Consider the following 115,343-nt stretch of genomic DNA (forward strand, 5'->3'; position numbering starts at 1 on the left):
GAACTTAGCTTAACAAAGGCATTTATTGAGCTAAAAAGGCGGGTTAGAGAGTTATTTTTAGTATTAACCAAGATTAATAGTTTAAAAGCATTTCTTAAAAAACTCACTATAACTTGGTCGCGATTTTCATTAAAAGACAAACGTAGAAGGGCTAGAGTATCCACTTTAACCTCTCTAAATTTGCTCACAATCTCTTAACTTGACGCGTATGATCACATGCTCTATCTGCATATAGTGCTTTTATGGCATGCTGAAAATCAACTTCTTTTAGCAAATCACAAGCTCCATAGTGATCAGAGTAGACACCGTTACTGTATTTTACAGCTATGGCTTTTTTGTTGTTTATATTCAACATTACGTGCAATTTTCTCGTTTGCTCATAGCCACGATATTTTCTGTCAGTGCTATTTTCCTTGCTGTGACCAGGAGTGTTGTTGTATATACTAATTCCTGTACTGTCTATAGCAATTTCGATATCTTCCATATTAGAGGTTGTCCGGAAACTAGTAAATTCAAGCATATTCCCTCTTTAACATAACCCTACTCATAGCTAGGTATATGAAATTCTCAGTGGATGTTGTGAGTAAATCATACTCCTTCGATAGCCTTCTATTCCTATTAACCCAAGCAAAAGTCCTTTCTACAACCCATCTTCTTGGCTGTACTTTAAACCCTTGTTCTCTTGTTGGTAGTAGCTCAGGTGGCGTATCTTTGTGCACCCAAAATCTACATGGAGGCCTTGTAACAATTTCAATATCTATGTCATATTCTTCCTTTATGTGATTCTTTGAATTTCTTCCTTGGTATCCCATGTCAGCCCACATTTTTTTAACTTTAGTATATTTTGTTCTCATATTGTTTAATGCTATTTTAATACCATCTCTATCATTTTCGTTAGCAGCGCCTACGTAACAACCTAGTATAAAACCCTGAGTGTCTGTAATTATATGCCTTTTTCTACCCTTTACTTTTTTTACTTCCATCATAGCCTTTGATCCCCCCTTTTCTGTAGTCTTTACAGATTGACTATCTACTATACAGGCACTCGGCTGCTCATTCCTTCCTATTTTTCTTCTACTATATTTTGTAATTTCATAATTCATTTTCTCAAAAATTCCCTGCTTCTTCCATTGCCTGAACTGCTCATACACAGTCTTCCATAGCGGAAAATCATTTGGTAAATACCGCCATTGACACCCTGTACGCAATACATAGAAAATTGCTTCTAATATTTCTCTTTTGCTATACTTTGGCGGCCTTCCTCCTTTCTTGTATGATACTCTGAAGTGTTTTTCTATTCTTGCCCATTCCCTTTCGCTTAGATCTGTTGGATACTTTTTTCTCATCTTTACCCCGTACTAAAATTTCAGATATTATAGCCTTTTACTTGTTTCCGGACAACCTCTTAGTATCCAAACGATCTATCGAGCCCTTAAAAAAATTGGATTTACGCGCAAAAAAAGACATATGGATACAAGGAAAGAAACGAAGAAAAACGTGCTGAATTTTTGAAAATTATAGCGACAAAAGAACCTAAAAACTTAGTGTATATAGATGAGTCTGGCATTGATAACACCGAAGACTACCCCTACGGATATTGCCAGAAAGGACAGCGGTTTTATGCCTTAAAATCTGGAAAGAAAACTCAACGAATCAGTATGGTTGCAGCCTTAAGTGGAAGAAAGATAGTTGTTCCGTTAACCTTTGAAGGCCACTGTAATATGGATGTTTTTAATGGATGGTTTGAGCAATTTTTGACACCGATCTTGGAACCTGGACAGACTGTCATTCTTGACAATGCTACTTTTCATAAGTCTGATAAAGCTTGCTAAAGGGGTTGGTGCAGAAATTTTGTATCTGCCGCCTTATTCTCCAGATTTCAACAAAATTGAGCATCATTGGTTTGCTATAAAAAACAGAGCCAGGAAAAACATTCCTCTATTCGAATCCTTTCGTCGTGCTGTTGATTCTGCCTTCCTATGACCTGTTCGGACTATTATGAGAAATGCTATACTACATAAGGCCTAATTTCCGGAAGATCAACTTTTTGGTGAACATAAGGTTTTTCGCATATTACAAGCTCTCCTCCGCATTCGCAAATATTAGGCAACTCTATTTTTACTACTTTATCCGCTTCCATTGTGGCATGAAAATTTCCTTTATGCCCAACCTGATCGCCAACATTCCTTTCGCTTTTTGGCTTGTCCTTTTTTATTTTGTATAGCTCTTTTGAGCTGGGCAGGGATGAGTTTTTTGAATTTAAACCGAGCCTTTCCTTTAATTCAGCGTTCTCTATCTTTAAAGCTTTATTTTCTGCTTTTAAGTTTTCTATCTCTGCTTTCAGTTTTTCTATTTTTTGCTGTAAATTTTTGCAAAGTTCTCAAAGGTTTACCACATTACCTCACTTTTGCTCTATGATTATCTTTATTATCTTGCTTTGTCTACCTTATTCTACCACTCCGCTGAACGGATACCTTGGGTTAGCTATAGCTAACACCACAATTGTACTAACATTGTGATTTGAGAACAACCTTCACCAGAAAGGGTGTCATTCCAGTGTTAAGCACTGGAATGACGAGAGGTAACGCAAGAAGTTTACTCTTAATAAAAACCTGATGATGAATCATTATTACCAAATTTCGGCCTATTTCTATTGCTGAAACCAGAACGAGGACGAGGAGGCCTCTTATGGTGACTTCCTCCAGGTTTTCTACTAAATGAATTATTGTAATAATTATCCCTGTCATTTGGACCATCTTTCCTTTCCTCGTTGTAAAGCTCACCTTCAAAAAACTCTCCCGTCTCTTGATCAACCCGACGTCTTGACAACTTTGGACACCCACCTTTTTCGAAGTCAATTACTAGTGCTTTGAAAGTATCATCTTGTTTAAGTACGCTCTCTATAGAATCTATATGTTCATTAGCTACTTCACTTATGTGCATTTTTCCTTTTCTGCCATTAAGAAATTCAAGCTCTACAATAGACTTCTCTATTCTTACAACCTTGACATCAACTATAGAACCTTGTTCTAGTTCTGTTATTGAATCAATCATCATACTCTTTGCAATTTCAGCTTCAGTGCCACTCGTAGCAAAAACAGAAACTTTACCATCATCTCCTATTTCAATTTTTGCATTACTTCTTTCACACACACTGCGTATATTTTTCCCCTTAGAACCTATAGCAGCAGAAATTTTGTCTTTATCTATGTAAAATGATAACATCCTTGGTGCATGGTCTTTGACATCATCACTGTGTTCTGAAATCACTGCATTCATTTTTTCTAAAATATGTAATCTTCCAGCTTTTGCCTGTTCTAAAGATTTTTCAACAATTTCAAAGCTTATACCAGAAATTTTCATGTCCATTTGTAGCGCCGTAACCCCTTCACTAGTTCCTGCTACTTTAAAGTCCATATCACCAAGATAATCTTCATCACCAAGTATATCGGAAAGTATTACATACTCGTCTTTATCTTTGATGAGACCCATAGCAATTCCAGCAACAGGGGCCTTTATTGGCACACCCGTATCCATTAAAGCAAGAGAAGTCCCACAAACTGTTGCCATAGAAGAAGAACCATCAGACTCCAAAATTTCGGACACTACTCTTATTGTATAAGGAAATTCAGACTTATCGGGTAAAACAGGATGAATTGCTTTCCAAGCAAGTTTGCCATGACCGATTTCTCTTCTTCCTGGTGCACGCGCAGCAGAAGTTTCTCCAACAGCAAATGAGGGAAAGTTATAATGCAACATGAAATGCTCACGTCTATCCCCTTCAATATCATCCACAATTTGCTCATCTTGAGTGGTGCCAAGAGCAGTAACAACCAGTGCCTGAGTATTGCCTCTTGTAAATAGTGCAGAACCGTGAGTTTTGGACAGAATATCAACTTCAACTTCTATCTGACGTATCTCATCATGCTTACGACCGTCTATCCTTACACTTTTCTTCTTAATTATTTCACGTACTAAAGATCTTTCAAAGTTTTTTACTGCATACGTAATTAACTTTTCGTCTTTTCCAGTTTCTTTAAGAGTATTCAATATATTCTCTCTGATCGCTTCTAGAGCTTGAACTCGCTCTTGTTTTACTGTTTGCGAATATGCTTTTTCAAAATCTTTACCGTATTTTTCGAGCTCTTGTGTTATATCTGATGCATCAATAGGGGCAAAGCTCTCAGGTTTATTGCCAATTGTATCAGCAAACTCTTTTATGAGCTTAATGACAGGCTTAAGGTGTTCATGGCCAAATTTTATTGCATTAAAAACATTTTCTTCAGAGAGCTCTTTCACTTCTGATTCAACCATTAAAATTGAATTTTCATCACCAGACAAAAACAGATCCAAGCTGCTTGCTTTCATCTCTTGAACAGAAGGGTTGAGTATATAGTTATTATTTTCATCACAACCAACCATCACTCCAGCTATAGTAAAGTGAAAGGGAACACCAGAAATTGCAAGAGCTGCAACAGCACCAATCAATGCTGGCACTTCAGGAGGATTGACTGTATCATAAGTTAATAGATTGCACACCACACTAATTTCATCATGAAATCCTTCTGGGAATAGTGGTCTTATACTTCTATCTATTACTCTTGAGATTAAAGTTTCTCTATCAGATGGCTTGCCTTCTCTTTTAAAAAACCCGCCAGGGATCTTACCCATGGCATAGCTTTTTGCGATAAACTGCACATTTAAAGGTAGGAAATCAACGCTTTCTTCCTTCTTTTTACGTACAACAGTTACTAAAACAGAAGTATCACCGTAATTTACAACTACTGAACCATGAGCTTGGCGTGCTATTTTTCCTGTTTCTAAAGATAAGGGACGACCACCCCACTCTATAGATTTTTTTATAATTTTAAACATATTAAATTCCTCGATTATTTTCTAATGCCTAACTTCTCTATTAATTCCTGATAGGCTTCATTACCAAATTTACGCTTTATATAATTTAAGTGCTTGCGTCTTCTACCTATCAATATAAGTAAACCACGCTTAGAGTGATGGTCATGCTTGTGCACTTTAAAATGCTCAGTTAAGTTACTGATCCTCTCGGTCAAAATTGCACATTGTACAAAAGATGAGCCTGTATCATCTTCTTTAATTGCATATATATTTATCAAACTCTTTTTCTTTTCGGATGTTATCGACATCTAAACCTCATTTTAAATATTAAAAACACGAATAGGCTTCACACAACCATAAATAAAACTGCAGATTGCAATAGGTACACTACCCACCACCGTACAACAAATATCATGATTCTTTAAATTACGCAAGTTATTTAATACAACTTCCTGACCTTTTCTGATTTTTCCCGCATCTTCTAGGGAAATTTCAACTTTGAACATCGATTTTAAAGCCGATTCAATGGGGATGACGAAACTTTTTGTATTACTCCCTGTCACTCCATCATCTTCTGTCATCCCACCCCCCTCTGTCATGAAAGTAGCTGACACTGGTTTCCATCCAAGACGGTGTCATTCCTTACTATTACCCACAAATATAAATGTACTTATAAATAAAGTATTACAATATTAGAGTTTGCAAATATTGAGGGTATAAAAATGGCAAACGAGAGTAATGAATGGGCTAAAAATGAATTTGGAGATGCTGTACTTGGAGATAAAAGATTAACTGACCGATTAGTAAATATTGCTGACAGTTTGATAAGTTTACCTGAAAGCTCAATTAATGAGGCATGCGGAAGTTGGTCAGAAGCAAAAGCAGCATATCGTTTTTTTTAAAATGAGAACGTAAAAGAAGTCGATATTCTAGCTTCACACATTGATAAAACAGTTGAGAGAACAAAAGCTCACAAGAGGGTTCTTGTCATTCAAGATACCAGTTACATTGTATATAATAACCATAAAAAAACAAGCGGATTAGCAAATTTGTCCAGTTATGATACTGCAAAAGGTATTATAATGCATACAGCTCTTGCCGTTAGTATAGAAGGTTTGGTACTAGGGATACTAGATCAAAAAGTTTATTCAAGACCTGAAGAAACTGAGAACCTTAAAAAAAAGAGCGATCGCATTGAAGATAAAGAAAGCGTAAAGTGGTTGGAAACTTTAAGAAAAACAAATAATATTATTGATCCAACTCAAACTGAGACTATAACTGTATGCGATAGAGAAGCAGATATATATGACTTTTTTGAGCTTGCACATAGTCTTAATTCGGCAGTGCTAGTTAGAGCATGCAGAGATAGAGCAGTAAATAGAAAATCTCGATATCCTGAAAAAGGTGAGCAGAAGTTATGGGCATTTATTAAATCCTCTCATTGTGCAGGTACGGTAGAAGTTGAAGTTCCTGTAAAAGATAATAAGCCAAAAAGAACAGCACGTTTGGAAGTTAGATTTGGAAAGTTTATGATGAATCCATCTAAGAATAATATTAGGCATAAGACGGAAGAACTACCTAAATTACCACTTTATGCAGTTTATGTTGTTGAGAAAACTCCCCTTCCCTTAAAAAAAACCGCTAGAATGGATGCTATTAACGAATCTTTCAGTTAATACTTTCGATGAAGCTGTTGAAAAAATTAGTTGATATCAACTATGTTTTTTAAAAATTTTTTTATTTGTGTAATTTTGCAAATTATATGGGCAATAAAAACCCGTTTGTCATAGAAATAGAATTTTATATCAAACAGCTACCACAGCAATTTCTGCTTAAGCTAATGAATATGTGCTTTAAGTCTGTGTGGACGCACATATTCATTAGCCAATTTCAGTTACCGTTGTGAAGATTTTTAAGTATGCAAATTAATTGCTTCTTTAAGTCTTGTATTAGCAATTACTATAATTTTACGCATTAGGGCTGTTATAGCCACCATCTTCTTCTTACCACTTTCAACAAGCTTAGAATAAAAGGCGCCAAGTATAGATTTTGACCTTGTAGCAGCCATAGCGGCTGTAAACAGCTTTGAACGAACGTTACTTCTACCACCTGTAATCCTTCGGTAACCAACAGCTTTACCACTTTCTTTTGGATGCGGTGCAACTCCGGCAAGACTTGCTACTTCTTTTCTATTTAAGTAACCAAGCTCTGGCATTAAACACAAAAAATCTTGTGATAACTTTTTACCTATTCCAGGAACTGTTTTAAGAATTTTTTGGCGTTGTTGTAATGCGCGGCTTTCATCAATAATCTTTTGTATAGTATCATTGAGTTCGTTTATTTGACTATCGAAAAACTCAATGGTCTTTTGACAGCTTTCTTTTATATGATCATTTTCCGGTGCTTCAAGTCTGCATTTTTCTTGAGTTCTCATTTGCGTAATATCATCACGACGTTGACAAAGTGCAGCCAAAGTTGATTGTTCTGTAGAGGTAGGTACAAATAGAGAGATAGTTCTATGGCGTTCAAATCCATATTGAGCAAGAGCTCTTGCATCTGATCTATCAGACTTTGCTAAAGTTCCGTGAGATAAAATAAAGCTTTTTACTTTACGAGTATTAGCTCGATGCACGGCAATATTTTTGTCGGTAAGAAAATGTGATAAGCCAAGCTCATATTTCCCTGTATTTTCTAAAGTCACTAAAGCATTAGGTAGAATATCTGAAAACTCTTGAAATAATTGTTGCCAACCAGAAGCATTATTATCAAATTCGACAGCATTCTTCTGTTTGTGAATTGCAACGACATTTTTAAATTTTCCGATGTCAATGCCAATAAAATTTTGATAAGATGTAACCATAATAAACCTCGATAGTTTTAGTTAATTTAAGATTGTAAACGGGTGCATATATATGTCCCAAGCAACTATTCAAACGTATCGAGAGATAGGGCTAGCGTACCTTGATACCAACGGTTGTAATACCAATTTCCTTTCGGTCGCGCACGCCCGCTATTCCTAGTGAGCAGGGTTATCTTTCTCTCTTATCTCTTTTATATCACGTTTTTAACTTACAATTGCCTTAGATGGAAAATAGAGATATTACATAAAATTTTAAATCCGGTCTCAAAGTTGAGGAATGTAGACTTGGAACAGCAGAAAGATTAATGAGGTATTTAACAGTCATGAGCATTATTGCTTGGAGAATTTTCTTTATTACATCAATTGCAAGAACTAACCCAACATTACCATGTACTGCCTTATTAGCTGAGGAAGAATGGAAAGTTTTATATGTTAAAATACACAGGAAACCATGTCCAAATATAGCCCCTACTATAAAAGAAGCCGTTTCGTGAACTTGGAGGTCATTTAGCAAGAAAAAGCGACCCAAAACCAGGACCAATTACTCTTTGGAAAGGATATAAACGTCTCTTTGATTTAGCAGAAGGATGGCGACTTGCTCACGAACCTCATATTTGTTGGTAATAGTAAGATTTGAGAGGTTGTCCACAAACCAAGGAATACGTAGTATATAAAGAAAGAATATTGAGGTAAGAGATGAGGAAAAAATATCCAACAGATTTAAGTAAAAGGGAATGGGCAAGAATAGAAAAACACTTCAGAGTATCGTACAAGAAAGGAGGAAGGCCACCAAAATACAGTAAGTGTGAGATAGTAAATGCAATTCTTTATATACTGCGCACAGGATGTCAATGGCGCTATTTACCACACGATTTTCCGCCGTGGAAGGCTGTGCATGAACAGTTTAGAAGATGGAAAAAGCAGGGAATTTTTGAGAAAATGAACTATGATATCACTAAATATAGTAGGTCAAAAATGGGAAGCCGAGCGCATGCATAGTGGACAGTCAATCGGTAAAAACCACGGAAAAAGGGGGGGCAAAGGTTATGATGGTGCGAAAAAGGTAAAGGGGAGAAAAAGACATATAATCACAGATACTCAAGGATTTGTGCTTGGTTGCTATGTAGGAGCTGCAAGCGAAAATGACAGAGATGGGGTGAAGATGGCATTGGACAATATGAAGGAAAAATACAGCAATATTAAGAAAATGTGGGCTGATATGGGATACCAAGGAAAAGATTTAAAGGATTACGTAAAGAGAGAATATGGGATAGATATTGAAATTGTCAAAAGGCCTCCATGTAGGTTTTGGGTGCATAAAGATACACCACTAGAACTATTGCCACAACGGGATCCTGGATTTTCAGTACAGCCGAGAAGGTGGGTGGTAGAGAGGACTTTTGCTTGGATCAATAGAAATAGAAGGCTATCAAAGGAGTACGATTTACTTACAACATCTACTGAAAGTTTCATATATCTGGCTATGAGTAAAGTTATGTTAAGTAGGGAATATGCTTGATTTACTGGTTTGTGGACAACCTCTAAGCTATGGGAACGCTGGCGCATTAGATTTTGATTTTATATTAGAAAATGAAAAGCTAAAAAATAAAATGAAAGGACAGAAAGTAAGAGTTATAGTGCTGACATTAGCCAACTGATACCAATTCTCATTGTTGTCCAGTCAAATAGGAAACATTGCAGAGTTGTTTAATTGTGGAGCTGGCAAGAGAAGTAATAAATTTGCACAAAGCACCCTCAAGTAGAGCAATTGTATCGTATATTTTATTGCGCAAAATGTTCTGTTTTATATATAACCAAAGCCTCTCAACAGGATTTAGCTCAGGTGAGTATGGAGGTAGGTATATAATGTCGATATTTTTAGGTACCTTTAAATTTTTTGACCTATGCCAACTAGCACAGTCCATAACGAGAAAAGCCTCTCGTGTTTCTAGATATTGCGAAATTTGCTCAAGAAATATGTTCATGCAATCAGTGTTGACATTTGGTGCAAATAAGCTAGAACTCTCTCCATTTCTAGGATTAACTGCACTATAGAGATAGAAATTTTGCCTACCTAATTTTGTTTTAACCTGTGCTCTAATCCCCTTTTTAAACCACCCATGTCCAACTTTTGAATGTGTGCCAAACCGTGATTCATCAAAGAAAAATAGCTCTTTTTCTGGATACTTGCTAATAGCTCCATTGAGATTTTTTTTTGAATTCCTCTTGTTTGCTTTTATCTTGTCCATTATGAACTGGTCTTGGTGTAATATATGAGAATTTCATCTTTTGCATATGGCGGTGTACTGTAGATTTGCTGATATTTAATCCGAACTTTTCCTGGATTCTTATTCTCATTTCTTTAATGGTGATATTAGGATTTTCTTCTATCCACTCTTCAATTTGCTGTAGTTGAGCCTGATTTAATTTAGTTTTTCTACGACGTTGTGAAGGAGCAAACAGTTTTTCTTCTCTGCCAATTTTCAAGAGTTTTACCCACGAAGTTAGTGCGCTTCTTGAAATGCAATATATTTTTGCTACAGCCGTTATACTGTACTTTTTTGCTGCAATTACAGCATTTAGTTTTTTTGAAACATATGCATTATTCCTTACTTTCTTCAGCATTTCTTTTGCTGATTCTACTACTTTTTCATCCAATAATTTTGATCTTAATGCCATTTAAACCTCGCTATTTTACTTACTTCAGTATGGCTTTTCTTCCATCATTGTCCATCTGTTTGCCCTGTAATGGGAATTGGTATGAGAAACAGAGTTTTTGACCGAGACTTTGGAGCAAAGCTTATGTGTTAAGGTGGCACATAGAGGAAACGACTCAAAGTAGGAGCAGAGTTAGAGAATTTTTCTGGAGAGGCTGTATTACAAGAATTTTGGGCAAACTTGGTCATGTGCAATATATTATCGCTTCATATATGTGATGCACAAGGGCCTTGGAACCCAGATCAAATTACTGAGTATCGTTTAAATTTTTCAGTTTTATTTAGTGTAATGAGACAGAAACTCTATCAGGTACTTATTGCACCAAAAAACTTTCAAGCCCTTTTTAAGTATACGCGCTAAAGTTAAAATCCGACCGGGACAGCCGCAATAAAGTAGATAAGCCTAAACGCCATCATGTCTTTAGGAGAGTTTGCTAATGAAAGTTCTTAAGTTGACGCCATTGGCTGAACGGATACGGAATGACACCATCCTTTTTTTTGGATTCCAGACTGGAATGACACCTCTGGACACTTCCGTCGTAAAGGAACCAGTGTCAGCTACTCGGATGACACCTTTTTTCTACTTAGTTTGGGTTATGCAAGAAGTCTAATGAAGTGAAAATAAATTTATTTACCAAAATAGAGTTGCCTTGGTCTACAGATCTTAGTTTCTTTATCATTTATCATTTCATACCACTGAGTAACCCAACCAGTGGTTCTTGCAAGTGCAAAAATAGGCGTGAACATATTTGAGGGAATATCGATAGCATTCATTATTATACCTGAGTAAAAATCAACATTTGGATATAACTTACGCACAATAAAATATTCATCCTTTAAAGCTATTTCTTCAAGTTTTTTTGCAATTTTAAGCAGTTCATTATTTTGTTCTAGTTTACTTAGAACCTCATGGCAAGCGCCTTTCAATATACGCGCGCGCGGATCATAATTTTTATAAACACGATGTCCAAATCCCATCAATTTAAATGGATCTTTATCATCTTTAGCTTTTTCGATGAATTTATCTATATCTCCACTTTGCTCTATCTCTTTTAGCATATTTATAACTGCCTCATTAGCTCCACCATGTGCTGGTCCCCAAAGTGTAGCAACTCCTGCAGAGAGGCTTGCAAACAGATTAGAACCAGCCGATCCCACCAATCTGACAGCCGCCGTAGAAGCATTCTGTTCATGATCAGCATGGAGAGTAAATATTTTATCCAGAGCTTTTGCAAAAAGGGTGCTTTTATCATTATCAACAGCATCGCCAAATATCATCTTTAAGAAATTTTCACTGTAACTTAATTCATTGTTAGCATTTATGAATTCCTGATTGTTGATATGCCTATAAATCATTGCAATAATTGTGGAAACTTGCGCTATTGCAGAAATTCCAAAATCTAGATCTTCACCATTGATATTGTTGCCATGCTTTTCATGGTAAGATGCTGACAAACTTGCAAAACATGCAACTAAGATTGACATAGGGTGAGCAGTTTTTGGAAATGCTTTAATTACATTTGTAACTTGCTCTGATACTTTGGATGATTCTTGTATTTTGAGAAGAAATTTTTTGTGTTGCTCTGAACTGGGTAATTCACCATAGAGCAATAAATAAATCACAGCAGTAAAATTATTATTCTCTGCCAAATCAGCTATATTATGTCCCCTATATTTAAGAACTCCTTCATCTCCATCAATGAATGTAATTGTAGAAGAGCATGAAGCTGTAGAAACAAACCCTGGATCGTAAGTGAATAATCCTGTCATCTTATATAAATCCTTGATATTTAACACATCAGGACCTGTTGTTCCGCTTAATACAGGTAGCTCGATTTTTAATCCATTACTTAGTTCTAATAGCACTTTTTTATCCATTACTTAAGCTACTTAAATTTTATACAGAATATACAAACTGAGGAGTATATATTAATACAGTTAACTTTACATTAACCGTATTAAGCGGTCATCAATGCTTTTACTTTTGCATTTAAGCGACTTATTTTACGCGCAGCAGTATTCCCATGAATAACACCTTTATTCACACACTTGTGTAAATTAGATTCAGCATTCCGAAATGCCAGAACAACATTTTCTTTGTCGCCAGACTTGATTATATCAACCAATTTTCTAATAGCGGTGCGAGTTTTACTTTTCCGCATCTTATTTATTAAAGTGCGTTTTGCTATTACCTTTATCATTTTTTTAGCACTCTTATGATTTGCCATATATTAATACCTAAAATACTGTACTTTCCTTTTAATTATAAAGTTTTTTTGTTAATTTGCAATATCAGTTTTTTCTATGGTTAATCTACTGCTTCTCTCTTCAATAATTTTTTCTAAACTTTGCAAGAATTCATTTTTGTTTAACCCAGAATATATTGGGGGCAATATTTCTATTACTGCCTTTCCGGGATTTTTTCTCAGAGAAAGTATGCTTTTTGGCCAAAACAAACCAGTGTTTAAAGCAACCGGTAACACAGGAACAGATAATACGCTATATAAAGCAGCAATACCTGGTTGATATTTTATATTTTGGTTTATAGTTGTTCTTGTACCTTCAGGAAATATTATTATGCTTCTATTTTCTTTTATACGCATTTTTGCTAGTTTGATTATATGGCGTATAGAACTGATACCATCTGAACGGTTAATAAAAATCATTTTCAGCGCTATAAGATGCAAACCAATGAATGGAATCCATTTCAATTCACGTTTTAAAATAAAAACCGCTTTTCTAAATAGTAGTATAAAAATAAATGTTTCAAATGGAGATTGGTGTTTAGATGCAATGATAAAAGGTTGCTTAGGGATGTTTTCCATTCCCCTCACTTCATATTTAATGCCACATAATAAACGCAGCATGAATAATACAACTCTCACCGAACAGACGAGGAAAATGGTTATTACACACTCAGAAAAGAAAATTACAGGGAGAGTAATGAAAGTATAGAATACCTCCCATAATATAAGAAAGAAATTAAACAATAAACTTGAAATCACAAACTCACATAAATTTATTTAAATTTAACTTTATTACAAATTAAAAACAATAAATTTAATTATTGATCATCTGAGTAATAGGATGCGAATCAGCTAATTTGTCCTTTAACTTTTCGTTAGCAATATGAGTATATATTTGTGTTGTAGAAAGGTTAGTATGGCCAAGAACTTTCTGTATCAACACAATATTTGCTCCGCTATCCAGTAGATGGGTAGCAAAAGAATGCCTAATCACGTGTGGAGAGATCTTATTTTCATCAATATTGCATTTTCTTGCTAACTCCTTCATTAATTGACCGACCCTCTGCCTTGTAATTGGTTTATTAGGTTTATCACCTGGGAATAGCCAATCAGACTCCTTTCTGTTAGAGAGCAGATTGTCACGAACTGATAAATAATTTCTAAGGCTCTGCAATGCTTGTTCATTAAAAAGAATTTGCCTCTCTCTACCACTTTTTCCTTTTATTATTATATAGCATTCTTTGTTATTACTGTTTATTAAATGCGACACTTCACATAATTTCATACTAATTAGTTCAGAAACACGCATTCCAGAAGAGTAAAGGATATCTAAAATCGCACATAGCCTTTTACTGCTTATCTCTTTATTCGATTCGCTTGCTGATTTTCTCACTGCGTCCATTAGCAAAAATATTTCTTCGACACTTAAATACTTAGGCAAAGGACGAGAAACTTTTGGATTCTTTAATTCAGCATCATTAGCCGGCGCTGGATTAAAATCTATTATTCCGTCATTAAATAGACACTTATAGAAATTTTTCATAGCGGATATTTTTCTTGATATAGAGCTACTTTTATATTTTTTTTGTGTACATAAAGATTTCACATAATCTTTAATATTGGTTTTGTTTACACCAACCAAGGTAGTGCCGCTTTCCAATAAAAATTCTTCAAACTGGTGTAAATCCGAACGATAACTTTCCAGAGTATTTTGTGTAGCGGACCTCTCTGAAGCTAAAGCATCTATGTAATATGTTATGTAAAGATTTTCTTTTTTATTTTGCGACTGTTTATTTTTCATTATCAGCTCCTATATTTATTTCTTTGGCTATAATTTGATTAGAAGTGTTCCCTGTGTTTCTTATGAGAAAATATGAGACAAATAAAGCATTTATCAATAGAGTGAACATCACAAACTTTTGCTTTAACCTTTTTCTTAAATTTAATCTTACTCTTATCATAGTTAAATTATAACGTTAAATCTATAAAAAACACCTTATAAAGTGAGCTCTACTATAAATATAGAATACTTCTTAGCTGTATCTATCTATATTTATTATAACATAACATTGATTATAATTCTAACATGGACAGATAGAGATTTCAATTACGTTAGTGTTATGGGTGTTAATAAATTTTTAATATACACCTTTACAAAAGAAGAAATCAAATGGCATCTTTTTTTAATAAAGTGCTAATAAAAGGAACGGTCACATTCGACCCTATAGATTCATTATCTATCTTCTCTATAATTTTATCAATGCTATAGAAAGAACGTTCTATTCTTGCTAAAATATAATTAATCACTTTTAAATCAATTTTTAACTGTTTATCTGAAAATCGTTTTATTAGCATAATTCTTAATAATTCCTCGCTTGCAGGCAAAATTTTTACGCTGATAGTTGATAATATTCGAGAACTTAAATCTCTTAATTTGAAGTTAAGCTTTTTTGGTGAAATTGAAGAAGTGATTAGCAGCCTCTTGTCACTTTCTTTCATGTAATTGTAACAATGTAATAACATTGCTTCATCTTTAATGTTTTGTACGTCTTCTAAAATAAAAGCATCGCTATACCTAATCTCGCTTACGAAGTTATTCACATTGATAAAAATTGCATCGTTTATTGATTGCCAAATATGAGCAAGATGAGTTTTACCGGAGCTTTTAGGTCCAAAAAGAATCAGACATTTCCAAGATAAATCATTAACTACCGAATTATACACGTGCTTATTTTCATCTAAGACGATGTAATTCTGCCGACTATAATCAGCTTGATTGTTGTTAAATAAATTTAATTGCACGTTGAACCTCTTACGTAACCTCTTTCTGGTAGTAATTTTTGCGCAGAAATTTACTTACGCTCCTCAAATGTGTCAGGTATTCTGGGCTCATTTCTCCTCTTACCATAAATTGATTATGCAAAAGGTCTGTTAGCCGTTTTTATAAAGCTCACTTTTAAAATATTTATTGATTGCATATTCTACTGATACATTGAACATTGCTATTATTGGAATAAAAAGTAATATACCTATAAATCCAAAATATGAAGCGCATATAGTAATTCCCAGAATAATTACAGTTGGATGTATATGAACTTTTTTTCCTATTAATAAAGGAACTAATATGTTTGAATCTATTAATTGCCCAACACCAAATAATAGCAAAACAGCAGCACTTTCAAACCATCCACTAAATTGAGTGATAGCGCTCAAAAACCCAATAATGGTATATAATAATGGCCCTACGTAAGGTATGAACGTTAACATTCCTGATAAAATTCCAATAACAATAGAGTGTTTCAATCCGATTATGCTCAGGCTTACAGAGTAAAAGATCATCATGACAATACATACATTTACCTGCCCCTTTAGATAATTAGATATAATGAAATCCACTTTGAAAAAATAATCTGCAATTTTTCCCCTGTAAGGAATAGGGATTAATTTATTAGCTTTTTCTATAATTAAAGGCCAATCACGTAATATATAGAAAAACACTACAGGAGTAATCACCATTAATGATACCGTGTTAAAGCTTGAACTTAACACTTGGATTATAAAGTTACTAGCAATATCAAGAGCATTCATGAAATAAGATACATAGTTGCTGTAATTTTCTGCTAGATTTTTAGATAAGTGATCAAATAAGCTATCCTCGATTTTTATATTAAGAAATTCTAATACAGAGGGGATTACTTTAAGCTCTAATGAAGGCACTTTACTCACTAAGAAATTTAATATTGAAGTAATTTGAGCATATATAATAGGTAAAACAAATGTTATGACTAGTATAAAAGCTATTAATAAAACAAGTATTATAAAAATTACAGAACATGAACGTGGTATTCTATACTTTTCAAACTTAATTACTAGCGGATTAAACAAATATGCAATAATAATAGATATTAAACATGGAAAAATCATAGTACGCATCAGGAATAACATCCCTATTATAAAAAGCAGTATGAAACAAATAGTTATATGACGTTTTTGCATGTGTTTAGCATAGCTAATTTACTGAAAAATATGCAATTTATTTTTCCTATGTTGAAAGTATTTTACGATTTGTAATACTATCGTTTTTTACTAAAATTTAGTTGTTTAATCCGCAGGCAAAGATAGATTTTGAGCTCTCTAAATATCTCTTTTGCTATTATAATTATGCTAGTTAATAGGGGAAGTAACTTTTATATGATGTCAGAAATTTTATTTTTCGGAAAGAATCTTGGATAGAGAGGAAAGCTTCTACAAAAAGAAATATGTGCGCTAAGAAATACAAAATAGCAGCATTAATAGTTGCAGCGGGAGTAGGCAGTAGATGCAATTCTACGATTCCTAAGCAATATATAAAACTGGCAGGTAAATCTGTTTTATTTCATACAATTAAAAGATTTCTGGCTAACCAATATATAGATTACATAAGAATAGCAATTAATAGAGACCATGAAAGTTTCTATGAGAAAGCTATATCACTAATTACAGACACTAAATTACTAAGCCCTGTATACGGAGGAGAAAACAGGCAAAGTTCAGTTAAACTAGGGCTTGAAAGCTTACAAAAAGTTAACCCAGATTTTGTAGTTATACACGATGCTTGTAGGCCTTTTGTGTCAGATGTTCTGATAGATAACTTGGTTGAATCTATGATTAATGATCAATATACAGGAGTAGTTCCAGCAATAGAAGTTGAAGACACTATGTCATTGGTGAGTAATAGTTTTATTGAATCTACGATTTCAAGAGGAAAGCTCAGAGCCATACAAACCCCTCAAATTTTTAATTTCAAAGAATTATTATCATGCCATCAATCAGTCAAAGAATTTACTGACGATTCATCACTAATGGTAGAGCACAAAAAACATGTTGCGATTATTAAAGGTGAGAAAAGCAATTTTAAGTTAACCACAAAAGAGGATATCAATATGGCAAAGCTTCTTTTTGAAGAGCCAAAATTTCGTGTCGGAGCCGGTTATGATATACATAAGTTCATTAAAGTTCAAAATGGTGCTGAAAGCTTTATAAAAATTTGCGGTGTGAAAATTGAACACAACATGGCAATAGAAGCGCACTCTGATGGTGATGTTGCAATACATGCAATCGTTGATGCAATACTCGGAGCACTGGGATGTGGCGACATAGGAGAGCACTTTCCTCCTAGTTCCTCTGAATGGAAAGATTGCAATTCATCTCACTTTCTTGACTTTGCTGCTAAAAAAGCAAAAGAAAAAGGGTACAGCGTGTCTAATTTAGATATTACTATAGTTTGTGAAGAGCCTAAAATATCGCCTTACAAAGTAGAAATGAAGAAATTCATATCAAAAGCATTAGAAATTGATGATGAATTTGTAAATATCAAAGCAACCACTGCAGAGAAATTAGGTTATATTGGAAGAAATGAAGGAATAGCAGTGCATGCTTCTGTGTTATTGCATACAAACTTTTATTGGGAATAGAAACGAAAAACTTCCTTGACAAGCCTCGCCAGCTCCCTTATCATAAAACTGAAGCTATTTATTTATCTTCGCAATCTGTGCAGGTTAATGACAAAAAACTTAGGGTATTTGGCGTCTCATGTTTAATTTTTCGCACTACGTGCGTCGCATGTCTTTAAAAATTTCTGGGTTTTTACCTATATAAGCCGAAACGCGCTTACAAAGCGTTTAAGAAAGCAAAAAACGTCAAATTGACAAGGGAGAATTGGAATGCTAGCTACTACGGGGTTTCTTTGCCTTTTTTCCTGCTTAGTAAATTTCTTAAACACTTGCGGTGTAGGTTAGTTGCAAGTTAAAAGCAGCTAAATCGCTCTTAGTCAAGCGTTTTAGAATAAAAAAAACGCCGATATTTTAGTACATAGTAAATAGCCAACCACCACGGGGCTTCTTTTGCCTTTTTTTTATTTGGTAAATTTCTTAATATTTATGGCTAAACGACAATCGTCATCCCGCTACTTGTTAGCGGGATCTAGAGATACCGCGGCGGCATGACGTAGGACTGCTGTCATTCAAGTAGCTGACGCTGGAACCCAGCCTTGCTGTAATCTCATCAAGAACGTTGTGTTTTAACATAAGATCAGCCACTTTTATGCTTACCAACTTAATAAAATTCCTGGATCCAAGTAGTCAGGCTACTCGGATGACACCTTCACAAAGTGAAATGAGATCCCGCTAACAAGCAGCGGGATGACGGGAAAAGAGGTGCTAGAATGACACCGTTTACTATGTAACATCTCATCATATCACAATGTTCGTACAGTTGTGGCGGTATGACGTAGAAAAACTGTTAACTTAAATCTATATTGACATGTCCCATTTTACGCTTATCCCTAACCTCTTTTTTCCCATATATGGTTAAACTAGCTTTTTCGTTGCTCAAATACTTATGAGAATCATATATATCATTACCTATTATATTTTTCGTCATACAAGGAAAGCGTAATACTACTTCCTGCATAGGTAACCCGCATATTATCCTAACTAGCTGTTCAAATTGACTAACGTTACATGCATCCAAGCTCCAGTGGCAAGAATTGTGAGGTCTGGGAGCTAGTTCATTAACTAACAATTCGTTATCTTTAGTAACAAAAAATTCAATAGCCAGAATTCCTATTACATCAAGCGCATTTGCTATTTTCTTTGCAGCTCGTTGTACCTCTTGAGTTAATTTGCTATCTATTTTAGCTGGCACTGTTGAAGTATCAAGTATTCCATCAACGTGGTAATTTTCTGCTATAGGAAAAAAAGCTACTTTACAGTTTTTATCTCTTGCAACGACTATTGAAACCTCTTTCAGTAAATCAACACTTGCTTCAAGAATGTACTCTGTATTCCAATCAAAGGAAGCAAATTGCTTCACTTCAGAATCATTCTCAAGCACATATTGTCCTTTTCCATCGTAACCCATTTCTGTTGTTTTCAGCCTTATTGGATAGCCAAAAGCTCTACTGCTTTTCAGTAGCTCATTATAATTTTGTATACTCTTATAGTTAGCAGTTTTTATACCCAAGTTTTTAATAAAATCCTTTTCTCTCAGTCTGTTCTGCGAAATGTGTAACGCTTTTTTACCCGGATAAAAATTTACATCGATATCAATTGCACTACATGGAATATTTTCAGACTCAATAGTAACTAAATCCACACTCTGTGCAAAAGATTCAAGAGCTTTCTTATCAGAGAAATCTGCTATTGTGAAATCATCAGCAACAGAGCAAGCCGGATCGTCTTTAGCACTGGCAAAAACATGTGTTTTTTGTCCAAGTTTTGTTGCAGCGATAGCAGTCATTTTACCTAATTGTCCACCACCTATTATTCCTATTACTTTTTTGCTAAGCGCATCTGGTTCGTTCATACTATAAATTGATATTTCCTAATTAAAGTATACTTGAAAAATCTATGAAAAAAGCATATAATTAGAATATTATCTTTTTATCATGAATATTCTATAATGATTCTAGAATACACATTGACTACCAACTTTGTTGAAGTTACAGTTTTACCAATTTACATTGAAGAGCAATCCATTCCTTATGAAAATTGCTATGTATGGATGTATAACGTTAAGATAAAAAACAAAAGCCAATCAACTATTCAATTGTTAAGTCGTCATTGGCAAATAATAGATTATAAGGGCAAAGTAAATGAAATTGCCGGAGTTGGTGTTATCGGAGAACAGCCTGTGATAAAATCTGGAGAGGTATTTAAATACACAAGTGGAACATACTTAAATGTACCGTCAGGAATAATGCAGGGTAAGTATGAATTTCTGAATGAAGAAAGCATAAAAGTTTTTGAAGTTATGATACCACCCTTTTCTTTGGATAGTCCATACATCAAAACTAGACCCCATTAACTGTCAAAATAGTTTATTTGTAACCAGACTGCATTCTGTGATTTTTAGCAAAGCACGATCTTTCATTTGAGCTTTCTTCAATTTAAAATAAATACAGAAACTAGCTATCTTCAAAAATATGGTTGAATAATTGTTAATAATAGTGTATAATTATTAATATTTTCAAGCATTTTTGCCATGGCTCTTTCAAAATTTCTCGATCCTCGCAATGATTTGTGTTTCAAAAAAATCTTTGGAACGGAAAAAAATAAGAATATCCTGATCCACTTTTTGAACGATATTTTAGGGTTTACTGAGATAAATGCAATACAAGAAGTTGAGTTTCTTAGCACTATTATGGATCCCGAAGTTGCCTCTGATAAACAAAGTATTGTTGATGTTCTCTGCAAGGATTCTCACGGAAATAGATATATAGCAGAAATGCAGCTCGCTAGAGACAAGGGCTTCGAAAAACGCGCTCAATTATATGCCGCTAAAGCCTACTCAAGACAATTAGATAAATCTGGCAACTACATTGATTTAAAGAAAGTCTTCTTTATTGCTATATCAAATTGTAACTTACTTCCTGAAGAAGTTGATTATATTTCTACTCACAATATACGTGATATAAAAACTAACGGCCATTACTTAAAAGATTTTCAGTTTGTCTTTATTGAGTTGCCTAAATTCGCAAAAAATAAAGTAGAGCAGTTAGAAAGTATAGTAGAAAGGTGGTGTTTCTTTTTTAAATACGCAGAAGAAACAACAGAAGAGGACTTAAAAGAGATAGCAGAAAAAGCGCCAATAATAAAGCTAGCATATGATGAATTAGACAAGTTTCGTTGGAACGAAAAAGATTTAGTAGCCTATGAAGAAAGGATAATGGATCTACGCAAAGAAGAAGCTATTCTTGAATACAGACTTGATCTTGCTGAAGAGAAAGGTATACAAAAAGGTATAGAGAAAGGGAAAATTGAAGGGAAAATTGAAGGGAAAATTGAAGTCGCAAAAGCAATGCTGGCTAATAATGTTGATGTCAACACTATTGTTAAGTTTACTGGCCTTTCTATTAGTGAGATTGAAGAATTAAGTGGAAATCTGTGAACAGTTACGTTTATTTTTTATCCTTATCATCAAGTGTAAATAAGGTTATTGTAGAGATTAAGCCTATTATAACTATTATTAACGAAAATGGGGCAGCTTCTCTATAGCGCTCATCGCTTACAAGTTCATATATTCTAGTTGATATAGTTTCAAAATTAAATGGTCTTATAATAAGTGTTGCTGTGAGCTCTTTGATAGTATCCATAAATACGAGCAAAAATCCCGATAATATACTCTTCTTGATGAGAGGGATATGAACATTCAAACATGTGGAAATAGGTCCATGACCCATAGTATATGCAGTCCACTCAATTTCATTTGGTGTTTTTTTGAGCCCTGACTCTACCGCCTTGAAAGATATAGCAAAAAAACGGAATAAATATGAGTAAACTAATGCGCCAATAGTTCCTACTAAGCTAATTTCCACAACATATTGAGTAATGAAAGAGGATATTCTGCTTAAAAATATTATTATACTAATTGCGATAATTGCATTTGGAATTGCGTAGCCTAAAGAAATGAGACGCGCTATATTGTTGATTACCTTATTTTTACGCGCCGTATATCCAATCATTATTGCAATGCTAATTGAGATTAATGCGGTGATAAATGATAAACTAATGCTATTTGCTATTATGTTATAGAATCTTGCTTCGTATATGAAAAACCCCTTCTCTATGCTCCAATATATGAGCGGAATCATTGGCAAAATAAAACCTATTAATATCGGCAATACACACATAAGATAAGCAAAGATCAACGGTATAGCGCCACTTATACTCCGTTTGTTGTGATAATCTGAATTGGTATTGATTGAAGAGTAGGATATTCCTTTTTTTTGTAGTTTTTTTTCGATAGCTATTAGTGTTGCAACGAAAATCAACTCTGCAACTGCTAAAACAGTAGTTGAATATTTGTCATGCAGTAAAAACCAGGTGCGATATATTCCTGTCGTAAAAGTATCGATAGCAAGAAACTGTGGTGTGCCGAAATCTGTAATTACTTCCATTAGTACCAAAGACAACCCAGCTATAATTGATGGGCGTATGGAGGGTATGATGACAGAAAACAGGCTCTTCAATGAGGAGAACCCAAGTGTTGACGCAATAGTGACTGAGTTACTAACATTCTTTAGACTTGAGCGGACTAACATATAAACGTATGGATATAGGCTGAATCCCATTACTAATATTCCACCACCTAGGGATTTTATTTCAGGAAACCAATAGTCACCTTTGCTCCACTCTAAAATGTCTCTTAATGAGCTCTGCACCGGACCTGAAAACTCTAGTGTATTTACATAGACGAACGCTACTATATATCCAGGAATCGATATTGGAAAGAACAAAGCAATCTCAAAAATTTTACTTCCAGGAAATGAAAAAAATGTGGTAAGCCAAGCTGGAATTACTCCAAATATAAAGGATATTCCCCCCACTCCTATCATCAAAATTAACGTATTCAGTATATATTCAGGGAAAAGTGTGCTGATTACCCATCCAGAATTTGCTGATTCTGTAAATAGAATCGATATTAACGATAGTATAGGACAGACGAATAATATACTTACTGAAAATAAGAATATATTTTTAAATACTCTCAAAAACATTAATTTGGATCTATATTTGATATTAAAATGTTATATGTAAAAACTAAAGATATCCAGTAATTAACAGCCGTACTATTGAATATCTTTATAATTTTGTATATCATGTTTTTAGTTGATAAGTGAATAATCATGAGCTTCGTCATTGCAACTTTCTATCACTTTGTAGAACTCTCTAATTATTATGACATGAAAGACGAAATAAAAACTGCATGCGACAACATTGAATTAAAGGGTACTATACTCCTTGCAGAAGAGGGTATTAATGCAACCGTATCTGGTGAAAGAAACGCGATTGATAAAATATTCGATTTTCTACGTTCTGATTATAGGCTAAGGGACCTTACATGGAAAGAGAGTGCAGCAGAATATCAACCATTTAGCAAGATGAAGGTAAAATTAAAAAGAGAGATTGTGAATCTTGGTGTAGGCAATCTTGATATTTCCCTTAAGGGTAAATATGTTGATCCAGAGCATTGGGATGATTTTACTTCTCAACCTGACGTTTTAGTAATAGATACACGAAATGAGTATGAAGTGAAATTAGGCAAGTTTAAGAATGCAATTAATCCACACACACAATGTTTCCGTGAGTTTCCTCAGTGGACAGAGTCATTTTCTGAGAGTAAAGACCTGAAAGTGGCTATGTACTGCACTGGTGGGATTAGATGCGAAAAATCTACAGCATATATGAAAAGCCTTGGATTTAGTGATGTTTACCATCTTAAAGGCGGCATTCTTTCTTACCTTGAAAAAACTGATAATAAAAATGGTAATTGGAAAGGAGAATGTTTTGTTTTTGATGATAGAATTGCTGTTGATAACTCACTTACTCCAAGCAACACAATAAAATGCATATTCTGCTCAAATCAAGTTTCAACTGATAAACTGAAATCAGTTCCACGTGGCCAAGTGGTTTGTTTCAACTGTAAACTTTAGCATTAGAAAAAAGCTCCTGTACTAGAATTTAACACGGATCTTCAACAACTCCTTCGTGGTTGCATATTGTTTAATTCAGTGCTTTCAAGATATGTACTCACAGCATAACCCACCCCAGCTCCGAGTAACGCGCCAACCACAGCAGATGCAATAAACGCTGCAACAGAAACACCAACAGGAGTTAAAGCAGCAGCCCCTAAACAATATGCTGCAACTAGACCAATAACTAAACCAACTGTTGCTCCACAAATATAGTATTTGCTACTGCTTTTAAGTTTTTCTTGCGAGTTTGATACCTCATCCTGCAATTTTACGTTTGCACCTTTACCGCTAATCTTGTAACCAATTATATTAAGTGAAGGAAGATTTTTTTTGAGTTTATCTAATTCTTTTGCAACTTCATTGCTAATCTTGCAACCAATTAAATTGAGTAAAGTAAGATTTGTAAGTTTGGTTAATTCTTTTGCAACTTCAACACCAATATTGCACCCAGCTAAATGAAGTGAAGTAAGATTTGTAAGTTTGGTTAATTCTTTTGCAACTCCAACACTAATCTTGCACTTACCTAAATCAAGTGAAGTAAGATTTGTAAGTTTGGTTAATTCTTTTGCATCTTTAACACTAATCTTGTGCCCAGCTAAATTAAGTGAAGTAAGATTTGTGAACTTAGCTGATTCTCCTGCAGCTTCAACACTAATCTTGCACTTACCTAAATGAAGTGAAGTAAGATTTTTGAGCTCAGCTAATTCTTTTACAATTTCAACACTAATCTTGCACTCAGTTAAATCAAGTCTTGTGATATTTGGTATGCCTACTAACTTACTTACATCCGTGTAATCTAACCTACATAAAGCTGGAGTGTCGCCCTGTGTGTAAAATATCATTTATCCCACCGCATTATTAGAGTATATTTTAACTTTACCTAATATTTCAATAAAAGTCTACTTCTTACCCTTAATCAACTCTAAAGCCTTCTCCAGATCTATACTCTCAATATCTGCACTCTTGCCCAAAGCAACGTTTGTTTTACCGCATTTTATATAGAATCCGTACCTACCGTTGCAGATAAAAACTTCTTTTCCCTTTTCATTAACCCCGAGAGATTTTAACTCTTTGCGTGGACTGTTTGCAATAATTTGTACAGCTTCGCTCAATTCTGTATTCAGCACCTCTTTGGAGCTTTTCTTAAGAGAAAAGTATCTACCATCATAGAAAATATAGTACCCAAATCGCCCAAGGCCTATTTTTACTTCCTTTCCGGTTTCAGGGTGTTCTCCGATTACTTTTGGCAAGGAAAGTAACTGAGTAGCGGTGCTCAGATCAATCTCATTAACATTTATATCTTTTGGTATGGAAACCGTTTTTTTCTTTTTTAACTCGTTATTAAACTCCAGATAAAGTCCAAAAGGACCCTTTTTGATCATCACTTCTTGGTTTGTTATATCATCTATACCTAAACTTTTTGGATATTCTGAATTGTCGTTACTGCCCGTAATTTCTTTTGTATGGTTGCATTCAGGATAGTTAGAACATCCAAGGAACACCCCGGCTTTTCCAAAGTTCAATTTCAATATGCCACCTAAGCAAGCAGGACATTTCGTATTCACCTCTTTTTTTCCTTCTTCTGAACAAAACCAATCGATTACCAAATCGTGAATGCCGCTGAAAACTTCATCATGCGTCATTTGCTTAACAGAGTTTACATGACCAAAAAATGGCACCCAAAAGTGGCCTAATTCTTTTTTCCAATCTGCATGTCCATTTGAAATTAAATCAAGCTTTTCTTCCATTTGTGCTGTGAAATCATACTCTACACAACGCTGAAAAAAAGTTTCTAAAAATATAGTAACGATTTTACCACGACTGCTTGGAATAAACCTTTTGCTATCCAATGAAACGTACTCACGATCTTGTAATACCGAAATAATTGTTGCATAAGTTGATGGTCGACCTATACCGATTTCTTCCATTTTTTTTACGATACTTGCTTCACTATAACGAGGTGGCGGTTGAGTGAAATGTTGTTTTGGCTCAACTGAAATCAGCTTGCATGCTTCCCCTTCCTTCATGGCAGGTAGCAGGCCTTCATTTTCGGCTTCCATGTTATCTTGATAGACTCTATAAAAACCATCAAAGAATATACTCGACCCACTTGCTCGCAGAACTACTTTTTGATCAGTAGAACTAATTTCAACTACCACTTGATCAAGGATCGCCGACTCCATTTGACTTGCAATGGTCCTTTTCCAGATTAAATCGTACAATTTAAATTGCTCTGGCGTTAAGTAATCCTTAATACTACCCGGCGTTCTATTGATATCAGTTGGACGAATTGCTTCATGTGCTTCTTGAGCATTTTTGACCTTTTTTACATATTTACGAGGAGACTGCGGTAAATATTTATCACCATATAATGACTTAATTGACCCTCTAATTGAGTTTATAGCCTCATCTGCAATATGAAACCCATCTGTACGCATGTAAGTTATCAACCCTACAGTTTCACCACCAATATCGATACCTTCATATAAATTTTGCGCTATGCGCATAACACTTTTCACATTAAAATACAGTTTATTCACTGCATCTTGCTGAAGACTTGAAGTAATAAACGGAGGAAGTGGGTTTCTCTTAACTTGCTTGCGTTCTACTGTGCTTACAGCATATTGCCTTGACTCAATCTCCCTGACTAAGTTCTTTGCTTCTTCTTCATTCTTAATATCAAATTTTTCTAGCTTTTTATTGTCATAGTGGCTTAGCATAGCAAAAAAAGCCTCATCTTTGCTATTTTGCATTTCTGCCTTTATGCTCCAATACTCCTGTGTTATAAATTTACTAATTTCATCTTCTCGTTCGCATATAATCTTTAATGCAACAGACTGCACGCGTCCTGCAGACTTGCTCCCCGACAATTTTGTCCACAGCAGTGGTGACAAACTAAACCCAACTAGATAATCCAAAGCTCTACGTGCTTGTTGTGCACGCACTAAATCCATATTTATTTCACGTGGATTTTTTATAGCCTCTTGTACTGCTCTTTTTGTTATCTCATTAAAGACTACTCTATAAATGTTGTTTTCATTACTGATTGCTTTCTTTTCTTTTAATGTCTCTATCACATGCCAAGCCATTGCTTCCCCTTCTCTGTCTGGGTCTGTTGCAAGATATATATCTGATGTTTTGCTTGCGGCTTTTACTAGCTCTTTTATATATTTTTCTGCTTTTTCAATGGTTTCATACTTTATAGCAAAATCATTATCCGGATCGACAGAGCCGTTTTTTGCTGGAAGATCCCTCACATGTCCAAAGGATGCAGCTACTTTGAACTCTTTACTCAAATATTTACCTATTGTCTTTGCTTTCGCAGGTGATTCAACTATTAATAATGCCATATTGTTAATTATTTTAGTACTTAAAGATAATATGTTGAGAAATATACGATGAAAAGTAAAAAAATATTTTAATAGGTCTTGTGAATTTTACACAGTAGGTTGTTCATGGTTTCCAGAAAACCCTTGGACGTTGCTATTTTCAAGTGACTTTGAAGGCTGATTACAATAGTATATGATCGCAGCAGCAACCAGACAACAAGCTCCAACCACTATTCCCACCGCTAACATTTCTAAGTGAACTGCAATAGCTACTCCTAAAGCAACTCCAGCCACTGCCAGTACAGAGGCAGTTACAATAGGCAGTTTGCTCCTCTTTTCACTTCGTGAACTTGGTTGTATATTATTGTTCTGGATGTCATTTTCTTGATCTGAAACTAGTATTTTAGTACTGCCACTTTCAGAAGCTATGCTACTAGAGTTACCGTTGGTTGTTAAAAATTCTGGTTGTGTACTTTGTTGATTACCATTACTTTCGAGTTCTGAAGAAGCCTCACTATTACTTGCACCTATGTGTTTAATAATGCCAGTTATTTCACTTACAGGCTGAGGAACTTGCTCATCAACACTAGAAGAACAAGCTTGATCAATGTTTTGATCATCAGGGCTCTCGCTTGATAGGTTATTCTCTATAACCTTTGCAAACGCTCTTACTTTCAATGTAGGAGCATGCCTTTCTGCAAAATTTTCAAAATCTACGAAGTTAATTAGAGTGATTCCTCCATTTCCTAACTCTTTTCTAAAGTCATCTTTGTGAACTTTAAAAAAGTTTTCTATACCAGCAAATATCATTGCTTGAAAATCACGCCTATAATGCGTTGATAAAGCATCAATTAGCGGCTCATGATTGTGCAGAAAAATTTCTTTTTTTATTTCGTTAGCTTTATTAATTAGAGTATAAGCATATTCTGGATATTGCCTTTGTAAGCTTTTTTGGTTATCAAACTTACTGCATATATCTTCATTTTTTTCCCATATACTTACTAATGTACTAGTGTCACTTTCCTTCAAAAAGTCATGTAGTAACTTATCTTCCTCCTCAAGTTTTTCGTATTCACCTAGGCACCTATTCCAATATTCTGACATTTCCCTTGTAAAATTAGAATTATGTTGTACTAGATATTCTGGCTTTTGTGCATTGGAACCTTGTAACTTAATTTCATGTGCTATCAGAAACTCCGCTGCACTTTTGTGTTTCTTTTCAACAGCCAAATGCAAAGGAGTTTTGCCATCTGCGTTTTGTAAATTAACATCAGCCTCTGCTGCTAATAGAGCATTCACTGTATCTGTATGGCCATTCACAGTAGCCCAATGTAAAGGAGTTTTGCCACGCGCGTTTTGTAAATTAACATCAGCCTCTGCTGCTAATAGAGCATTCACTGCATCCGTATGGCCATTTTCAGCAGCCAAATGTAAAGGAGTCCATCCATTTTCACTCTTCGTATTAACACTAGCTTTACTTGCTATTAGAACTTCTACTATCTTTTTATGGTCATTTGCAATAACCCAATGTAAAAGAGCCCATCCATAATTCCATAAACCATCACTCGTATTAATATTAAATTCTTCTGCCTCCAATAGAGCATTTACTGCTTTTGTATGGCCATTTTTAATAGCCAAACGTAAAGGAGTTTCTCCATTATCATCTATTGCATCAATATCAGCCCCTTTTGCTAATAAAGCATTTATTGCACCCGTATGGCCTGTTTCAGCAGCCCTATGCAAAGAAGTTTGTTCCTTCTTACTTTTTGCATTAATATTAACCCCCGCCCCCGCTTTTATTAGAGCATTTACTACCTCCTTGTGACCAATTTTGGCAGCCCAATATAAAGGGGTCAGTCCATTCATATCTTTCGTATTAACATCAGCTCCATTTGATATCAGAGCTTCTACTACCTTTTTGCAGCCATCCCTAGTAGCCAAATATAACAATGTAAGTTTAAAAGAGGCAAGACCTGTATATAGGGTGAATTTATAATTTATGTTAAATCTATCATTTTTCCAATCCTGGAATGTACTTAAATCTATCCTCTGTAACCTCTCTTTTATCTTTTCGATTATGTTACTCTGATTTAAATCACCATCAGCATTTACTGCACTTAATATTTTTATCCACTGTTCATATTTCATAACTTTTCTCTACTAAACACTATACAAGCGTTTTATCCAGTATTTCAGCAACTGTCAATTTTGCTAACAAATCACGTAAAAATTTGTAGAAAACACTGGACTCCGTAGCATTACAAAAAATCCAATTATTTTCTTGCATTACTCTCTGTCATTCTGTTGCTCCTTTCTTGTCATCCCGCCGCGAACCGTCATACTGCCGCGGTATCTTAGCATAGATCCCGCTAACAAGCAGCGGGATGACGAGCTTATCGTCACGCCGCCACGAACCGTCATGCCGCCGCGGTATCTCTTAGAGGTTGTCCGGAAACAAGTAAATTCAAGCATATTCCCTCTTTAACATAACCCTACTCATAGCTAGGTATATGAAATTCTCAGTGGATGTTGTGAGTAAATCATACTCCTTCGATAGCCTTCTATTCCTATTAACCCAAGCAAAAGTCCTTTCTACAACCCATCTTCTTGGCTGTACTTTAAACCCTTGTTCTCTTGTTGGTAGTAGCTCAGGTGGCGTATCTTTGTGCACCCAAAATCTACATGGAGGCCTTGTAACAATTTCAATATCTATGTCATATTCTTCCTTTATGTGATTCTTTGAATTTCTTCCTTGGTATCCCATGTCAGCCCACATTTTTTTAACTTTAGTATATTTTGTTCTCATATTGTTTAATGCTATTTTAATACCATCTCTATCATTTTCGTTAGCAGCGCCTACGTAACAACCTAGTATAAAACCCTGAGTGTCTGTAATTATATGCCTTTTTCTACCCTTTACTTTTTTACTTCCATCATAGCCTTTGATCCCCCCTTTTCTGTAGTCTTTACAGATTGACTATCTACTATACAGGCACTCGGCTGCTCATTCCTTCCTATTTTTCTTCTACTATATTTTGTAATTTCATAATTCATTTTCTCAAAAATTCCCTGCTTCTTCCATTGCCTGAACTGCTCATACACAGTCTTCCATAGCGGAAAATCATTTGGTAAATACCGCCATTGACACCCTGTACGCAATACATAGAAAATTGCTTCTAATATTTCTCTTTTGCTATACTTTGGCGGCCTTCCTCCTTTCTTGTATGATACTCTGAAGTGTTTTTCTATTCTTGCCCATTCCCTTTCGCTTAGATCTGTTGGATACTTTTTTCTCATCTTTACCCCGTACTAAAATTTCAGATATTATAGCCTTTTACTTGTTTCCGGACAACCTCTGATACCAATTCTCATTGTTGTCCAGTCAAATAGGAAACATTGCAGAGTTGTTTAATTGTGGAGCTGGCAAGAGAAGTAATAAATTTGCACAAAGCACCCTCAAGTAGAGCAATTGTATCGTATATTTTATTGCGCAAAATGTTCTGTTTTATATATAACCAAAGCCTCTCAACAGGATTTAGCTCAGGTGAGTATGGAGGTAGGTATATAATGTCGATATTTTTAGGTACCTTTAAATTTTTTGACCTATGCCAACTAGCACAGTCCATAACGAGAAAAGCCTCTCGTGTTTCTAGATATTGCGAAATTTGCTCAAGAAATATGTTCATGCAATCAGTGTTGACATTTGGTGCAAATAAGCTAGAACTCTCTCCATTTCTAGGATTAACTGCACTATAGAGATAGAAATTTTGCCTACCTAATTTTGTTTTAACCTGTGTTCTAATCCCCTTTTTAAACCACCCATGTCCAACTTTTGAATGTGTGCCAAACCGTGATTCATCAAAGAAAAATAGCTCTTTTTCTGGATACTTGCTAATAGCTCCATTGAGATTTTTTTTTGAATTCCTCTTGTTTGCTTTTATCTTGTCCATTATGAACTGGTCTTGGTGTAATATATGAGAATTTCATCTTTTGCATATGGCGGTGTACTGTAGATTTGCTGATATTTAATCCGAACTTTTCCTGGATTCTTATTCTCATTTCTTTAATGGTGATATTAGGATTTTCTTCTATCCACTCTTCAATTTGCTGTAGTTGAGCCTGATTTAATTTAGTTTTTCTACGACGTTGTGAAGGAGCAAACAGTTTTTCTTCTCTGCCAATTTTCAAGAGTTTTACCCACGAAGTTAGTGCGCTTCTTGAAATGCAATATATTTTTGCTACAGCCGTTATACTGTACTTTTTTGCTGCAATTACAGCATTTAGTTTTTTTGAAACATATGCATTATTCATTACTTTCTTCAGCATTTCTTTTGCTGATTCTACTACTTTTTCATCCAATAATTTTGATCTTAATGCCATTTAAACCTCGCTATTTTACTTACTTCAGTATGGCTTTTCTTCCATCATTGTCCATCTGTTTGCCCTGTAATGGGAATTGGTATAAGTTTCCTGGATCCAAGTAGTCAAGCTACTCGGATGACACCCTTTTGGATGGAGACCAGTGTCAGCTACTTTCATGACATCATCCTTTTTTTTGGATTCCAGACTGGAATGACAGCAGTCCTACGTCATACCGCGATTCATTCGCGGTATCTCTAGATCCCGCTAACAAGCAGCGGGATGACGGTTGTCGTTTAGCTACAAATATTAAGAAATTTACCAAACGAAAAAAAAGGCAAAAGAAGCCCCGTGGTGGTTGGCTATTTACTATGTACTAAAATATCGGCGTTTTTTTTATTCTAAAACGCTTGATTAAGAGCGATTTAGCTGCTTTTAACTTGCAACTAACCTACACCGCAAGTGTTTAAGAAATTTACTAAGCAGGAAAAAAGGCAAAGAAACCCCGTAGTAGCTAGCATTCAAATTCTCCCTTGTCAATTTGACGTTTTTTGCTGTCTTAAACGCTTTGTAAGCTCGTTTCGGCTTATATAGGTAAAAACCTAAAAATTTTTAAAGACATGCGATGGACGTAGTGCGAAAAATTAAACATGAGACGCCAAATACCCTAAGTTTTTTGTCATTAACCTGCACAGATTGCGAAGATAAATAAATAGCTTCAGTTTCGTGATAAGGGGGCTGGCGGAGTTTGTCAAGTAGGTTTTTTCGTTTCTATTGTAATGACAGTTATGGCCTGTGCAAGAAATCTATTGATTTACAGCAGGTTCTTTGTTACAGTTCGTAGTTATGCAAAGAAACTTAAAGCCTCATGAGTTTATTTACAGCCAGTGATTTACATAATTTGGAGCTGTATAGCTGAGTATTGTATATGATAACATTGATAACAAACGATGATGGCTTTGGAAGTGAAGGAATAAAATTACTCAAAGAGGTTGCACGGAATTTTGCGTCAGAAATATGGATAGTGGCACCAGATACTGATAGAAGCGGAGCTGCAAGATCTCTTGATTATCCAGTGAAACAATCTATTGGAATAAAACAACATAGTGAAAGGGAATTTAGTGTGTCTGGTACTCCTGCAGACTGTGTCATTATTGCGCTAAATAAAGTTATGAATAAAAAACCAGACTTAATATTGTCCGGAGTAAATATTGGATCAAATGTCGGGGACGATATTTGTTATTCAGGAACAATTGGTGCTGTAATGGAAGGTGCTGCAAGGTCTATACCTTCTATTGCACTGAGCCAAGTTTATCATGATAAAATAGACTGGCACAATACAAAGGTTTTTGCACCAAAGGTTATTGCCAAGCTCGTTAAGGTTGGTTGGCCTAAAAACATAGTGATGAGTGTAAATTTTCCTGCTACAGAAAAAGTAAAAGGAGTAGAATTTGCTGAACAAGGTGAATATAACATTGATGGGGATTTAATTTTTACTGAAAATTCGAATGGCTCTTTTAGCTTAAATTGGTCTCGAGAGCACTCAGGCAGTGGTAGTGTAAATAAAATAAAAGAAGGATTTATTACTATCACACCAGTAAAATTAGATTTTACAGATTATGATACATTGAATGCTATGAAAAATTCTTGTGCAGACGAATTTTCTTCTATAGCTGACTGAGAAAAACATTTGCATTGCTCCTAATTAGATGTTTTCTATTGTGTTATCGCGAGCAATTATTTTTTCTTCACCTGTATCCATGTTTTTAATCTTTAAAGTTTTACTACTCAATTCTTCATCGCCAAAAATTAAAGCAACTTTAGCATTTGCTTGATTTGCTTTTTTCATTCGGGTTTTAAGCGCTCCGCTATATTCATAGATCACATACAAATCATTTCTGCGCAATTCATTTGCAAGTGTTAGGGCATATTCTTCAGCCTCTCTACCGATTGGAATTAGGTAAATAGGTCGCTCTTCTTTCGGAGAATAATTGATTAACTCCATTATGCGTTCAATACCTCCTGCAAATCCTATTGCTGAAGTGTGTTTTCCACCCACTGAAGATACTAAATTATCGTATCTTCCACCGGCAAAAACTGCCCCTTGTGCGCCTAAATCCTCTGTAACAAACTCAAACACTGTGTGGCAATAATAATCCAAACCTCGAACTAGTTTATTGTTTACGGTATAAGGTATATCAAGAATTGTTAATCCATTTAGTATTTGTTCAAAGAAATCTGAGGACCCTTTCGTATAATAATTGCTGATTTTAGGCGCATCAGAAATTATTGATTTATCTTTCTCATCCTTGGAATCCAGTATTCTGAGTGGGTTTTTGATCAACCTATTTTTGCTATCTTCTGATAGATCATTTTGATACTTTGTAAAGTATAAGATCAAAGCTTCTCTATACTTAGTTATTGTTTCACCATCACCTAAAGAGTTGATTTCCAGCTTTACATTTTTATTGATGCCAAATTCAGTTAGTAAGTGCTGAACGAGTGATATCAATTCAATATCAGCTTTTGGATCTTCTATGCCAAAAACCTCAAAATTTATCTGATGAAATTGCCTTTGTCTTCCCTTTTGCGGCCTTTCATAGCGAAATGCAGGTCCTGTTGAGAATAATTTTATCGGTGTTTGCAGTTTTTTTTCAATGAGTAGCCTAACAATCGCTGCAGTGAACTCAGGACGTAAAGTTATGCTCTTTCCCCCTTTATCATTGAAGCTATACATCTCTTTAGTGATGATATCTGAGCTATCACCTAAGGTTTTTGTAAAAACCTCCGTGTATTCAAATATTGGAGTTTGGGCGGGCAAAAAGCCGTATAGACTTGAGATTCTATTTGCTGTTTGCTGAATGTATTTAAACTTGTACCATTCATCAAACAGGAGATCTTTTGTTCCTCTAACCGTTTGATTAGTCATAGTGTGGTCTCTATACCCGCAACCTCTGGTATGTGGTAGCTCAGCATATTCTGCACTCCTTGCTTGAGGGTAATTGCAGCACTTGGGCATCCAGAGCAGGCTCCTTGCAGCTCAACATAAACTATTCCATCTTTATAGCCACGGAATTTGATATCACCACCGTCTTGAGCAACTGCAGGTTTGATATAACTTTCCATCAATTCTTTTATTCTATTTACAATTTCTATATCATTTTCATCGAAAAATTCCTCATCTGATATATTATTATCATTCACTCCTTCTTTATCTAGCGCTTTTCCACCTGAAGTAAAGTGATCCATGATTGTAGTTAAAATTTCTACTTTTAGTGTATCCGAATTAATTCCACCCAATTTTGTTACTGAAATAAAATCATGACCAAAAAACACTCTTACCACATGTTCTATTTGAAAAAGATTTGCTGCTAACTTGGAGTTTTTTATTTCATCTGCATTTGAAAAATCAGCCGTTTCTCCTTCGTTTAGAATTGCAAATCCAGGAAGGAATTTTAGCGTATTTGGGTTTGGTGTTTCTTCAATCTGGATGAACATGTTATTTACCATGACAATTATAATTGTTACTATTTAATCATAAAATGATAAAAAAATATACATGTCATTCATCTTTTTTCTTTTTTTAGTATTCATAGTAATTACATTTGTCTTGCCTAGCGTTGTTGTATTTTTTCTTTTCCTGACAAAAAAAAATAACATAAGTTTCATGATGAACTCTATATTGAGTAAGTTTTTGAACGAATTTAATAGCAGTAGAAGTTATACTGAAAATTACACTGGTGACAACATATCCAAAGATGAAGCATTAAAGATACTGGGGCTGAATCCTGAGGCAAGTCAAAATGAAATCAATAAAGCATATCAAAATTTAATGAAGTTAGTTCATCCAGATAAGGGAGGCTCGGAATATTTTGCACAAAAGTTAAACGCGGCACGTGATAGGTTGCTGAAGAGGTAATTAATATTGCTTTAAAGTTTTTATTTGTGCATAAAGGATAAGCTGCTACAATAAAACGAGTTAAAGGTAGAGAAAGCTTTAAGTTATGCAAGATGATACTAAAAAAAAAACAACGATAGAAGAAGAAAAAGGCATATTAGGGTGGATAGAATATAGACTGCCTATATTTTCTTTTCTAAAACACACCGCTTCTTATCAAGTACCAAAAAACTTAAATTATGCTTGGAACTTTGGCTCTTTGGCTGGTATAGCGCTAATTTTACAAATAATAACAGGTATATTTCTTGCTATGCACTACACTCCGCATGTTGATTATGCGTTTAATAGTGTAGAGCGCATAATGCGGGATGTGAATTACGGGTGGTTAATACGCTACACTCACGCTGTTGGAGCATCGCTCTTCTTTATGGTAGTCTATGTTCATATAATGCGTGGATTATATTACGGATCTTATAAAAGACCGAGAGAGATGGTGTGGTTTATTGGAATATTTATATTTTTTGCAATGATGGCAACTGCCTTTATGGGATATGTATTGCCTTGGGGACAAATGAGTTTCTGGGGTGCAACAGTTATAACCAACTTATTTTCTGCTATACCTTTAATTGGCAATAAAATAGTTATATGGTTATGGGGTGGTTTTTCAGTGGATAACCCAACACTTAACCGTTTTTTCGCTCTGCATTATCTTCTGCCTTTTGTTATTATTGCTTTAGCTATGCTTCATGTGATAGCTCTGCATAGGTTTGGCTCTGGTAACCCAAGTGGAGTGGAGGTAAAATCAGATAAGGATACCATCCCTCTCTATCCTTATTATATAGTCAAGGATTGCATAACTTTTGGTCTGTTTTTTGTAGTTTTGTTCGCATTTGTTTTCTATGCTCCCAATTATCTTGGGCATCCAGACAATTATATAGAAGCTGACTCTATGGTAACTCCGGTACACATAGTGCCAGAGTGGTATTTTTTACCTTTTTATGCAATGCTACGTTCAATTCCAGATAAACTTACTGGTGTGCTTACCATGTTTGCGTCTATTTTAGTGTGGTTTTTGTTACCTTGGCTTGATAAATCAAAAGTTAAAAGTGGTGCTTATCGCCCGGTGTTTAAGAAATTTTTTTGGGTTTTTGCAATAAATTTTGTACTTCTTGCCTGGCTTGGAGGACAAGAGGTAAAAGAGCCTTACATCACTATGAGTAGGCTATCTACTCTTTATTACTTTGCATACTTTGTGATAGTTTTACCACTGCTTAGTAAGTATGAAAAGCCAAAAGAACCACCAAAAACCTTAAGTGATTCTGTGCCGGAGATGAGGTGATGTCAATTCAAAGCAGATCTCTTACAAAATTCTCTGTCATCCCAGAACTCTCTTCTGTCATCCCAGAGCCCTCTTTTGTCATCCCAGTGCTTGACACTGGGATCCAGAAAAAAAATAAATGGATTCCAGCATCATGTACACAATTGTATGAACGTTGTATACAACACACAGTGTCATTCCACTATCTTCCGTTGTCATCCCAGTGCTTGACACTAGGATCCAGGTATAAAAATACTTACAAATCATGCAATGGACAACAGATTCTAGGAGTGCGCGATAACCATAATGTCAGTGATGAAATAAGCTGGATTCCAGTGTCAGCTACTTGCATGACATCAATTCGAAATTTACTAAAACAGTGGTTATGCATGGGATCTAATGTATTTGCAATCTTCTGCATGTTATTTCTATCTAGTCTTATATCTGCAGAAGAATTTAAATCATCACCAAATAAGAAAATAGACTGGAAATTTGATGGAATTGTCGGATCTTTCGATAGAGAGTCAATTCAGCGTGGCTATAAAGTGTATAAAGAAGTCTGTGCTGCTTGTCATTCAATGAATAGGGTAGCATTTCGTAATTTGCAAGATGTTGGTTTTTCTGAAGAAGATGTAAAACAGATTGCAGCTTCTTATCAAGTTAAAGATGGCCCAAATGATTTGGGTGAAATGTTCGATAGACCTGGAATACCTTCGGATTATTTTATTGCACCTTTTGATACAAAAGAAGCAGCTGCAGCAAGCAACAATGGTGCAGTCCCACCAGACTTATCATTAATTATTAAAGCAAGGCATGATGGTGCAAATTATGTCTATTCATTGTTAACAGGCTATCAAAACGGCGAACACGATGAAAATGATTTATATTTTAATTCGTATTTTCCAACAGGCAGATTAGCTATGGCGCCACCACTTTCTGAAGAAATGGTGGAATATGATGGTGCAAGGCAAGCCACAGTTGAAAATATGGCGTATGATGTGATAAATTTTTTACAATGGGCAGCAGAGCCAGAATTAGAGCGCCGGCATAAACTTGGATTAAAAGTAGTGGCGTATTTTATAATTTTAACAGTGTTTTTTGTATTAACTAACAACAAAGTTTGGAGCAAGCTCTATAAAAAGAAGTGATAGTCAATTTTGCCTCAAGCACAATGGTTGTCATCCAAGTAGCTAACACTGGTTCCTTTATGACAGTGTCATCCGAGTAGCTGACACTGGGATAGCTTTGTCGCATCGTACCTTATACGGTAATAATTTACGATAAATTCATGTAGCCATTTCGAATTTAGCCATACCAATGTCAGTAAATTTATTAAGCAAATAGCACTTAATGAGCAGTTCTTTTTCACGATTTAGAGGTTGTCCACAAACCAGTAAATCAAGCATATTCCCTACTTAACATAACTTTACTCATAGCCAGATATATGAAACTTTCAGTAGATGTTGTAAGTAAATCGTACTCCTTTGATAGCCTTCTATTTCTATTGATCCAAGCAAAAGTCCTCTCTACCACCCACCTTCTCGGCTGTACTGAAAATCCAGGATCCCGTTGTGGCAATAGTTCTAGTGGTGTATCTTTATGCACCCAAAACTTACATGGAGGCCTTTTGACAATTTCAATATCTATCCCATATTCTCTCTTTACGTAATCCTTTAAATCTTTTCCTTGGTATCCCATATCAGCCCACATTTTCTTAATATTGCTGTATTTTTCCTTCATATTGTCCAATGCCATCTTCACCCCATCTCTGTCATTTTCGCTTGCAGCTCCTACATAGCAACCAAGCACAAATCCTTGAGTATCTGTGATTATATGTCTTTTTCTCCCCTTTACCTTTTTCGCACCATCATAACCTTTGCCCCCCCTTTTTCCGTGGTTTTTACCGATTGACTGTCCACTATGCATGCGCTCGGCTTCCCATTTTTGACCTACTATATTTAGTGATATCATAGTTCATTTTCTCAAAAATTCCCTGCTTTTTCCATCTTCTAAACTGTTCATGCACAGCCTTCCACGGCGGAAAATCGTGTGGTAAATAGCGCCATTGACATCCTGTGCGCAGTATATAAAGAATTGCATTTACTATCTCACACTTACTGTATTTTGGTGGCCTTCCTCCTTTCTTGTACGATACTCTGAAGTGTTTTTCTATTCTTGCCCATTCCCTTTTACTTAAATCTGTTGGATATTTTTTCCTCATCTCTTACCTCAATATTCTTTCTTTATATACTACGTATTCCTTGGTTTGTGGACAACCTCTAGTAGCTCTTTTCATAGAAGTCCGGATGTGATAAGGATAGATAATGATAAGGAGGTTGAATGCCAGCAGCATATAGTTATGATTTAAGAAAAAAAGCAATGGAGGCGCTAGACGAAGGAGAAAGCAGAGAAGCAGTGGCAGCAAGATTTAAGATTGGACGAACTACTTTATGGGAGTGGCAGCACTGTAGGCTTGACCATAAATTATGTTAAGATAGAAAATGACTATTTTAGATAGAGCTTGATGTAATGCAGTGCGATACAAAATAACGGTAGAATATAATGGTAGTAATTTCTCTGGTTGGCAAAAACAGCAACACTCTGCTAACTCAATCCAGGAGAAGATAGAAAATGCTATATTTAATTTTAGTGGTGAGAAAGTTACTTTGTACTGTGGTGGCAGGACTGATGCAGGAGTTCATGCTTTAGGACAAGTTGCTCATTTTGATATGGAAAAGGAATTTGAGCTTTATAGAATAAGGAATGCAATAAACTATCATTTAAAATCAATTCCTATAGTCGTGCTTAATGCAGAAGTTGTAGATGATGCGTTTCACGCACGGTTTTCAGCAAAAAAAAGATATTACGAATATAGAATAGTTAATCGCTATGCTCCTGCCGCTCTGGAGACGGGTTATGTATGGCAAGTGTTTAGCCCACTTGATGTAAATATTATGCGTGAAGCTGCTAAACATCTACTTGGAAAACATGACCTTTCAAGTTTCCGTTCAAAAGATTGTCAAGCCGCAAATCCGATAAGAACAATTGATGATATCGATATAATACAAAATGGGAATCATATACACATCAAAATATCTGCTATTTCCTTTTTACATAACCAAGTGAGGATTATTGTGGGTACTTTAGTTGAATTTGGAAAAAATAGAACCAATCCGCAAGAAATGCTAAATATATTAAACCAATGCAAAAGAAGTGCCGCTGGAGTTACTGCACCACCTTTTGGCTTATATTTGGTAAAGATAGATTACTAATTTAATAAAAGCTAGTGAAATAAGTGCCATACCGCCACGGTATCTCCAGATTCCGCTAACAAGCAGCGAGATGACGAGTTTAAGTTCTCATTGGCATTACTACATATAATGCACTTGAATCGTCTTCATCAGTGATAATTGTAGCACTATTACCATCGGCTAAGCTAAACTTACATTTATTTTTTATGCAGGATAGAACATCAAGTAAATAACGCGAGTTGAACCCTATTTCTATAGGGGCTTCATTGTAGTCCACTTCTATGGATTCAGTTGCATCACTGCACTCTTGGGAGTTTGAATGCAGAGTTAGCAGCTTTTCTTGTAGTGAGAATTTAATAGATTTTACTTTATCAGATACAACAACGGAAACTCGATCTATAACGTCTGAAAGTTTTTTACTTTCAATAATCATATGCTTATCTTGAGATGCTGGAATAACTGCTTTATAATTTGGAAAAGTTCCATCTATTAATTTTGATATTAGAATATATTCACCGCATGTAAACTTGATTTTTCTGTCTGAGAGTTTTACTTTAATTTCATTACAATCGTCCAATATTTTTAACAGCTCCATAACAGTTTTACGTGGAATGATCACACCAAATTCGCCATTGATGTTCCCAGGCTTTGGCCTCTTTATACATGATAAACGATGGCCATCAGTTGCAACGCAGTACAGAAATTGCTCATCTGTATGTAGATATATTCCATTTAAATTATACCTTGTATCATCTAGTGATACAGCAAATTTTGTTTTAGTTAATAAGTCTATCAGGTCTGTATTTAGTAGAGTACAATCATGTTTATAATTGTCTTCTTCAAGAGCAGGAAAGCTGCTTGAAACTACATTCGGTAAAGAAAAGTTTGCATTTCCGCAAGACATCAATAATTTTCCTTGGTTGTTTACTTCAAAATTGACATCCAAATCAGCGGGTAACTTCTTCACTATGTCATGTAAAGTATGCGCTGAAATTTTTACTTCTCCTTCTGTTAATACGGTTGCAGCAAGTGAGGCAAACATTGAAATGTCAAGATCAGTTGCCATTAATTTTATGCTGCCGTGTTGTGCTTTGATATTTATACACGCCAAAACATCTATTGCATTACGCCTTTCAACCACTCCACTTACTCTGGATAATGTATTTAAAAGACTTGTGCGGCTCACGCTAAAACGCATCTGCTCGCACACAGAATTTTGCTTTTTGATTTCTGTATCTACACCTGCAACCTCTGACATTGCTAACTCTCAAAAATATATTTTAAATGATATCCACATCCCATATAAAGTAAAGTGCTATTTATCGAAAGGGCAGTCTGTTTTATACTACAACTGGAAAATTACCTATTCTGTTACAATAATTTACTTTGTATGGCATAAATCATGCATTTTTTGATACGCTTTTTGAAAACCAAGTAGGGAATAAGTATCATCAATGGTCACTGTTTTTGTTTTTCCATTAACTACCATTGATAATCCCTGCTTCATTTTTAGAATGAGATCTTGATCTATTTTTGTATGCTCTGCCCACGCAAAACTTCCCTGTATTATGGGCAGTGTATATTTAATTTTTTTGTCGATATTGAGAGCTACAGGCTCCTTATCATACTGAAAACCAGAGGTAACGCTTACCTCATCTGCTTTTTTATCAACATAACTAACCATTACATACGGCTTGCGATTGGTTGTATAATATTCGCTTTTTTTTTTAGGATAGGATACAATATAACATACTTTCTCTCCATCTTCCAATGCAGTATACACGAGCCAATCTTTATATTTTTCCTTCAATTGTACATCACTAACCGATGCAAAAGCGCCTATCGAAAAAAATATTAGAAATATAAAAAAACTACGCATGCAAACCAAATTTCAAACTTTCAGATTGTATATATTGTTTTACCTTAGCCATCGCCTGCTCAGCCAACTGCCTTATTCTTTCTCTTGAAACACAATATTTTTTACTAAGTTCATCCAGAGTTTGAATGTTTTCAGACAAATATCTACTGATAAAAATGTCTCTTGCCCTTTCGTTGAGGCTCGCTAGTGCATTGTTTAAAATTGTTTCTTTTAATTCTTTTTCTTCATGATTCTGATAGGTTACTTCTTGACTAACCAAGTTACATGGGATCATATCTTGTAGCTCCCTTTTAGAGTCATCACCTATTTTTATGCAATCGTTTAGCGACTGATCCTTACAAGCCATACGGTAATTCATCTGCAGAACGTCTCCTTCGGATACAGAAAGCTCATTAGATATTGCTTTTATTTCTTCATTATTTAAGGTTTCCCTGTTTGTATACTGTAAAATTCTTTTTTTTATTTTACGTAAACTAAAAAACAATCTTCTTTGTGCTTGCGTTGTGCCTATTTTCACAAACGACCAAGATTTCAATATAAAGTCTTTTATTGAAGCTTCAATCCACCACACCGCATAAGTTGAAAAACGAAACCCTAAATCAGGATTAAACTTTTTCACTGCATGCATTAAACCCATATTTCCTTCCATTACCAGGTCCATCAACAATAGTCCATAATTTTTGAATTTCATTGCAATTTTCACTACCAAATTCAAATGGCTGGTAATCAATTTATGAGCAGAAGAAACATCCTTATATTGGTTCCAATTTTTTGCTAATCGTACCTCTTCCTCTTGAGACAGCATAGGAAATTTTTGCACCCTAGCAATATATTGCATGAGATTGGTTCTGCTATCGACACATAAGTTTGCCATTGAGGTCAACATAACAACTTAAATTAAAACTTCATGCATATAATATATTGATTTTCCAGCAAAAATTCAAGCTTTGATTTGAAAAAAGTAAAAATTTTCCATCTAATTTCTTGGAGACAGTAGGCCGCAGTGTTAGCTAATTGGATAACATCATGTAACTTTAGATGATATTCTACCAGTACAATGGTAAACGTTATAGCTTAAACACATAGCAAATAGTGTTATTCCAGTGCCTTGACACTGGAATCCACATTTCTTTTTTCTAGATCCCAGTGTCATGCTACTTGGATGACAAGAAAAAACCCACTGGGATAACAAGATTGAGATAGACTAGAAATTAAACGCTACTCCAGCTTCTGCACCAACAGTGCTGTAAAGAACTTTGAGTTCCCCTTTGCCGTCTTTGTCAGTTTTATCAAAGTTAGCACCATAAGAACCGAAATAGCGAGCTCCAGCGTAAAGTTTGACTTCTGGAGTTACATCGTAACTAACACCAGCTCTTGCTTGACCAGCAAAAGCAAATTTATCATTTTGACTACTCACAGCAGTTGCCAAAGGTGTGCTAATATACGCTGCACCAACGCCAACACCAATATATGGAGTGATAGGCATATCTTCAATTGCTATATCGTAATAAACGTTAACTAGTCCTGAAATTGCTGTTAAACTGTCTGCAATAGTATCTGGCGTAAATTTTGCATCTGTAACATCATTTTTGTTTAGGTATGAATAAACTCCTTCAACATCAACCCTGATGTCGTCCATTTTGTAACCAAACGCACCACCACCAGCTATAAAAGACGCTTTTAATGGACTGTAATTACTATTGCCTTTCTTATAGGTAATACCATCAACTTTTGTGAAAAGAGGTAAAATTTCACCGTTGTATTGCAAACGAACGTAGTAGCTAGTTTCTTCATCACTTATTGGACCAACAGGATCTGAAAAAGCAGAGTTTGATAAACTTAGCAACGTTGCTAAAGCGGCTGCTGAAAAAAACTTTTTATAATGCATAATTGTCCTCGTAAAAAAAATTAAAATTCCACTTTAGCAGTCTAAGTAACAACTAAAGTTAAGTCAAGTGCTAACTTAATAACACAAAATATCCTACATTTTAACTAATTTTTAGGAGAAGACAAAGATTTTATTAATGAATAAATAGAGTTACACGACTTTTTTACTCTTGATTTTTTGGTATAGCTAACATAGGTAAGATTTACTATCGAAAGACCTCGTCATTCCGCTGCTTGTTAGCGGATGAGATACCGCGAATGAATCCATAACTACACGAACATTGCAATTTGAGTCTACCAGGAGGGCAATGCCTCTTATTCAAGTACCCTCTTCTTGTCATCCCAGTGCGTGACACTGGGATGGCTTTGTTGCATCGCTCAAGTGAAAAGAACTGGCAGTTACTGACAAAATTCATTATAAATAGCCATTTAACTGTTGAAGAAAAAATATGCCACAAAAAATGAGAGTCAGTAACTGCCATGAATATAACAAATTTCTCCAAGAAAGAGGAAGCATTTTTTGTTATATCAATGACGCCATAGAAAATTGGTACGAGAATTGTCCAAAAATGCAGGGCGGCAACTATATTTATAGTGATAAAGTTGTGATTTTGGTGCATATAATCGTCAGTTTCTTTAGAATTGGTTTAAGACAAACAGTCGGGTTTATAAAAGGGTATTTGCAACAAATAGGAAGAGATTTGGCAGTTATCAGCTATTCACAAGCATCAAGAAGGTTTAAGAAACTTAATATTAAGATAAATGATTGCAGAATTGATAAAAATATAGCTCTTTCCATAAAAGTCCGGATGTGATAGGATAAGGGTAGATGATGATAAGGAGGTTGAATGCCAGCAGCATATAGTTATGATTTAAGAAAAAAAGCAATGGAAGCTCTAGACGAAGGAGAAAGCAGAGAAACAGTGGCAGCAAGATTTAAGATTGGACGAACTACTTTATGGGAGTGGCAGCAAAGAAGAAAAGAAACAGGAGACTTTCAATCAAAAAAACTTGGAAATGGGGGTTACAATCACAAAATTACCGACTGGGGTACCTTTGCCAAATTTGCCAGAGAACACGGAGGAAAGACTCTATCGGAAATGGCTAAACTTTGGAACAACGTTAGTATCCAAACGATCTATCGAGCCCTTAAAAAAATTGGATTTACGCGCAAAAAAAGACATATGGATACAAGGAAAGAAACGAAGAAAAACGTGCTGAATTTTTGAAAATTATAGCGACAAAAGAACCTAAAAACTTAGTGTATATAGATGAGTCTGGCATTGATAACACCGAAGACTACCCCTACGGATATTGCCAGAAAGGACAGCGGTTTTATGCCTTAAAATCTGGAAAGAAAACTCAACGAATCAGTATGGTTGCAGCCTTAAGTGGAAGAAAGATAGTTGTTCCGTTAACCTTTGAAGGCCACTGTAATATGGGTGTTTTTAATGGATGGTTTGAGCAATTTTTGACACCGATCTTGGAACCTGGACAGACTGACCTTACCCAGAAAAAGTGGAGAGAAAGAAAGGAGTTTTTTCGAGTAAAATAAAATTTTGGAGGATTAGAAATGGCAAGAGAATATACGGCAGAATTCAAATTGGAAGCTGTTAAGCTGGCAAATGAACAAAGAAAGGTAGGTCAACCAGTTGCAAAAGTAGCAAGAGATCTAGGAATAAGGGATAGTGTATTAGGAAAATGGATGAAGAAATATAACGAAAAAAAGTCAGCGGCAAATGCATTTCCAGATGTAGCACCTTATGACAAAGAGAGATTTGATTTACAGAAAGAGTTAGCAAAAGTAACAAGAGAAAGAGACATTTTAAAAAAAGCCCTGGCCAGTCAAAAAGAGTAAAATATTTTTTCATAAAAGAGCATAGTAAACACTATAAAGTGCAGGAATTATGTAGGGTTTTCTGCTAGTGGCTACTATAAGTGGACTACAAGGAAAATAAGCAGTAGAGAATCAGCAAATAAAGAGTTATTAGCAGATATTCAAAAAATATATCAAGCTTCTAAATGTAGATATGGAGCTCCTAAAATTCATGCTGAATTGAAGGCTTTGGGTAAAAGTTGCAACTTAAAAACAGTGCAAAGTATTATGCAGAAAAATGGTATTCAGGCTATATTGAGAAGAAAATTTAAAATTAAGAAACAACAAACGGACAGTAGCTCCCAATATATTAGACCAAAACTTTATTGTCGATCAACCAAATAAAGTATGGGATTACTTATATAAAAACCAAAGAAGGATGGCTATATTTGGCAACAATAATCGATCTATATTCACGCATGGTAGTTAATGAGCAGTTCAATAAATAAACAATAGGTTATGGACTCTTTATTAATGGCCGTTAACAAGCGTAAACCTGCCAAAAATCTACTATTACATAGTGATCAAGGTTCACAATATACTGTGCAAGGTTATCAATATCTCTTATCCATAAAAAACATAGATGAGTCATAAAGGTTGTTGTTACGACAATTCTGTTGTGGAAAGCTTCTTCAGTTCTCTAAAAAGGGAGTTACCAATAGACACCTCTCGGCACTCTAAACAGCATATCAAAACTGCTATATTTGAATATATAGAAATTTTTTATAACAAACAACGTCACTATTAACTATTGCATTCCTGAGCATTTTGATTCATCATTCTCTTTGTGAAAAACATTCCAAACTTTCTCTCCACTTTTTCTGGGTAAGGTCAGTCAGCTACTTGGATGACAGGGGAGGGAGGTGCTACCCTGACAATCGTCATCCCGCTACGTGTTAGCGGGATCTAGAGATATCGCGAATGAATCGCGGTATGACGGTCTGCAGCGGTATGACGTAGGGCTGCACTAGCTATATCATGCATTTTATTAACCGACACTATAAACAACATCCTTACAATTATGAGATTGAACCACAACTTGCTCAAGCGTTAAGCTGCTGCGTTTAGCGTCTTTACCGTGGTTTTCCCCAAGAACATTTGTTCTTTCGTGTTTTATTTCTTCAATGAATTTCTTGTTAACGCTTTCAGGGTCAATCTTTTCCTGCGAATATATAAGATTAGTGCAATTTGTTTTTCTATAATAATGTATGCCAAAACCCACAATGAGTAATGCAAGTATACCAGAACCTATAAGTAATGATAATCCTATGTTATTAGTCAAAGGGTTTTGGTAAAATTTTTGTACACCATTAACACCATGTGTTGCAAGTAGCCCTAGAGGAAACGCTATATTTGCAGCAACTACACCAGTAAATAATGCAGTAAATATTGGTCTGTCGTTAATTACTGATTTTATTTTATTAGTTCTAGTAATTACTTTTTCGTCAATGTTAGTGAAGCCTTGTTTAGCTTCCCAAGCATTAAGTACAAAATTTGAATGAGTGCCATTGCTATATTCCAGTCTTACAGATTTTATAGCTTTATCTTTTGGCTGGTGCTCCAACACCTCAGCTAAAATTTTATCCGCATCTTTTTTTTGAATGGAATGTTCTTCAGTATCTATAAATTGCCTTGTTGCAAAAAATATTGGACCAATTGTAAGCAATGCAGCAAGTGCGATAACTGGTATAGTGATATATTTTGGGCTGTTTGTAAAAAATGCAATAAATTTTGCTTTATCTTGTAAATATAATAAAGCTGCAGATATACTGAGTATAATAGCACTTGCACCAAAAATTATAAAACCCTTCTGCTGCATGGCATACTTTGCTCTTGGCAAGAATCTGTTTGTTTTTTTATTTGTTGTGCTACCTATATCAGAATTTAGTGACAAAGACTCTTCAGAGTCATCTTTGCTTTTATACGATGGTAAAGTATTTGAAGACGCACCTAAATCATCTTTTGAGTTTTGACCACCTATTCCACTGTCTAAACTCTTTTTCGAAGATTTTGCATTTGGGTCTATAGCTGCATAAATATGTTCTTCTGATCCATTACCAGATAATCCTCCTAAACCTAAACTTGCTGTTTGTGACACCCAATCATGAGTCTCACCTTTTGTTTCTTCTAGGGAAGGAGGTAGTACTTCAGTACTAAGACCAAACAAATTTTTGTCTTCTTTGTCTTGTAAACCTGGAGCTTTTGGCAAAATCGGTGGTGCTCCATCACCATCTTTTTGTCGATTTACAGATGCATAAGTAGGATCCACTTCCTCATCATCTGATTCTTCATGTGACATTCCCTGCACACGTGGTACTACATTCAGTACACTTGAGATAGCATTTCCTGCTTCTTCAGACGATGGTGGATCTTTTAGTGTTATCTTGCTATTGTCACCTGTTTGTTCGTAAGAAGTTAATTTTACTGTTGATTTTTCGACTGACCCATGCATATTCACTCCAAAGTTAATTACTATGCTGCATTGATTACGCTATAGTTATTAAGATATAGTAAATACCAATTTACGGATAATTATTAGTATAGAAATTGTCTATCAAAGATTCTTTCATTCAGAGGGTAATCTTTGTCAAAAAGCAAAGTGATTGTGTTCTCATGGTCTTTTTGTATTTTTATCTGTGATATATCATGAAATTCTTTGTAATCTGATACTACAAGTGCTGGACGGTTTTTTGTGTCGTTAATGTCAATTTGTACGATTGTATCGTTTGATATTAACGCTCCATTCCAATGCCTTGGGTAATAGCTATTGATAGAGGTTAATGCAAGTAAATTTGAATTTAGCGGCAAGATTGGGCCACCGGCAGAGAAGTTATATGCAGTGCTACCTGTGGGAGTAGATAATATTACTCCGTCCCCTCTAAATTTTTCTACTTTTAGCTTATCATTAATAGTGATATTCATTTCTACTATTTGGTTTGCTTTTCTAAAAACATATACCTCGTTTACCGCTATGTAGTGATACCTCTTGCCACTTGTGTCTGTTGCTTCCATTTTTAGCAAAGTTAACTGAGTTGAAGTTGCATGTTCTATATGATCAATTAAATCTTCACTGCGGCTAAAGCATTTATTCATCAAAAACCCAACATTGCCGGTATTTACCCCATACACATGCATGTTTTTATTTTCTATAACGTAATTATGCAAGGTACGCAGCATAAAGCCATCACCGCCAACAACTATCAGTAGATCAATTTCGGACTTATTTTCTTCTGTTATATTGATAAAATTAAGTTTCTTTAATAGTTTAGACACTTCCTGCGATTTTGGTGATGGAGAAACAACATAGCCTATATTTTTGTATTTATGCATGCTTCAGTAAACTCTCTAAAACTTAAAGAGGAGGAAAATTAGAAAATGCTTCCATATTTATCGTTAAACTTAGCTAATTTGCTAGTTTTACTTGCTAACCCGCTTGTCAAACTTCCAGTCCATGCAGGGTGAGTAAGAGGATCTCTATCAAGTTTTACCCTATCTCCCTCCTTTCCATAAGTGGAACGAGTTTCAAACTCTTGACCGTCTGTCATAACTATAATAATTTTATGATAATTCATTGTTGTTTATAAATTTTTAGTCAGTTAATATTCTAGTGAACTTAATTCACTAAGTCAATCATTATTCTAAAATATTGACAAAAAATAAATAAAGTAGTATATCTAATAAGGAATAAATAATAACTATCATGATTTTTGCTTTCCCCGGTCAGGGCTCTCAGTTTGTAGGAATGGGAAAGAGCTTATATAGTGAGTTTTCTGTTGCAAGACAAGTATTTAATGAAGTAGATAGCATATTGGATAGAAAGCTGTCTCATTTAATCTTCAACGGTCCTATTGAAGAATTAACCATTACAGAAAACGCTCAGCCAGCTATAATGGCAGTATCAATTGCAATGCTACGTGTTATGGAGCATGTGTTTGGCAAATCTCTTTTCACTGATCACAATGTTAAATATGTTTGTGGGCATTCAGTTGGCGAATATACAGCGCTGTGTGCTGCAGGAGCGTTAACGCTTGAGTCTGCAATCAAGCTGCTGAAAGTTCGCAGCGAAGCAATGCATGAAGCTTCACTGAAATGTAAAGGCGGAATGGTTGCGTTGCTTGGAGCAGAGATAAATGAAGTGGAAGATGTATTGAAATCAGTTCAAATTGACGGAATTTGTGAAATTGCAAACGATAACGGTGGCGGACAAGTGGTTATAAGTGGCACTAGAGAAGCTCTTGAAATGTTACCCGATTTATTCAAAAACTCGAGTGTGAGGAAACTAATTAAATTACAGGTTAGTGGGCCTTTTCATTCATCTCTTATGAAACCTGCTGATGAAAAAGTTTTGGAGTTTTTGAAGGGTATTAAAATAACCCGTCCTATAGTTCCTTTGATATCAAATGTTACAGCTAAAGAGGAGAGTGATCCCAAAGTTATAAAAACTTTACTCGCCAAGCAAGTTGTAAGCAGAGTGAAATGGAGAGAAATGGTTTTGTATATGTCAAGCCGTGGCATTAACAAATTTGTTGAAATTGGCCCTAATAAAGTTTTATCTAATTTGGTCAAAAGAATTGACCAATCTATCAGTACAAAAAATATAGATAGTATTGGTGATATTGACAGCTTCTTTAATGAATCATTAGTACTAACAGCGAAAAATTTAAAAGTTGGATTAAGTTAAAACACATCTATTTGATGTCATTCCGGTGCATAACGCTGCCTAGCTGGAATGACAGAGGGTAATGCAAGAAATCAACGAACTGCCTGTCATTTCGTTTGGTTTTTTAATTCCAAGTAGCTGTAAAATAGTAGGGGCAATGTCAGATAACCTTCCGTCTCTTAGTTTTAGATTATCGCAAGACACAATAAATGGCACTTTATTTAGAGTGTGTGCTGTATGAGGTGTATTATTTTCTTCATCGAACATACATTCCACGTTACCATGGTCTGCAGTAACAATTAATGCGGTGTTGCTTGACTTTTTAACAGCATTCAGCACTTTCGCAAGACAATCATCTACAGCTAGCACAGCTTTCTCGGCTGCTTTTATATTACCTGTATGCCCTACCATATCAGGATTAGCGTAATTTACAACTATCAGTGCGAATTCTTGGGAGTGAATTTTTTCTACAAGCTTTTCTGTGAGCTCGAAGGCTGACATTTCGGGCTGCAAATCGTAAGTTTGAACTTTTGGTGAGGGAATGAGTATTCTTTCTTCACCAGAGAAAGGTTCTTCTTTTCCACAATTGAAAAAGAAAGTCACATGAGCGTATTTCTCGGTTTCGGCGATACGTAATTGTCGTAATTTATTTTCTTCTATTGTTTGTCCTAGAGTATCAGCGAAAGAAGTAGGAGGAAAAATATAAGGAATTTTGAGATCTTCTTTATACTTCATCATACTTAAAATTGAAGAGAATTTTGCTACCTTAGCGTAATCTGTTTTGCCAAGCAAAATACTTGCTAATTGTATCATTCGATCAGCACGAAAGTTAGCCAACAGCACTCCATCTTCTGGTTTTATACCTTGATAATCACCTATTACTGAGGGCCTGATAAACTCATCAGTTATGTTATTTTGATAGTTATTCTCAATCAACGATACTGCATTATCATGACAAGGTGCCTTTGCAAATGCGATAGCCTCATAAGCTTCGATTGTTCTCTTCCACCTGTTGTCACGGTCCATAGCATAGTAACGCCCAGAAACAGTAGCAATTCTTGTGTCATTTCCCTTTATACTCTTTGTAAATTCTTGAATGCATTTTTTTCCTGAATTTGGCAATGTGTCTCTGCCATCTAAAAATGCATGTATCACCACTTTTATTCCATGCTGTGATATTTTATTTGCTAAAGTTGAAATATGCTTTTGATGCGAATGAACACCGCCATCTGACACTAATCCCATTATATGGCATACTCCGTTCTTACTTTTTAGATTACTAATAAAACTTTGTAGATTTGCATTGTTTTCTATTGTTCCAATCTCTTGATTAATGCGCTGAAGGCTTTGCATTACTACTCTACCACTGCCAATATTCATATGGCCAACTTCTGAATTACCTATTTGACCACCAGGTAACCCCACATCAGCTCCACAGGCGGATAAACTGCATTTTGGATAATTAGAGCTAATATATTGCCAACAGAGTGGATTTGCGTTGCTGATAGCGTTGTATTTATTATTCTCTATTCCATTTCCCCAGCCATCTAGTATACATAAAACCACTGATTTAATGTTCATATAAAATCAACACTAGAATTTCACAGAGAAACGCTCCCCGGGCCGGATTCGAACCAGCGACCAATTGGTTAACAGCCAACTGCTCTACCACTGAGCTACCGAGGAATAAACCGTTTTTAATTTACCATGTTGAACGTTGGTTGTAAACGTTTTTTGTGTAGACTTTAAGTCCAACTGGTCACAGAAACGAAAAAACTTACTTGACAAACTCCGCCAGCCCTCTTGTCATGAAACTGAAGCTATTTATTTATCTTCGCAATCTGTGCAGGTTAATGACAAAAAACTTAGGGTATTTGGCGTCTCATGTTTAATTTTTCGCACTACGTGCACCGCATGTCTTTAAAAATTTTTAGCTTTTTACCTATATAAGCCGAAACGCGCTTACAAAGCGTTTAAGACAGCAAAAAACGTCAAATTGACAAGGGAGAATTTGAATACTAGCTATCCTAGGGTTTCTTTGCCTTTTTTCCTGCTTGGTAAATTTCTTAAACACTTGCGGTGTAGGTTAGTTGCAAGTTAAAAGCAGCTAAATCGCTCTTAATCAAGCGTTTTAGAATAAAAAAAACGCCGATATTTTAGTACATGGTAAATATCCAACCACCACGGGGCTTCTTTTGCCTTTTTTTTTATTTGGTAAATTTCTTAATGTTTATGGCTAAAGATTGCACGAATGTTGCAATTACAAAAGCGTTTCTACTAGGAGGGTGTCATCCCAGTGCGTGACACTGGGATGGCTTTGTTGCATCGCTCTTCGGATAGTAGGTAACGTACAATAAATTCATGAAGCTATCTCAAACTTAGCCATGCCTATTTCAGTAAATTTGTTAAGCAAATAACACTTGAGTAGCAGTTCCTTCTCACGATTAATTTCAGATTTGCTCCTAAAACTAAACCCAAATATTCGCTTCAACCTTGAGAAAAATCCTTCAATATACGATCTTTTTCCGTAATTTACTTCTTCTTTCCATCTTTTTATACCATTCTCACCATGTAATTTCATTAACTGAATAGCGGCATTTCTATCAAGCATATAATCCAATTTTGGATGCTCTGCTGCGTTGTTTTTCGGAGGAATTTTCGTTTTTATACCATATTGATTACACAGCTTATAGAGCTTTTCTCTGTCATATGCCCTATCTGCATATAGTACTTTTATGACATACTGAAAATCGACTTCTTTTAGCAAATCACAAGCTCCATAGTGATCAGAGTAGACACCGTTACTGTATTTTACAGCTATGGCTTTTTTGCTGTTTGTATTCAACATTACATGCAATTTTCTTGTCTGTTCATAGCTGCGATACTTTCTATCTTCGCTATTTTCTTTGCTATGACCAGGAGTGTTGTTGTATATACTAATTCCTGTACTGTCTATAGCAATTTCGATATCTTCCATATTATTTTCTGCAATCATTGATCTTAATATTGAGTTTCTTAAACCTTCTTGATGATTGTGAATAGCTGATAACTTGCAAATTTTTCCCAATTTGCTCAAGGTATCCTGCTATAAACCCAACTGTTTGCCTCAGGCCTATTCTAAATAAACAAGTTATTATGTGCACCAAAATTACAACTTTATCGCTATAAATATTGTTGCCACCTGGTATTTTTGGACCATTCTCGTACCACTTTTCTATGGCTTCGTTGATATAATGAAAAATATTTCCTCTTTTTTCTAGAAATTTGTTATATTCGCTATGGTTACTGACCCTCATTTTTTGTGGCATATTTTTTCTTTCAAGGTTAAATGGCTATTTTATAATGAATTTTGTCAGTAGCCACCAGATTTTTCAGTTGCTATGCAACAAAGCCATCCCAGTGTCACGCACTGGGATGACATCATCCTTTTTTTTGGATTCCAGCGTCACGCGCTGGAATGACACCTCTCTTGGGCTCTCTTAGCTATAAATATTAAGGAATTTACCAAACGAAAAAAAAGGCAAAAGAAGCCCCGTGGTTGGCTAATTACTTACATTATACTTTCAAGTATGGCGTTTTTTTATTCTAAACGCTTAATAACCGCGATTTAGTTGCTTTTAAGCCGCAACTAATCTAAATTATAAACATTAAGAAATTTACTAAACAGAAAAAAAGGCAAAAGAAACCCTAGGGTAGCTAGTTATTCACTATCCATTTTTTAAATCGGCGTTTTTTGATGTTTTAAATAGCGCATTTCAGCTTATATTAGGTAAAAACCTAGAAATTTTATAAAGACATAAGGTGCACATAGTGCAAAAAATTAAACATGGGACGCCAGATACGTGAGTTTTTTTGTCATTTAATCTGTACAGAGAAGATAAATAAATAGCTTCAGTTTCATGATAAGGGGGCTGGCGGAGTTTGTCAAGGGATTTTTGACGAAATGATTTTGAAAGCAAAGAGCGGGAGAAGGGGTTCGAACCCTCGACCTCAACCTTGGCAAGGTTGCGCTCTACCAACTGAGCTACTCCCGCAATTAAATTAACCTAAATTTACTTAATTATAGGCATATACAGCGATTTGTAAACCCCGTGTACACGAAAAATGTGAGAGCCCATAAATTTGCGTGGTTCCTTCTATGATCTTTTCGTATACTTAAGACTCATTTTTGATTATCATAGGTTTTCAATTGTGCCAAAAAATGTATTAATTTTATGGGAATATTTTTATATAAAGACGACTTGCCAGCTAGTTCAATACCAGATGATATAAGGTCTATAGCTGTTGATACCGAGGCAATGGGGCTACTTCATAGCAGAGATAGATTATGCCTTGTGCAGCTCTCTTTTAATGATGGCAACGCTCACTTAGTTCAACTCAAGAACGATTATACAGCGCCAAATTTGAGAAAAATATTAGAGGATAAAAATATAACTAAAATATTTCACTTCGCGCGATTTGATGTAAGCATAATACGTTATTACTTGGAAACTTGGGCACTTCCGTGCTATTGCACAAAGATAGCTTCACGTTTAGTTCGTACTTACACAGATAATCATAGCTTAAAAGAGTTGTGCTTAGAGCTGCTTGATACCAAACTAAATAAGCAGCAGCAATCTTCTGATTGGGGAAATGAAAATTTAACAGACAAACAAAAAAGTTATGCTGCATCTGATGTTTTGTATCTCCACAGGATAAAGGAAAAGCTAGACTTAATGCTGGAACGTGAAAATAGAAAAGAATTGGCCCAAAAGTGCTTTGAATTTCTTCCTACTCGTATTGAGTTAGACTTAATGGGTTGGGAAAACGTGGATATCTTTAACCACCAGATGTAATAGAAGTTTTTTGTTTGTGCAAAACACTTTAGGGCAATTTTTCAAGCTCTGCGGTAAGAATTTAGTTGATTAACTGCTAATAGATACGCTATATTTTACAAAAATTTAGGTATTTTATGAGTGATGATATTACATCGGTAAATGATCAAAATTTCAAATCTGAAGTCACTGACTATAAAGGGTTTGTTCTGATAGACTTTTGGGCAGAATGGTGTGGGCCATGTAAAAGTCTAATGCCACGTATCGAACAATTGGCTAAAGACAGAAAAGGCAAGATTAAGATCTGCAAATTCGACATAGATGAAGGGACTGAAGTGCCAAGTAAGTATGGAGTGCAATCTATACCCACTTTAATCATATTTCAAGATGGTAAGGAAATTGCACGCAAAATTGGTGCAACAAATGATTTGTCAAGTTGGGTTGATAGTGAAATAAGCTAATAGACAAATTTGCTTTTGTGTGTATTATAAATATTGATAAAAGGGATTGTAGCTCAGTCGGTTAGAGCAGTTCGCTCATAACGAATTGGCCGTAGGTTCGAGTCCTACCAATCCCACCATTGTATTGATCTTAGCATGATCGTAACAATGAGAAAACTATAGTATATGAACTATATATTAATGTAATGGGGGAAATGATGGAATTTACTAAGTCTCTAAATAACAAGTTAGATGAATTGCACTTACTAAATCATCCATTTTACCAGTCATGGAATACAGGAAGCTTAAGCTTGCAAGCTTTACAAACCTATGCTAAAGAATATTATCACCACGTTGCTGCGTTTCCTCGTTATATCAGTGGTATACATTTTTTGTGCCCAGATCTAAAAATGCGACAGGTTTTGCTTGGTAATTTGATAGAAGAAGAACAAGGTGATGAAAATCATCCAGAGTTATGGAAGCGTTTTGCTGAAGGACTTGGAGTAGCACGGTCTGATCTTCTTGAAGATGCACAAGTTAAGGAGACACAAGAATTAGTTGACGGTTACTTTGATATTGTACGATCAGATTTTGCTTCCGGTTTGGGTGCACTTTATGCTTATGAACGTCAAACTCCAGAGGTTTCTAAGTCTAAAATTGAAGGTTTAAAAAAACACTATTCAATAAGTGATGAGCGTTCTCTTCAATTTTTTACGGTCCATATGCATGCTGATGAATGGCATTCTGAGGAATGTGCAAATCTTATTGAAGATCTAGATGAAAAAGAGCAAGATAAAGTTATGCAGAGTGCTCAAAAGGGAGCAAGGCTCTTGTGGGGTTTTCTTGATGGAATGATGAATGCTAGCGTGTGTTAGTAGTTGTAAGTAGCTTAAACTCAGTGATGTTGGAATGCAATGTCTGCATGTAATCTTCTTATATCTGACTTACGGCTTTGGGTTCATTTAGGCTATAGTGCAGAAGAGAAGTATCATTCTCAATTAGTTAGTGTTAATATTGATTTTACCTTTAAATCCCCCCCTTTAGGACTTACAACTGACCGGCTTGAGGATACTATATGCTACTTGGAGGTAGTTCAGAGTATTCAATCTCTCGTTCAAAGCAAGCAATTCAACTTAATCGAGCATTTAACTCATGATATATACAGGACCATTAATAACCTTGTGATGCAAAAAAAGCTTATTATTTCTTCTATAGGCGTAACTATTCACAAAGTTGCACCACCTGTCCCCAGTGTGCATGGAGGTGTTTTCTTTACTTATCGTAATGCGTTGCAAGAATGATTTACATTTCTATTGGCTCAAATATGGGGAATCGCTTTTCCCATTTACAAAAGGCTGCTCAGTTACTGCAGGAAGGCTATTTTAAAAATTTAAAATCTTCAATTATTCTGGAAACTAAGGCTATTTTACCAAATGATGCTCCACCTGGGTGGGATAGGCCATTTCTAAATATGGTTGTGTATGGAAGTTGTTCTTCTTCTCCTGAAGAGCTGTTAAAGGGCCTTAAACAAATTGAATGTGACATTGGCCGTCTGCAGGTCTATGAAAAATGGGCACCTCGCGTTATTGATTTGGATATTTTGTTATGGGATGACCTGACACTTGATACACCCTACCTTAAGATTCCTCACCCAGAATTGATAAACAGACCATTTTTGCTTCACTTGATGGCAATGCTGAGTCCCATGGCAGTAGTTAACAAAACGTTTGGTACTGTTAACCCTAACATTAAGGATTGCTTTTTAAGGAGTTTTACGCTTTCACCAGAGCTTATAGGTATTGTCAATATTACTCCTGATTCATTTTCAGATGGTGGTCTTTATTATGATGCAGATCAAGCAACCAAGCAGGCACTGCGGCTGTTATCAGATGGTGCAAGCATAGTTGAACTTGGTGCTCAATCAACAAGACCTGGCTCCTCAATACAAACTCCAAAAGCAGAGTATGCACGCTTAAAACCAGTGCTTGATGACCTTAATCAATATATGAAAGTTGGTGACATTAAAGTCAGCATTGATAGTTTCTGGCCAGATGTTATTTTGAACGTTTTGGAGCACTACAACATTGCCTGGGTAAACGATCAGAAGGGAGATCTAGATGATAATACCTTAAAAGCGATTGCTAGCAGTGGATGTAGTATCGTTATTATGCATTCACTCTCCATACCACCACATAGTGACAACATTATCCCAAGTGACATTGATCCAATTGATACCATAAGTAATTGGGCAGAAAGGAACATTAATAGATTACTAGCTCTAGGTTTTGATCAAAGCTCGATCATTATTGATCCTGGTATTGGTTTTGGCAAATCTATGTACCAGAATATCCAGATTTTACGCAGTATAGAAACGTTACAAAATTTTGGCTGCAAAGTTCTGGTTGGTCATTCTAGAAAGTCATTTATTTCTTCTTTTTCTACAGAACCTGTCTTTAACCGAGATTTAGAAACAATTGCTTTATCATCTGCATTGCACAACAAGGTTGATTTCCTTCGAGTGCATAATGTGCGTGATCACATGCGATTCTTTGTAGCTCAAGCTGCTTTACAGGGATGCTAGTTATCGGAATTATGGCTGTTGATCCCAAGGGGGTAATTGGAATAAATAATGGATTGCCCTGGCATTATCCAAGTGAGTTAGATCATTTTCGTCAGGTGACTGACAAACAAGTTATTGTTATGGGAAGAAAAACATTTGAAACTATGCCTCAAAACATATTGAAGGATCGTATCCCTGTTGTTTTTTCTCGTAACAAATTAAATTCTTGTTTTAACAGAGGAGTAAAATGCACTATTATTTCTTCTATGCAAGAGTTTTTGTCAATCCAAAGTAGTTCTAAAGTCTTCATGATTGGTGGAGCACAAATAGCGCACCTTTTTTTGGAGTATGATCTAATTTCAGAGTTTATCATAACAGAAATTCACAGACTTTATAAAGGTGATGTATATTTCAACTTAACACTTCTTGATGGATGGTATAAAACCGCTCTTGCTCAAACAAAAGATTATACTATATGCAAGCTGACACGTTAATATGCATGTTGAAGCAATTTATACCCACCGCATTGAATGTGGAGAAGTATTAGAGCAGGTTCTTGATTGCTATGTTTCAGAGTTGCTAAGAGAGGAAGTTGTTCTTGCTATCACATCAAAAATCATTTCTATTTGTCAAAAACAAGTGGTTTGCAAAACTGCTTGTTCTAAAGAAGAGCTAATCAAAAGAGAAGCTGATGCAATTGTTGATGTAGACCATAATTCTTACGGCATCTATTTAACAATCAAAGACAATATCTTAATTCCATCTGCTGGTATTGATGAATCAAATGGTAATGAAATGTATATTTTATACCCAAAGGATGTTCAGAAAACAGCTCTATCAATATGGAACTATCTCAAGACAAAACACTGCATAAAACATCTTGGTATTTTGATTACAGATAGTAACATAACACCTATGCGCCTTGGGGTTACGGGCGTTGCTCTTGGTTGGTGTGGATTTGAACCACTTTATTCCTATATAGGCAAGCCAGATCTTTATAATCAACCACTGCAAGTAACACAAGTCAATCTTCTTGATGCACTGGCAACATCTGCTGTTTTAGTTATGGGAGAAGGGGCAGAGCAAACACCGATGGCAATAATTAGTGGTGCACCAAAGGTTCACTTTCTTACTCATCCGCCAACTACAGAAGAAGAAAAAAGTGTGAAGATATCTATGGAAGAGGACCTTTACTCTCCTCTCCTCATGCGAGCCCGCTGGTTAAAGAGTTAAAGAGGAACTTAAAAATTTGCTATTAGACTTCTTAGAGGTTGTCCACAAACCAAGGAATACGTAGTATATAAAGAAAGAATATTGAGGTAAGAGATGAGGAAAAAATATCCAACAGATTTAAGTAAAAGGGAATGGGCAAGAATAGAAAAACACTTCAGAGTATCGTACAAGAAAGGAGGAAGGCCACCAAAATACAGTAAGTGTGAGATAGTAAATGCAATTCTTTATATACTGCGCACAGGATGTCAATGGCGCTATTTACCACACGATTTTCCGCCGTGGAAGGCTGTGCATGAACAGTTTAGAAGATGGAAAAAGCAGGGAATTTTTGAGAAAATGAACTATGATATCACTAAATATAGTAGGTCAAAAATGGGAAGCCGAGCGCATGCATAGTGGACAGTCAATCGGTAAAAACCACGGAAAAAGGGGGGGCAAAGGTTATGATGGTGCGAAAAAGGTAAAGGGGAGAAAAAGACATATAATCACAGATACTCAAGGATTTGTGCTTGGTTGCTATGTAGGAGCTGCAAGCGAAAATGACAGAGATGGGGTGAAGATGGCATTGGACAATATGAAGGAAAAATACAGCAATATTAAGAAAATGTGGGCTGATATGGGATACCAAGGAAAAGATTTAAAGGATTACGTAAAGAGAGAATATGGGATAGATATTGAAATTGTCAAAAGGCCTCCATGTAAGTTTTGGGTGCATAAAGATACACCACTAGAACTATTGCCACAACGGGATCCTGGATTTTCAGTACAGCCGAGAAGGTGGGTGGTAGAGAGGACTTTTGCTTGGATCAATAGAAATAGAAGGCTATCAAAGGAGTACGATTTACTTACAACATCTACTGAAAGTTTCATATATCTGGCTATGAGTAAAGTTATGTTAAGTAGGGAATATGCTTGATTTACTGGTTTGTGGACAACCTCTTACATAACCATATAACATTGGGAATAGAAACAAAAAACTTGCTTGACACCCTTCGCCAGCACCCTTATCATAAAACTGAAGCTATTGTATTTGCTTTCGCCAATCTGCAGATTAAAAGGTAAGGATTACTTAATGTATCGGCGTCTTATGTTTAATTTTTTGCAGTACATAGATACTGTATGTCTTTACAAAACTTCATCTACATCTAGATTTTTATCTAAATAAGCTGAACGCGCTTATAAAGCGTTACAAGACATCAAAAAATGCCAATACTCGACAGAGATAGTAAAAGACTAGCTAACTCGGGGATTCTTTGTCTTTTTTTCTGCTTAGTAAACTTCTTAAACATTTGCAGCGTAAGTTAGTTGCAATTAAAAGCAGCTTAATCTTGCTTGTCAAGCGTTTAAAACATAAAAAACGCCAATATTTTAAAGCGGATAATAACCCCAGGGCTTCTTTTGCCTTTTTTTTCATTTGGTAAATTTCTTAACGTTTGTAGCTAAACGACAACCGTCATCCCGCTACGTGTTAGCGGCTAAGAGATACCGCGGCGGTATGACGGTTTGCGGCGGCATGACCTCGTCATTCCCCTACGTGTTAGCGGGATCTAGAGATACCGCGAATGAATCGCGGTATGACATAGGGAACCCTTTCTTGGGTTAGCTATAGATTTACTTCGCATATTCAGCTAATTTTTATTACAATTACAACAAAATAATTTTGGCTTTGATGAAAACTGTATATGTATGTCAATCCTGTGGTCACAGCACTGGCAGGTGGGTAGGGAAGTGTATTGCATGTGACAATTGGGATACAGTTGTTGAGGAAATAGCAGTAAAAACGGGCAAAAGAAGTATATCTGCGCCAATTTTAATAAAGACGTTATCGGGTAGCGAAATTATCACTCCAAGTCGTTTTTTAACAGGAATAGAAGAATTAGATAGAGTTTTTGGTGGAGGTATCGTTCAAGGTGCTAGCATTTTAATTGGTGGCGAACCTGGAATTGGGAAATCTACCCTTTTGCTTAGAATTGCAGCTAATGTTGTGCAACTTTCCTCTTTTGAATGTCTTTATGTATCCGGCGAGGAATCTTTAGAGCAAGTGAGCCTCAGAGCAAAGCGTCTTAAGATAAATGAACCTAAAATTAAGCTTTTGTCTACAGTGTCTTTAACTGATGTAGTAGCAACAATAAAGGAAAACAAAAGGTATCCGTTCAGCGGAGTGGCAGAATAAGGTAGACAAGGTGATCTAAAAAGATAATCATAGAGCAAAAGTGAAATAATATGGTAAACCTTTTAGAACTTTGCAAAAATTTACAGCAAAAAATAGAAAGGTTAGAAGCAAAAATAGAAAGATTGGAAAAAGAGAATGAAAGTTTAAAAGCAGAAAATAAGGCTTTAAAGATAGAAAATGCTGAGTTAAGAGAAAGACTCGGTTTAAGCTCAAAAAATTCATCAATACCAAGTTCCAAAGAGTTGTATAAAATAAAAAAGAATAAGCCGAAAAGCGAAAGGAATATTGGCGGTCAGGTTGGTCATAAAGGAAGTTTTCGCGCCAACATGGATGCAGATAAAGTAGTAAAGATAGAGTTGCCTAATACTTGCGAATGCGGAGGAGAAATTGCAATATGTGAAAAACCATATATTCATCAGAAAGTTGATCTTCCAGAAATCAAGCCTTATGTAGTGGAATATCAGTTAGAACATGGCCGTTGTCGGAGATGCGGAAAGAGAAGAAGTAGCAAGTTACCGGAAGGTGTTACGCCAGATACATTTGGTCCAAGGGTTAAGTCAATAATTGCAGCGTTCAGCGGATTCTACAAAAATTCAAAACGCGAAATAGCGAGTGTCGTAAATGATATCTTCAATTTGAACATAAGCGTCGGTAGCATATCAAATAGTGAACATAGAGTTGCTTCAAAATGCAAAAAAATGTATGAGCAGATCGAACAAGAGATAAGTAGGAGTAAAGTTCTACATATTGATGAAACGAGCCATTATAACAAAGGTAAACTCGCTTGGTGTTGGATGTTTGCAAGCAATACGGCAAGTTTTGTAAAATTTACAGAGTCAAGAGGAATGAAAGTTTTACAAAATAGTAAATTCTGCAATCGCAATAGCTTGGTAATAACTGACAGGTATGCAGCATAGAATTATTTTGCCGATAAAAACAGGCAAATCTGTTGGGCACATTTATCAAGAGATTTTGAAAGATTAGCACATAGTTGGAATATTGAAGTTAAAGTTCTGGGTTGTTACTTGAGAAACGTGGCCACTGAATTATTTGCACTAAAAAAAGCTTTACTAAAAAGTGAGATAGATGTTTTGAGGTTTGTCAGACGTGCCAGAAAATTAAGAAAACGTACAAAGTATTACTTGAAGGAGATATCTCGTTTACCTGAAGCAATTGGAGCCTCTCGAGTTGCAAAAAATGTTCTGAGATCTGAAAGAATGATGTGGAAATTTTTAGATGACCCAGAAAATATTCCGCTGACAAATAACCACGCTGAACGGCAAATTCGGCATTATGTCGTTTATCGCAAAAACTCATATTTTACACAATCAAAGCGGGGAAATACATTCCTTGAGCGGATAATTTCATTATACTTAACTTGGAAACAAAGGGGTCTCAATCCTTTCCAAAATCTCCTATCTATTGTTTCTTAGAGGTTGTCCGGAAACTAGTAAATTCAAGCATATTCCCTCTTTAACATAACCCTACTCATAGCTAGGTATATGAAATTCTCAGTGGATGTTGTGAGTAAATCATACTCCTTCGATAGCCTTCTATTCCTATTAACCCAAGCAAAAGTCCTTTCTACAACCCATCTTCTTGGCTGTACTTTAAACCCTTGTTCTCTTGTTGGTAGTAGCTCAGGTGGCGTATCTTTGTGCACCCAAAATCTACATGGAGGCCTTGTAACAATTTCAATATCTATGTCATATTCTTCCTTTATGTGATTCTTTGAATTTCTTCCTTGGTATCCCATGTCAGCCCACATTTTTTTAACTTTAGTATATTTTGTTCTCATATTGTTTAATGCTATTTTAATACCATCTCTATCATTTTCGTTAGCAGCGCCTACGTAACAACCTAGTATAAAACCCTGAGTGTCTGTAATTATATGCCTTTTTCTACCCTTTACTTTTTTACTTCCATCATAGCCTTTGATCCCCCCTTTTCTGTAGTCTTTACAGATTGACTATCTACTATACAGGCACTCGGCTGCTCATTCCTTCCTATTTTTCTTCTACTATATTTTGTAATTTCATAATTCATTTTCTCAAAAATTCCCTGCTTCTTCCATTGCCTGAACTGCTCATACACAGTCTTCCATAGCGGAAAATCATTTGGTAAATACCGCCATTGACACCCTGTACGCAATACATAGAAAATTGCTTCTAATATTTCTCTTTTGCTATACTTTGGCGGCCTTCCTCCTTTCTTGTATGATACTCTGAAGTGTTTTTCTATTCTTGCCCATTCCCTTTCGCTTAGATCTGTTGGATACTTTTTTCTCATCTTTACCCCGTACTAAAATTTCAGATATTATAGCCTTTTACTTGTTTCCGGACAACCTCTTAAACCACTCTCCTGAACGGATACATAACTTGTATCATTCCAGCAAAATGTGTCAAGTAAGTTTTTTCGTTTCTATAGCTACTTGGATGACAAAAGAAGAAATACTAGACTTTATACCTTTTGCACTCAAATTCACATAAATCATGAATTATGCACGTTTCACACGAAGGTTTCTGTGCTTTGCAAACATATCTACCATGCAAAACTAGCCAATGATGAGCATAAAGTAGGTATTTTTTGGGAACCACATTTAAAAGAGATTGCTCTGTTTTAAACACATCTTTTTCTTTCACAAGCCCAATTCTATTGCTCACTCTAAAAACGTGAGTATCAACTGCCAATGTTGGAATGCCCAGCCCCGAATTTAAGAACACATTAGCGCTCTTTCTCCCCACTCCAGGCAAAGACACCAAATCATCAAAATTAGTAGGTACTTTGCTGTTGTATCGTTCTACCAATATTTTACTAAGCCCGATTATATTTTTTGCTTTGGAATTATATAAACCAATACTGCTTATGCATTTTTTCAGCTCACTCTGCCCAAAGCTCAGCATTTTTTCTGGCGTATCAGCGATATTAAATAGTTCTCTTGTAATTTTATTAACGCTTACATCAGTTGTCCGCGCTGATAAAACTATCGCAACCAGTAACGTAAAATGATTGGTATAATTTAGCTCTATTTTTGGCGCAGGATTTGATTGTTGAAACTTTTCAAATATTAGTTCTACTTTTTTTGAGTCCATTTCATTTACCACACCTCTTTTAAATATTTAAACAAAGAACCCCTCTTTCCCATCATACAAATACAATTTGTCCATTCTCACCACGTCAAAATTGTGTTCTTCAAGTTTGATTAGCAAGTTATTCACATCACTATTTGTAATAGCTTGCTTTTCATTATTTGCGATAAACCTACAGGTTATTTGATCACTTGAAGGTTTTGAGTTTCCTGGCCAAATCGCAAGACCTTTTGAGTATATTGCTATCATTTGCAGATTACTCGATTCAAATAACCTAACTATTTGGTCAAAGTTGCTGGATTTGTCCCAAGCAAGCGCTATATCACTACCTACTAGCTTTTTGGTTTTATAGTCCTGTTCATAGCTATTTTGTATTTCACTTATTTTGCTATTTGTACTGCTACCGACTGTAAGCTCAGATAATGTTTGCGGTTTTTTTCCTAGATTATCTATAACGGCTTCTGCAAATTCTTTGGTACCAATTTTCTGTTTACTCTTTTTCTCTTTATATAAATCGGCGGTATGTATTCCATCCTCCAAAGTCTTGAGCCATGCATCGTAAATTAGTTTTGCAGTACTCACTTGACTGATGTAGACCAACATATGCACTGCAGCATTCAAAAGTCCAGAAGGATTAGCTATGTTTTTTCCTGCAATATCAGGAGCAGAACCGTGCACTGCTTCAAACATTGCATATTCATTACCTATATTGCTACTTCCAGCGAGTCCAACAGATCCAGAGGTTTGCGCCACAATGTCCGATAATATATCGCCATATAAGTTCTCGGTTACTATAACATCGAAATTCTCCGGTTCTGTGGCAACACGTGCCATCCCAATATCGACTATATAATGTTCTGCCTTTATGTCCGGGTATTCCTTTGCAATACGATCAAACGCCGCATGGAAAGTTCCGTCAGTCATTTTCATTATGTTATCTTTAGTAAGACAAGTTACCTTCTTTCTACTATGTTTTTTTGCATATTCAAAAGCGTACCTGCATATTTTTTCTGAGCCGGATCTAGTAATAATTTTAGTGCATTGGTAAGAGTCACCAGTGAGCCTGTGCTCTATTCCGGTGTAAACGTCCTCTTCATTTTCACGTATTACTACGATATCAAACTTATCGAATTTATTTTCTATAACAGGATGATATGAAATGCATGGTCTGATATTTGCATACAACCCTAGATTTTTTCTGAGTGCAACGTTTAAGCTTTTGTGGCCTTTACCTTGAGGAGTTGTTGTCGGAGATTTTAATAATATTTTTGTCCTTTCAATTGATTCCCAACCACTTGGAGAAATTCCGTGAGACCATTCTTTACTATAAACACGCTCCCCTATTTCAATAATATCTATTGAGATTTTCGCTTCTGCTTCGCGCAATATCGACAGCACCGCTTCCATGATTTCTGGTCCGATACCGTCGCCATATGCAACTGTGATTGGTGTTGACATAACTTCCCTAGTTATAAATGATTTAATATTAATTTAAATAATAGAGTGGCACAAGTAGCTAATATTACCCAAGTTAGTATATTTACGGTTATTTAATAACGTATTTTTATATTATATGATGATATTATGAAATATAGGTGGGGTTATGAATACTGAAATAAATGTTAAAGTAAATTATGTAGGATTTACAAGGCGTATTGTAGCAGAAATACTTGACCTCATCACATTTTCCCCTCATTTTATCTTCGGTTTTATCTATGGTGTATTCATCGTATCATTACAAGATCAAGATAAAGACTCTTTTCAGGAACTCGCACAACTAGCAACAGAAATACCATTTATAGTTTCTACAGTGGTCGCAACATTAGTACTAACAATATCCAAAATATTAATGGTAACAAAACTTGGTGGTACCCCAGGAAAACTATTGTGTGGTATGCATATTAAAGATGCTAATACATTTACAAATGTTACCCTTATGCAAGCAACAATAAGATGTATTTCTAAGGGAAGCATCTGGATTATTTTTCGCTTTTTGCTTCATCTGCATTATCATGGTTATACTTTTCTATATCTTTTAATTGTGCTAATTTTATTTTTGTTTGCAGTATTTGATCAACGCAAACAGACTTTTTACGATAAAATTGCAAAAACAGTAGTGATAGACTATAAATCTAGTTGATATTTTTCTTTATAGGTAGTACATGGATAAAAAAGTAAACTACTCAACGATGACAAGACGTACTCTAGCATTTATAGTTGATTGTATTTTATTTATCGCAATACCATTTGGTTTAATGGCGGTGGGTTTCTCACTTACACACGCAATAAAAGGGATCATGGGTGCAATAATTGTAATCACCACGATTGTATTTTCTTTATTTTTAATGATACCATGTATATTTCATATATTCATGCTAGTAAAATTTGGCGGCACTCCAGGACACTTGTTATTTAGCATGCGCGTAAAAGACAAAGATACATTTGAGTCAATCACTACAATGCAAGCAATGAAAAGGACTATAGCTCTTTTTATAATTTATTGCATATCACTTTGTAATCCCATTTTATTCTTAGCTATACTAATCTTAGTTTTAGTATGTGCAGTAGGTGATGAACATAAACAAGCTTTTCACGACAAAATTGCAAACACGGTAGTGATAGATTATAAACCTAGTTGATATTTTCCTTTAGCTGTCTGCCACCAAGGGTGTCATTCCAGTGTCACGCGCTAACTTAAGGTAAATTGCCAACTTAACTATAAATATATTTTGGTAAATCCAAATTATTTTAGCTATAAGAGCGTTTTACTTTTTGCTCAGCATATCCATCATAACTGGCTTACTTTTAGTGATTCATGGAGTTAAAAAAGTCAGCATTGCTCTTTGTTAAAAGTAGTTTGTCACGTAAAAATTCCATTGCTTCAACGGGTCCCATAGGATTGAGTATCCTACGCACCACCCATATTTTATTTAGTATAGCCTTATCAACTAATAGCTCTTCCTTCCTTGTTCCGGATTTTGTAATATCAATAGCTGGAAATATACGTTTATCAGAAAGTTTTCTATCAAGTATGATCTCAGCATTTCCTGTACCTTTAAACTCTTCAAAAATAACTTCATCCATTTTTGAACCAGTCTCTATAAGAGCTGTGGCGATTATAGTTAAAGAACCCCCATTCTCAATATTACGAGCTGCTCCAAAAAAGCGTTTTGGTCTCTGCAGTGCGTTTGAATCTACACCACCAGTTAGAACTTTCCCAGACGAAGGAATAACCGCATTATAAGCACGTGCAAGTCTAGTAATATTGTCAAGTAGAATTACCACATCTTTTTTATGCTCAACCATTCTTTTAGCTTTTTCTATTACTATTTCAGCAAGCTGTACGTGACGGTAAGCAGGCTCATCGAACGTAGAACTTACTACCTCACCTTTTACAGAACGTATCATATCTGTTACTTCTTCAGGTCTTTCATCTATAAGTAACACTATTAATTCTACTTCAGGGTGATTTATAGCTATAGAGTTAGCCATTTGCTGAAGCAATACAGTTTTTCCTGTGCGAGGTGGAGCAACTACTAACGCTCTTTGCCCTTTTCCAAGAGGAGCTACTATATCTATAGCACGCATGCTTAAGCCTTTTTTATCATCACCATTATTACACTCAAGTACTATGCTTTCCTCAGGATAAAGAGGAAGCAAATTATCAAAATGGACGTACTTTCTTAATTCACTTACTTCAGTAGAGTTTATACTTTGAACCTTAGTTAAAGTAAAATATCTCTCTTTATCACCAGGTGGCCTTATTTCTCCATATGCCATATCTCCTGTACGTAAATTAAACTTCTTTATTTGCCCGTTAGAAATATAAACATCATCGGTACTTGGGGCATAATTTGCACTTGCTGAACGTAAGAAACCAAAACCATCAGGCAATATTTCCACTATTCCACTCCCTGTGGTTATGCCTCCTTCTTCACTCATTTTTTTCATTAAGCTGAATATTATTTCCTGCTTTAGCATTCTACCATTGCTTTTACCGTTAGTTGAAATTTTTCTTTCTTCAGCTAACTCTAACAATTCTTCTGCTGTTTTCTCTTTTAATTCGCTCAGATCTAATGTTTTTCTGTTTTTCTCAGTACCTTCATTAACCATCTGTTTTACTGTATCGTTATTGTAAATTTGCTCACTTTTTTCAGGTTGAGCTGTAACCTTTCCTTTTGCCAAAACATCTTCATTGATTGTTGTCATAATCCTCCAAAAATTTTAATTGATGCTTACTAACCTAAAATGTGACTATAAGATAATAAATTAGGCTGAGCTAGTTTCAGTGCGTATTAAGCTTAATTATCATTAAACCCCGTACTTTACTTACATTATACTAATAAACACTAGCAAGTCAAGTTAATTTAATGTTAACAAAACACAAAAATTTGAGGATTTTCAATAGCTATTCTTTATATTTTTTTAACCTTTCTTGCTTCTCCTCTTCTACTTTTGCTTTTTCCACTTCTGCTTCTAAATTTTCTTGACTACATAAGCCGAGTAGTACAGGATCTTGGGGTTTTATATTTTGCATGTTATGATGAGATCCATCTCTTACCTGCTCAACTGTGTAATTTGTTGTACTAATTAATTTAGCTATAACGTTATCGTCCAAGATAGGAAATTTTTTTACTAAATAATAAATCGCATCAGGTTTATCTCTACGTCTTGCCGTAGAGGCAAAGCCAAGAATGCTACCAATCGCTTTACTCCTTTTTTTTATATTTTTTATAATCAAATTTGGTACACGATTTGGATTTTTTTTGCAATCATCGATTTCTTTTTCAGTAATTATTCCAGAAATAATAGGGTTATATTTTTCTACTTCTATTTCCTCATCAGCTATGTCTTGTACTTCTTCAAGGGCCAACCTGCAACATTGTGCTATTTGATTAAAAGTTAAACCAGTGTTGTCTACTAACCAAGCAGCTATTTGCACTAGAAACTGTTTATTTCTATCGTTATTGCCCTTAGAAGATTCCATTGACATCAAAAAAGCATCTCCCATTTAAAGTATCCCTTACTGTTATACAGAGCTAAAATATAAACTATTAAAACTAAAAAAGCATTAATTTTGTCATTCAATAACTTCTTGTTTGTCACTTCCCACCTCTTAAGTTAATTAAATGCGCTTACCTTTAAGCATATTTCAAACAAAATATTTCCCCTTCCTAAGGTATAGTATAACTCAGTTAAACATATGTTCCTATTTAAGATTAGAGAGTTAAATTTTAAGTTAATATATTGTAATATTATATATATTAGCTAATAAAGCAACAGGTTTACAAGCATTAAATTATCACTATTCTATAATTAATCATTAATTAACTGGGTTTAAAATGAATGTTAAAAATTTTTTCACTAAAGTAACCGTTGTCCTTTTAGCTTGCTTGTTAATCTTCATGGGAATTGGCAACCTTTTATCAGGTGATGATGAAAAAGAAGAGGTAGCTAGGGTTGGAAAAGAAGTTATAACGTCAGATGAGTATAAATCACTATATCAAAATTATGAAAAGCAAATTTCTGGATCTGATGCGAGTAGAGAACAAGTAAAAAAGCTGAAATATGATTTGCTTAACGCACTTATAGAGCAAAAACTATTGTTTAACCTAACTAGTGAGCTGGGGTTGACAGTTGGAGAAGAATCTATAAAAAACCATATTAAAAACACCAAATACTTTCAAAATGATAAAGGTGAATTTGACAAAAATAAATTCTATGAAACGCTAAATGACCTGCATATGACAGAGAAAGAGTATATAGCAAAGCTAGAGAAAGTCCTGCCTGCAATGATGTTCATGACTTCATTATTTAAAGATAATTATCCAGTAACTTTTGGCGAGAAAATTGATGAGCAGATATACAAAAGTCGCTACCAAACTAGAGTAGTTGATATTGTTAAAATAACTGAAGATGCAGTTACAAACATTCCTGAACCAGATGATCAAGCCTTACTTGATTTGTACGAAAGAAATAAATCCCATTTTTATTATCCTGAGTATCGAACTGCGCAATATATTTCCCTAGGCCAAAAGTATTTTGAAGATCAAATCAAGATCTCAGATGAAGAAGTTGATGGTATAATAGAACAACAAGAACTTAAAAATCAAAGAGATATATTCAATGCAATATTTTCTACCAAAGAAGAAGCTGAGACAGCAAGAAGAGCATTTGAGGAGGGTAAAACAAGCTTTGAACAGATAGTAGAAGAGTTTGGCAAAGCAAAACTTGAGGAAACTAGAGTAAATAATATAACTAAGGATTTTTTACCAGAAGACGTGAGAGAGAAGGTATTTGCTCTTAAAGTAGGTGAAGTAAGTGAAGTTTTAGCAAGCAGTTTTGGTTGGCACATAGTAAAAGTGGAAAGTGCGCATCAAATCTCTGATGAAGACTTAGTTGATTTAAAAAAAGACATAAAGTCAGTTCTAACTAACCAAAAGTCTTTTGAAAGAGTCAATGATTTCATAAACCAAGTGAACTATAAGATATACAATGGTTCAGAAATTGAAGAAATATTGAGTGAATATAATTTACCTATACAAACTATTGGTCCAGTAGATGCGAGTGGAAAAGATCAAAGCGGTAATAACGTAGGAGATTCTGGTGATTTGATTTCTTTCATTTTTTCGCGAGAAAAGGATCAGAAAGGTTATTTTAAGGGCGTTGGGGACGCTGTTGTTAGTGTAAAAATCGTCGATATCGTTCCACCCAAATTGCAAAGTTTTGAAGAAGGCAAGGCATTAGCGGTAGAGCTTTGGCGTAGTGAGTTTATAAAAGAAAGAATGTTTAAATTCGGGCAAGAGGTTGCAGTTCAACTAAGAGAAAAAACAGATTTGGAAGAAATTCAAGGTGTGGAATTAGTTAAAGGTCAGCAGATGCACCGCAATAAAGTGGATCAACAAAACTACCCCTTTTCTTTTGTAGAAGAGATTTTCAATATGAAAACAACTGGTTCAGTGACAGATCCTATTCAATACAATAATGAAATTATAATAGGTGTTCTAAAAGAAATGCATTCATCAAATGGCAAATTAAACATGCTTGACACCGGAAAACGTGTGATGATATCGCTAAAAGAGCAATTAATTAGCTATCTGGAATCAAAGTATAAAGTCGAAGTTAATCACGCTATACTTGATGATATATAATCAAAAATCTTATAAGTTGCTTCAAACGCATCCAGTGCCCAGACACACAACTGTACGAACATTGCGATTTGAGAGCAATCTTCACTAGAAAGGATGTCATCCCAGTGCCCAGACACTGGGATCCAGGAATTTTATTAAGTTGGTAAGCATAAAAGTAGCCGTTTTATGTTAAAATACAACGTTTTAATGATTAAAAAAAGGCTGGATTCCAGTTTCAAGCACTGGGATGACACCATTTGCTGTGCAATTTACCTTCACAAATGAATGTTCGTATAGCTGTACACCCGGCACTGCCCTACATTATTGGTAATTATATTATAAGGTGCAAAAGTTGTATAATTCATTTGACTTAAAACGGCTCATTGTATAAAATTGTGGCTAATATATGAATAAAGGTTAACATGGCAGTTAAAATAAGGTTGGCGAGGTTTGGCGCAAAGAAACGCCCTTTTTATAGGATAGTTGTAGCTGATTCACGAGCACCAAGAGATGGGCGTTTTATTGAGAAAATAGGACAATATGATCCAATGTTACCAAAAGACAATAAAAATCGTGTTGTGGTGAAAGCTGATAGATTAAAACATTGGCTAAGTGTAGGCGCGCAGGCAACTGAAAGAGTACTGTGGTTTATCAAAAAAGGCATAGTAACTTTAGAAACAGAACCAAAGAAAACAGAAAAGAAGAAAGTAGAGAACGAGAAAGCACAAGGGCAAGAGGCATAAGTCTCTTAAAATGCTAAATACTGATTTAACAAACAGCGATAAATTAGACGATATTGTATCTTCTGATTTGTCAGCTATGAATGACTTTGTCTTCAAAAATGTCAATGATGAAGATGCTAAGCTTGCTACTGATATTATATCTCATCTTGTTAGGTCAGGTGGAAAAAAAATAAGGCCTAAACTAGTTTTTATTATATGTAAAATGCTAAACTATTCTGGGGAGAATAGGATCAACGTTGCTGCATCGGTAGAGTTTATACACAATGCTACTTTACTTCATGATGATGTGCTCGATGAAAGTGAGGCACGCCATGGAGTTAAAACAGCGAATAAGATTTGGGGAAATAAATCAAGCATTTTAGTTGGTGATCTATTGTTGACTCTAGCATTTAGATGGCTTATAGAGTGTGGAAATTTAAATATTCTCTCTATTTTATCTAAAGCATCGCATTTACTTGTGAAGGGTGAAATAAAGCAGATGACAGCACGCTTTGACCCCCACACAGTCAGGGAAAATTATTTTGATATCATTGGAGAAAAGACAGCATCTTTATTTTCTGCATGCTGTGAAGCTGCATCAACAGTATCTGGTGCAACAAATGACGAAACAGAGAGGCTAAAGAATTTTGGTTTTAATTTTGGTATGGCATTTCAAATAGTTGATGATATGCTCGATTATACTGCTAATCAAGGCACTTCTGGAAAACAAGTCGGAAAAGACTTTTTCGAAGGTAAAGTCACCTTACCTGCTATTATAGCATACGAAAAGGGCAGTCCAGCAGAGCAAACATTCTGGGAAAAATGCTTTTCTTCAGCTAGACACAATTTTGACCAAGCATTACACTATATTAATCACCATAATGCCATTCAGCTTTCTATGGAAAAAGCTAGACACTACATTAATATGGCACAAAATGATATTAGTACTTTTTCTGATTCTTTTTATAAAACTACTTTAATTAACTTTTTAAATGCGAGCATAGAAAGACGAATGTAGCTGGCGCTTGATATTTTCAGATTAATTGTTATATATTTATTAGATTCTTAAGGGTAATGATATGTCAGATAGCAGTAAGGAGAAAAAGAAGAAGTTTGCTGATATGGTAAGTAGGCAGAAAGGTGACGACCAACAAAGTGATAACCATAAGCAAACTGATGATTTAAATGAAGATCTCAATACATTAAAAGAACGTGCAGTTCAGCTTGAAGATCATTTACGCCGTGCTGTTGCAGATAATGAAAACGTCAAACGTATAATGCAAAAGCAAATTAGCGATGCAAGTGACTACGCAGTCACAAAACTTGCACGTGATATGATCGACTCGTGCGACAATTTAAAAAGAGTAATGGAAATTTTGAAAGACGGTGATCCTGTTCATGAGGGGATTAAAGTAGCTTATCAAAAAATTATAAATGATCTAAAAAAACATGGAATAGAGGAAGTAGATCCACTTGGTGAGCTTTTTGATAGTAATTTACACCAAGCTGTTGTGGAAAGAGAAGACAATGAAAAAAAGCCTGGCACCATTGTAGAAGTACTACAAACTGGTTATACTATCAAAAATAGGTTGCTCCGTCCTGCAATGGTTATTCTTTCTAAGAAATCTGCTGATTGTGGAAGCGATTAGCATGAGGTAAATGTATAATGACAAGTATTGTCTTTTCCGGTATCCAGCCAAGTGGCGTACTACATTTAGGTAATTATCTTGGTGCAATCAAACAGTGGATAGACTTACAGGATAAATACAAATCTCTTTTTTGTATTGTCGACCTACACGCAATCACAGCAAATAAGCTTCCCGCAAGTGAATTAAAAAGTAATATTTTCAAAACAGCAGCAGCTTATATTGCATGCGGAATAGATCCAGAAAAGTCCATTATTTTTAGTCAGTCCACAGTTAGTGGTCATGCAGAACTGGGCTGGCTGCTTGGATGCTATACACCAATTGGTTGGCTTAATCGCATGACTCAATTTAAAGATAAAGCTGGCAGCGATAAACAAAAAGCCTCTCTTGGATTATATAGTTATCCAGTACTTATGGCTGCAGATATATTGTTGTATCAAACTAAATACGTTCCTGTTGGTGATGATCAAAAACAGCATTTGGAGCTTGCACGTGATATTGCATCAGCTTTTAACAATCATTATAAGCTGGATTATTTCATCGTACCTGAAATCTTAACTTTGGATTGCACATCAAGGATAATGAGCTTAAGGGATGGCACAAGCAAGATGAGTAAATCTGATCCTTCAGAACATTCGTGCATTAACCTTGATGATACGGATGACTTAATTGTCAAAAAAATAGAAAAAGCAAAAACAGATTCAATTCTAGGCTTTGCTACTTTAAAGTGCCGACCAGAAATAAGCAATTTGATAAACATTTATTCAGTGCTTAGTAATGTAAATGCGGAAAAAGTATGTGAAGAAGTGAACAAACATGACATGAAGCACTTCAAAAAAGAGTTAGCTGATTTAATTATCAGTGTTATATCACCCATACGTGAGAAAATGAATGATCTTTTAAAAGACCAATTCCATTTACATGAAATATTAAAAAAAGGCACAAAGAAAGCAGCAGAAATTGCAACCCATAATATAAAAGAAATCAAGGATATTATTGGATTTGCTCAATATCTGTAAGGTTCCAAAGTGTGATGGTGCGAACCGTCATACCGCCGCGGTATCTCAGCCGCTAACACGTAGCGGGATGACGGTTTTTCAAATTGTCGGTAAATCTAAGTCATACCAATTCCCATTACAGGGCAAACAGATGGACAATGATGGAAGAAAAGCCATACTGAAGTAAGTAAAATAGCGAGGTTTAAATGGCATTAAGATCAAAATTATTGGATGAAAAAGTAGTAGAATCAGCAAAAGAAATGCTGAAGAAAGTAATGAATAATGCATATGTTTCAAAAAAACTAAATGCTGTAATTGCAGCAAAAAAGTACAGTATAACGGCTGTAGCAAAAATATATTGCATTTCAAGAAGCGCACTAACTTCGTGGGTAAAACTCTTGAAAATTGGCAGAGAAGAAAAACTGTTTGCTCCTTCACAACGTCGTAGAAAAACTAAATTAAATCAGGCTCAACTACAGCAAATTGAAGAGTGGATAGAAGAAAATCCTAATATCACCATTAAAGAAATGAGAATAAGAATCCAGGAAAAGTTCGGATTAAATATCAGCAAATCTACAGTACACCGCCATATGCAAAAGATGAAATTCTCATATATTACACCAAGACCAGTTCATAATGGACAAGATAAAAGCAAACAAGAGGAATTCAAAAAAAAATCTCAATGGAGCTATTAGCAAGTATCCAGAAAAAGAGCTATTTTTCTTTGATGAATCACGGTTTGGCACACATTCAAAAGTTGGACATGGGTGGTTTAAAAAGGGGATTAGAGCACAGGTTAAAACAAAATTAGGTAGGCAAAATTTCTATCTCTATAGTGCAGTTAATCCTAGAAATGGAGAGAGTTCTAGCTTATTTGCACCAAATGTCAACACTGATTGCATGAACATATTTCTTGAGCAAATTTCGCAATATCTAGAAACACGAGAGGCTTTTCTCGTTATGGACTGTGCTAGTTGGCATAGGTCAAAAAATTTAAAGGTACCTAAAAATATCGACATTATATACCTACCTCCATACTCACCTGAGCTAAATCCTGTTGAGAGGCTTTGGTTATATATAAAACAGAACATTTTGCGCAATAAAATATACGATACAATTGCTCTACTTGAGGGTGCTTTGTGCAAATTTATTACTTCTCTTGCCAGCTCCACAATTAAACAACTCTGCAATGTTTCCTATTTGACTGGACAACAATGAGAATTGGTATCAGAGGTTGTCCGGAAACTAGTAAATTCAAGCATATTCCCTCTTTAACATAACCCTACTCATAGCTAGGTATATGAAATTCTCAGTGGATGTTGTGAGTAAATCATACTCCTTCGATAGCCTTCTATTCCTATTAACCCAAGCAAAAGTCCTTTCTACAACCCATCTTCTTGGCTGTACTTTAAACCCTTGTTCTCTTGTTGGTAGTAGCTCAGGTGGCGTATCTTTGTGCACCCAAAATCTACATGGAGGCCTTGTAACAATTTCAATATCTATGTCATATTCTTCCTTTATGTGATTCTTTGAATTTCTTCCTTGGTATCCCATGTCAGCCCACATTTTTTTAACTTTAGTATATTTTGTTCTCATATTGTTTAATGCTATTTTAATACCATCTCTATCATTTTCGTTAGCAGCGCCTACGTAACAACCTAGTATAAAACCCTGAGTGTCTGTAATTATATGCCTTTTTCTACCCTTTACTTTTTTTACTTCCATCATAGCCTTTGATCCCCCCTTTTCTGTAGTCTTTACAGATTGACTATCTACTATACAGGCACTCGGCTGCTCATTCCTTCCTATTTTTCTTCTACTATATTTTGTAATTTCATAATTCATTTTCTCAAAAATTCCCTGCTTCTTCCATTGCCTGAACTGCTCATACACAGTCTTCCATAGCGGAAAATCATTTGGTAAATACCGCCATTGACACCCTGTACGCAATACATAGAAAATTGCTTCTAATATTTCTCTTTTGCTATACTTTGGCGGCCTTCCTCCTTTCTTGTATGATACTCTGAAGTGTTTTTCTATTCTTGCCCATTCCCTTTCGCTTAGATCTGTTGGATACTTTTTTCTCATCTTTACCCCGTACTAAAATTTCAGATATTATAGCCTTTTACTTGTTTCCGGACAACCTCTTATACCAATTCCCATTACAGGGCAAACAGATGGACAATGATGGAAGAAAAGCCATACTGAAGTAAGTAAAATAGCGAGGTTTAAATGGCATTAAGATCAAAATTATTGGATGAAAAAGTAGTAGAATCAGCAAAAGAAATGCTGAAGAAAGTAAGGAATAATGCATATGTTTCAAAAAAACTAAATGCTGTAATTGCAGCAAAAAAGTACAGTATAACGGCTGTAGCAAAAATATATTGCATTTCAAGAAGCGCACTAACTTCGTGGGTAAAACTCTTGAAAATTGGCAGAGAAGAAAAACTGTTTGCTCCTTCACAACGTCGTAGAAAAACTAAATTAAATCAGGCTCAACTACAGCAAATTGAAGAGTGGATAGAAGAAAATCCTAATATCACCATTAAAGAAATGAGAATAAGAATCCAGGAAAAGTTCGGATTAAATATCAGCAAATCTACAGTACACCGCCATATGCAAAAGATGAAATTCTCATATATTACACCAAGACCAGTTCATAATGGACAAGATAAAAGCAAACAAGAGGAATTCAAAAAAAAATCTCAATGGAGCTATTAGCAAGTATCCAGAAAAAGAGCTATTTTTCTTTGATGAATCACGGTTTGGCACACATTCAAAAGTTGGACATGGGTGGTTTAAAAAGGGGATTAGAACACAGGTTAAAACAAAATTAGGTAGGCAAAATTTCTATCTCTATAGTGCAGTTAATCCTAGAAATGGAGAGAGTTCTAGCTTATTTGCACCAAATGTCAACACTGATTGCATGAACATATTTCTTGAGCAAATTTCGCAATATCTAGAAACACGAGAGGCTTTTCTCGTTATGGACTGTGCTAGTTGGCATAGGTCAAAAAATTTAAAGGTACCTAAAAATATCGACATTATATACCTACCTCCATACTCACCTGAGCTAAATCCTGTTGAGAGGCTTTGGTTATATATAAAACAGAACATTTTGCGCAATAAAATATACGATACAATTGCTCTACTTGAGGGTGCTTTGTGCAAATTTATTACTTCTCTTGCCAGCTTCACAACTAAACAACTCTGCAATGTTTCCTATTTGACTGGACAACAATGAGAATTGGTATTACTTCTTCTTTCCATCTTTTTATACCATTCTCACCATGTAATTTCATTAACTGAATAGCGGCATTTCTATCAAGCATATAATCCAATTTTGGATGCTCTGCTGCGTTGTTTTTCGGAGGAATTTTCGTTTTTATACCATATTGATTACACAGCTTATAGAGCTTTTCTCTGTCATATGCCCTATCTGCATATAGTACTTTTATGACATACTGAAAATCGACTTCTTTTAGCAAATCACAAGCTCCATAGTGATCAGAGTAGACACCGTTACTGTATTTTACAGCTATGGCTTTTTTGCTGTTTGTATTCAACATTACATGCAATTTTCTTGTCTGTTCATAGCTGCGATACTTTCTATCTTCGCTATTTTCTTTGCTATGACCAGGAGTGTTGTTGTATATACTAATTCCTGTACTGTCTATAGCAATTTCGATATCTTCCATATTATTTTCTGCAATCATTGATCTTAATATTGAGTTTCTTAAACCTTCTTGATGATTGTGAATAGCTGATAACTTGCAAATTTTTCCCAATTTGCTCAAGGTATCCTGCTATAAACCCAACTGTTTGCCTCAGGCCTATTCTAAATAAACAAGTTATTATGTGCACCAAAATTACAACTTTATCGCTATAAATATTGTTGCCACCTGGTATTTTTGGACCATTCTCGTACCACTTTTCTATGGCTTCGTTGATATAATGAAAAATATTTCCTCTTTTTTCTAGAAATTTGTTATATTCGCTATGGTTACTGACCCTCATTTTTTGTGGCATATTTTTTCTTTCAAGGTTAAATGGCTATTTTATAATGAATTTTGTCAGTAGCCACCAGATTTTTCAGTTGCTATGCAACAAAGCCATTCCAGTGTCAAGCACTGGAATGACACCATTTGCTGTGCAGTTTACCTTCAAAAATGGTATCCGTTCAGGAGAGTGGTTTAAGAAACAATAGATAGGAGATTTTGGAAAGGATTGAGACCCCTTTGTTTCCAAGTTAAGTATAATGAAATTATCCGCTCAAGGAATGTATTTCCCCGCTTTGATTGTGTAAAATATGAGTTTTTGCGATAAACGACATAATGCCGAATTTGCCGTTCAGCGTGGTTATTTGTCAGCGGAATATTTTCTGGGTCATCTAAAAATTTCCACATCATTCTTTCAGATCTCAGAACATTTTTTGCAACTCGAGAGGCTCCAATTGCTTCAGGTAAACGAGATATCTCCTTCAAGTAATACTTTGTACGTTTTCTTAATTTTCTGGCACGTCTGACAAACCTCAAAACATCTATCTCACTTTTTAGTAAAGCTTTTTTTAGTGCAAATAATTCAGTGGCCACGTTTCTCAAGTAACAACCCAGAACTTTAACTTCAATATTCCAACTATGTGCTAATCTTTCAAAATCTCTTGATAAATGTGCCCAACAGATTTGCCTGTTTTTATCGGCAAAATAATTCTATGCTGCATACCTGTCAGTTATTACCAAGCTATTGCGATTGCAGAATTTACTATTTTGTAAAACTTTCATTCCTCTTGACTCTGTAAATTTTACAAAACTTGCCGTATTGCTTGCAAACATCCAACACCAAGCGAGTTTACCTTTGTTATAATGGCTCGTTTCATCAATATGTAGAACTTTACTCCTACTTATCTCTTGTTCGATCTGCTCATACATTTTTTTGCATTTTGAAGCAACTCTATGTTCACTATTTGATATGCTACCGACGCTTATGTTCAAATTGAAGATATCATTTACGACACTCGCTATTTCGCGTTTTGAATTTTTGTAGAATCCGCTGAACGCTGCAATTATTGACTTAACCCTTGGACCAAATGTATCTGGCGTAACACCTTCCGGTAACTTGCTACTTCTTCTCTTTCCGCATCTCCGACAACGGCCATGTTCTAACTGATATTCCACTACATAAGGCTTGATTTCTGGAAGATCAACTTTCTGATGAATATATGGTTTTTCACATATTGCAATTTCTCCTCCGCATTCGCAAGTATTAGGCAACTCTATCTTTACTACTTTATCTGCATCCATGTTGGCGCGAAAACTTCCTTTATGACCAACCTGACCGCCAATATTCCTTTCGCTTTTCGGCTTATTCTTTTTTATTTTATACAACTCTTTGGAACTTGGTATTGATGAATTTTTTGAGCTTAAACCGAGTCTTTCTCTTAACTCAGCATTTTCTATCTTTAAAGCCTTATTTTCTGCTTTTAAACTTTCATTCTCTTTTTCCAATCTTTCTATTTTTGCTTCTAACCTTTCTATTTTTTGCTGTAAATTTTTGCAAAGTTCTAAAAGGTTTACCATATTATTTCACTTTTGCTCTATGATTATCTTTTTAGATCACCTTGTCTACCTTATTCTGCCACTCCGCTGAACGGATACAATTTCTTGGCTAGCAAGAAGCTGTAAATTTTTTTGCGAGACCTAAGCCGGCTTTTGATATAGCTAAAGGTAAGGTCACTTACTTTCTGCTTAGCATATCCATCAAATCAGATTCTTTGAGTTTACTATGGTCAACTTTACTGAACTTATTTACCATAGAGCTCATTTGATTATACTGCTTAATTAGAAGATTAATGTCAGTTACAGTTGTTCCGGACCCCTTAGAAATTCTAAGTCTTCTTTTGCCATTTAAAATATCTGGATTTTGCCTTTCTTTTTCAGTCATTGAGTTTATGATGGCTATATATTTTTTCACTTTATTGTCATCTGGCACACTGCTACTTAGCTTTTTTGTAAATGAACTAGGAATGAATTTCATTATGTTGCTAATGCCATCCATTTTACTCAGAGTTTTTAACATTCCCACTAGGTCGTTTAGGTCGAATTTACCTTTTTTCACTTTCTTTTGTAACTTATCAATTTCTTCCTGACCAACAATCTCAGCAGCTTTTTCAACCAATGATACAACATCCCCCATGCTAAGTATCCTTTTTGCAATTCTATCGGGATAAAAATCATCGAGGTCACTTAATTTTTCACCACAAGCAATAAATTTAATTGGACAATCGGCGATCATTTTCATAGAAAGAGCAGCACCACCACGTGCATCACCATCAACACGGGTGAGAATAATGCCGGTTACACCTATTACCTCATTGAATGATTTGGCAATGTTGACCGCATCCTGGCCTATCATTGCGTCGGCTACTAAAATAACTTCTGCAGGTGAAGCTATTTCCTTTACGGCTTTCAACTCATTCATCATATTATTGTCAATATGAAGCCTCCCTGCAGTGTCTAGTATTAATACATCATAATTATCGTTCTTTGCTATTGCTATTGCCCTTTTTGTAATTGTAATGGGCTTCTCATCTATTACTACAGGTAAAGTTTGCACATCTATTTGTTTACCTAGCACTTCAAGTTGTTTCTGGGCAGCAGGCCTATAAATGTCTAAAGAGGCAAGCATCACTTTTTTCTTTTGCTTTTTTAGTTTTAAAGCAAGCTTTCCTGAGGTAGTTGTTTTACCTGCACCTTGTAAGCCCACCATCATAATCACAGCAGGGGGTTTAACTGCTAGATTTAAGTCACTTTTCTCTGATCCGAGAACTGCAACTAAATTATCCTGTACAATTTTAATTATCATTTGTGCTGGAGAAACACTTTTTATGACTTTTTCCCCAATCACTTTATCTTTAATGTCGTTGATGAATTTTTTTGCAACTTCAAGTGAAACGTCAGCTTCAATTAAGGCTATGCGTATTTCACGCATGGCAAGATTAAAATCATCTTCAGAAATGATTGACTTTCCTCTCAGTTTACTAAATACAGAATTTAAACTTTCAGTTAACGATTTAAACATAATAGCATTAGTAGAATACTCATTAAAAAGAGAGAAGAAGCTGAAACAAAACTCACTGAGTTATAACCCAGCACTTCTTTAAGTTTAGTAATATTATTAAAGTATAAACCAGTAAGTGGATTAGTCAAGTTTTGCACTACGCTGGCAAACATTTCTCTAGTTTTAGAGACTAACTGATTGAACAGCAAGATAATATAGGGTATGAAAGCTCTAAAAATCCAATCAACATCCATTTTAAAATTTACTCTCGGGTAAAATAACTTGCGTAAAGGAATAAACAATAAAGTGGTACATAGTAATAAATTAAATTGCGACCAAATATTTTTTGTGTTGTACGCAAGATTAAAAATTGAAGGCTTATTGTAAATAGGTAAGTAAGGATTGCCAGCGATTACGCATATAAATGCTAAAATAATCATAGTCATTTTGCCTCCTCTCTCTGCTAAAGGTTTTGACTTACTTTTTGCAATAAATAAGTAATAAAGAAACTTTAGCCCCACGCTTAAATGAAGCAGCAAATTTAGAAGCTTATATAAATTTTTATACCCTTTTAAGGCAACAGTGTTCATTTCAATTTCAGCTGTGATATATGATTTACTGATAAATCCAACGGTTCCAGGAAATGCAGCCATTGTAAGTATTGCGATTATAGCACACATGCCTTCCACTGACATCAGTTTACCCACTCCATTAAAACTAATTGTTTTTGTTTGTGAAATAATCGAATTACTGACCACAAACAATAATGATTGATAAACAAGAGAGAAGATTATATGCAGTATCAAAATTGGTATTGCTTTTTCCGAAGGACTGAGCAAACTTCCTGCAATAATCAGCAAGCCCATTTGTCCTACAACGTTATAGCATAAAAATCTGCGAATATTTTGCTCAAGAGAAGCAAATATAATGCTGTAAATTGCAGTGATGGTGCCTACAAGCGCTAATATTTCAGTACAATCTTGCCATAGGTTATAAGTGTGTAAAAGCATCACTAAAAAAGAGACTTTAGTGGTAAATAAAGAGAGATATGTGGTGCCATGTAGCGATGCAGCAGGATATGCATCAACAACCCAAAACGAAAAAGGAAAACAAGCGCAGTTTATCAATAAACCCAAAATTATCAGGTTAGTGCTTTGAAGTGCCAATCCTGCTATTAATATAACTCCAACGAAAAAGTGTACACAAGCGTACCTTATTGCAGGTCCACTATCTCTACAGCTAGCTGCGATAATAAAAAATGCACTGATGGTCATTAATTCACAGAATATTATAACCAATATCATATGTTCAGATAAAACTGCATAAAGTGAACTAATAGTGTAAGCAGCAAAAGATAGCATCTCTGAAAAAGTCAAATTTTGTGCTGGTAGAACAGCTAAAAATGCAACTGATAAAAAAGATATTAGTATGGTACGAAAAGATAAATCAAAATCTAGAATTGGGAGAGACCAATTTACTGCAATGCTCAAATTTTCAGGTAATTTTAGGACTATAACTATTAATACAGTCAGTAGAAGTAACAGTGACGATTTATAAAGTTGCACAATAATTAAAACCAATATGGTTTATGCTATCTCAATATATGAATAAAATCAATTTGCATATTAACCACTAATTAAACTAATTATCATACAATTATATCAGAGTTTAGAGGGTTATAGAGAAACCGGTCAGATTAGGTTTTTAATCTAATCTGACCGATAGCTTTAATAGTGAGGTAAGCTTTAATATAGCACTCCTAATTCATAACGCTACACTCGTGCATAATTTATTTTTAATTTGTGCACGAGCGTTAGTAAATTATTTACTTTTTGAAATAAAATTTGGCATCACTTTAATATTGAGACTTAGTAAACCTCAGTAGGTCTGCCAGTTGGGCCCATAAGAATTATTTGCTCGCCTTCTCTTAAGTGTCTGCATAAATTAGTGGAGCCGCCGATTTCCAGCACAATAGTGGAAATAATTCCTTTTTTTTTGTCTACTTCAGTGCCGGTTACGGCTATACCTTCCATAGCAAGGTTTGTATTATTGGCTTTTCTGCCATTGGTTTCAAAATTTTGCAATCTAAAGAATTGCCCAGGCTTAAAATTCTTTGCCGCAAGTGGTGCTTTGATCACTATTTCCACAACTTTGTCTGTTAAATATTGAACTTTTATAACCTTTGCAGTGAATTGCTCTTTGATTCTATTAAATAATTCTTTATTAGCCAGGTCTTCAACACTTGACCACGCATTTTTTTTCTGGCCCACAACATCACACACTGGAATGACAGAAACGAAGCTATTAACTCCACTCAAAAGCTGAGAAATAATAGGGTAGCCGTTCTTAGCACTTGCCATAGCTTTCACGACGCTGCCACTATACGAAGGGTGAAGATCACCAAAAAAGCTGATTGTTTTATTGCCTTGCTTATACACTAATATTCTATCTTTATTTTGCATTTTAGGAGAAAATATTGGGTCTATTTCTTTTCCTGATGAATTCAAATGAGTAAAATACCCATTACTTAATTTAAAATGCTTTTTATCTTCTGTTGCAATAACTGTATTTGGCTCAGTACCTGCTGCTATAAAAATAGAACGTGCTTTTATACGTTTGATTTCGCCGGATTTTGTGTCTATCAGTTTTATTGATTCAGCATGGTTATATTTATCCGTCACAACTTCAACTGGCTCTAAGTTTTCAATAAAGTAAATCCCTTCTGACAGCCCATTTTGCACCTCTTCGCTATTTAATCGATAACTTGGTGAATCTTTTAGCTCTTTTCTATATATAACTTTCACTCCCCCGAGACTCTGCATCAACTCTAATATTTTTATTTCTCTATTCTCTTTTTTTGCTAACTTTTGCTTTTCTCGGATCAATTGTGCGTGTGATATAAACTCATTCGCAATTTCGCGCTCTTCTTCTGTCCAATCTTTTTCAACACAGTCCTTTCCATACTTATCAACTAATATCTCATAACGAAGAAGAAATTTTTCTACTTGAATTGGATAATACGCTAAAGCTTCAGTGGCAGTGTCAATCGCAGTAAGCCCAGCCCCTATTACAACTATCGGCATACGAACTTGCAGATTTGCTATAGAATCAAATTTAAGAGCGCCAGTCAGTTGTAACGACATAAGAAAGTCAGATGCCATACGCACTCCACGAGCTAGTATATTCTTTATTTTGATCATTCGTGGCTTGCCAGAGCCAAGTGCTAGGGCAATGTGATCAAAACCCGAGTTGAACGCGTCATCAACATTAATCGTGCCACCAAAACGAATGCCTCCATAAAGTGCGAAATGCTCACGTCTTTCCAGCAGTAATCTAATAATCTTTAAGTAATTCTTATCCCACCGAGAAGTAATACCATATTCTGCCACCCCACCAAACCCTCCTGCCGTGCGTTCACTCAATTTTTCGTGTTCAAAATCTTTAATTAGCTGGAAATTATCGATCAAAGGCTCAATTTTTAGTCCATCAATGGTGATAACGTTATGCCCATCGTTCAACAAATGATGAGCTAAATTAAAACCAGCAGGACCAAGGCCTACAATTAGAATGTTTTTTCCGGTGTTTTCTCTTGGCAATGAACGCTGAAAATTTAAAGGATTCCAACGGCTGAGCAGAGAATATATTTCAAATCCGTACGGTAAACTGAGCACATCATCCAGAATCCTTGTTTCAATTGCTGGCACATTTACGGGTTCTTGTTTTTGATATATGCACGAATTCATGCAGTCATTGCATATTCTGTGTCCAGTGGCTGCGCATAATGGGTTATCTATCATCACAATTGCAAGACTTGCTATGCTGTACCCTTCGCTTTTCACCAGATTCATTTCTGATATTTTCTGCTCTAGTGGGCAGCCGTGCAGTTCAACTTTTAGTGGAGATTGTTTAAAAGTATTGTCGTTATTAATTAGCCCCTTTGAGCAGCTGTCCTTACTTTGCTTATGACAAAATATGCAGTAGTGAGCATTATCTAGTGCTTTATTCAAACTCACCTTTTTGCTTGTTAGATCAAAACCGTATCGTCTTTTTACTTCATTTGAATACAGCACTTCAACTTTGTCCACTTCTTTTTTAGAAAATGGTATGAGGTTTTCGTGGTCGATTTTTTTATGAATACTGAATAATATACTCTGTTTATTTTTTACTCTCCACACTGCATATTGTGCTGCAAGTTCTATTTCTTCTTTGTGATTTTCTTTATCTTCAAACCAATGCATCACCTGCTCAGCAAAATTTTTTTCTGTTGTTGGCAAAGTGAGAAAATGACTTAGTTTGTTAGTAATATCTATATTCGCCACATTAGTGTATTTCTTCAATGCATAGCGTTGGACAAATAATCTTTTGCACTTATATATTACAGCAAAGTCGTTGTGCTTTTTCTTTAGCTCCTCTATTTCTTTTTCAACATTGAAAAGTTTTGCAATAAATTCATCAAGTAAATATGAGAGTTCTACTATTAACTGACTATCTGTCATCCAAGTAGCTGACCGTCCTTCTTGTTTTCTAGATCCCAGTGTCAAGCACTGGGATGACGGGGGGTGACACTGGGATGATGGGAGGTGACACTGGGATGACATCGAAGAAGAAGCTGCTTTTTCTCTTGCTTCAATTAATGAACAAAACAAGCTCTCATCACATGATTTAATATAATTCAAAAATGTCTCATCTAATTTTGTTAATCCATTGCGAGTATATAGATTCGAAAATGAGATTTTGAAATTCAGCTTCATTGCTATACTATAAAGTGTACATGCTGTTTCTTACAGATGAAGATTTTATTTATTTTGCAGTACTGCTGAGATTGTTGCTTCTGCAACTTTTTCTTCGCTAACAGATGCAATACACCTAAATTTGTGTACACCTAAACACACACTTTGAATGTTAGCTTGAAGAATCAATGTGTCCCCTGGAGTAACTGGCTTTCTGAATTTTGCATTTTCAATGGATCTCAAGTAAACAACTTTATTTTCTATTGTTTCTTTACCTAGAACACATATAGCAGATGCCTGAGCTAGAGATTCAATTATCAAGACTCCTGGCATTATTGGATGACCAGGGAAGTGGCCAATAAAAAATGGCTCATTGAAAGTCACATTTTTGATTGCTTTTATACTTTTACCAGGATCACACTCTATAACTCTATCTACTAAGAGAAACGGATAAGAATGTGGTAATATTTTTATAATATCACTGATATTAAATTGCATAAGCCTACTCAATGCCTTTCAAAGCAAATTCAGGTATTTTCTTGTTTATATTGTTTAATACCACATCTGATAAATCAACTTCATCCATGGAGTATAAAACTTGGTTCTTTTTTGAAATAAATAGTACCAAATCTATGTTGTTTTTTTCTGCCGTTTTTTTAGCGACTTCTTTTATCTTGTTAAAAACACTCTCTACTGCGTCTCTATAGCTTTCTTCTAAATGTAACATTTTTTTAGCGTAATTATCTCTAGTATTTACAGTGTGCTTATTAAACTGTTCTGTCTTTTCTTTTTTTGCTTCTTCTGACAAAAGTTCAAATTCTTCTTTTGATGGCTTAAGTTTTTCTAACTCACTTTCAAATTCTTGTTGTAATCTAGAATTCTGCTCCTTTATTTGTTGTTGTATATTTTGCAGAGCAAGAGATTCATTGATGACTTTGTCACTATCGATAATTGCAGCTTTTGTGTTCTGAGGTTGATATCCTACAAACTTATACCCCACAAATAAGGAAATAATTAAGGCAATAACTGATATAAATAACTGTATATATTTCATTCAAATCCCCGCTTCAATAGAAAATTTAACATTTGGTGATGGTATTATATCATAAGATTCCTTTACTAAAGGAAACCCGAAATCCAATCTAAGTCTACCAAAAGGAGAAAGCATTGAAAAGCCAAAACCTGGTGACACTCTCACAAGCTTGCTATCATAGTATTTCCCTTCATACTTCTTATTTTTATCATCTAAGCCAAAAAGTGTCGCATAGTCAACAAATAGTGAGCCTTTGATACCAGCATAGTCATATAGTTTTGGTAGAGGAAAATCCACTTGCTGTGTTAGATTAAAATAAGTTTTGCCTCCTAATGAGCTTTTATTTTTGTCTTCTGCTCTTGGTCCAATACCGGAAAGGTCAAACCCTCTAATCTCATTACCCCCTTTAAAAAAGTGCTGGCCAATGTTTAGATTTTCATCAGTATAAGAAAAAATATGACCTGCCGCCATCTTAAAGCGTAGCGTTATATCATCGTCAATTTTGCTTAATATAGGGTGCGTATAAAAAGATAAGAATTCAGATTTTAGGAAATTCACGTTTCCTCCCAATCCTGAAATATCCTGACTTAAGCGCAGTAAATACCCTTCTTTTGGAGCATATAGATTATCCAGTTTATTATATGCCAACGTGTATCCCACTGATGAAATCTGATGTTTACCTTTTCGGTCCAGTATTATTTCAGAGATATCGGTGTCTTGTCCACCCTTATTATCCATGTGTATATGATTATACTTATAAGAATAGCGAAGGGAATTAGTTAAGTTCTCTGTGACTTTATATGATAACTTTGTAAAAAATCCCATATCGCAACTATCAAAAGTAGTGTTTGGTTTATCTTGTTTTTCATAAAATACACCCATGCCTAGTGACGTATCAGAATCGTTAAAATTATTTTCAACAAACTCTAAATCAGTAGAAAATACGTATTGACTTTTTTCAAGAGCAAAAGAGAGCTCTTTTCCAGTACCAAATAAATTACGGTCTTTGAGGTCAATTTTAATCAATGCTCCACCAGGAAGAGACACACCGCCTCCCAAATACAACGAAGTAGTGTTTTTTTCTTTAACATTTAAGTCAAGATTTACTGTATTGTCATTAACTGCGTAACTATTTACTTTCACTGTTTCAAAAAAATCACTACTCATTAGTTTTTTACGTGACTTTTGAATCTCAGATATATTGTATGCATCACCTTCTGCTACACTTAGCTTACTTCTGATCACTTTATCTAAAGTGCGATCGTTACCATCAATTGTAATTTGATTTATATAAATCTTTTTACCCGGCAGCACTCTGTAGGTTACATCTACAACGTTGTCACGTTGTGCATACTCTGGATTAACTTTTGCAAATATGTATCCTTTTTCATTTAAATATTTGTTTATTTTTTCTACTGTATTATTAATTTTAACTCTATTAAATATCTTATCGTTTTCCTCTGTTATAAAATCCAATATTTCTTCTTTTAGGCTCAAATCCTGAATTTCAGTTTCAATATTAACCTCATTATTTCCAAACAAATACTGCTGTCCTTCGTCAATCAAAAAAGTTAACTCTGTTTGATTGTTATTATCAACCTCAACAATTGGTTGAATATTATTTTGAATATATCCCTTAGACGAATAAAAACGATCGAGCAATTCTGTGTTAATCAATAGATATTGCGGTGAATAATGATTTTCGCCTTTAAAAATGGCTCTAAATAACTTACTAAATATGTCATTACTATGTCTTTTAATAACTTGCTCTAGCTCATTTTCAGAAAAGTTTTTATTGCCTATAAATCTTATATCCTTAATTTTAGAGGTTTTGCCTTCTTTTATTTTGAAAATTAGATTGACCCTATGACTATCGAGCTTCTCCAACTCATATTCAATTTTAACGCCAACCTTACCGTTATTTCTATAAGTAGTGATTAAATTCATTAAATCGTTTTGCAATTTTGTTTCAGTGAAAATAGTTAGCGATTTTGACTGAATCACATTATTTAGTAACTCTTTGCTATTAAATAACTTATTACCCTTTAATATTATCTTGTTAATTAGTGGATTTTCTTGAATTTTTATTACTAAATTTTTTTTATCATCTATGTAAGCATTAACACTAGCAAATAACTTTGTTTTATATAGATCTTTTATAATTGAGTCTATATCATCGTCGTTTATATAATCACCAGATTTTAGTTTTATATAGAACCCTATTGTCTGGTTGCTTACCCTCTCATTACCAATACATTTGACATCTTTCGCCTGCACTTTTTCCGCAGTTCCTAAAGCAACAAGCAGGGCAGGAAAAGAAATAAAAACCACTACCAGTATATAAAATAGCTTTTTCATATTTTATTTCAAAAAAGATCCCTAATATCATTTGACATTCCAGTTGCCATAAGCAAAAACAACACTAAAGCACCAAAAATAGCTGCATATTTTTGACATTTCAAGCTTAAATCCCTACGTATAACCGCTTCTATGATATAATGAAATAAATGCCCACCATCTAGCAGTGGTATTGGCAGCAAGTTAATTGCAGCTAAATTAGCTGAAATGATTGCCATAAAATATAGAACCATAATAAATCCCTTTTTAGCTGATTGTCCTGAATATTTTGCGATTTTTATTGGTCCACCTATTTCATTGATACTCCTTTTACCAACAATAATGTGAAAGAGAGCTTTGATCGTTAAGCACATAGTGTGGTAAGTTTCACTTACTGATAAGCTCACAGCCCCAAGAAAAGACGACTGCTTTAATGTATTGACTGAAATAATCCCTATAGTTTGTCTTTCTATTGTGTTGCCAAAAACGTCTTTGTCCTTGATTATTAATGGAGTTAAACTGGTCCTGTGCTTCTCATTATTTCTGCTATACTCAATCTCCATTCTTGTTTTAGGATTCGACATTATCACACGTGAAATATCTTCAAAGTATTTTATTTTATGCTCATTGATTTGTGTAATAGTGTCACCTGGCAACAAACCAGCTTGCTTAGCTGCACTACCTTCGATTACATTTTCAATCACCGGTGGAGTGCGATAATAACCTGCTATGCTAAAAAATATTGTAAAAGCTATAACAGCAAATACCATGTTTGCAAAAGGCCCTGCAAAAACTACTGCTGCTTTTTTATGACGCGGTTTTGTATGAAATGAATACAATTTTTCTTCTTCCGTTAATTCTTGTTGATCAGCTGGGACACTCGCTGCATTAGTATCTCCTAGCATTTTAACATAACCACCCAATGGAACAGCGCTTAATTTCCATCTAGTTCCAGACTTATCGTTAAAACCAAAAATTTCAGGACCAAAACCTATGGAAAAAGATTCAACTTTAACTTTGCATGCTTTGGCAACAACATAATGCCCATATTCATGCACGAATACTATGACAGAAATTATTAAAGAAAATGATAAAAAATAATATATTCCATCGCTAAATTGATGGATAAGATTAGAAATTAATTCCACCTGTATATTTAGATCTTAACAAAATGTTAAGTATATTAAAATGCGCCTCGCTTGACAAGTATTTAGTTTAACTTTTAAATTAAAAAAAGTTTAATTGTAATGACAGATACCTCACTACTCAGAAGAAAATTAATATATAGAAGCTGGCATAGGGGTTGCAAAGAAACCGATATACTTTTAGGGCATTTCGCATTGAAATATCTTGATAAATTTTCCTTAAGCGAACTAATCGAATACGAAAAAATAGTTGATCTTGATGATTACGAATTATATTGTTACATAACTCGTAAGACAAACCTCCCTCCTGGCTTGAATAGTCAGATAGTCAATTTAATTGCTTGCTTTATTGAAGCTAATCCTTTATGCACTCAAGATTAGTGATAATCTTATTTACCTTATCTAGTACCTCAGTATATTCTATTCTTTTCTCGTTTCTATACTTTTCGCGCTCTTGATTTACTTCATCTAATCGCTTTGTTAATTCTAAAATTTTATCCTCAAGAATTAGTGCTGCAAGTAAGAAATTTAATGCATCCGAACCCTTACCTCCAGTTTTTTGAGATACAGAACTAACTAACTTGTCAAAACTATTAGCAAGGCGTAATAAATGATTCCCCTTCCCACTTTCGCAAGATATTTTATATGTGTTATTACGTATAACTATTTCTACTACTTGCATATGGTGCTAAAAATTTCTATCGTACAGTATAAACTCAAACCCCTACTTTCATCTTATTTATGGTATAAATTTTTATTCATTTATCAAATCAGATAATTTTTTACTGCTACGAAAATATGTTTTAAAGTATTGATTCTTTGTAAACTTCTGTAACATTAAATGGCTTGTTTCTTTCAAGTTATAACTTCTAACTGAAAAAGAACCAAACCCCCTAATTTCAACTCTATTATGATGTTTCAATGTGCTTGAAAGTATCCCAAAAAATCTATCAACTATAGCTGCTATAACAATCTTATCTAAAAAAGGATGTCTTTTTGCTACCCTCGCTATTATATCAGACTTTGTTGCCATTTATATGAAGCCAAAATAAGTAAACCTTATCACTTAGCAGATAATGCTATGTTATATTCTTCAACACCCAATACTTCAACTTCTATTTTTTCTGATATAGAGAATTTTTTATTCTCTGGTAAATGCTCTTGATCTATTAGAAGGGTTACATCGTTCTCAACTTCAACGACTAGTCCATTATCTTCTCTCTTACCTACAATAACCTGTATTTTATCACCTACCTTAACTTTCTTTATCAGTTCTTCAAGAGGATCATACTCTATTTGTTTTATTCCAAGATAAATTCTTGCCCGATTCACGTTAGCCCTTATTACTTTTGCTTCTATTTTATCACCTACATTATACTTCTTTATCTCATCTGAACCATTTTTAGACCAACTAAAATCTTTCACATATATTGTCCCTTCTACGTTCTCATCTATTTCAGAATCACCGAAAGCAACAGATACATATGAGCCGGTATTATTCTTCACTTCACCAGAAACAATAGAACCAGGAGGATATTTATTGATAAATACTTGCCAAGGGTTGTCTACACACCTTTTCATGCTTAAACTCATCCTACTCTTAGCAATGTCAATACTGAGAATTTTTACATATACTTCTTGTCCCCTTGTTACGAGACTACTAACTGGTAAATTACTCTTAACCCAAGTTATTTCTGACGAGTGCACTAAACCTTCAATTCCAGGTCTAAGCTCAACAAATAATCCATAATCTTCTATGCTTGTTACATAACCCTTATGCACACTATCAACTGGATATTTTGACTCTGCATCTTGCCAAGGGCTATCTTCTAGCTGCTTCACACCCAAGGAAATTTTACCATTTTCCTTGTCTATTTTTATAATTTTAACTTTTATAGTCTGACCACAAGTAAAAACTGCAGACGGATGACTTACCCTACTCCAAGAGATATCTGTAATATGTAACAATCCATCTATAACTCCCACTACATCTGATTCATGAATACCGACAAATACACCGTAATGAGTGATACTTTTTATTTTCCCTTCTATTATATCACCTTCATTTAAAGATTCTAAAAATTTAATTTTTTCACCAGCGTGCAATTTTTCTAACACCAGCTTTCTTGATACTACAATATTGCCCTGCTTCTTATCCATTTTAAGCACGATGAACTTTTGTTCAGTTTCAATAAGGTGCTTCGCATCTTTTACTTGCTTCAAATCCACATGACTCAGCGGTAAAAAAGCGCTTATTCCGTCACCAAGATCAACAATAAAGCCACATTTAATTGAGCGTTTAATAACTCCGCTTACTTCAGCCCTTGTAACTGTATCTTCTTCCAACTTATTCCATTTTTCGTCCCTAATTGCTTTTTCACGACTAAGAACAACATTACCATGATAATCTTCAATTCTTTCCACATAAACTCTGATTTTCGAGCCAATAATGACCTCATCATTACAACCGAGTTCCTTGATCAGAATTCTCCCGTCAGATTTTAAACCAATATCAACCACAACGTCGTTAGGGTTTATTCTTGTAATTACACCTTCTACCACATCTCCTTCTTTAATTTTGTTAACAAAAGAATCTTCAAACAAGGTATTATCTTGATCCTCAAATTGGCCTTGACATATCTCTTCTATAAATTTGTTTGATGATAGCTTTCTGATAGTAACCGGTAGATTTACGACTGGATTATTATTATTCATACCTTTAACTTAAACTTTATTAGAACTCATATATTATATAATATTAACAATTATTGACAAGTAATTTTTCATTAACTCATTTCGAGAATTGTTTAAGCTATATAAAATATAGTGAGAAAATTATATATGTATCAAGAATATGCTATTTAAGAATAGCAAGTGGATTAGATCGTTCTCCAGAAGGTCCAGGCTAAAACCTGATGTTGATGAAATATTGGAAAAATATTCTATTCAAAACAGCAAGGAATCTATAGAGAAAATTGTAAATTCACAAAAAAGAATATGGGTAGAAATAGGCTTTGGCAACGGTGAAAATATGCTTTACCAGGTGCTCAATGAACCTGATCTATTATTTATAGGATGTGAGCCCTACTTAAAGGGGGTTTCTCGCTTGCTGACAAACATAGAAATACAGAACATAAAAAATATTTTAATGTGGACAGAAGATGCAAGAGAATTGATTGCAAATTTTCCTGATAACAGTGTTGAAAGATTCTTTATTCTCTTTCCAGATCCATGGCCAAAAAGAAGTCACAATAAAAGACGATTAATTAATACGGAATTTTTAAATTTATTAGCAAAAAAAATACTTATAACAGGGGAAATATTCATTGCAACCGATCATCAGGACTATGCAGAGTGGATAGCATCACATATAAAGCAGTGTAACTCTTTAATCTATAGGGAAGACGATTTCACAAGTTATACTCTTACAAAATACCACAGAAGAGCGCTCAAAGATCAGCGTAAAGTGAGGTTCTTTAAAGTAAGTGTTATTAATAATTTGCAGACTATGGATCAATAGAGTTTTTGCATATCTCTTTTACGTTAACTATAGATTAAAAATAATAAAAAAAGAGGGAGAAATAGAGTAAATTCCTTTAACTACTTCTCCTTATGAAGGAATAGACTTCTTGCATAACCCAAACTAAGTAGAAAAAAGGTATCATCCAAGTAGCCCCTTTCTCGTCATGCCGCTGCGAATCGTCATACCGCCGCGGCGCTAACACGTAGCGGGATGATGAGGCTTATCGTCATGCCACCGCGAACCGTCATACCGTCACGGTATCTCTTAGCCGCTAACAAGTAGCGGGATGACGGTTGTCAGGTTAGCTGTTATCCCAGTTTTTGACACTGGGATGACAACGAAGGGCTACTTGGATGACAGGGAAGGATGCTGGAATGAAGGTTTTTCAAATTGTCGATAAACCTAAATCTATAATAACTATTTGCCTTTTTTCTAGGTTATGCAAGAAGTCTACTGAATAACAGTAAGATTTTTCAATCCTGTTCCACAGCAAATTTTAGTGCCATGTGAGTAGTTATGGTGCTGTTAACAATCAAAATAACAAAAATTAAGATGGTGATTAGTAGTGTATAAATATTCAAGGACAAATTTTCAAATTGAGTTAGCATTTTAAAATACACAAAGGTTGGCATTATCATTGGCAAAACAAGAATTTGCGATACTCCTGATGCTAAGTTGTTTCGACCAATCATCAATGCATTTCCAGTAGCTGAAATATTAATGATTATCAGCGTATTAAATAATAAAGACACTCCAACTGCTATTGAGTGTTCAATACTATTGCATAGAACTGCAAAGCTGAATATGGAAGAAATCACTGAAATTGGTAATCCAAATAATAGCCAGTGAGCGAAAATTTTATAAGCAACTATAAGCCTAGAAGAGAGTGGCTGTACAAAGATTTGCTCTAATATTCCATCATGATAATCAGATGTAAACAAATTATTTGTAGAGATCTGCAAAACAAATGTAGCACATATCCATGTTAATGTTAACATAACTTCTTGTTTATTGTTGTTTTTAAGTGTAAATGAAGATAAACTTAACATTATGATAAAAATACATACTATATAGGTAAAGTTCTTATCATCTATTACTAATTTTTTTACTGAGTCGATCATACTAGGCTTTTAAATGTTTATTATAAATTATAGTGTTTACTTTGAGGTAGTATAATTTTTTGTTCATAAATTATATAGGTTTTATTATTTTTTTGATAATGCAATTATGGAAAAGTTACCAAAAATAAAGTCACCAGAAGATTACACTCCTTCAGAAGATGAAGAATATATGAGCGTAAAACAACTGGAATACTTCAGCTTAAAGTTACAGTCAATACTCGCTGAGCTGGAGAAACAAGAACTAGAAGAGAATAGTATTGATACATACTATTCTGATGGAGATAGTGGAAACGAGGAATTAATCAAGCGTCGAAAAGATAGAAAAGAAAAAATTAAGGAGGCGTTAGAAAAAATAAAATTAGGCACTTATGGTTACTGCGATGGAACAGGAGAAGAAATAGGAGTCGAAAGACTTAAAGCTAATCCGCTTGCTATATATTGTATTGAAGAGCAAGAGAGAGTAGAAAAAGAAAAGAACGTGTACAACATTAACGATTAATTTACACATAAGTGGTGAGCCCATTGGACTTCAAGAGGAGCAAGAGGCGCTGAAGTATGTTATGCTATAAAGAAAGTGGAAAATTGGACATTCTCAACTTGACTCCTGCAGATTAAAAATTAAGTTGTATCCGTTCAGGCAATGGCGTCAACTTAAGGAAAAATGTCAGAGATTGTGTATAAAATTTCTCTCCAAATTTTTTATCATTAAATTATCCAAAGAGTGCAAGGGACAGCACTTTTGTTTCTGTTTTATTTCAACAAAGAAGTCTAAAATGTGTCCTTTTTAGGTGAAATATGCAAAAAGGAAAAAACCTTATTCTACAAATTAAAAATATAATATACTCGAAAACTTTTCAGAAAATCCATTGTGTTGAGTTTTACACGAACAAGAAAACTTCCTTTTTCGACAGTATTTTCTATGATTTTAAAGTTAGATGTATGGTCCCAGAGAGTGATGGTATACTATCATCATCATTTAAGGAGTCATTATGGGACAGATATTACATGGGTGCGCCAAAACAACACAGACGATTCGTAGAGCAATACAAAATAGAAAAGAGAGCATAGCAAAACTCTCCAAGCATTATAACCTTAATCCAAAAACTATTATTAAGTGGAGAAAACGTTCATTTACGAAAGATGCTGATATGGGTCCAAAGCATCCAAGATCAACTGTTTTAACGCTAGAAGAGGAAGCTATAATAGTTACATTTCGCAAGTATACACTACTGCCACTAGATGATTGCCTTTACGCTCTGCAGTCTACAATTCCGCATTTGACTCGCTCTAGCTTGCATCGTTGTTTACAAAGACACAACATTAGCAGATTACCAACTGTTGATGGAGAAGTTAAGTCAAAAAAGAAATTCAAACAATATCCTATCGGTTACTTTCATATTGATATTGCTGAAGTTAGAACTGAGGAGGGCAAATTACATTTGTTTGTTGCTATTGATAGGACATCCAAATTTACCTATGTTGAGTTGTGTAACAGTGCTACAAAACCCATAGCTGCTGAGTTCTTACGTAATTTGATTAGAATTTTACCGTATAAAATCCATACTATTTTGACAGATAACGGTATACAATTTACAAACCAGAAGCGTCATAAGTATGCTTTCCAACATATATTTGATAGAGTTTGCGAAGAGAATGTTATTGAACATCGTTTGACAAAAGTTAGCCATCCTTGGACGAATGGGCAAGTCGAGCGTATGAATAAAACTTTAAAGGATGCTACAGTTAAGAAGTATTACTATCAATCGCACCAGCAACTTAAAGAACACCTTTATAACTTTGTTATGGCTTATAATTATGCAAAGAGACTCAAAACTCTTAAGGGTCTTACTCCTTATGAATTTATATGTTATCAGTGGACACAGTCTCCAGAATTATTTATACTAAATCCACACCATCACACTCTGGGACCATACATGATATTCTTCCTTTATGTGATTCTTTGAATTTCTTCCTTGGTATCCCATGTCAGCCCACATTTTTTTAACTTTAGTATATTTTGTTCTCATATTGTTTAATGCTATTTTAATACCATCTCTATCATTTTCGTTAGCAGCGCCTACGTAACAACCTAGTATAAAACCCTGAGTGTCTGTAATTATATGCCTTTTTCTACCCTTTACTTTTTTACTTCCATCATAGCCTTTGATCCCCCCTTTTCTGTAGTCTTTACAGATTGACTATCTACTATACAGGCACTCGGCTGCTCATTCCTTCCTATTTTTCTTCTACTATATTTTGTAATTTCATAATTCATTTTCTCAAAAATTCCCTGCTTCTTCCATTGCCTGAACTGCTCATACACAGTCTTCCATAGCGGAAAATCATTTGGTAAATACCGCCATTGACACCCTGTACGCAATACATAGAAAATTGCTTCTAATATTTCTCTTTTGCTATACTTTGGCGGCCTTCCTCCTTTCTTGTATGATACTCTGAAGTGTTTTTCTATTCTTGCCCATTCCCTTTCGCTTAGATCTGTTGGATACTTTTTTCTCATCTTTACCCCGTACTAAAATTTCAGATATTATAGCCTTTTACTTGTTTCCGGACAACCTCTGAGCTTCCATTTGCTACTAAACCAAAGCCTCATACCAATTCTCATTGTTGTCCAGTCAAATAGGAAACATTGCAGAGTTGTTTAATTGTGGAGCTGGCAAGAGAAGTAATAAATTTGCACAAAGCACCCTCAAGTAGAGCAATTGTATCGTATATTTTATTGCGCAAAATGTTCTGTTTTATACATAACCAAAGCCTCTCAACAGGATTTAGCTCAGGTGAGTATGGAGGTAGGTATATAATGTCGATATTTTTAGGTACCTTTAAATTTTTTGACCTATGCCAACTAGCACAGTCCATAACGAGAAAAGCCTCTCGTGTTTCTAGATATTGCGAAATTTGCTCAAGAAATATGTTCATGCAATCAGTGTTGACATTTGGTGCAAATAAGCTAGAACTCTCTCCATTTCTAGGATTAACTGCACTATAGAGATAGAAATTTTGCCTACCTAATTTTGTTTTAACCTGTGTTCTAATCCCCTTTTTAAACCACCCATGTCCAACTTTTGAATGTGTGCCAAACCGTGATTCATCAAAGAAAAATAGCTCTTTTTCTGGATACTTGCTAATAGCTCCATTGAGATTTTTTTTTGAATTCCTCTTGTTTGCTTTTATCTTGTCCATTATGAACTGGTCTTGGTGTAATATATGAGAATTTCATCTTTTGCATATGGCGGTGTACTGTAGATTTGCTGATATTTAATCCGAACTTTTCCTGGATTCTTATTCTCATTTCTTTAATGGTGATATTAGGATTTTCTTCTATCCACTCTTCAATTTGCTGTAGTTGAGCCTGATTTAATTTAGTTTTTCTACGACGTTGTGAAGGAGCAAACAGTTTTTCTTCTCTGCCAATTTTCAAGAGTTTTACCCACGAAGTTAGTGCGCTTCTTGAAATGCAATATATTTTTGCTACAGCCGTTATACTGTACTTTTTTGCTGCAATTACAGCATTTAGTTTTTTTGAAACATATGCATTATTCCTTACTTTCTTCAGCATTTCTTTTGCTGATTCTACTACTTTTTCATCCAATAATTTTGATCTTAATGCCATTTAAACCTCGCTATTTTACTTACTTCAGTATGGCTTTTCTTCCATCATTGTCCATCTGTTTGCCCTGTAATGGGAATTGGTATCAGTATTTTCCTCAAAGGAATCGAATTATATCTGGTCTATCGCTGGGTGTTGCAGTGATTGAAGCATCGAAACGTTCTGGCTCTCTAATAACAGCAGATTTTGCTTTAAATCAAGGGAGAGAGGTGTTTGCAGTTTCTGGTTTCCCTTTAGATTCACGCTGTAGTGGTAGTAATTATTTAATTAAAAACGGTGCTAAGCTTATCGAATCCGCTGATGACATAATAGAGAGTATTAGGTTTAGTTTACCTCCGCAGCAAAAAAACCTATTTGATGTTGAGCACCATTTTGTTAACCAAAAACAAGAAAAATTACAACAGGCAAAATCTGTTATAGTTGATCATATTAACTCTGTACCTGTTGATATAGATGAACTTATATTAGCAAGCGGACTTTCTACCAACATAGCTCTAATGGCTCTTTTGGAACTAGAGTTGGAAAACAAAATAGAGCGTTCACCGGGGAATAAAATATCGTTAATTTTCTAGATTACTTTAGCTATACTAGATGCTCGTACAGACATATGCTTGACACTGGAATGATGCCATTTGTTATAGGATTCTTAGTTGCTGATTTTAGAATTGATAAGAGAAAACTTTTTTTCAACTTGTTGTATAATTTTATAAAAGTGATCGAAATCTAAGCTTGCACTGCCAATTAAAACTCCTGATAAATTTGAAATATTTAACAAATTTTCTATATTTTCTGAACTGACTGAACCACCATATATAATGTGTTTTTTACTAGTACACAATTTTATTACCTCTATCACCTCAGCAATTGCATCATTATTTGGCACATGACCTGTGCCTATTGCCCATATTGGCTCATATGCTACGGTATATTCACCGTGTATTGGCAAGCGGTTTTTGCATTGATATTCTATTACTTCTTTCTTATAATCTTCTGAATTTTCACCCACACAGATAATTGGGTGTAAGCCTGATTCTATTGCTATTTCCGACTTAAGTTTTATTTCACTATCTTTTTCATTAGCCCTTTCAGAATGCCCAAGTATTACGTAAGTACACCCTAGTTCTTTTAACATTTCTGCACTAATTTCACCTGTGTAAGAACCGAACTTTTTATGATGGCAATTCTGTGCTCCTATATTAATATTATTGTTCAACTCTATACTGCTTGGAAATGACGTAAAAGGAGGGCAAATCACTAGCTTAGAGGTAATTTCGTTGCTCTTGTTGTTAAGTTTGCCTATAAAGTCAACAAATGAAGAACGCATTCCATTCATTTTCCAATTTGCTACTATTAAAAAGGACATCAACTTTACTTATATGGGCGAGAGTGCCGGCTGTCGGACTTGAACTGACAACCTACTGATTACAAGTCAGTTGCTCTACCAATTGAGCTAAGCCGGCGTTAAACACATTAATAATATACAATTATCAATGAATTTTCGTCAACTAATTTTTATAAAATACTGTATAATGAAAATAATATGAGAAAATTTTTACTGAAGCCAAAAAAGAGTCTAGGACAAAATTTTATTTTATCGAGTGAGATAACAAAAAAAATAGTCGCTTTAGCTGGTAGTCTGGAAAATTTTAATGTCATTGAAATTGGTCCTGGATATGGTGCATTAACAAGAGAAATATTGGTGCATAATCCAAAGTCTCTACTTTCTATAGAAAAAGATAGAGATTTAGTAAAACACCATGATCAACTGCTAAATGAGCATCAAGGAAAGTATAAAATTATAGAAGCAGATGCACTGCACGTTATAGAAGAAGAGCTGATAGAACGTCCAGTTAAAGTTATTGCTAACTTGCCTTACAATATCTCGGTAGTGTTATTTTTAAAGTGGTTAAATAATATAAAATTTTTTACGAACTTGACATTAATGTTTCAAAAAGAGGTAGCAGATCGCATTACGGCAAGACCCAATTCTAAAGATTATGGTTCCTTATCAGTGCTAAGCCAGTTACTATGTGAGATAAAAAAGGAATTTGATATTGAACCTAAAGAGTTTTTTCCAAGACCAAAAATACATTCTTCAGTAATTACAGTAAATCCTTTGCCTATCCCAAAATTTGCAGTAAATTTGGAAACCTTAACAAGATTAACACGTGCTGTTTTTTCTCAAAGAAGAAAGATGCTGAGAAATAGCTTGCAAAATATAACGAACCACGCTGAAACTGTCCTTGAAAACGCTAAATTGAGTGGAAATGAACGTCCAGAAAACTTAACTATTGAGCAGTTCTGTTTGCTGGCAAATAATGTAGAATGCTTATTGTGCAATAAAATATATTAGCAGCTATATATTCTGGTATCTCTTCTATCCCCTAAAAACAGTGAGAGCTATACGACAGAGCCACACCGGCTTCTATAGCTCCGCTTCTGTCATCCTATGGCTTACTGTACGAACATTGCAATATGGCACATAGTAAACGATGTCATTCCAGTCTGGAATCCAGCTTTTTCATAATCATTAAAACGTTGTATTTTAACATAAAACGGCTACTTTTATACTTAATAAAATTCCTGGATCCCAGTGTCTGGGCACTGGGATGACATCATAGGGACACTGGAATGACATCATAGGAGGCTTGGATGACACCTTAACGATTTGAAGAACCGTCATCCCGCTGCTTGTTAGCGGGATCTAGAGATACCGCGAATGAATCGTGGTATGACGTAGGGAAACCTTTCTTGGGTTAGCTATAGAATGCTTATTCTGCAATAAAATGTATTAGCAACCATATAGCTTTTCTATCTCCTAAAAACAGTTAGAGCTATACAATTAAAGGCTCCTAGCTAATTTTGCCTATTGCAATTTAATTAATTGGCGTATAAGCTTTAAATAAAGCCTATGAAAAAAATGGAAGCTTGTTATTCGTTTGACGATATACTTCTTTTGCCAGCCTATTCTAATATATTGCCTTGCGATGCAGATACAAAAACTTATTTAACAAATAGTATAGAACTAAATATCCCTCTCATATCCTCTGCAATGGATACTGTTACTGAATCGGGCTTTGCAATAGCTATTGCCCAACATGGAGGGATAGGTTGCATACATAAGAATTTATCAATAGATGAACAAGTTTTAGAAGTAAGAAGGGTGAAAAAATATGAAAGTTGGATCGTGTATAACCCAATTACGATTTCACCGGATAAAACAGTTGCGGAAGCAATTTCATTAATGAGAGAGCACAATTATTCTGGCATTCCTGTAGTCGATCAACGCAAGTTAGTTGGAATTTTAACTAACCGAGATGTGAGATTTATTGAAGACCAGAACATGAATGTAAAAGTTTCCGAAGTGATGACAAAAGATAAGTTAGTGACAGTGCGGGAGCAGGGAGTGAATAGTGCCTCAGCAATGAAATTGTTGCATGAAAATAGAATAGAAAAGCTTTTGGTCGTAGATGAAAATTCTTGTTGTATAGGTTTAATTACGGTTAAAGACATTGAAAAATACAATAGATACCCAAATTCATGTAAAGACAGTAAAGGGCGTCTCAGAGTTGCCGCTGCAATTGGCACTGGTAAAAAAGATGGTATAGACAGATGTGAAGCTTTGATCGGAGAAGAAGTTGATGTAGTTGTTGTGGATACTGCTCACGGTCATTCCGAAAACGTTATCAATACCATTAGGGAAATAAAAAAGATGTATCCTAATACGCAATTAATTGGCGGAAACATTGCAACAAAGGAGGCTGCTGAAGCGTTGATTGATGCGGGTGTTGATGCAGTGAAGGTCGGAATAGGACCAGGATCAATCTGTACAACCAGAATAGTTACAGGTGTTGGTGTGCCACAATTCTCTGCAATCAAGAATGTTGCAGAGGCGTGTAGAGCAAGAAACGTCAGACTAATTGCTGATGGTGGGGTAAAATACTCAGGAGATGTTGCAAAAGCTATTGCAGCTGGTGCTGACTCTGTGATGATTGGTTCGATTTTTGCTGGCACTGACGAAAGCCCAGGTGAGATTATTATGTATAAGGGCAGAGCATATAAAGGCTATCGAGGAATGGGATCTATTAGTGCAATGAAACGAGGTTCAGCTAGCCGTTATTTTCAAGATAAAGATTCAAAACTCAAATTAGTTCCACAAGGAGTGGAAGGAAGAGTTCCATTCAAAGGTCCAGCTTCAGGAGTAATCCATCAATTGATTGGCGGATTGCAAGCTGCAATGGGGTATACTGGTAATAGGAATATAGAAGAGATGAAAAAAAATTGTAAATTTGTTACTATTACTGCATCAGGATTAAGAGAGAGTCACGCTCATGATATAGTCATTACACAAGAAGCTCCAAATTATGCTTATCAAGCGTCCAATTTGTCAACCGATTCGGAGTAGTCCAGAAAAAGTAGAGAGAAAGTTAAGACGTTTTTGGAGTAAAATAAAACGTTTTTTCAAAATATGACAAATAGAAGAGAATATACAGCAGAATTCAAATTAGAAGCTGTTAAGCTGGTTAAAGAAACAGGTCAAGCAAGTACAAAAATAGCAAAAGATCTAGGTATAGATGGCAGTATGTTAAGTAAGAAAATATGATGGAAAAATGTCTGGAGCATACGCATTTCCAGGCAAAGGCTCCTTATGACAAAGAAAGATTTGATCTAAAAAAAGAGCTAATAAGAGAAAGAGACATCTTAAAAAAAGCCCTGGGCAAAGAAAAAGAGTAAAGTATTCTTTTATATAGAAATTGCTATAAAACACAGGAACTATGTAGGGTTTTGTACTGGTGGTATGGGTTGCTAAGGAAAAAAGCAGTAAAGAATTAGCAAAAGAAGGGCTTCTAGCAGATATTCAAAAAATACATCAAGCATTCTAAATGCAGATATGGAGCCCCTAAAATTCACGCTGAATTAAAAGCTTCAGGCAAAAATTAAAACAGTACAAAGTGTTATGCAAGAAAATGGCATTAAAACCAAGCTTAGACGAAGGTTCAAAAATAAAAAACAGCAAATAAGCAACCGAGTTGTGGCTCCTAACACATTGGATCAAAATTTTACTACTGATCAGCCAAATAAAGTTTGGGATTACCTACATAAAAACTAAAGAAGGTTGTTGGCGGCAATAATTGACCTATATTCACGCATGGTGGTTAATGAGTAACATGATAATTAGTTATAGATTCTTTATTGATGGCCGTTGATAAACGCAAACCCGATAAAAATCTGCTGTTACATAGCGATCAAGGGTCACAGTATACCTCTCAAAATTACCAATTTCTATTGAATACAAAAAACATCATTTCCAGCATGAGCCATAAGGGCTGTTGTTACGATAACTCTGTTGCAGAAAAGTTCACTTAAAAGGGAGCTGCTTATTGATACTTCTCGCTCAACAAACCAGAACTGCCATATTTGAATACATAGAAATCTTTTATAACAAATAACGTAGACATTCTACTATTAACTATTGCATTCCTGCACAATTTATTCTCATGATAAAAACGTCTTAACTTTCTCTCTACTTTTTCTGGGTAAGGTCAAATAGAGAATTTTACAAAAATCTATTTTTAACTTACAATCAATTATTACAATTTTAAACCTACAACTTATGTACAACAGACTTATAGTCAAATCTTTTTCAGTATTATGCATCTGTTTATTTGCTTTATACATAACACTGCCAAATTTCTTTGATAATAAGCTTTTTATTTCGAAAAAAAGAATAAACTTAGGCCTTGACCTGAAAGGAGGGGCATCTTTGCTTTTAAACATAGACTTAGACTTCTATTTTAAGGAAAAGCTAAGCATGCTAGCTAACGAAATAAAAGAGACATTGCTAACAAAAGATATTGAATCTAACGTACAAAATAGCGTTATAACTTTAAATAATATTGATGATTATAAAAAAGCATCTGTGTTGATTAATGCGATAAATCCAAATTTAGAGCTAAATAGAAAAGATTCTTCAATTCTCATTTCGTATAAACCCCATTATAAAAATTCTTTGATCAGTGAAGTAGCTGCAGAATCAATAAACAATGTCCAGCGCCGTTTGGACAAACTTGGCACAAAGGAAGTCAGCGTTCAAAAACAAGGGCAGAATAAAATATTAGTGCAGGTGCCTGGAGTAGAAGATACCAAGCAGATAAAATCTCTGCTTGGCAAAACTGCTAAGCTAGCTTTTCATTTGGCAAACACTAACATAGCCAAGGTGCAGGATATAGACCATGAAACCACTGTCATGCTCAAGGATTCTTTAGGTAATTCTTATCCAATATTCCGCAAAACTGAAATAGGTGGTGATTCGCTGGTTAACGCATCAGTTAGATTTGGTCACTTAGGTAAACCAACAGTGCATTTTAAATTTGACAGCATAGCGAGTAAAAGATTCGCAAAAATCACTAAAGAAAATGTGGGAAAACCTTTTGCAATTGTTCTGGATAACACAGTCTTAACAGTACCTACAATACGTGAGCCAATTTTAAATGGAGAGGGAGAAATTAGCGGTAATTTCACTGAAAAACAAGCAAGCGAACTTGCAATACTTTTAAAATCTGGAGCACTGCCAGCACCACTTAAAATAATTGAAGAAAAAAACATTGGCCCAAGTCTTGGAGAAGAGTCAATAAAGGCAGGGGAAATGGCAGCAACAATCTCTATTATAGCCGTGGCTTTATTTATAATCATCACTTACGGCAAATTAGGTGTATTGGCCTCTGTTGCACTTTTTTCTAATGTAGTTCTTATATTATCAATTCTCACTCTGCTTGAAGCAACTCTAACTTTACCTGGAATTGCCGGTATTGCACTCACTGTCGGTATGGCGGTGGATGCAAATGTTTTAATATTTGAGCGAATTCGTGAGGAAATCAAATCTGGCAAGAGAGTGGAACGTGCTATTGAAGAAGGGTTTAAAAACGCTATAAAGACAATACTGGATTCAAATATCACTACATTAATTGCTGCAGGAATAATGTTCATTATTGGCAGTGGAGCAATAAGAGGCTTTTCTGTCACTCTATCAATAGGAATTTTATGTTCGATGTTTTCTGCAATCACAGTCACAAAACTCCTGATAGAGTTGTGTATGAACCCGAAGGAACTAGCGCTTTGAATTAAGGATTTAGATCTCAGTCAACCACCTTCATTCCCACAACGTTATATCCTGAATCAACGTGCAAAATTTCTCCAGTAGTGCCACTACTTAAGTCGCTTAATAAGTATAACGCTGCCTTGCCAACATCCTCTATTGTAACATTGCGTCTGAGCGGAGAGTTATTTCTATTCCATTCTGATATGGAGTGAAAATCGCTTATTCCAGAAGATGCTAAAGTTCTGATTGGACCAGCGGAAATTGCATTTACTCTGATATTTTGTGGCCCGAGATCACATGCTATATATTTTACACTTGCTTCAAGTGCCGCTTTACATAAACCCATAACGTTATAATTTGGCATAACTTTTTCAGCGCCATAATAAGATAAAGTAAGTAAACTACCACCATTTGACATCATTTTTTCAGCCCTTTGCGCTAAAGCAGTAAAAGAATAGCACGATATATGCATTGCATTGAGGAAGTTATCCAGTGAAGTATTGACATATTTACCATCTAACTCATTTTTATCGGAGAATGCTATTGCATGCACCAAAAAGTCAAGAGTACCCCATTTTTTCTCTATTATTTCGAAAGCGTTATCTATGATTTTTTCATTTGAAACGTCGCAGTGTAATATTAGCTCCACATTTAGTTCATCTGCTATTGGTGATAGTTTTTCTTTTATTATTTCATTCTGGTAGGTGATTGCAAGTTCTGCTCCGTGCTCTGAGAGAGTTTTTGCTATACCGTATGCTATTGATCTCTTATTTATTATTCCGGTTATTAATCCCTTTTTGCCTTGTAATAGACTTGTCGTCATAGAACTATCTGTTTTTTTATAATTTGGAATATTAACTAGGTAAAGTCAAGATATCACTATGTTTTAAAATATTTTTTGCAGTAACTTGAAGTCTATAAACAGTAATCTTGATTCTTCTACAACAAAGCCATCCCGTATGACATTTTGTCTATACCTAATTAAGCATATCAATAAGTAAGTAAATCTTAATATAATCTTATTATACTTATAAATACGCTGTATAGAATGAAAGTATGGATGATTTCATAACTGCAAGAAGAAAAGATGATGCTGTGGTATCTGTTTGTCAGGATAATAAGAAAAAAAACGTGTTAATTTTAGGGCTCAATCAAGTTGCAAGGGATTTGTTAAAATATGAAGAGGAGAATTTGCTTAATAAGCCATTAATTAATATCTTAAGCACAAGAGCAGCTGACAACGTGAAGAATTATTTAGAGTATACCGAAAATGGGCACGATTTACTTGATATATTACCTAAAGTGATAGATTTTTCCTTAACTGATGCTAAAGGAGAAGATATCAGGACAAAAGTAAAAGTTTTCCGCACTGCACAATTTGCCAGTAATAAAATAAATTATGAGCTGTTAATACGTGATATCAGTTTGTCCCATAAATTAGGAATCTTTAGAGATGAATATCTAATGGGTAAAAAATATAAAAACCATGACTTATTCGATATACCGGGCAATGAGTCCACTATTCTAGAGTTATACGTTATATTGAATTTCGCCTTTCAACATCAAATTAATGCAGCTATAGGAATAATTGGCTTAAATAGTAGCTGTAGCGAGACAAATGATGCACTGAAAGTTGTCATAGAACATTTTTATAAAAATTGCCGTAGTGATGATTTTCTAGGGTATATTGATGAGAATAAAGTGCTTTTTGTTTTGATTAACTGCGATGTAAAAAGTACATCTAAAATAATTAATCGTATACATTCTGCCATTAATAAGCAGTTATTAATGCAAAAATTACCAAGTGTATCAATAATTTATGGGAATATAGCTCAAAAACAGGCAGCAAAATCTACCAGCGGTGCCTTCTGAAAAGTTGTTTTTTATTTATATTGAGTTTAAACTTAAATTTTTATAAAGATTTAAGTTTATTTATGAAGTTAAAATACTACCTGGTAGCACTGCTTTCATCATTGTTTTTGCAGAATAGTGCTAGCTCTAAAACAATTTTGGATAAGGAAATATTTTATGCAGAACTAGACGGAAAAATAGATTTGAGATTCGGCTACGCCTTCAACAGAGATTCTTTCAATGCTAAGCCTAAGGATAAAACTTCAAGTTATTCATACTTGCGCTTTCTTTATTTACAGCAAGTTTATCCAAATACTCAAATGGGGGTTAATGTTAAGGCAGGGGTTTCTGGTATTGCAAACCTAAAAGCGTTAGACATAGAAAAGTTAGACATGGAGGAATGGTATTTTATCATAAAAAACCAGGAACTTGGATCAATTGAATATGGTAAAAGAAGTTTAGTTGGTCAGAGCATGTTAATTAACACTTCAAAAATTTATGCAGCTGCTGGAGGAGTAAATGGTCATTGGACAAACTATGCAAATTTGCGCGGTGATCATAAAAAAGATGGTGACCCTGGATATGATCGAGACAAGGTGTTCTGGGTCAAGCCCAATATTTATAGCGATTATAATGAACTCGAACTAGGGTTAAAACAATCATCAATTAACTACATCTCCCCTGAAATCTATAACTTTCAACTCGGATTCAGTTATGTTCCAGGAAAAAATAACTTACAGTACAGCAATTTAATTGCTGCTGGCCTTTCCTATAAAAACAGCTTGTCAGATGATATAGGTTTTACTACTGCCTTAACTGGTGAATTTGCAAGAGAAAATTTAACTGATTGCTCAGATGGGACTTCTAAAAATTATGAATGCCGCAATCAATTACTACACTGGAATTTTGGTTTGAAGCTAAAATTGTTCGATCTTGATTACATTTTTTCGTATGGTAATGGTGGTAAATCTGGTGAGAAGCGTAATCCTGAAACAAATAATACGTATTATATGAATGCAGGTATCGCTTACCGTTCTGATTCTTACAAATCGAGCTTAACATATTTTAGTAGTGGTAGGGATATTGCAGGCGAAGGTACAAACGAGTTAACATCATATGCTTTAAGTCTTGAAAATTCTCTTTTTTTAGGTACTTCATACTATTTCGATATTGTAAAGTTTAGTACAAAAGAGCCTAAAATAGAAAATAACAACTCTGGTTATGTGTTCTTGGCTGGACTGAAATTAAGTTTTTAATATTGCCTCCTTCCAACACTCTTTTCTGTCATCCAAGGTAACCGTTCACAGATTTCCACTTAATTTTTCAATCTCACTCATGGAGAGGCCAGTAAACTGACCTTACCCAGAAAAAGTGGAGAGAAAGAAAAGAGTTTTTTTGGGTAAAATAGAATTTTGGAGGATTAGAAATGGTAAGAGAATATACGGCAGAATTCAAATTGGAAGCTGTTAAGAGGTTGTCCGGAAACAAGTAAAAGGCTATAATATCTGAAATTTTAGTACGGGGTAAAGATGAGAAAAAAGTATCCAACAGATCTAAGCGAAAGGGAATGGGCAAGAATAGAAAAACACTTCAGAGTATCATACAAGAAAGGAGGAAGGCCGCCAAAGTATAGCAAAAGAGAAATATTAGAAGCAATTTTCTATGTATTGCGTACAGGGTGTCAATGGCGGTATTTACCAAATGATTTTCCGCTATGGAAGACTGTGTATGAGCAGTTCAGGCAATGGAAGAAGCAGGGAATTTTTGAGAAAATGAATTATGAAATTACAAAATATAGTAGAAGAAAAATAGGAAGGAATGAGCAGCCGAGTGCCTGTATAGTAGATAGTCAATCTGTAAAGACTACAGAAAAGGGGGGATCAAAGGCTATGATGGAAGTAAAAAAGTAAAGGGTAGAAAAAGGCATATAATTACAGACACTCAGGGTTTTATACTAGGTTGTTACGTAGGCGCTGCTAACGAAAATGATAGAGATGGTATTAAAATAGCATTAAACAATATGAGAACAAAATATACTAAAGTTAAAAAAATGTGGGCTGACATGGGATACCAAGGAAGAAATTCAAAGAATCACATAAAGGAAGAATATGACATAGATATTGAAATTGTTACAAGGCCTCCATGTAGATTTTGGGTGCACAAAGATACGCCACCTGAGCTACTACCAACAAGAGAACAAGGGTTTAAAGTACAGCCAAGAAGATGGGTTGTAGAAAGGACTTTTGCTTGGGTTAATAGGAATAGAAGGCTATCGAAGGAGTATGATTTACTCACAACATCCACTGAGAATTTCATATACCTAGCTATGAGTAGGGTTATGTTAAAGAGGGAATATGCTTGAATTTACTAGTTTCCGGACAACCTCTTACTATAATTTCTTTTTTGCAAGCGAAAAATAAAATCTACTTCCAAATCATAATGCTGCTGAATGAATTTTACTGAAGACGATCATAGATAAATAATAATTTCTCTTGATTTAATAAACGCATTTGAGTGATAACTTCGGGTAATTGCTCTGCCGCCAACGTTTGTTCACCTATATTCCAAGCTGCAAGACGAGCACTACAAATCAGCGAAGTACACAAATCAACAAACAAATTGCCAATGGTGCCTGTTGTTCCATTTGGTTCAAACTCGGATACAATTTCCCCAGAGCTGGGTAATCTCATACCAGAACCATCTGCTGCAATAAGTCTATAGCCTCTCCAACTCAGGTTCATCCTGATAGGCTGTTTGGATGCTTAAATTCTTGAAAGCCTGTATGGCAAATCTTATACCTTGCTTTAGAAAAAGCTTGCTTTGAGGGTACATGTCAATGGCTCCATAAGTTCACATTCTATTCCCAAACTTTTTTTAACTAACTTTAAAATCATAGAAAATACTGTCGAAAAAGGAAGTTTTCTTGTTCGTGTAAAACTCAACACAATGGATTTTCTGAAAAGTTTTCGAGTATATTGCATTTTTAATTTGTAAGATAAGATCTTTTCCTTTTTGCATGCCTCACCTAAAAAAGACACATTTTAAACTTTTTTGTTGCAATAAAATAGAAACAAAAGTGCTGTCCCTTGCACTCTTTGGATAATTTAATGATAAAAAATTTAGAGAGAAATTTTATACACAATCTCTGACATTTTTCCTTAAGTTGACGCCATTGTGTGAACGGTTACGGTTTCCCGTCTTCACCATGCTATATAGAAAAAAGTCTGGATTCCAATTTGCATGACAATATGGAGTATCTGCTTCTTTCATCCCAGTGGGATCTTTTATTCCATTTTATCAACAGTTTGTTTTGCAGTATCAAACAATTTTAATCCTATAATCCCGAATGTAACTAAAATAAAGCATATTACTTCGAATAAATTAACTGGTTCATCAAATAGGTAAACTCCAAGTATCGAAGCTCCTATAGCGCCCACTCCAGTCCAAATTGCATAGCATACTCCGATAGGTATAGAACGTGTAGCGAGCGAAAGTAAATATGTACTAAGAGCCATGGAGAGTATGCTAATTATTGATGGTACGAGATGAGTAAATCCATAACTATGCTTAAGTGTTATGACCCAGAACACTTCAATTAGTGACGATAAGAGTAAATATATCCAATTCATGCATAAATTTTTAGGTTTAAATAGAGAGCTTTAGCCCTATGGTTCCTATTACAATTAAAACGATACATAAAACTTGATATAAATTAATATTCTCTGTGAAAGTGGTTGCACCAATTATAGTTATTCCAATTGTGCATATTCCAGAGGAAACTGCATAGCATACTCTAATAGGTAGAAAGCATGCTGCAAGAGATAAAAAATAAATGCTAATGATCATAATTACCAATGTTGCAATCGAAGGCACAACTTTAGTAAAACTGTTACTAAACTTTAGTGTTACAGCCCACAGTATCTCTAGGATACTAGACAGCAACAAATATAACCAGCACATTTTCGTAACACTTCAATCTTGTATTGTAACAGAAATTGTTAGTTAAAACTACACTAAAGTGCAATAGATCTCTCTTTCGAAATTGCTTTAATATCAAACTTAAAACAACATCCTAAAAAACTTTTCTACGAAATTCAATTCCTGCACGTCATTTGCTGCATAAAGTGGTGTAGTTTGTTGCTCAATACCTGGTATTTCTACAAAAACTTCGCCCACTTCTTGACCTTTTTTAATGGGTGCAGGTATCATATCTTTATATTCAATACGCACCTTAATTTGGTCATGCAATTTGCGGTTGTAAGTTATGGTAACATCGTTTGCAACTGTAATAGGCACTTTTTTATCTTTTCCATAGAGAACATTTACTTCCTCAACTACGCTATCCTTAGCGAATATTTTCTTGGTGTTAAAATGATTTAAGGAGTATTGTATCAGTCTTTTTGCTTCTTCTATTCGCTCTTTCTCAGTGTTTAAGCCATTTACGACAGCAAAAATTCTCCTATCATTTCGTTTTGCAGATGCTACAATGCCGTAACCACCAGCATTTGTATAACCGGTTTTTAAACCGTCAACCCCAATGTCGTGAAAAAGTAGAAGATTTTTATTCTTTTGTACAATTTCATTATATGTCAAATATTGTTCAGAAAATAAATCATAATATTCAGGAAAATCGGTGAAAATCCTTTTTGCCAGCATTACCAAGTCTTTTGCGTTCATAAAATGATCTTCATCTGGCCACCCGCTTGAGTTGACAAAATGACTGTCATTCAGATTCAAATTTTGTGCAACTTCATTCATTTCAGCCACAAAATTCTCTTCTGATCCTGCAATGCCCTCGGCTAGTGTTATGCAGGCATCATTGCCTGAGACTATTGTAATTCCTTCAAGTAATTCCCTCACCGTAACGGATTGACCTTCTTTCAAAAACATAGAAGAGCCTCTCCTTTCCCACGCTTTTCTACTTACTCGAAATTTATCCTCCATGTGTATTATTCCAGCTTTTAGATAATCGAAGGCTATATATAAAGTCATTAGCTTGCTCATTGAAGATGGGGCCATTTTTTCATCAGAATTATGGTCAAAAATGAATGAGTCTGAAGCTAAATCTAAGACTACTGCTTGCTTTGCTTTGGTTCTAAACTGGTATGAGTATGAAGAAAAAGGAAGTATAAAAACTAATAGCAAAATTACCAATCTGCTTAACATATCTATAATTTTAAATTTACAGTGCACTAATTAATAGTATAATTTTACAGGGGCATTTCAATAGATCTCTTGCATAAAAATTCCTTGACAAACCTCGCCAGCCCCCTTATCATGAAACTGAAGCTATTTATTTATCTTCTCTGTACAGATTAAATGACAAAAAAACTCACGTGTCTGGCGTCCCATGTTTAATTTTTTGCACTATGTGCACCTTATGTCTTTATAAAACTTCTAGGTTTTTACCTAATATAAGCTAAAATGCGCTTATAAAGCATTTAAAACATAAAAAAACGCCAACTTAAAAAATGGATAGTGAATAACTAGCTACCCTAGGGTTTCTTTTGCCTTTTTTTCTGTTTAGTAAATTTCTTAAACATTTATGACTAAAGGTTAGTTGCATTAAAAAGCAGCTAAATCGCGGTTATTAAGCGTTTAGAATAAAAAAACGCCATACTTGAAAGTATAATGTAAGTAATTAGCCAACCACGGGGCTTCTTTTGCCTTTTTTTCGTTTGGTAAATTTCTTAAATATTTATAGCTAAACGACAACCGTCATCCCGCTACGTGTTAGCGGGATCTATGCCAAGAGATACCGTGAATGAATCGCGGTATGACGTAGGATTGCTGTCATTCCGCTGCTTGTTAACGGCTCAATACCGCGAATGAATCGCGGTATGACGGTTAAGTATCCCGCTGCTTGGATGACAGCAGATCACCTCTTCACAAAGATTTTATCAGTAATACGCATATCAATAATACTCCAATCGCTGAAAGTAAAATCAGTTGTATTTTGCAAGTGGTTTAAATATTCCCATGCACTATAAGGGTTATCTTCAGGCAGTTTTACTGTGGAATCGTTATCAAGTATGATATTCCATCTTCTATTCCCTATATAAGCAAAAGAAGAAATGTGGTCACTTAATTGAGTTTTACTCTCTAACACATCTCTAACAAATTCTAGGTTTGATAACGAGTTTTGTCCTGTAATTACAACAAGATCATCTACTGGATAGTTATCTACGATCACTTTGCCTTCGAAATCAATTACCGAGGTTTTGTTATTATCTTTCCAGAGAGCAAACGGTTTATGCTCATCTATATTAATGCGTAGAGTATTGGGCAAAATTCTGTGAACTCTTACGTGTTTTATCCACCTGCTTACGGATTGTATGTTACCGGCAAGTTTTGAAAGTGATATAT

The 115,343-nt window shown here is 35.0% G+C and carries 105 protein-coding genes, 4 tRNA genes and 18 pseudogenes (2 of these 127 cut by a window edge); 59 read left to right on the top strand and 68 right to left on the bottom strand.

Annotation, left to right across the window (positions count from 1 at the left end; genetic code table 11):
- Positions 1 to 198, top strand: a pseudogene (locus tag ABWU31_RS00300) (IS4 family transposase) (it extends 1,089 nt beyond the left edge of the window).
- On the opposite strand, the gene ABWU31_RS00305 reads toward ABWU31_RS00300, so the two are convergent.
- Positions 185 to 520 (bottom strand): transposase, encoded by a 336-nt coding sequence (locus tag ABWU31_RS00305; RefSeq protein WP_265029944.1) that lies wholly within the window; start codon positions 518 to 520, stop codon positions 185 to 187. The pseudogene ABWU31_RS00300 and the gene ABWU31_RS00305 overlap by 14 nt on opposite strands.
- Complete coding sequence (locus ABWU31_RS00310) at positions 513 to 1,346, bottom strand: IS5-like element ISWpi1 family transposase (protein ID WP_353271068.1); 834 nt, start codon at positions 1,344 to 1,346, stop codon at positions 513 to 515. Before ABWU31_RS00310 ends, ABWU31_RS00305 begins: the two co-directional genes overlap by 8 nt.
- A 58-nt stretch (positions 1,347 to 1,404) precedes the next feature.
- On the opposite strand from ABWU31_RS00310, the pseudogene ABWU31_RS00315 reads away from it, so the two are divergent.
- Positions 1,405 to 1,983 (top strand): annotated as a pseudogene (locus ABWU31_RS00315) (IS630 family transposase); the annotation flags it as partial.
- A 28-nt stretch (positions 1,984 to 2,011) separates the two neighbouring features.
- Here ABWU31_RS00315 and ABWU31_RS00320 read toward each other — a convergent pair.
- From ABWU31_RS00320 to ABWU31_RS00335, 4 genes and pseudogenes are all read right to left on the bottom strand, one after another.
- Positions 2,012 to 2,353 (bottom strand): annotated as a pseudogene (locus ABWU31_RS00320) (DUF6444 domain-containing protein); the annotation flags it as partial.
- Between the two features lie 248 nt (positions 2,354 to 2,601).
- Positions 2,602 to 4,875 carry a polyribonucleotide nucleotidyltransferase gene (pnp, locus tag ABWU31_RS00325; protein ID WP_353271233.1) on the bottom strand — a complete coding sequence of 758 codons (2,274 nt, stop codon included), beginning with the start codon at positions 4,873 to 4,875 and terminating at the stop codon, positions 2,602 to 2,604.
- A 14-nt stretch (positions 4,876 to 4,889) separates the two neighbouring features.
- Complete coding sequence (gene rpsO / locus ABWU31_RS00330; RefSeq protein WP_006279944.1) at positions 4,890 to 5,162, bottom strand: 30S ribosomal protein S15; 273 nt, start codon at positions 5,160 to 5,162, stop codon at positions 4,890 to 4,892.
- 12 nt (positions 5,163 to 5,174) lie between these two features.
- The gene (locus ABWU31_RS00335) at positions 5,175 to 5,435 is read right to left on the bottom strand and encodes a hypothetical protein (RefSeq protein WP_012673289.1); all 261 of its coding nucleotides are present in this window, start codon (positions 5,433 to 5,435) and stop codon (positions 5,175 to 5,177) included.
- 141 nt (positions 5,436 to 5,576) lie between these two features.
- Here ABWU31_RS00335 and ABWU31_RS00340 point away from each other — a divergent pair.
- Positions 5,577 to 6,558: pseudogene (locus tag ABWU31_RS00340) on the top strand (IS4 family transposase); the annotation flags it as partial.
- A gap of 208 nt (positions 6,559 to 6,766) precedes the next feature.
- Here ABWU31_RS00340 and ABWU31_RS00345 read toward each other — a convergent pair.
- The gene (locus ABWU31_RS00345) at positions 6,767 to 7,714 is read right to left on the bottom strand and encodes an IS110 family transposase (RefSeq protein WP_353271213.1); all 948 of its coding nucleotides are present in this window, start codon (positions 7,712 to 7,714) and stop codon (positions 6,767 to 6,769) included.
- A 216-nt stretch (positions 7,715 to 7,930) separates the two neighbouring features.
- Here ABWU31_RS00345 and ABWU31_RS00350 point away from each other — a divergent pair.
- The 3 genes and pseudogenes from ABWU31_RS00350 to ABWU31_RS00360 form a co-directional block, all read left to right on the top strand.
- Positions 7,931 to 8,338 (top strand): annotated as a pseudogene (locus ABWU31_RS00350) (IS4 family transposase); the annotation flags it as partial.
- Positions 8,339 to 8,410: 72 nt separating this feature from the next.
- Positions 8,411 to 9,233: pseudogene (locus ABWU31_RS00355) on the top strand (IS5 family transposase).
- On the top strand, positions 9,226 to 9,372 hold the full coding sequence (locus ABWU31_RS00360) for a hypothetical protein (protein WP_353271234.1): 147 nt from the start codon (positions 9,226 to 9,228) through the stop codon (positions 9,370 to 9,372). The pseudogene ABWU31_RS00355 and the gene ABWU31_RS00360 overlap by 8 nt, the downstream one beginning before the upstream one ends.
- Positions 9,373 to 9,381: 9 nt before the next feature.
- On the opposite strand, the gene ABWU31_RS00365 is transcribed toward ABWU31_RS00360, so the two are convergent.
- Positions 9,382 to 10,393 (bottom strand): IS630 family transposase gene (locus ABWU31_RS00365; RefSeq protein ID WP_353271235.1). Its coding sequence is split into 2 segments (ribosomal slippage): positions 9,382 to 9,930 and positions 9,932 to 10,393, totalling 1,011 coding nucleotides; the frame shifts between segments, so codons are not numbered across the junction.
- Positions 10,394 to 10,506: 113 nt separating this feature from the next.
- Here ABWU31_RS00365 and ABWU31_RS00370 point away from each other — a divergent pair.
- Positions 10,507 to 10,869, top strand: a pseudogene (locus tag ABWU31_RS00370) (IS4 family transposase); the annotation flags it as partial.
- Between the two features lie 189 nt (positions 10,870 to 11,058).
- Here the strand turns inward: ABWU31_RS00370 and ABWU31_RS00375 are convergent.
- The 6 genes from ABWU31_RS00375 to ABWU31_RS00400 form a co-directional block, all read right to left on the bottom strand.
- On the bottom strand, positions 11,059 to 12,309 hold the full coding sequence (locus tag ABWU31_RS00375) for a citrate synthase (protein ID WP_077188600.1): 1,251 nt from the start codon (positions 12,307 to 12,309) through the stop codon (positions 11,059 to 11,061).
- Positions 12,310 to 12,389: 80 nt separating this feature from the next.
- Complete coding sequence (rpsT, locus tag ABWU31_RS00380; protein WP_353271236.1) at positions 12,390 to 12,659, bottom strand: 30S ribosomal protein S20; 270 nt, start codon at positions 12,657 to 12,659, stop codon at positions 12,390 to 12,392.
- Between the two features lie 51 nt (positions 12,660 to 12,710).
- The gene (locus ABWU31_RS00385; protein WP_006279235.1) at positions 12,711 to 13,436 is read right to left on the bottom strand and encodes a lysophospholipid acyltransferase family protein; all 726 of its coding nucleotides are present in this window, start codon (positions 13,434 to 13,436) and stop codon (positions 12,711 to 12,713) included.
- Positions 13,437 to 13,491: 55 nt separating this feature from the next.
- A complete protein-coding gene (locus ABWU31_RS00390; protein WP_265023569.1) occupies positions 13,492 to 14,478 on the bottom strand; it encodes a tyrosine recombinase in 987 nt (328 codons plus the stop codon).
- A gap of 365 nt (positions 14,479 to 14,843) precedes the next feature.
- Entirely contained in the window at positions 14,844 to 15,479 is a 636-nt protein-coding gene (locus ABWU31_RS00395) for a DnaA ATPase domain-containing protein (RefSeq protein ID WP_077188602.1), read from the bottom strand.
- 129 nt (positions 15,480 to 15,608) lie between these two features.
- Positions 15,609 to 16,673, bottom strand: coding sequence for an AI-2E family transporter (locus tag ABWU31_RS00400; protein WP_353271237.1), 1,065 nt, complete (start codon positions 16,671 to 16,673; stop codon positions 15,609 to 15,611).
- Between the two features lie 263 nt (positions 16,674 to 16,936).
- Between ABWU31_RS00400 and ABWU31_RS00405 the strand changes: the two genes are divergently transcribed.
- Positions 16,937 to 18,130: a bifunctional 2-C-methyl-D-erythritol 4-phosphate cytidylyltransferase/2-C-methyl-D-erythritol 2,4-cyclodiphosphate synthase gene (locus tag ABWU31_RS00405; protein ID WP_077188604.1), complete on the top strand. Its 1,194-nt coding sequence runs from the start codon at positions 16,937 to 16,939 to the stop codon at positions 18,128 to 18,130.
- Positions 18,131 to 18,956: 826 nt separating this feature from the next.
- Here the strand turns inward: ABWU31_RS00405 and ABWU31_RS00410 are convergent.
- Positions 18,957 to 20,021, bottom strand: a complete 1,065-nt coding sequence (locus ABWU31_RS00410; protein WP_006279559.1) for a 5-(carboxyamino)imidazole ribonucleotide synthase — start codon at positions 20,019 to 20,021, stop codon at positions 18,957 to 18,959.
- Positions 20,022 to 20,120: 99 nt separating this feature from the next.
- Here ABWU31_RS00410 and apaG point away from each other — a divergent pair, with 99 nt between their 5' ends.
- Positions 20,121 to 20,522, top strand: a complete 402-nt coding sequence (gene apaG / locus ABWU31_RS00415; RefSeq protein WP_179951370.1) for a Co2+/Mg2+ efflux protein ApaG — start codon at positions 20,121 to 20,123, stop codon at positions 20,520 to 20,522.
- A gap of 177 nt (positions 20,523 to 20,699) precedes the next feature.
- Positions 20,700 to 21,605 (top strand): Rpn family recombination-promoting nuclease/putative transposase, encoded by a 906-nt coding sequence (locus tag ABWU31_RS00420; protein WP_077188606.1) that lies wholly within the window; start codon positions 20,700 to 20,702, stop codon positions 21,603 to 21,605.
- 10 nt (positions 21,606 to 21,615) lie between these two features.
- Here the strand turns inward: ABWU31_RS00420 and ABWU31_RS00425 are convergent, their stop codons facing one another.
- Positions 21,616 to 23,214 carry an ABC transporter permease gene (locus ABWU31_RS00425; RefSeq protein ID WP_236514351.1) on the bottom strand — a complete coding sequence of 533 codons (1,599 nt, stop codon included), beginning with the start codon at positions 23,212 to 23,214 and terminating at the stop codon, positions 21,616 to 21,618.
- 129 nt (positions 23,215 to 23,343) lie between these two features.
- Here ABWU31_RS00425 and ABWU31_RS00430 point away from each other — a divergent pair, with 129 nt between their 5' ends.
- Positions 23,344 to 24,150, top strand: coding sequence for a rhodanese-related sulfurtransferase (locus tag ABWU31_RS00430; protein WP_338976822.1), 807 nt, complete (start codon positions 23,344 to 23,346; stop codon positions 24,148 to 24,150).
- 41 nt (positions 24,151 to 24,191) lie between these two features.
- Here ABWU31_RS00430 and ABWU31_RS00435 read toward each other — a convergent pair whose 3' ends face one another.
- From ABWU31_RS00435 to ABWU31_RS00460, 6 genes are all read right to left on the bottom strand, one after another.
- Positions 24,192 to 25,034, bottom strand: a complete 843-nt coding sequence (locus ABWU31_RS00435) for a leucine-rich repeat domain-containing protein (RefSeq protein WP_353271238.1) — start codon at positions 25,032 to 25,034, stop codon at positions 24,192 to 24,194.
- A gap of 57 nt (positions 25,035 to 25,091) precedes the next feature.
- Positions 25,092 to 27,542, bottom strand: a complete 2,451-nt coding sequence (gene topA / locus ABWU31_RS00440) for a type I DNA topoisomerase (protein WP_077188609.1) — start codon at positions 27,540 to 27,542, stop codon at positions 25,092 to 25,094.
- A gap of 87 nt (positions 27,543 to 27,629) precedes the next feature.
- Positions 27,630 to 29,669, bottom strand: coding sequence for an ankyrin repeat domain-containing protein (locus tag ABWU31_RS00445; protein WP_353271239.1), 2,040 nt, complete (start codon positions 29,667 to 29,669; stop codon positions 27,630 to 27,632).
- 316 nt (positions 29,670 to 29,985) lie between these two features.
- Positions 29,986 to 30,818 (bottom strand): IS5-like element ISWpi1 family transposase gene (locus tag ABWU31_RS00450; protein ID WP_353271062.1). Its coding sequence is split into 2 segments (ribosomal slippage): positions 29,986 to 30,449 and positions 30,449 to 30,818, totalling 834 coding nucleotides; the frame shifts between segments, so codons are not numbered across the junction.
- 71 nt (positions 30,819 to 30,889) lie between these two features.
- A protein-coding gene (locus ABWU31_RS00455) for an IS630 family transposase (RefSeq protein WP_353271144.1) occupies positions 30,890 to 31,901 on the bottom strand; the annotation gives its coding sequence in 2 pieces (ribosomal slippage) (positions 30,890 to 31,438 and positions 31,440 to 31,901; 1,011 coding nt in all).
- A gap of 24 nt (positions 31,902 to 31,925) precedes the next feature.
- Positions 31,926 to 32,060: a hypothetical protein gene (locus tag ABWU31_RS00460; RefSeq protein WP_353271240.1), complete on the bottom strand. Its 135-nt coding sequence runs from the start codon at positions 32,058 to 32,060 to the stop codon at positions 31,926 to 31,928.
- A gap of 748 nt (positions 32,061 to 32,808) precedes the next feature.
- Here ABWU31_RS00460 and surE point away from each other — a divergent pair.
- On the top strand, positions 32,809 to 33,561 hold the full coding sequence (gene surE / locus ABWU31_RS00465; protein ID WP_353271241.1) for a 5'/3'-nucleotidase SurE: 753 nt from the start codon (positions 32,809 to 32,811) through the stop codon (positions 33,559 to 33,561).
- A 24-nt stretch (positions 33,562 to 33,585) separates the two neighbouring features.
- On the opposite strand, the gene hisS is transcribed toward surE, so the two are convergent.
- Positions 33,586 to 34,809, bottom strand: a complete 1,224-nt coding sequence (gene hisS, locus ABWU31_RS00470) for a histidine--tRNA ligase (protein ID WP_077188193.1) — start codon at positions 34,807 to 34,809, stop codon at positions 33,586 to 33,588.
- Positions 34,806 to 35,378 carry a NifU family protein gene (locus ABWU31_RS00475; RefSeq protein WP_338482826.1) on the bottom strand — a complete coding sequence of 191 codons (573 nt, stop codon included), beginning with the start codon at positions 35,376 to 35,378 and terminating at the stop codon, positions 34,806 to 34,808. Before ABWU31_RS00475 ends, hisS begins: the two co-directional genes overlap by 4 nt.
- Before the next feature lie 169 nt (positions 35,379 to 35,547).
- On the opposite strand from ABWU31_RS00475, the gene ABWU31_RS00480 reads away from it, so the two are divergent.
- From ABWU31_RS00480 to ABWU31_RS00490, 3 genes are all read left to right on the top strand, one after another.
- Positions 35,548 to 35,799, top strand: a complete 252-nt coding sequence (locus tag ABWU31_RS00480) for a J domain-containing protein (protein ID WP_236514981.1) — start codon at positions 35,548 to 35,550, stop codon at positions 35,797 to 35,799.
- Between the two features lie 85 nt (positions 35,800 to 35,884).
- Positions 35,885 to 37,117 carry a cytochrome b gene (locus tag ABWU31_RS00485; RefSeq protein WP_264337924.1) on the top strand — a complete coding sequence of 411 codons (1,233 nt, stop codon included), beginning with the start codon at positions 35,885 to 35,887 and terminating at the stop codon, positions 37,115 to 37,117.
- Between the two features lie 368 nt (positions 37,118 to 37,485).
- The gene (locus tag ABWU31_RS00490) at positions 37,486 to 38,244 is read left to right on the top strand and encodes a cytochrome c1 (protein WP_338482827.1); all 759 of its coding nucleotides are present in this window, start codon (positions 37,486 to 37,488) and stop codon (positions 38,242 to 38,244) included.
- Positions 38,245 to 38,494: 250 nt separating this feature from the next.
- Here the strand turns inward: ABWU31_RS00490 and ABWU31_RS00495 are convergent.
- Positions 38,495 to 39,317: pseudogene (locus ABWU31_RS00495) on the bottom strand (IS5 family transposase).
- 119 nt (positions 39,318 to 39,436) lie between these two features.
- Here ABWU31_RS00495 and ABWU31_RS00500 point away from each other — a divergent pair.
- Positions 39,437 to 39,559: pseudogene (locus ABWU31_RS00500) on the top strand (IS630 transposase-related protein); the annotation flags it as partial.
- A 71-nt stretch (positions 39,560 to 39,630) separates the two neighbouring features.
- Positions 39,631 to 40,368, top strand: coding sequence for a tRNA pseudouridine(38-40) synthase TruA (gene truA / locus ABWU31_RS00505; protein WP_010963021.1), 738 nt, complete (start codon positions 39,631 to 39,633; stop codon positions 40,366 to 40,368).
- Between the two features lie 79 nt (positions 40,369 to 40,447).
- Here the strand turns inward: truA and dnaN are convergent, their stop codons facing one another.
- The 4 genes from dnaN to ABWU31_RS00525 form a co-directional block, all read right to left on the bottom strand.
- Positions 40,448 to 41,605: a DNA polymerase III subunit beta gene (dnaN, locus tag ABWU31_RS00510; protein ID WP_236514700.1), complete on the bottom strand. Its 1,158-nt coding sequence runs from the start codon at positions 41,603 to 41,605 to the stop codon at positions 40,448 to 40,450.
- Between the two features lie 123 nt (positions 41,606 to 41,728).
- Positions 41,729 to 42,226, bottom strand: a complete 498-nt coding sequence (locus ABWU31_RS00515) for an invasion associated locus B family protein (RefSeq protein ID WP_006279310.1) — start codon at positions 42,224 to 42,226, stop codon at positions 41,729 to 41,731.
- Complete coding sequence (locus ABWU31_RS00520) at positions 42,219 to 43,112, bottom strand: RNA polymerase factor sigma-32 (RefSeq protein WP_010963019.1); 894 nt, start codon at positions 43,110 to 43,112, stop codon at positions 42,219 to 42,221. The genes ABWU31_RS00515 and ABWU31_RS00520 overlap by 8 nt, the downstream gene beginning before the upstream one ends.
- Before the next feature lie 318 nt (positions 43,113 to 43,430).
- Positions 43,431 to 44,114 (bottom strand): P44/Msp2 family outer membrane protein, encoded by a 684-nt coding sequence (locus tag ABWU31_RS00525; protein WP_353271242.1) that lies wholly within the window; start codon positions 44,112 to 44,114, stop codon positions 43,431 to 43,433.
- A 448-nt stretch (positions 44,115 to 44,562) separates the two neighbouring features.
- Here ABWU31_RS00525 and ABWU31_RS00530 point away from each other — a divergent pair, with 448 nt between their 5' ends.
- From ABWU31_RS00530 to ABWU31_RS00550, 5 genes and pseudogenes are all read left to right on the top strand, one after another.
- Positions 44,563 to 44,928, top strand: a complete 366-nt coding sequence (locus tag ABWU31_RS00530) for a transposase (protein ID WP_155969141.1) — start codon at positions 44,563 to 44,565, stop codon at positions 44,926 to 44,928.
- Between the two features lie 33 nt (positions 44,929 to 44,961).
- A pseudogene (locus tag ABWU31_RS00535) lies at positions 44,962 to 45,614 on the top strand (IS630 family transposase); the annotation flags it as partial.
- Positions 45,615 to 45,686: 72 nt separating this feature from the next.
- On the top strand, positions 45,687 to 45,971 hold the full coding sequence (locus ABWU31_RS00540) for a transposase (protein WP_038198869.1): 285 nt from the start codon (positions 45,687 to 45,689) through the stop codon (positions 45,969 to 45,971).
- 147 nt (positions 45,972 to 46,118) lie between these two features.
- A complete protein-coding gene (locus ABWU31_RS00545) occupies positions 46,119 to 46,334 on the top strand; it encodes an IS3 family transposase (RefSeq protein ID WP_245836010.1) in 216 nt (71 codons plus the stop codon).
- A 238-nt stretch (positions 46,335 to 46,572) separates the two neighbouring features.
- The gene (locus tag ABWU31_RS00550) at positions 46,573 to 46,737 is read left to right on the top strand and encodes an IS3 family transposase (RefSeq protein WP_081600772.1); all 165 of its coding nucleotides are present in this window, start codon (positions 46,573 to 46,575) and stop codon (positions 46,735 to 46,737) included.
- 240 nt (positions 46,738 to 46,977) lie between these two features.
- Here ABWU31_RS00550 and ABWU31_RS00555 read toward each other — a convergent pair whose 3' ends face one another.
- From ABWU31_RS00555 to rpmE, 3 genes are all read right to left on the bottom strand, one after another.
- Positions 46,978 to 48,441: a hypothetical protein gene (locus ABWU31_RS00555; protein ID WP_353271243.1), complete on the bottom strand. Its 1,464-nt coding sequence runs from the start codon at positions 48,439 to 48,441 to the stop codon at positions 46,978 to 46,980.
- An 83-nt stretch (positions 48,442 to 48,524) separates the two neighbouring features.
- The gene (locus ABWU31_RS00560) at positions 48,525 to 49,319 is read right to left on the bottom strand and encodes an NAD kinase (protein WP_077188301.1); all 795 of its coding nucleotides are present in this window, start codon (positions 49,317 to 49,319) and stop codon (positions 48,525 to 48,527) included.
- A 38-nt stretch (positions 49,320 to 49,357) separates the two neighbouring features.
- Positions 49,358 to 49,561, bottom strand: a complete 204-nt coding sequence (gene rpmE, locus ABWU31_RS00565) for a 50S ribosomal protein L31 (protein ID WP_007548602.1) — start codon at positions 49,559 to 49,561, stop codon at positions 49,358 to 49,360.
- A gap of 128 nt (positions 49,562 to 49,689) precedes the next feature.
- Here rpmE and fabD point away from each other — a divergent pair, with 128 nt between their 5' ends.
- Positions 49,690 to 50,670, top strand: a complete 981-nt coding sequence (fabD, locus tag ABWU31_RS00570; RefSeq protein ID WP_353271244.1) for an ACP S-malonyltransferase — start codon at positions 49,690 to 49,692, stop codon at positions 50,668 to 50,670.
- Between the two features lie 39 nt (positions 50,671 to 50,709).
- Here the strand turns inward: fabD and gpmI are convergent, their stop codons facing one another.
- The 5 genes from gpmI to ABWU31_RS00595 all read right to left on the bottom strand — a co-directional run bounded on the left by gpmI (position 50,710) and on the right by ABWU31_RS00595 (position 54,683).
- Entirely contained in the window at positions 50,710 to 52,230 is a 1,521-nt protein-coding gene (gene gpmI / locus ABWU31_RS00575; RefSeq protein ID WP_353271245.1) for a 2,3-bisphosphoglycerate-independent phosphoglycerate mutase, read from the bottom strand.
- A gap of 33 nt (positions 52,231 to 52,263) precedes the next feature.
- Positions 52,264 to 52,335, bottom strand: a tRNA-Asn gene (locus ABWU31_RS00580).
- Between the two features lie 673 nt (positions 52,336 to 53,008).
- A complete protein-coding gene (locus ABWU31_RS00585) occupies positions 53,009 to 53,644 on the bottom strand; it encodes a transposase (RefSeq protein WP_082246250.1) in 636 nt (211 codons plus the stop codon).
- Positions 53,628 to 53,957 carry a transposase gene (locus ABWU31_RS00590; protein WP_007548762.1) on the bottom strand — a complete coding sequence of 110 codons (330 nt, stop codon included), beginning with the start codon at positions 53,955 to 53,957 and terminating at the stop codon, positions 53,628 to 53,630. Before ABWU31_RS00590 ends, ABWU31_RS00585 begins: the two co-directional genes overlap by 17 nt.
- Positions 53,958 to 54,610: 653 nt before the next feature.
- Positions 54,611 to 54,683 (bottom strand) — tRNA-Gly (locus ABWU31_RS00595).
- 180 nt (positions 54,684 to 54,863) lie between these two features.
- Between ABWU31_RS00595 and ABWU31_RS00600 the strand changes: the two genes are divergently transcribed.
- From ABWU31_RS00600 to ABWU31_RS00640, 9 genes and pseudogenes are all read left to right on the top strand, one after another.
- Positions 54,864 to 55,484, top strand: a complete 621-nt coding sequence (locus ABWU31_RS00600; RefSeq protein ID WP_010962900.1) for a ribonuclease D — start codon at positions 54,864 to 54,866, stop codon at positions 55,482 to 55,484.
- A 116-nt stretch (positions 55,485 to 55,600) separates the two neighbouring features.
- Positions 55,601 to 55,924, top strand: coding sequence for a thioredoxin (trxA, locus tag ABWU31_RS00605; protein ID WP_006279168.1), 324 nt, complete (start codon positions 55,601 to 55,603; stop codon positions 55,922 to 55,924).
- Between the two features lie 42 nt (positions 55,925 to 55,966).
- Positions 55,967 to 56,043 (top strand) — tRNA-Ile (locus ABWU31_RS00610).
- 78 nt (positions 56,044 to 56,121) lie between these two features.
- Positions 56,122 to 56,778 (top strand): CADD family putative folate metabolism protein, encoded by a 657-nt coding sequence (locus ABWU31_RS00615; protein WP_353271246.1) that lies wholly within the window; start codon positions 56,122 to 56,124, stop codon positions 56,776 to 56,778.
- A 39-nt stretch (positions 56,779 to 56,817) separates the two neighbouring features.
- Positions 56,818 to 57,204, top strand: a complete 387-nt coding sequence (locus ABWU31_RS00620) for a dihydroneopterin aldolase (RefSeq protein ID WP_007548841.1) — start codon at positions 56,818 to 56,820, stop codon at positions 57,202 to 57,204.
- Complete coding sequence (gene folP, locus ABWU31_RS00625; protein ID WP_353271247.1) at positions 57,201 to 58,484, top strand: dihydropteroate synthase; 1,284 nt, start codon at positions 57,201 to 57,203, stop codon at positions 58,482 to 58,484. Before ABWU31_RS00620 ends, folP begins: the two co-directional genes overlap by 4 nt.
- Positions 58,478 to 58,957, top strand: coding sequence for a dihydrofolate reductase (locus ABWU31_RS00630; protein ID WP_006279286.1), 480 nt, complete (start codon positions 58,478 to 58,480; stop codon positions 58,955 to 58,957). Before folP ends, ABWU31_RS00630 begins: the two co-directional genes overlap by 7 nt.
- 1 nt (position 58,958) lies before the next feature.
- Positions 58,959 to 59,696 carry a putative folate metabolism gamma-glutamate ligase gene (locus ABWU31_RS00635; RefSeq protein WP_338482543.1) on the top strand — a complete coding sequence of 246 codons (738 nt, stop codon included), beginning with the start codon at positions 58,959 to 58,961 and terminating at the stop codon, positions 59,694 to 59,696.
- Positions 59,697 to 59,789: 93 nt separating this feature from the next.
- Positions 59,790 to 60,612: pseudogene (locus ABWU31_RS00640) on the top strand (IS5 family transposase).
- Between the two features lie 321 nt (positions 60,613 to 60,933).
- Here ABWU31_RS00640 and ABWU31_RS00645 read toward each other — a convergent pair.
- A complete protein-coding gene (locus ABWU31_RS00645) occupies positions 60,934 to 61,110 on the bottom strand; it encodes a hypothetical protein (protein ID WP_155968924.1) in 177 nt (58 codons plus the stop codon).
- A gap of 255 nt (positions 61,111 to 61,365) precedes the next feature.
- Between ABWU31_RS00645 and ABWU31_RS00650 the strand changes: the two are divergent.
- Positions 61,366 to 61,851, top strand: a pseudogene (locus ABWU31_RS00650) (ATPase domain-containing protein); the annotation flags it as partial.
- A 68-nt stretch (positions 61,852 to 61,919) separates the two neighbouring features.
- Positions 61,920 to 63,302, top strand: a pseudogene (locus ABWU31_RS00655) (IS66-like element ISWen3 family transposase).
- 23 nt (positions 63,303 to 63,325) lie between these two features.
- On the opposite strand, the gene ABWU31_RS00660 reads toward ABWU31_RS00655, so the two are convergent.
- The 3 genes from ABWU31_RS00660 to icd form a co-directional block, all read right to left on the bottom strand.
- A protein-coding gene (locus ABWU31_RS00660; RefSeq protein ID WP_353271062.1) for an IS5-like element ISWpi1 family transposase occupies positions 63,326 to 64,158 on the bottom strand; the annotation gives its coding sequence in 2 pieces (ribosomal slippage) (positions 63,326 to 63,789 and positions 63,789 to 64,158; 834 coding nt in all).
- Positions 64,159 to 64,322: 164 nt separating this feature from the next.
- Positions 64,323 to 64,961 (bottom strand): endonuclease III, encoded by a 639-nt coding sequence (gene nth, locus ABWU31_RS00665; RefSeq protein WP_006279797.1) that lies wholly within the window; start codon positions 64,959 to 64,961, stop codon positions 64,323 to 64,325.
- A 27-nt stretch (positions 64,962 to 64,988) separates the two neighbouring features.
- On the bottom strand, positions 64,989 to 66,416 hold the full coding sequence (icd, locus tag ABWU31_RS00670; RefSeq protein ID WP_353271248.1) for an isocitrate dehydrogenase: 1,428 nt from the start codon (positions 66,414 to 66,416) through the stop codon (positions 64,989 to 64,991).
- 145 nt (positions 66,417 to 66,561) lie between these two features.
- Between icd and ABWU31_RS00675 the strand changes: the two genes are divergently transcribed.
- Both ABWU31_RS00675 and ABWU31_RS00680 read left to right on the top strand, forming a co-directional pair.
- Positions 66,562 to 67,098, top strand: coding sequence for an RDD family protein (locus ABWU31_RS00675; RefSeq protein ID WP_353271249.1), 537 nt, complete (start codon positions 66,562 to 66,564; stop codon positions 67,096 to 67,098).
- Between the two features lie 22 nt (positions 67,099 to 67,120).
- Entirely contained in the window at positions 67,121 to 67,597 is a 477-nt protein-coding gene (locus ABWU31_RS00680; protein WP_338482511.1) for an RDD family protein, read from the top strand.
- Between the two features lie 166 nt (positions 67,598 to 67,763).
- Here ABWU31_RS00680 and rho read toward each other — a convergent pair whose 3' ends face one another.
- Positions 67,764 to 69,167, bottom strand: a complete 1,404-nt coding sequence (gene rho / locus ABWU31_RS00685; protein ID WP_007549497.1) for a transcription termination factor Rho — start codon at positions 69,165 to 69,167, stop codon at positions 67,764 to 67,766.
- 199 nt (positions 69,168 to 69,366) lie between these two features.
- Entirely contained in the window at positions 69,367 to 69,969 is a 603-nt protein-coding gene (locus ABWU31_RS00690) for a cell cycle transcriptional regulator TrcR (protein WP_006279803.1), read from the bottom strand.
- Between the two features lie 331 nt (positions 69,970 to 70,300).
- Here ABWU31_RS00690 and ABWU31_RS00695 point away from each other — a divergent pair, with 331 nt between their 5' ends.
- The 6 genes from ABWU31_RS00695 to ABWU31_RS00720 all read left to right on the top strand — a co-directional run bounded on the left by ABWU31_RS00695 (position 70,301) and on the right by ABWU31_RS00720 (position 76,672).
- On the top strand, positions 70,301 to 72,109 hold the full coding sequence (locus ABWU31_RS00695) for a peptidylprolyl isomerase (protein ID WP_236514542.1): 1,809 nt from the start codon (positions 70,301 to 70,303) through the stop codon (positions 72,107 to 72,109).
- 401 nt (positions 72,110 to 72,510) lie between these two features.
- Positions 72,511 to 72,831 carry a 30S ribosomal protein S16 gene (gene rpsP / locus ABWU31_RS00700; protein WP_006279266.1) on the top strand — a complete coding sequence of 107 codons (321 nt, stop codon included), beginning with the start codon at positions 72,511 to 72,513 and terminating at the stop codon, positions 72,829 to 72,831.
- A gap of 10 nt (positions 72,832 to 72,841) precedes the next feature.
- The gene (locus ABWU31_RS00705) at positions 72,842 to 73,828 is read left to right on the top strand and encodes a polyprenyl synthetase family protein (RefSeq protein ID WP_182320705.1); all 987 of its coding nucleotides are present in this window, start codon (positions 72,842 to 72,844) and stop codon (positions 73,826 to 73,828) included.
- A 61-nt stretch (positions 73,829 to 73,889) separates the two neighbouring features.
- Positions 73,890 to 74,459, top strand: coding sequence for a nucleotide exchange factor GrpE (locus ABWU31_RS00710; protein ID WP_012673267.1), 570 nt, complete (start codon positions 73,890 to 73,892; stop codon positions 74,457 to 74,459).
- Between the two features lie 17 nt (positions 74,460 to 74,476).
- Positions 74,477 to 75,475, top strand: coding sequence for a tryptophan--tRNA ligase (trpS, locus tag ABWU31_RS00715; RefSeq protein WP_182320709.1), 999 nt, complete (start codon positions 74,477 to 74,479; stop codon positions 75,473 to 75,475).
- A 185-nt stretch (positions 75,476 to 75,660) separates the two neighbouring features.
- Positions 75,661 to 76,672 (top strand): IS630 family transposase gene (locus tag ABWU31_RS00720; protein ID WP_353271209.1). Its coding sequence is split into 2 segments (ribosomal slippage): positions 75,661 to 76,122 and positions 76,124 to 76,672, totalling 1,011 coding nucleotides; the frame shifts between segments, so codons are not numbered across the junction.
- Between the two features lie 36 nt (positions 76,673 to 76,708).
- On the opposite strand, the gene ABWU31_RS00725 is transcribed toward ABWU31_RS00720, so the two are convergent.
- Positions 76,709 to 77,542 (bottom strand): IS5-like element ISWpi1 family transposase, encoded by an 834-nt coding sequence (locus tag ABWU31_RS00725; RefSeq protein ID WP_353271068.1) that lies wholly within the window; start codon positions 77,540 to 77,542, stop codon positions 76,709 to 76,711.
- Between the two features lie 144 nt (positions 77,543 to 77,686).
- Between ABWU31_RS00725 and ABWU31_RS00730 the strand changes: the two genes are divergently transcribed.
- Positions 77,687 to 78,698, top strand: a protein-coding gene (locus tag ABWU31_RS00730) for an IS630 family transposase (protein WP_353271112.1) whose coding sequence is annotated in 2 segments (ribosomal slippage) — positions 77,687 to 78,148 and positions 78,150 to 78,698 — 1,011 coding nt in all. Because the reading frame shifts where the segments join, the coding sequence is not laid out codon by codon here.
- On the opposite strand, the gene ABWU31_RS00735 is transcribed toward ABWU31_RS00730, so the two are convergent.
- The 10 genes and pseudogenes from ABWU31_RS00735 to rseP form a co-directional block, all read right to left on the bottom strand.
- Positions 78,655 to 79,170: a transposase gene (locus ABWU31_RS00735; RefSeq protein ID WP_353271250.1), complete on the bottom strand. Its 516-nt coding sequence runs from the start codon at positions 79,168 to 79,170 to the stop codon at positions 78,655 to 78,657. The genes ABWU31_RS00730 and ABWU31_RS00735 overlap by 44 nt on opposite strands.
- On the bottom strand, positions 79,154 to 79,483 hold the full coding sequence (locus ABWU31_RS00740) for a transposase (RefSeq protein ID WP_007548762.1): 330 nt from the start codon (positions 79,481 to 79,483) through the stop codon (positions 79,154 to 79,156). The genes ABWU31_RS00735 and ABWU31_RS00740 overlap by 17 nt, the downstream gene beginning before the upstream one ends.
- A gap of 164 nt (positions 79,484 to 79,647) precedes the next feature.
- Positions 79,648 to 81,030 (bottom strand): annotated as a pseudogene (locus tag ABWU31_RS00745) (IS66-like element ISWen3 family transposase).
- A gap of 157 nt (positions 81,031 to 81,187) precedes the next feature.
- On the bottom strand, positions 81,188 to 82,531 hold the full coding sequence (gene ffh / locus ABWU31_RS00750; protein WP_095742798.1) for a signal recognition particle protein: 1,344 nt from the start codon (positions 82,529 to 82,531) through the stop codon (positions 81,188 to 81,190).
- Positions 82,516 to 84,075 carry a proton-conducting transporter membrane subunit gene (locus ABWU31_RS00755; RefSeq protein ID WP_236514983.1) on the bottom strand — a complete coding sequence of 520 codons (1,560 nt, stop codon included), beginning with the start codon at positions 84,073 to 84,075 and terminating at the stop codon, positions 82,516 to 82,518. The genes ffh and ABWU31_RS00755 overlap by 16 nt, the downstream gene beginning before the upstream one ends.
- Before the next feature lie 303 nt (positions 84,076 to 84,378).
- On the bottom strand, positions 84,379 to 87,261 hold the full coding sequence (locus ABWU31_RS00760; RefSeq protein ID WP_353271251.1) for an FAD-dependent oxidoreductase: 2,883 nt from the start codon (positions 87,259 to 87,261) through the stop codon (positions 84,379 to 84,381).
- A 45-nt stretch (positions 87,262 to 87,306) separates the two neighbouring features.
- Entirely contained in the window at positions 87,307 to 87,738 is a 432-nt protein-coding gene (fabZ, locus tag ABWU31_RS00765; protein WP_006279640.1) for a 3-hydroxyacyl-ACP dehydratase FabZ, read from the bottom strand.
- 4 nt (positions 87,739 to 87,742) lie between these two features.
- The gene (locus ABWU31_RS00770) at positions 87,743 to 88,294 is read right to left on the bottom strand and encodes an OmpH family outer membrane protein (RefSeq protein WP_077188197.1); all 552 of its coding nucleotides are present in this window, start codon (positions 88,292 to 88,294) and stop codon (positions 87,743 to 87,745) included.
- Entirely contained in the window at positions 88,295 to 90,631 is a 2,337-nt protein-coding gene (gene bamA, locus ABWU31_RS00775) for an outer membrane protein assembly factor BamA (RefSeq protein ID WP_353271252.1), read from the bottom strand.
- A gap of 8 nt (positions 90,632 to 90,639) precedes the next feature.
- Positions 90,640 to 91,758, bottom strand: coding sequence for an RIP metalloprotease RseP (rseP, locus tag ABWU31_RS00780; RefSeq protein WP_353271253.1), 1,119 nt, complete (start codon positions 91,756 to 91,758; stop codon positions 90,640 to 90,642).
- A gap of 99 nt (positions 91,759 to 91,857) precedes the next feature.
- On the opposite strand from rseP, the gene ABWU31_RS00785 reads away from it, so the two are divergent.
- The gene (locus ABWU31_RS00785; protein ID WP_006279484.1) at positions 91,858 to 92,136 is read left to right on the top strand and encodes a succinate dehydrogenase assembly factor 2; all 279 of its coding nucleotides are present in this window, start codon (positions 91,858 to 91,860) and stop codon (positions 92,134 to 92,136) included.
- Here ABWU31_RS00785 and ABWU31_RS00790 read toward each other — a convergent pair.
- The 3 genes from ABWU31_RS00790 to ABWU31_RS00800 all read right to left on the bottom strand — a co-directional run bounded on the left by ABWU31_RS00790 (position 92,111) and on the right by ABWU31_RS00800 (position 94,470).
- Positions 92,111 to 92,437: a cell division protein ZapA gene (locus tag ABWU31_RS00790; RefSeq protein ID WP_010082086.1), complete on the bottom strand. Its 327-nt coding sequence runs from the start codon at positions 92,435 to 92,437 to the stop codon at positions 92,111 to 92,113. The genes ABWU31_RS00785 and ABWU31_RS00790 overlap by 26 nt on opposite strands.
- A 72-nt stretch (positions 92,438 to 92,509) precedes the next feature.
- Entirely contained in the window at positions 92,510 to 92,788 is a 279-nt protein-coding gene (locus ABWU31_RS00795) for an HU family DNA-binding protein (RefSeq protein ID WP_010963035.1), read from the bottom strand.
- 29 nt (positions 92,789 to 92,817) lie between these two features.
- The gene (locus tag ABWU31_RS00800) at positions 92,818 to 94,470 is read right to left on the bottom strand and encodes a 30S ribosomal protein S1 (protein ID WP_353271254.1); all 1,653 of its coding nucleotides are present in this window, start codon (positions 94,468 to 94,470) and stop codon (positions 92,818 to 92,820) included.
- 139 nt (positions 94,471 to 94,609) lie between these two features.
- On the opposite strand from ABWU31_RS00800, the gene trmB reads away from it, so the two are divergent.
- On the top strand, positions 94,610 to 95,275 hold the full coding sequence (gene trmB / locus ABWU31_RS00805) for a tRNA (guanosine(46)-N7)-methyltransferase TrmB (RefSeq protein ID WP_012673367.1): 666 nt from the start codon (positions 94,610 to 94,612) through the stop codon (positions 95,273 to 95,275).
- A 476-nt stretch (positions 95,276 to 95,751) separates the two neighbouring features.
- Here trmB and ABWU31_RS00810 read toward each other — a convergent pair whose 3' ends face one another.
- Entirely contained in the window at positions 95,752 to 96,399 is a 648-nt protein-coding gene (locus ABWU31_RS00810) for a heme exporter protein CcmB (protein WP_077188200.1), read from the bottom strand.
- Between the two features lie 106 nt (positions 96,400 to 96,505).
- Here ABWU31_RS00810 and ABWU31_RS00815 point away from each other — a divergent pair, with 106 nt between their 5' ends.
- The 3 genes and pseudogenes from ABWU31_RS00815 (at position 96,506) to ABWU31_RS00825 (ending at position 98,363) form a co-directional block, all read left to right on the top strand.
- Positions 96,506 to 96,898 (top strand): TraR/DksA family transcriptional regulator, encoded by a 393-nt coding sequence (locus ABWU31_RS00815; protein WP_064124828.1) that lies wholly within the window; start codon positions 96,506 to 96,508, stop codon positions 96,896 to 96,898.
- 296 nt (positions 96,899 to 97,194) lie between these two features.
- Positions 97,195 to 97,333: pseudogene (locus ABWU31_RS00820) on the top strand (IS4 family transposase); the annotation flags it as partial.
- 55 nt (positions 97,334 to 97,388) lie between these two features.
- Positions 97,389 to 98,363 (top strand): IS481 family transposase, encoded by a 975-nt coding sequence (locus ABWU31_RS00825; protein ID WP_353271255.1) that lies wholly within the window; start codon positions 97,389 to 97,391, stop codon positions 98,361 to 98,363.
- Here the strand turns inward: ABWU31_RS00825 and ABWU31_RS00830 are convergent.
- Both ABWU31_RS00830 and ABWU31_RS00835 read right to left on the bottom strand, forming a co-directional pair.
- Positions 98,331 to 98,917 (bottom strand): annotated as a pseudogene (locus tag ABWU31_RS00830) (IS5 family transposase); the annotation flags it as partial. The gene ABWU31_RS00825 and the pseudogene ABWU31_RS00830 sit on opposite strands and share 33 nt — an antisense overlap.
- Positions 98,918 to 99,018: 101 nt before the next feature.
- Positions 99,019 to 100,030, bottom strand: a protein-coding gene (locus tag ABWU31_RS00835; RefSeq protein ID WP_353271077.1) for an IS630 family transposase whose coding sequence is annotated in 2 segments (ribosomal slippage) — positions 99,019 to 99,567 and positions 99,569 to 100,030 — 1,011 coding nt in all. Because the reading frame shifts where the segments join, the coding sequence is not laid out codon by codon here.
- 83 nt (positions 100,031 to 100,113) lie between these two features.
- On the opposite strand from ABWU31_RS00835, the pseudogene ABWU31_RS00840 reads away from it, so the two are divergent.
- A pseudogene (locus ABWU31_RS00840) lies at positions 100,114 to 100,599 on the top strand (DNA-processing protein DprA); the annotation flags it as partial.
- Positions 100,600 to 100,673: 74 nt separating this feature from the next.
- Here ABWU31_RS00840 and ABWU31_RS00845 read toward each other — a convergent pair.
- Both ABWU31_RS00845 and ABWU31_RS00850 read right to left on the bottom strand, forming a co-directional pair.
- A complete protein-coding gene (locus ABWU31_RS00845) occupies positions 100,674 to 101,390 on the bottom strand; it encodes a triosephosphate isomerase (protein WP_006279748.1) in 717 nt (238 codons plus the stop codon).
- Positions 101,391 to 101,414: 24 nt separating this feature from the next.
- A tRNA-Thr gene (locus ABWU31_RS00850) sits at positions 101,415 to 101,487 on the bottom strand.
- Between the two features lie 80 nt (positions 101,488 to 101,567).
- Between ABWU31_RS00850 and rsmA the strand changes: the two genes are divergently transcribed.
- The 7 genes from rsmA to secD all read left to right on the top strand — a co-directional run bounded on the left by rsmA (position 101,568) and on the right by secD (position 107,147).
- Positions 101,568 to 102,380 (top strand): 16S rRNA (adenine(1518)-N(6)/adenine(1519)-N(6))-dimethyltransferase RsmA, encoded by an 813-nt coding sequence (gene rsmA / locus ABWU31_RS00855; RefSeq protein ID WP_338482700.1) that lies wholly within the window; start codon positions 101,568 to 101,570, stop codon positions 102,378 to 102,380.
- A gap of 558 nt (positions 102,381 to 102,938) precedes the next feature.
- The gene (gene guaB / locus ABWU31_RS00860; protein ID WP_006279746.1) at positions 102,939 to 104,432 is read left to right on the top strand and encodes an IMP dehydrogenase; all 1,494 of its coding nucleotides are present in this window, start codon (positions 102,939 to 102,941) and stop codon (positions 104,430 to 104,432) included.
- A gap of 63 nt (positions 104,433 to 104,495) precedes the next feature.
- A complete protein-coding gene (locus ABWU31_RS00865) occupies positions 104,496 to 104,630 on the top strand; it encodes an IS3 family transposase (RefSeq protein WP_007548354.1) in 135 nt (44 codons plus the stop codon).
- A complete protein-coding gene (locus ABWU31_RS00870; RefSeq protein ID WP_007548509.1) occupies positions 104,627 to 104,761 on the top strand; it encodes a hypothetical protein in 135 nt (44 codons plus the stop codon). The genes ABWU31_RS00865 and ABWU31_RS00870 overlap by 4 nt, the downstream gene beginning before the upstream one ends.
- A gap of 223 nt (positions 104,762 to 104,984) precedes the next feature.
- Entirely contained in the window at positions 104,985 to 105,137 is a 153-nt protein-coding gene (locus ABWU31_RS00875) for a transposase (protein ID WP_007548649.1), read from the top strand.
- Positions 105,138 to 105,223: 86 nt separating this feature from the next.
- Positions 105,224 to 105,394, top strand: a complete 171-nt coding sequence (locus ABWU31_RS00880) for a DDE-type integrase/transposase/recombinase (protein ID WP_080717647.1) — start codon at positions 105,224 to 105,226, stop codon at positions 105,392 to 105,394.
- A gap of 247 nt (positions 105,395 to 105,641) precedes the next feature.
- The gene (gene secD / locus ABWU31_RS00885) at positions 105,642 to 107,147 is read left to right on the top strand and encodes a protein translocase subunit SecD (protein WP_006279745.1); all 1,506 of its coding nucleotides are present in this window, start codon (positions 105,642 to 105,644) and stop codon (positions 107,145 to 107,147) included.
- A gap of 16 nt (positions 107,148 to 107,163) precedes the next feature.
- On the opposite strand, the gene ABWU31_RS00890 is transcribed toward secD, so the two are convergent.
- A complete protein-coding gene (locus ABWU31_RS00890; protein ID WP_006280349.1) occupies positions 107,164 to 107,949 on the bottom strand; it encodes an enoyl-ACP reductase in 786 nt (261 codons plus the stop codon).
- Between the two features lie 233 nt (positions 107,950 to 108,182).
- Between ABWU31_RS00890 and ABWU31_RS00895 the strand changes: the two genes are divergently transcribed.
- From ABWU31_RS00895 to ABWU31_RS00905, 3 genes are all read left to right on the top strand, one after another.
- Entirely contained in the window at positions 108,183 to 108,998 is an 816-nt protein-coding gene (locus tag ABWU31_RS00895; RefSeq protein WP_077188505.1) for a PAS domain-containing protein, read from the top strand.
- Positions 108,999 to 109,060: 62 nt separating this feature from the next.
- Positions 109,061 to 110,233 (top strand): porin, encoded by a 1,173-nt coding sequence (locus ABWU31_RS00900; RefSeq protein ID WP_353271402.1) that lies wholly within the window; start codon positions 109,061 to 109,063, stop codon positions 110,231 to 110,233.
- A 273-nt stretch (positions 110,234 to 110,506) separates the two neighbouring features.
- Positions 110,507 to 111,339 (top strand): IS5-like element ISWpi1 family transposase gene (locus ABWU31_RS00905; protein WP_353271062.1). Its coding sequence is split into 2 segments (ribosomal slippage): positions 110,507 to 110,876 and positions 110,876 to 111,339, totalling 834 coding nucleotides; the frame shifts between segments, so codons are not numbered across the junction.
- A gap of 23 nt (positions 111,340 to 111,362) precedes the next feature.
- Here the strand turns inward: ABWU31_RS00905 and ABWU31_RS00910 are convergent.
- From ABWU31_RS00910 to ABWU31_RS00930, 5 genes and pseudogenes are all read right to left on the bottom strand, one after another.
- A pseudogene (locus tag ABWU31_RS00910) lies at positions 111,363 to 111,995 on the bottom strand (IS4 family transposase); the annotation flags it as partial.
- A 266-nt stretch (positions 111,996 to 112,261) separates the two neighbouring features.
- Complete coding sequence (locus ABWU31_RS00915; RefSeq protein ID WP_006279756.1) at positions 112,262 to 112,606, bottom strand: DMT family transporter; 345 nt, start codon at positions 112,604 to 112,606, stop codon at positions 112,262 to 112,264.
- A 16-nt stretch (positions 112,607 to 112,622) separates the two neighbouring features.
- Positions 112,623 to 112,937, bottom strand: a complete 315-nt coding sequence (locus tag ABWU31_RS00920; RefSeq protein ID WP_006279755.1) for a DMT family transporter — start codon at positions 112,935 to 112,937, stop codon at positions 112,623 to 112,625.
- Between the two features lie 99 nt (positions 112,938 to 113,036).
- A complete protein-coding gene (locus ABWU31_RS00925) occupies positions 113,037 to 114,143 on the bottom strand; it encodes a D-alanyl-D-alanine carboxypeptidase family protein (protein ID WP_006279754.1) in 1,107 nt (368 codons plus the stop codon).
- Positions 114,144 to 114,855: 712 nt separating this feature from the next.
- Positions 114,856 to 115,343 carry the 3' portion of a cell division protein FtsQ/DivIB gene (locus tag ABWU31_RS00930; protein ID WP_006279753.1) on the bottom strand. 271 nt of this gene lie beyond the right edge of the window, so 488 of the gene's 759 nt are visible here — the last part of the coding sequence; its start codon lies off the right edge, out of view; its stop codon occupies positions 114,856 to 114,858.

The organism is Wolbachia endosymbiont (group A) of Alloplasta piceator, assembly GCF_964028505.1.
GTDB classification, from domain to species: Bacteria; Pseudomonadota; Alphaproteobacteria; order Rickettsiales; family Anaplasmataceae; genus Wolbachia; species Wolbachia pipientis.

What these genes read in the sequence shown, in the direction of transcription:
- ABWU31_RS00305 (WP_265029944.1), bottom strand. Translation starts at nt 520, where the DNA reads ATGCTTGAATTTACTAGTTTCCGGACAACCTCTAATATGGAAGATATC.
- ABWU31_RS00310 (WP_353271068.1), bottom strand. Translation starts at nt 1,346, where the DNA reads ATGAGAAAAAAGTATCCAACAGATCTAAGCGAAAGGGAATGGGCAAGA.
- pnp (WP_353271233.1), bottom strand. Translation starts at nt 4,875, where the DNA reads ATGTTTAAAATTATAAAAAAATCTATAGAGTGGGGTGGTCGTCCCTTA.
- rpsO (WP_006279944.1), bottom strand. Translation starts at nt 5,162, where the DNA reads ATGTCGATAACATCCGAAAAGAAAAAGAGTTTGATAAATATATATGCA.
- ABWU31_RS00335 (WP_012673289.1), bottom strand. Translation starts at nt 5,435, where the DNA reads ATGACAGAAGATGATGGAGTGACAGGGAGTAATACAAAAAGTTTCGTC.
- ABWU31_RS00345 (WP_353271213.1), bottom strand. Translation starts at nt 7,714, where the DNA reads ATGGTTACATCTTATCAAAATTTTATTGGCATTGACATCGGAAAATTT.
- ABWU31_RS00360 (WP_353271234.1), top strand. Translation starts at nt 9,226, where the DNA reads ATGCTTGATTTACTGGTTTGTGGACAACCTCTAAGCTATGGGAACGCT.
- ABWU31_RS00375 (WP_077188600.1), bottom strand. Translation starts at nt 12,309, where the DNA reads ATGGATAAAAAAGTGCTATTAGAACTAAGTAATGGATTAAAAATCGAG.
- rpsT (WP_353271236.1), bottom strand. Translation starts at nt 12,659, where the DNA reads ATGGCAAATCATAAGAGTGCTAAAAAAATGATAAAGGTAATAGCAAAA.
- ABWU31_RS00390 (WP_265023569.1), bottom strand. Translation starts at nt 14,478, where the DNA reads ATGAAAAATAAACAGTCGCAAAATAAAAAAGAAAATCTTTACATAACA.
- ABWU31_RS00400 (WP_353271237.1), bottom strand. Translation starts at nt 16,673, where the DNA reads ATGCAAAAACGTCATATAACTATTTGTTTCATACTGCTTTTTATAATA.
- ABWU31_RS00405 (WP_077188604.1), top strand. Translation starts at nt 16,937, where the DNA reads ATGTGCGCTAAGAAATACAAAATAGCAGCATTAATAGTTGCAGCGGGA.
- ABWU31_RS00410 (WP_006279559.1), bottom strand. Translation starts at nt 20,021, where the DNA reads ATGAACGAACCAGATGCGCTTAGCAAAAAAGTAATAGGAATAATAGGT.
- ABWU31_RS00420 (WP_077188606.1), top strand. Translation starts at nt 20,700, where the DNA reads ATGGCTCTTTCAAAATTTCTCGATCCTCGCAATGATTTGTGTTTCAAA.
- ABWU31_RS00425 (WP_236514351.1), bottom strand. Translation starts at nt 23,214, where the DNA reads ATGTTTTTGAGAGTATTTAAAAATATATTCTTATTTTCAGTAAGTATA.
- ABWU31_RS00430 (WP_338976822.1), top strand. Translation starts at nt 23,344, where the DNA reads ATGAGCTTCGTCATTGCAACTTTCTATCACTTTGTAGAACTCTCTAAT.
- ABWU31_RS00435 (WP_353271238.1), bottom strand. Translation starts at nt 25,034, where the DNA reads ATGATATTTTACACACAGGGCGACACTCCAGCTTTATGTAGGTTAGAT.
- topA (WP_077188609.1), bottom strand. Translation starts at nt 27,542, where the DNA reads ATGGCATTATTAATAGTTGAATCACCTGCGAAAGCAAAGACAATAGGT.
- ABWU31_RS00445 (WP_353271239.1), bottom strand. Translation starts at nt 29,669, where the DNA reads ATGAAATATGAACAGTGGATAAAAATATTAAGTGCAGTAAATGCTGAT.
- ABWU31_RS00460 (WP_353271240.1), bottom strand. Translation starts at nt 32,060, where the DNA reads ATGAAAGTAGCTGACACTGGTCTCCATCCAAAAGGGTGTCATCCGAGT.
- surE (WP_353271241.1), top strand. Translation starts at nt 32,809, where the DNA reads ATGATAACATTGATAACAAACGATGATGGCTTTGGAAGTGAAGGAATA.
- hisS (WP_077188193.1), bottom strand. Translation starts at nt 34,809, where the DNA reads ATGACTAATCAAACGGTTAGAGGAACAAAAGATCTCCTGTTTGATGAA.
- ABWU31_RS00475 (WP_338482826.1), bottom strand. Translation starts at nt 35,378, where the DNA reads ATGTTCATCCAGATTGAAGAAACACCAAACCCAAATACGCTAAAATTC.
- ABWU31_RS00480 (WP_236514981.1), top strand. Translation starts at nt 35,548, where the DNA reads ATGATGAACTCTATATTGAGTAAGTTTTTGAACGAATTTAATAGCAGT.
- ABWU31_RS00485 (WP_264337924.1), top strand. Translation starts at nt 35,885, where the DNA reads ATGCAAGATGATACTAAAAAAAAAACAACGATAGAAGAAGAAAAAGGC.
- ABWU31_RS00490 (WP_338482827.1), top strand. Translation starts at nt 37,486, where the DNA reads ATGGGATCTAATGTATTTGCAATCTTCTGCATGTTATTTCTATCTAGT.
- dnaN (WP_236514700.1), bottom strand. Translation starts at nt 41,605, where the DNA reads ATGTCAGAGGTTGCAGGTGTAGATACAGAAATCAAAAAGCAAAATTCT.
- ABWU31_RS00515 (WP_006279310.1), bottom strand. Translation starts at nt 42,226, where the DNA reads ATGCGTAGTTTTTTTATATTTCTAATATTTTTTTCGATAGGCGCTTTT.
- ABWU31_RS00520 (WP_010963019.1), bottom strand. Translation starts at nt 43,112, where the DNA reads ATGTTGACCTCAATGGCAAACTTATGTGTCGATAGCAGAACCAATCTC.
- ABWU31_RS00525 (WP_353271242.1), bottom strand. Translation starts at nt 44,114, where the DNA reads ATGCATTATAAAAAGTTTTTTTCAGCAGCCGCTTTAGCAACGTTGCTA.
- ABWU31_RS00530 (WP_155969141.1), top strand. Translation starts at nt 44,563, where the DNA reads ATGCCACAAAAAATGAGAGTCAGTAACTGCCATGAATATAACAAATTT.
- ABWU31_RS00540 (WP_038198869.1), top strand. Translation starts at nt 45,687, where the DNA reads ATGGCAAGAGAATATACGGCAGAATTCAAATTGGAAGCTGTTAAGCTG.
- ABWU31_RS00550 (WP_081600772.1), top strand. Translation starts at nt 46,573, where the DNA reads ATGAGTCATAAAGGTTGTTGTTACGACAATTCTGTTGTGGAAAGCTTC.
- ABWU31_RS00555 (WP_353271243.1), bottom strand. Translation starts at nt 48,441, where the DNA reads ATGCATGGGTCAGTCGAAAAATCAACAGTAAAATTAACTTCTTACGAA.
- ABWU31_RS00560 (WP_077188301.1), bottom strand. Translation starts at nt 49,319, where the DNA reads ATGCATAAATACAAAAATATAGGCTATGTTGTTTCTCCATCACCAAAA.
- rpmE (WP_007548602.1), bottom strand. Translation starts at nt 49,561, where the DNA reads ATGAATTATCATAAAATTATTATAGTTATGACAGACGGTCAAGAGTTT.
- fabD (WP_353271244.1), top strand. Translation starts at nt 49,690, where the DNA reads ATGATTTTTGCTTTCCCCGGTCAGGGCTCTCAGTTTGTAGGAATGGGA.
- gpmI (WP_353271245.1), bottom strand. Translation starts at nt 52,230, where the DNA reads ATGAACATTAAATCAGTGGTTTTATGTATACTAGATGGCTGGGGAAAT.
- ABWU31_RS00585 (WP_082246250.1), bottom strand. Translation starts at nt 53,644, where the DNA reads ATGATTGCAGAAAATAATATGGAAGATATCGAAATTGCTATAGACAGT.
- ABWU31_RS00590 (WP_007548762.1), bottom strand. Translation starts at nt 53,957, where the DNA reads ATGCCACAAAAAATGAGGGTCAGTAACCATAGCGAATATAACAAATTT.
- ABWU31_RS00600 (WP_010962900.1), top strand. Translation starts at nt 54,864, where the DNA reads ATGGGAATATTTTTATATAAAGACGACTTGCCAGCTAGTTCAATACCA.
- trxA (WP_006279168.1), top strand. Translation starts at nt 55,601, where the DNA reads ATGAGTGATGATATTACATCGGTAAATGATCAAAATTTCAAATCTGAA.
- ABWU31_RS00615 (WP_353271246.1), top strand. Translation starts at nt 56,122, where the DNA reads ATGGAATTTACTAAGTCTCTAAATAACAAGTTAGATGAATTGCACTTA.
- ABWU31_RS00620 (WP_007548841.1), top strand. Translation starts at nt 56,818, where the DNA reads ATGTCTGCATGTAATCTTCTTATATCTGACTTACGGCTTTGGGTTCAT.
- folP (WP_353271247.1), top strand. Translation starts at nt 57,201, where the DNA reads ATGATTTACATTTCTATTGGCTCAAATATGGGGAATCGCTTTTCCCAT.
- ABWU31_RS00630 (WP_006279286.1), top strand. Translation starts at nt 58,478, where the DNA reads ATGCTAGTTATCGGAATTATGGCTGTTGATCCCAAGGGGGTAATTGGA.
- ABWU31_RS00635 (WP_338482543.1), top strand. Translation starts at nt 58,959, where the DNA reads ATGCATGTTGAAGCAATTTATACCCACCGCATTGAATGTGGAGAAGTA.
- ABWU31_RS00645 (WP_155968924.1), bottom strand. Translation starts at nt 61,110, where the DNA reads ATGAAAAAAAAGGCAAAAGAAGCCCTGGGGTTATTATCCGCTTTAAAA.
- nth (WP_006279797.1), bottom strand. Translation starts at nt 64,961, where the DNA reads ATGGACTCAAAAAAAGTAGAACTAATATTTGAAAAGTTTCAACAATCA.
- icd (WP_353271248.1), bottom strand. Translation starts at nt 66,416, where the DNA reads ATGTCAACACCAATCACAGTTGCATATGGCGACGGTATCGGACCAGAA.
- ABWU31_RS00675 (WP_353271249.1), top strand. Translation starts at nt 66,562, where the DNA reads ATGAATACTGAAATAAATGTTAAAGTAAATTATGTAGGATTTACAAGG.
- ABWU31_RS00680 (WP_338482511.1), top strand. Translation starts at nt 67,121, where the DNA reads ATGGATAAAAAAGTAAACTACTCAACGATGACAAGACGTACTCTAGCA.
- rho (WP_007549497.1), bottom strand. Translation starts at nt 69,167, where the DNA reads ATGACAACAATCAATGAAGATGTTTTGGCAAAAGGAAAGGTTACAGCT.
- ABWU31_RS00690 (WP_006279803.1), bottom strand. Translation starts at nt 69,969, where the DNA reads ATGGGAGATGCTTTTTTGATGTCAATGGAATCTTCTAAGGGCAATAAC.
- ABWU31_RS00695 (WP_236514542.1), top strand. Translation starts at nt 70,301, where the DNA reads ATGAATGTTAAAAATTTTTTCACTAAAGTAACCGTTGTCCTTTTAGCT.
- rpsP (WP_006279266.1), top strand. Translation starts at nt 72,511, where the DNA reads ATGGCAGTTAAAATAAGGTTGGCGAGGTTTGGCGCAAAGAAACGCCCT.
- ABWU31_RS00705 (WP_182320705.1), top strand. Translation starts at nt 72,842, where the DNA reads ATGCTAAATACTGATTTAACAAACAGCGATAAATTAGACGATATTGTA.
- ABWU31_RS00710 (WP_012673267.1), top strand. Translation starts at nt 73,890, where the DNA reads ATGTCAGATAGCAGTAAGGAGAAAAAGAAGAAGTTTGCTGATATGGTA.
- trpS (WP_182320709.1), top strand. Translation starts at nt 74,477, where the DNA reads ATGACAAGTATTGTCTTTTCCGGTATCCAGCCAAGTGGCGTACTACAT.
- ABWU31_RS00725 (WP_353271068.1), bottom strand. Translation starts at nt 77,542, where the DNA reads ATGAGAAAAAAGTATCCAACAGATCTAAGCGAAAGGGAATGGGCAAGA.
- ABWU31_RS00735 (WP_353271250.1), bottom strand. Translation starts at nt 79,170, where the DNA reads ATGATTGCAGAAAATAATATGGAAGATATCGAAATTGCTATAGACAGT.
- ABWU31_RS00740 (WP_007548762.1), bottom strand. Translation starts at nt 79,483, where the DNA reads ATGCCACAAAAAATGAGGGTCAGTAACCATAGCGAATATAACAAATTT.
- ffh (WP_095742798.1), bottom strand. Translation starts at nt 82,531, where the DNA reads ATGTTTAAATCGTTAACTGAAAGTTTAAATTCTGTATTTAGTAAACTG.
- ABWU31_RS00760 (WP_353271251.1), bottom strand. Translation starts at nt 87,261, where the DNA reads ATGAAGCTGAATTTCAAAATCTCATTTTCGAATCTATATACTCGCAAT.
- fabZ (WP_006279640.1), bottom strand. Translation starts at nt 87,738, where the DNA reads ATGCAATTTAATATCAGTGATATTATAAAAATATTACCACATTCTTAT.
- ABWU31_RS00770 (WP_077188197.1), bottom strand. Translation starts at nt 88,294, where the DNA reads ATGAAATATATACAGTTATTTATATCAGTTATTGCCTTAATTATTTCC.
- bamA (WP_353271252.1), bottom strand. Translation starts at nt 90,631, where the DNA reads ATGAAAAAGCTATTTTATATACTGGTAGTGGTTTTTATTTCTTTTCCT.
- ABWU31_RS00785 (WP_006279484.1), top strand. Translation starts at nt 91,858, where the DNA reads ATGACAGATACCTCACTACTCAGAAGAAAATTAATATATAGAAGCTGG.
- ABWU31_RS00790 (WP_010082086.1), bottom strand. Translation starts at nt 92,437, where the DNA reads ATGCAAGTAGTAGAAATAGTTATACGTAATAACACATATAAAATATCT.
- ABWU31_RS00795 (WP_010963035.1), bottom strand. Translation starts at nt 92,788, where the DNA reads ATGGCAACAAAGTCTGATATAATAGCGAGGGTAGCAAAAAGACATCCT.
- ABWU31_RS00800 (WP_353271254.1), bottom strand. Translation starts at nt 94,470, where the DNA reads ATGAATAATAATAATCCAGTCGTAAATCTACCGGTTACTATCAGAAAG.
- trmB (WP_012673367.1), top strand. Translation starts at nt 94,610, where the DNA reads ATGCTATTTAAGAATAGCAAGTGGATTAGATCGTTCTCCAGAAGGTCC.
- ABWU31_RS00810 (WP_077188200.1), bottom strand. Translation starts at nt 96,399, where the DNA reads ATGATCGACTCAGTAAAAAAATTAGTAATAGATGATAAGAACTTTACC.
- ABWU31_RS00815 (WP_064124828.1), top strand. Translation starts at nt 96,506, where the DNA reads ATGGAAAAGTTACCAAAAATAAAGTCACCAGAAGATTACACTCCTTCA.
- ABWU31_RS00825 (WP_353271255.1), top strand. Translation starts at nt 97,389, where the DNA reads ATGGGACAGATATTACATGGGTGCGCCAAAACAACACAGACGATTCGT.
- ABWU31_RS00845 (WP_006279748.1), bottom strand. Translation starts at nt 101,390, where the DNA reads ATGTCCTTTTTAATAGTAGCAAATTGGAAAATGAATGGAATGCGTTCT.
- rsmA (WP_338482700.1), top strand. Translation starts at nt 101,568, where the DNA reads ATGAGAAAATTTTTACTGAAGCCAAAAAAGAGTCTAGGACAAAATTTT.
- guaB (WP_006279746.1), top strand. Translation starts at nt 102,939, where the DNA reads ATGAAAAAAATGGAAGCTTGTTATTCGTTTGACGATATACTTCTTTTG.
- ABWU31_RS00865 (WP_007548354.1), top strand. Translation starts at nt 104,496, where the DNA reads ATGACAAATAGAAGAGAATATACAGCAGAATTCAAATTAGAAGCTGTT.
- ABWU31_RS00870 (WP_007548509.1), top strand. Translation starts at nt 104,627, where the DNA reads ATGATGGAAAAATGTCTGGAGCATACGCATTTCCAGGCAAAGGCTCCT.
- ABWU31_RS00875 (WP_007548649.1), top strand. Translation starts at nt 104,985, where the DNA reads ATGCAAGAAAATGGCATTAAAACCAAGCTTAGACGAAGGTTCAAAAAT.
- ABWU31_RS00880 (WP_080717647.1), top strand. Translation starts at nt 105,224, where the DNA reads ATGGCCGTTGATAAACGCAAACCCGATAAAAATCTGCTGTTACATAGC.
- secD (WP_006279745.1), top strand. Translation starts at nt 105,642, where the DNA reads ATGTACAACAGACTTATAGTCAAATCTTTTTCAGTATTATGCATCTGT.
- ABWU31_RS00890 (WP_006280349.1), bottom strand. Translation starts at nt 107,949, where the DNA reads ATGACGACAAGTCTATTACAAGGCAAAAAGGGATTAATAACCGGAATA.
- ABWU31_RS00895 (WP_077188505.1), top strand. Translation starts at nt 108,183, where the DNA reads ATGGATGATTTCATAACTGCAAGAAGAAAAGATGATGCTGTGGTATCT.
- ABWU31_RS00900 (WP_353271402.1), top strand. Translation starts at nt 109,061, where the DNA reads ATGAAGTTAAAATACTACCTGGTAGCACTGCTTTCATCATTGTTTTTG.
- ABWU31_RS00915 (WP_006279756.1), bottom strand. Translation starts at nt 112,606, where the DNA reads ATGAATTGGATATATTTACTCTTATCGTCACTAATTGAAGTGTTCTGG.
- ABWU31_RS00920 (WP_006279755.1), bottom strand. Translation starts at nt 112,937, where the DNA reads ATGTGCTGGTTATATTTGTTGCTGTCTAGTATCCTAGAGATACTGTGG.
- ABWU31_RS00925 (WP_006279754.1), bottom strand. Translation starts at nt 114,143, where the DNA reads ATGTTAAGCAGATTGGTAATTTTGCTATTAGTTTTTATACTTCCTTTT.